Annotated in this window: 100 protein-coding genes, 1 tRNA gene and 1 pseudogene (2 of these 102 only partly in view); 47 read left to right on the top strand and 55 right to left on the bottom strand. The window is 63.5% G+C overall.

Annotated features, from left to right (window positions below; translation table 11 throughout):
* The 11 genes from F464_RS0116220 to F464_RS0116165 form a co-directional block, all read right to left on the bottom strand.
* Nucleotides 1-409, bottom strand: partial view of an FKBP-type peptidyl-prolyl cis-trans isomerase gene (locus F464_RS0116220; RefSeq protein WP_018990893.1) — the 5' portion only. It extends 20 nt beyond the left edge of the window; only the first 409 of its 429 coding nucleotides appear in the window; the start codon lies at nt 407-409; its stop codon lies off the left edge, out of view.
* The gene (gene lspA, locus F464_RS0116215; RefSeq protein WP_018990892.1) at nt 406-939 is read right to left on the bottom strand and encodes a signal peptidase II; all 534 of its coding nucleotides are present in this window, start codon (nt 937-939) and stop codon (nt 406-408) included. Before lspA ends, F464_RS0116220 begins: the two co-directional genes overlap by 4 nt.
* The gene (ileS, locus tag F464_RS0116210; protein WP_018990891.1) at nt 932-3,751 is read right to left on the bottom strand and encodes an isoleucine--tRNA ligase; all 2,820 of its coding nucleotides are present in this window, start codon (nt 3,749-3,751) and stop codon (nt 932-934) included. The genes lspA and ileS overlap by 8 nt, the downstream gene beginning before the upstream one ends.
* Before the next feature lie 23 nt (nt 3,752-3,774).
* On the bottom strand, nt 3,775-4,722 hold the full coding sequence (locus F464_RS0116205) for a bifunctional riboflavin kinase/FAD synthetase (protein ID WP_018990890.1): 948 nt from the start codon (nt 4,720-4,722) through the stop codon (nt 3,775-3,777).
* 476 nt (nt 4,723-5,198) lie between these two features.
* Nucleotides 5,199-5,921, bottom strand: coding sequence for a hypothetical protein (locus tag F464_RS0116200; protein ID WP_018990889.1), 723 nt, complete (start codon nt 5,919-5,921; stop codon nt 5,199-5,201).
* A gap of 173 nt (nt 5,922-6,094) precedes the next feature.
* Nucleotides 6,095-6,859 (bottom strand): hypothetical protein, encoded by a 765-nt coding sequence (locus tag F464_RS0116195; RefSeq protein WP_018990888.1) that lies wholly within the window; start codon nt 6,857-6,859, stop codon nt 6,095-6,097.
* Nucleotides 6,856-8,679 carry a TnsD family Tn7-like transposition protein gene (locus tag F464_RS30455; RefSeq protein WP_198292282.1) on the bottom strand — a complete coding sequence of 608 codons (1,824 nt, stop codon included), beginning with the start codon at nt 8,677-8,679 and terminating at the stop codon, nt 6,856-6,858. The genes F464_RS0116195 and F464_RS30455 overlap by 4 nt, the downstream gene beginning before the upstream one ends.
* 1 nt (nt 8,680) lies before the next feature.
* Entirely contained in the window at nt 8,681-10,288 is a 1,608-nt protein-coding gene (locus F464_RS0116180; RefSeq protein WP_084600523.1) for an ATP-binding protein, read from the bottom strand.
* A gap of 14 nt (nt 10,289-10,302) precedes the next feature.
* Nucleotides 10,303-12,207 (bottom strand): hypothetical protein, encoded by a 1,905-nt coding sequence (locus tag F464_RS0116175; protein ID WP_018990884.1) that lies wholly within the window; start codon nt 12,205-12,207, stop codon nt 10,303-10,305.
* Nucleotides 12,208-12,497: 290 nt separating this feature from the next.
* Nucleotides 12,498-13,349: a TnsA endonuclease N-terminal domain-containing protein gene (locus tag F464_RS29990; protein ID WP_051092309.1), complete on the bottom strand. Its 852-nt coding sequence runs from the start codon at nt 13,347-13,349 to the stop codon at nt 12,498-12,500.
* Nucleotides 13,350-13,769: 420 nt separating this feature from the next.
* The gene (locus F464_RS0116165) at nt 13,770-13,970 is read right to left on the bottom strand and encodes a helix-turn-helix transcriptional regulator (protein WP_018990882.1); all 201 of its coding nucleotides are present in this window, start codon (nt 13,968-13,970) and stop codon (nt 13,770-13,772) included.
* 347 nt (nt 13,971-14,317) lie between these two features.
* On the opposite strand from F464_RS0116165, the gene F464_RS0116160 reads away from it, so the two are divergent.
* The 4 genes and pseudogenes from F464_RS0116160 (at nt 14,318) to F464_RS0116150 (ending at nt 16,867) form a co-directional block, all read left to right on the top strand.
* A complete protein-coding gene (locus tag F464_RS0116160) occupies nt 14,318-15,139 on the top strand; it encodes an NYN domain-containing protein (RefSeq protein ID WP_018990881.1) in 822 nt (273 codons plus the stop codon).
* Nucleotides 15,140-15,184: 45 nt separating this feature from the next.
* A pseudogene (locus F464_RS32060) lies at nt 15,185-15,436 on the top strand (helix-turn-helix domain-containing protein); the annotation flags it as partial.
* A gap of 12 nt (nt 15,437-15,448) precedes the next feature.
* On the top strand, nt 15,449-15,643 hold the full coding sequence (locus F464_RS31640) for a hypothetical protein (protein WP_232428958.1): 195 nt from the start codon (nt 15,449-15,451) through the stop codon (nt 15,641-15,643).
* Between the two features lie 96 nt (nt 15,644-15,739).
* A complete protein-coding gene (locus F464_RS0116150) occupies nt 15,740-16,867 on the top strand; it encodes a DUF3883 domain-containing protein (RefSeq protein ID WP_018990879.1) in 1,128 nt (375 codons plus the stop codon).
* Nucleotides 16,868-17,220: 353 nt separating this feature from the next.
* Here F464_RS0116150 and F464_RS31635 read toward each other — a convergent pair whose 3' ends face one another.
* The 4 genes from F464_RS31635 to F464_RS0116130 all read right to left on the bottom strand — a co-directional run bounded on the left by F464_RS31635 (nt 17,221) and on the right by F464_RS0116130 (nt 21,487).
* Nucleotides 17,221-17,736 (bottom strand): restriction endonuclease, encoded by a 516-nt coding sequence (locus tag F464_RS31635; protein WP_232428966.1) that lies wholly within the window; start codon nt 17,734-17,736, stop codon nt 17,221-17,223.
* A gap of 476 nt (nt 17,737-18,212) precedes the next feature.
* Entirely contained in the window at nt 18,213-19,901 is a 1,689-nt protein-coding gene (locus F464_RS0116140) for a protein kinase family protein (protein ID WP_018990877.1), read from the bottom strand.
* Nucleotides 19,901-20,644: a SpoIIE family protein phosphatase gene (locus F464_RS0116135; RefSeq protein WP_018990876.1), complete on the bottom strand. Its 744-nt coding sequence runs from the start codon at nt 20,642-20,644 to the stop codon at nt 19,901-19,903. Before F464_RS0116135 ends, F464_RS0116140 begins: the two co-directional genes overlap by 1 nt.
* 6 nt (nt 20,645-20,650) lie before the next feature.
* The gene (locus tag F464_RS0116130) at nt 20,651-21,487 is read right to left on the bottom strand and encodes a vWA domain-containing protein (protein ID WP_018990875.1); all 837 of its coding nucleotides are present in this window, start codon (nt 21,485-21,487) and stop codon (nt 20,651-20,653) included.
* 330 nt (nt 21,488-21,817) lie between these two features.
* Here F464_RS0116130 and F464_RS28810 point away from each other — a divergent pair, with 330 nt between their 5' ends.
* Both F464_RS28810 and F464_RS0116120 read left to right on the top strand, forming a co-directional pair.
* The gene (locus tag F464_RS28810; RefSeq protein WP_040395329.1) at nt 21,818-22,207 is read left to right on the top strand and encodes an HIT family protein; all 390 of its coding nucleotides are present in this window, start codon (nt 21,818-21,820) and stop codon (nt 22,205-22,207) included.
* Nucleotide 22,208: 1 nt separating this feature from the next.
* Nucleotides 22,209-23,270, top strand: coding sequence for an HNH endonuclease (locus F464_RS0116120; RefSeq protein ID WP_198292281.1), 1,062 nt, complete (start codon nt 22,209-22,211; stop codon nt 23,268-23,270).
* Between the two features lie 357 nt (nt 23,271-23,627).
* On the opposite strand, the gene F464_RS0116110 is transcribed toward F464_RS0116120, so the two are convergent.
* Nucleotides 23,628-25,967, bottom strand: coding sequence for an AAA family ATPase (locus F464_RS0116110; protein WP_018990871.1), 2,340 nt, complete (start codon nt 25,965-25,967; stop codon nt 23,628-23,630).
* A gap of 509 nt (nt 25,968-26,476) precedes the next feature.
* On the opposite strand from F464_RS0116110, the gene F464_RS0116100 reads away from it, so the two are divergent.
* Complete coding sequence (locus F464_RS0116100; RefSeq protein ID WP_018990869.1) at nt 26,477-27,499, top strand: phospholipase D family protein; 1,023 nt, start codon at nt 26,477-26,479, stop codon at nt 27,497-27,499.
* 808 nt (nt 27,500-28,307) lie between these two features.
* Here the strand turns inward: F464_RS0116100 and F464_RS31000 are convergent.
* Nucleotides 28,308-29,219 carry a glyoxalase superfamily protein gene (locus F464_RS31000; RefSeq protein ID WP_157353813.1) on the bottom strand — a complete coding sequence of 304 codons (912 nt, stop codon included), beginning with the start codon at nt 29,217-29,219 and terminating at the stop codon, nt 28,308-28,310.
* Nucleotides 29,220-29,721: 502 nt separating this feature from the next.
* Here F464_RS31000 and F464_RS0116090 point away from each other — a divergent pair.
* The 4 genes from F464_RS0116090 to F464_RS0116070 are packed head-to-tail and all read left to right on the top strand — an operon-like array spanning nt 29,722 to nt 37,136.
* Nucleotides 29,722-32,106 (top strand): tellurite resistance TerB family protein, encoded by a 2,385-nt coding sequence (locus F464_RS0116090; protein ID WP_018990867.1) that lies wholly within the window; start codon nt 29,722-29,724, stop codon nt 32,104-32,106.
* 14 nt (nt 32,107-32,120) lie between these two features.
* Nucleotides 32,121-33,635: a TerB N-terminal domain-containing protein gene (locus F464_RS30440; RefSeq protein ID WP_084600520.1), complete on the top strand. Its 1,515-nt coding sequence runs from the start codon at nt 32,121-32,123 to the stop codon at nt 33,633-33,635.
* Entirely contained in the window at nt 33,632-34,927 is a 1,296-nt protein-coding gene (locus tag F464_RS0116075) for an ATP-binding protein (RefSeq protein ID WP_018990864.1), read from the top strand. Before F464_RS30440 ends, F464_RS0116075 begins: the two co-directional genes overlap by 4 nt.
* Complete coding sequence (locus F464_RS0116070; protein ID WP_018990863.1) at nt 34,896-37,136, top strand: DEAD/DEAH box helicase; 2,241 nt, start codon at nt 34,896-34,898, stop codon at nt 37,134-37,136. The genes F464_RS0116075 and F464_RS0116070 overlap by 32 nt, the downstream gene beginning before the upstream one ends.
* Nucleotides 37,137-37,328: 192 nt before the next feature.
* Here the strand turns inward: F464_RS0116070 and F464_RS0116065 are convergent, their stop codons facing one another.
* Together F464_RS0116065 and F464_RS0116060 are read right to left on the bottom strand one after the other, a co-directional pair.
* On the bottom strand, nt 37,329-38,165 hold the full coding sequence (locus F464_RS0116065) for an ImmA/IrrE family metallo-endopeptidase (protein ID WP_040395327.1): 837 nt from the start codon (nt 38,163-38,165) through the stop codon (nt 37,329-37,331).
* Between the two features lie 2 nt (nt 38,166-38,167).
* Nucleotides 38,168-38,488 carry a helix-turn-helix domain-containing protein gene (locus tag F464_RS0116060; protein ID WP_018990861.1) on the bottom strand — a complete coding sequence of 107 codons (321 nt, stop codon included), beginning with the start codon at nt 38,486-38,488 and terminating at the stop codon, nt 38,168-38,170.
* A gap of 170 nt (nt 38,489-38,658) precedes the next feature.
* Between F464_RS0116060 and F464_RS0116055 the strand changes: the two genes are divergently transcribed.
* From F464_RS0116055 to F464_RS0116035, 6 genes are all read left to right on the top strand, one after another.
* A complete protein-coding gene (locus F464_RS0116055) occupies nt 38,659-38,883 on the top strand; it encodes a DUF2188 domain-containing protein (RefSeq protein ID WP_018990860.1) in 225 nt (74 codons plus the stop codon).
* Nucleotides 38,884-38,955: 72 nt separating this feature from the next.
* A complete protein-coding gene (locus tag F464_RS0116050; protein ID WP_018990859.1) occupies nt 38,956-40,110 on the top strand; it encodes a ComEC/Rec2 family competence protein in 1,155 nt (384 codons plus the stop codon).
* Nucleotides 40,110-42,368 carry a ThiF family adenylyltransferase gene (locus tag F464_RS0116045; protein ID WP_018990858.1) on the top strand — a complete coding sequence of 753 codons (2,259 nt, stop codon included), beginning with the start codon at nt 40,110-40,112 and terminating at the stop codon, nt 42,366-42,368. Before F464_RS0116050 ends, F464_RS0116045 begins: the two co-directional genes overlap by 1 nt.
* Nucleotides 42,365-43,489 (top strand): patatin-like phospholipase family protein, encoded by a 1,125-nt coding sequence (locus F464_RS0116040; protein WP_018990857.1) that lies wholly within the window; start codon nt 42,365-42,367, stop codon nt 43,487-43,489. Before F464_RS0116045 ends, F464_RS0116040 begins: the two co-directional genes overlap by 4 nt.
* 375 nt (nt 43,490-43,864) lie before the next feature.
* Nucleotides 43,865-44,053 (top strand): BPSL0761 family protein, encoded by a 189-nt coding sequence (locus F464_RS32055; RefSeq protein ID WP_408605235.1) that lies wholly within the window; start codon nt 43,865-43,867, stop codon nt 44,051-44,053.
* Nucleotides 44,054-44,385: 332 nt separating this feature from the next.
* The gene (locus F464_RS0116035) at nt 44,386-44,901 is read left to right on the top strand and encodes an HAD domain-containing protein (protein ID WP_018990856.1); all 516 of its coding nucleotides are present in this window, start codon (nt 44,386-44,388) and stop codon (nt 44,899-44,901) included.
* A 21-nt stretch (nt 44,902-44,922) separates the two neighbouring features.
* On the opposite strand, the gene F464_RS0116030 is transcribed toward F464_RS0116035, so the two are convergent.
* The 6 genes from F464_RS0116030 to tsaE form a co-directional block, all read right to left on the bottom strand.
* On the bottom strand, nt 44,923-45,465 hold the full coding sequence (locus F464_RS0116030) for a thermonuclease family protein (RefSeq protein WP_232428956.1): 543 nt from the start codon (nt 45,463-45,465) through the stop codon (nt 44,923-44,925).
* A 101-nt stretch (nt 45,466-45,566) separates the two neighbouring features.
* Nucleotides 45,567-46,253: an SOS response-associated peptidase gene (locus F464_RS0116025; RefSeq protein ID WP_018990854.1), complete on the bottom strand. Its 687-nt coding sequence runs from the start codon at nt 46,251-46,253 to the stop codon at nt 45,567-45,569.
* Nucleotides 46,254-46,281: 28 nt separating this feature from the next.
* Nucleotides 46,282-46,554: a helix-turn-helix domain-containing protein gene (locus F464_RS28805; RefSeq protein WP_232428964.1), complete on the bottom strand. Its 273-nt coding sequence runs from the start codon at nt 46,552-46,554 to the stop codon at nt 46,282-46,284.
* A gap of 19 nt (nt 46,555-46,573) precedes the next feature.
* Nucleotides 46,574-47,179 carry an H-NS histone family protein gene (locus tag F464_RS28800; RefSeq protein ID WP_232428954.1) on the bottom strand — a complete coding sequence of 202 codons (606 nt, stop codon included), beginning with the start codon at nt 47,177-47,179 and terminating at the stop codon, nt 46,574-46,576.
* A 1,242-nt stretch (nt 47,180-48,421) separates the two neighbouring features.
* Nucleotides 48,422-49,738 (bottom strand): N-acetylmuramoyl-L-alanine amidase, encoded by a 1,317-nt coding sequence (locus tag F464_RS0116005; RefSeq protein WP_018990850.1) that lies wholly within the window; start codon nt 49,736-49,738, stop codon nt 48,422-48,424.
* Nucleotides 49,735-50,247, bottom strand: a complete 513-nt coding sequence (tsaE, locus tag F464_RS0116000; protein ID WP_026296059.1) for a tRNA (adenosine(37)-N6)-threonylcarbamoyltransferase complex ATPase subunit type 1 TsaE — start codon at nt 50,245-50,247, stop codon at nt 49,735-49,737. The genes F464_RS0116005 and tsaE overlap by 4 nt, the downstream gene beginning before the upstream one ends.
* Here tsaE and queG point away from each other — a divergent pair.
* On the top strand, nt 50,233-51,327 hold the full coding sequence (queG, locus tag F464_RS0115995; protein WP_018990848.1) for a tRNA epoxyqueuosine(34) reductase QueG: 1,095 nt from the start codon (nt 50,233-50,235) through the stop codon (nt 51,325-51,327). The two genes, tsaE and queG, sit on opposite strands and share 15 nt — an antisense overlap.
* A gap of 42 nt (nt 51,328-51,369) precedes the next feature.
* On the top strand, nt 51,370-52,173 hold the full coding sequence (gene murI / locus F464_RS0115990; protein WP_026296058.1) for a glutamate racemase: 804 nt from the start codon (nt 51,370-51,372) through the stop codon (nt 52,171-52,173).
* 18 nt (nt 52,174-52,191) lie between these two features.
* On the opposite strand, the gene F464_RS0115985 is transcribed toward murI, so the two are convergent.
* From F464_RS0115985 to F464_RS0115975, 3 genes are read right to left on the bottom strand one after another with little or no spacing between them, the layout of a single operon-like run.
* Nucleotides 52,192-53,070, bottom strand: coding sequence for a sulfurtransferase (locus tag F464_RS0115985; protein ID WP_018990846.1), 879 nt, complete (start codon nt 53,068-53,070; stop codon nt 52,192-52,194).
* Entirely contained in the window at nt 53,067-53,429 is a 363-nt protein-coding gene (locus tag F464_RS0115980) for a SpoIIAA family protein (RefSeq protein ID WP_018990845.1), read from the bottom strand. Before F464_RS0115980 ends, F464_RS0115985 begins: the two co-directional genes overlap by 4 nt.
* Nucleotides 53,430-53,489: 60 nt before the next feature.
* Entirely contained in the window at nt 53,490-54,377 is an 888-nt protein-coding gene (locus F464_RS0115975; RefSeq protein WP_018990844.1) for a DMT family transporter, read from the bottom strand.
* A gap of 155 nt (nt 54,378-54,532) precedes the next feature.
* Between F464_RS0115975 and glpK the strand changes: the two genes are divergently transcribed.
* From glpK to F464_RS0115960, 3 genes are read left to right on the top strand one after another with little or no spacing between them, the layout of a single operon-like run.
* Complete coding sequence (glpK, locus tag F464_RS0115970) at nt 54,533-56,023, top strand: glycerol kinase GlpK (protein ID WP_018990843.1); 1,491 nt, start codon at nt 54,533-54,535, stop codon at nt 56,021-56,023.
* Entirely contained in the window at nt 56,020-57,597 is a 1,578-nt protein-coding gene (locus F464_RS0115965) for a glycerol-3-phosphate dehydrogenase/oxidase (protein WP_018990842.1), read from the top strand. The genes glpK and F464_RS0115965 overlap by 4 nt, the downstream gene beginning before the upstream one ends.
* Before the next feature lie 16 nt (nt 57,598-57,613).
* A complete protein-coding gene (locus tag F464_RS0115960) occupies nt 57,614-58,495 on the top strand; it encodes a DMT family transporter (protein ID WP_018990841.1) in 882 nt (293 codons plus the stop codon).
* A 55-nt stretch (nt 58,496-58,550) separates the two neighbouring features.
* Here F464_RS0115960 and F464_RS0115955 read toward each other — a convergent pair whose 3' ends face one another.
* Nucleotides 58,551-58,904 carry a DUF2917 domain-containing protein gene (locus F464_RS0115955; RefSeq protein ID WP_018990840.1) on the bottom strand — a complete coding sequence of 118 codons (354 nt, stop codon included), beginning with the start codon at nt 58,902-58,904 and terminating at the stop codon, nt 58,551-58,553.
* Between the two features lie 124 nt (nt 58,905-59,028).
* On the opposite strand from F464_RS0115955, the gene gcvA reads away from it, so the two are divergent.
* Complete coding sequence (gene gcvA, locus F464_RS0115950; RefSeq protein ID WP_018990839.1) at nt 59,029-60,039, top strand: transcriptional regulator GcvA; 1,011 nt, start codon at nt 59,029-59,031, stop codon at nt 60,037-60,039.
* Between the two features lie 9 nt (nt 60,040-60,048).
* Here gcvA and F464_RS0115945 read toward each other — a convergent pair whose 3' ends face one another.
* On the bottom strand, nt 60,049-61,401 hold the full coding sequence (locus tag F464_RS0115945) for an ATP-binding protein (protein WP_018990838.1): 1,353 nt from the start codon (nt 61,399-61,401) through the stop codon (nt 60,049-60,051).
* Nucleotides 61,398-62,159 carry a response regulator gene (locus tag F464_RS0115940; protein ID WP_026296056.1) on the bottom strand — a complete coding sequence of 254 codons (762 nt, stop codon included), beginning with the start codon at nt 62,157-62,159 and terminating at the stop codon, nt 61,398-61,400. The genes F464_RS0115945 and F464_RS0115940 overlap by 4 nt, the downstream gene beginning before the upstream one ends.
* A 218-nt stretch (nt 62,160-62,377) precedes the next feature.
* On the opposite strand from F464_RS0115940, the gene F464_RS0115935 reads away from it, so the two are divergent.
* Nucleotides 62,378-62,953: a Spy/CpxP family protein refolding chaperone gene (locus F464_RS0115935; protein WP_018990836.1), complete on the top strand. Its 576-nt coding sequence runs from the start codon at nt 62,378-62,380 to the stop codon at nt 62,951-62,953.
* Between the two features lie 96 nt (nt 62,954-63,049).
* Here F464_RS0115935 and aceA read toward each other — a convergent pair whose 3' ends face one another.
* From aceA to clpS, 4 genes are all read right to left on the bottom strand, one after another.
* Complete coding sequence (gene aceA, locus F464_RS0115930; RefSeq protein ID WP_018990835.1) at nt 63,050-64,363, bottom strand: isocitrate lyase; 1,314 nt, start codon at nt 64,361-64,363, stop codon at nt 63,050-63,052.
* Between the two features lie 460 nt (nt 64,364-64,823).
* Nucleotides 64,824-65,303: a ribonuclease E activity regulator RraA gene (rraA, locus tag F464_RS0115925; protein WP_018990834.1), complete on the bottom strand. Its 480-nt coding sequence runs from the start codon at nt 65,301-65,303 to the stop codon at nt 64,824-64,826.
* A 163-nt stretch (nt 65,304-65,466) separates the two neighbouring features.
* Nucleotides 65,467-67,746, bottom strand: a complete 2,280-nt coding sequence (gene clpA, locus F464_RS0115920) for an ATP-dependent Clp protease ATP-binding subunit ClpA (RefSeq protein WP_018990833.1) — start codon at nt 67,744-67,746, stop codon at nt 65,467-65,469.
* 2 nt (nt 67,747-67,748) lie between these two features.
* On the bottom strand, nt 67,749-68,057 hold the full coding sequence (gene clpS, locus F464_RS0115915) for an ATP-dependent Clp protease adapter ClpS (RefSeq protein ID WP_026296055.1): 309 nt from the start codon (nt 68,055-68,057) through the stop codon (nt 67,749-67,751).
* 417 nt (nt 68,058-68,474) lie between these two features.
* On the opposite strand from clpS, the gene F464_RS0115910 reads away from it, so the two are divergent.
* Nucleotides 68,475-68,678, top strand: a complete 204-nt coding sequence (locus F464_RS0115910; protein WP_018990831.1) for a cold-shock protein — start codon at nt 68,475-68,477, stop codon at nt 68,676-68,678.
* A 133-nt stretch (nt 68,679-68,811) separates the two neighbouring features.
* Here F464_RS0115910 and rpmG read toward each other — a convergent pair whose 3' ends face one another.
* The 3 genes from rpmG to radC all read right to left on the bottom strand — a co-directional run bounded on the left by rpmG (nt 68,812) and on the right by radC (nt 70,055).
* The gene (gene rpmG / locus F464_RS0115905; protein WP_018990830.1) at nt 68,812-68,979 is read right to left on the bottom strand and encodes a 50S ribosomal protein L33; all 168 of its coding nucleotides are present in this window, start codon (nt 68,977-68,979) and stop codon (nt 68,812-68,814) included.
* Between the two features lie 54 nt (nt 68,980-69,033).
* The gene (gene rpmB / locus F464_RS0115900) at nt 69,034-69,270 is read right to left on the bottom strand and encodes a 50S ribosomal protein L28 (protein WP_018990829.1); all 237 of its coding nucleotides are present in this window, start codon (nt 69,268-69,270) and stop codon (nt 69,034-69,036) included.
* Between the two features lie 107 nt (nt 69,271-69,377).
* Nucleotides 69,378-70,055, bottom strand: coding sequence for a RadC family protein (radC, locus tag F464_RS0115895; protein WP_018990828.1), 678 nt, complete (start codon nt 70,053-70,055; stop codon nt 69,378-69,380).
* A 46-nt stretch (nt 70,056-70,101) separates the two neighbouring features.
* Between radC and coaBC the strand changes: the two genes are divergently transcribed.
* Genes coaBC through F464_RS0115880 form a run of 3 tightly spaced genes read left to right on the top strand, consistent with a single transcriptional unit; the run spans nt 70,102 to nt 72,178 of the window.
* Entirely contained in the window at nt 70,102-71,298 is a 1,197-nt protein-coding gene (coaBC, locus tag F464_RS0115890; RefSeq protein WP_018990827.1) for a bifunctional phosphopantothenoylcysteine decarboxylase/phosphopantothenate--cysteine ligase CoaBC, read from the top strand.
* 8 nt (nt 71,299-71,306) lie between these two features.
* Entirely contained in the window at nt 71,307-71,756 is a 450-nt protein-coding gene (gene dut, locus F464_RS0115885; protein WP_018990826.1) for a dUTP diphosphatase, read from the top strand.
* The gene (locus F464_RS0115880; protein ID WP_018990825.1) at nt 71,756-72,178 is read left to right on the top strand and encodes an NUDIX hydrolase; all 423 of its coding nucleotides are present in this window, start codon (nt 71,756-71,758) and stop codon (nt 72,176-72,178) included. The genes dut and F464_RS0115880 overlap by 1 nt, the downstream gene beginning before the upstream one ends.
* Nucleotides 72,179-72,227: 49 nt before the next feature.
* Here F464_RS0115880 and F464_RS0115875 read toward each other — a convergent pair whose 3' ends face one another.
* Nucleotides 72,228-73,502: an NAD(P)/FAD-dependent oxidoreductase gene (locus F464_RS0115875; protein WP_018990824.1), complete on the bottom strand. Its 1,275-nt coding sequence runs from the start codon at nt 73,500-73,502 to the stop codon at nt 72,228-72,230.
* Between the two features lie 18 nt (nt 73,503-73,520).
* Complete coding sequence (locus tag F464_RS0115870) at nt 73,521-73,820, bottom strand: c-type cytochrome (protein WP_026296053.1); 300 nt, start codon at nt 73,818-73,820, stop codon at nt 73,521-73,523.
* A 114-nt stretch (nt 73,821-73,934) separates the two neighbouring features.
* Here F464_RS0115870 and soxY point away from each other — a divergent pair, with 114 nt between their 5' ends.
* Together soxY and soxZ are read left to right on the top strand one after the other, a co-directional pair.
* Nucleotides 73,935-74,402, top strand: a complete 468-nt coding sequence (gene soxY, locus F464_RS0115865) for a thiosulfate oxidation carrier protein SoxY (RefSeq protein ID WP_018990822.1) — start codon at nt 73,935-73,937, stop codon at nt 74,400-74,402.
* Nucleotides 74,399-74,710, top strand: a complete 312-nt coding sequence (soxZ, locus tag F464_RS0115860; protein ID WP_018990821.1) for a thiosulfate oxidation carrier complex protein SoxZ — start codon at nt 74,399-74,401, stop codon at nt 74,708-74,710. Before soxY ends, soxZ begins: the two co-directional genes overlap by 4 nt.
* A 4-nt stretch (nt 74,711-74,714) precedes the next feature.
* On the opposite strand, the gene aceK is transcribed toward soxZ, so the two are convergent.
* Both aceK and ggpS read right to left on the bottom strand, forming a co-directional pair.
* Nucleotides 74,715-76,484, bottom strand: coding sequence for a bifunctional isocitrate dehydrogenase kinase/phosphatase (aceK, locus tag F464_RS0115855; protein WP_018990820.1), 1,770 nt, complete (start codon nt 76,482-76,484; stop codon nt 74,715-74,717).
* A gap of 60 nt (nt 76,485-76,544) precedes the next feature.
* Nucleotides 76,545-78,797 carry a glucosylglycerol-phosphate synthase gene (ggpS, locus tag F464_RS0115850; RefSeq protein ID WP_018990819.1) on the bottom strand — a complete coding sequence of 751 codons (2,253 nt, stop codon included), beginning with the start codon at nt 78,795-78,797 and terminating at the stop codon, nt 76,545-76,547.
* A gap of 556 nt (nt 78,798-79,353) precedes the next feature.
* On the opposite strand from ggpS, the gene F464_RS0115845 reads away from it, so the two are divergent.
* The 5 genes from F464_RS0115845 (at nt 79,354) to F464_RS0115825 (ending at nt 85,972) form a co-directional block, all read left to right on the top strand.
* Nucleotides 79,354-81,591 (top strand): NADP-dependent isocitrate dehydrogenase, encoded by a 2,238-nt coding sequence (locus F464_RS0115845; protein WP_018990818.1) that lies wholly within the window; start codon nt 79,354-79,356, stop codon nt 81,589-81,591.
* Nucleotides 81,592-81,907: 316 nt separating this feature from the next.
* Nucleotides 81,908-83,152, top strand: coding sequence for an NADP-dependent isocitrate dehydrogenase (gene icd, locus F464_RS0115840; RefSeq protein WP_018990817.1), 1,245 nt, complete (start codon nt 81,908-81,910; stop codon nt 83,150-83,152).
* Between the two features lie 230 nt (nt 83,153-83,382).
* Complete coding sequence (locus tag F464_RS0115835) at nt 83,383-83,640, top strand: DUF4212 domain-containing protein (protein ID WP_088179122.1); 258 nt, start codon at nt 83,383-83,385, stop codon at nt 83,638-83,640.
* 10 nt (nt 83,641-83,650) lie between these two features.
* Nucleotides 83,651-85,465 (top strand): sodium:solute symporter family protein, encoded by a 1,815-nt coding sequence (locus F464_RS0115830; RefSeq protein ID WP_018990815.1) that lies wholly within the window; start codon nt 83,651-83,653, stop codon nt 85,463-85,465.
* Between the two features lie 129 nt (nt 85,466-85,594).
* Entirely contained in the window at nt 85,595-85,972 is a 378-nt protein-coding gene (locus tag F464_RS0115825) for a hypothetical protein (RefSeq protein ID WP_018990814.1), read from the top strand.
* 36 nt (nt 85,973-86,008) lie between these two features.
* Here F464_RS0115825 and F464_RS0115820 read toward each other — a convergent pair whose 3' ends face one another.
* The 5 genes from F464_RS0115820 to F464_RS0115800 all read right to left on the bottom strand — a co-directional run bounded on the left by F464_RS0115820 (nt 86,009) and on the right by F464_RS0115800 (nt 91,178).
* Nucleotides 86,009-86,269: a DUF4212 domain-containing protein gene (locus tag F464_RS0115820; RefSeq protein WP_018990813.1), complete on the bottom strand. Its 261-nt coding sequence runs from the start codon at nt 86,267-86,269 to the stop codon at nt 86,009-86,011.
* 18 nt (nt 86,270-86,287) lie between these two features.
* Nucleotides 86,288-88,339, bottom strand: a complete 2,052-nt coding sequence (fusA, locus tag F464_RS0115815; RefSeq protein WP_018990812.1) for an elongation factor G — start codon at nt 88,337-88,339, stop codon at nt 86,288-86,290.
* A 76-nt stretch (nt 88,340-88,415) separates the two neighbouring features.
* Nucleotides 88,416-90,041, bottom strand: a complete 1,626-nt coding sequence (locus F464_RS0115810) for an MFS transporter (protein ID WP_018990811.1) — start codon at nt 90,039-90,041, stop codon at nt 88,416-88,418.
* A 49-nt stretch (nt 90,042-90,090) separates the two neighbouring features.
* Nucleotides 90,091-90,822, bottom strand: coding sequence for an LrgB family protein (locus F464_RS0115805; RefSeq protein WP_018990810.1), 732 nt, complete (start codon nt 90,820-90,822; stop codon nt 90,091-90,093).
* Complete coding sequence (locus F464_RS0115800) at nt 90,819-91,178, bottom strand: CidA/LrgA family protein (protein WP_018990809.1); 360 nt, start codon at nt 91,176-91,178, stop codon at nt 90,819-90,821. The genes F464_RS0115805 and F464_RS0115800 overlap by 4 nt, the downstream gene beginning before the upstream one ends.
* Nucleotides 91,179-91,408: 230 nt before the next feature.
* Between F464_RS0115800 and F464_RS0115795 the strand changes: the two genes are divergently transcribed.
* The gene (locus F464_RS0115795; protein WP_232428953.1) at nt 91,409-93,673 is read left to right on the top strand and encodes a TonB-dependent receptor plug domain-containing protein; all 2,265 of its coding nucleotides are present in this window, start codon (nt 91,409-91,411) and stop codon (nt 93,671-93,673) included.
* A 19-nt stretch (nt 93,674-93,692) separates the two neighbouring features.
* Here the strand turns inward: F464_RS0115795 and F464_RS0115790 are convergent, their stop codons facing one another.
* Nucleotides 93,693-94,631 carry a nucleoside recognition domain-containing protein gene (locus F464_RS0115790; RefSeq protein WP_018990807.1) on the bottom strand — a complete coding sequence of 313 codons (939 nt, stop codon included), beginning with the start codon at nt 94,629-94,631 and terminating at the stop codon, nt 93,693-93,695.
* Nucleotides 94,632-94,761: 130 nt separating this feature from the next.
* Here F464_RS0115790 and F464_RS0115785 point away from each other — a divergent pair, with 130 nt between their 5' ends.
* The gene (locus tag F464_RS0115785) at nt 94,762-95,187 is read left to right on the top strand and encodes an acyl-CoA thioesterase (protein WP_018990806.1); all 426 of its coding nucleotides are present in this window, start codon (nt 94,762-94,764) and stop codon (nt 95,185-95,187) included.
* Between the two features lie 90 nt (nt 95,188-95,277).
* On the opposite strand, the gene F464_RS0115780 is transcribed toward F464_RS0115785, so the two are convergent.
* The 3 genes from F464_RS0115780 to F464_RS0115770 are packed head-to-tail and all read right to left on the bottom strand — an operon-like array spanning nt 95,278 to nt 98,949.
* Nucleotides 95,278-97,455: a malate synthase G gene (locus tag F464_RS0115780; RefSeq protein WP_018990805.1), complete on the bottom strand. Its 2,178-nt coding sequence runs from the start codon at nt 97,453-97,455 to the stop codon at nt 95,278-95,280.
* Nucleotides 97,456-97,468: 13 nt separating this feature from the next.
* A complete protein-coding gene (locus F464_RS0115775; RefSeq protein ID WP_018990804.1) occupies nt 97,469-98,245 on the bottom strand; it encodes a sulfite exporter TauE/SafE family protein in 777 nt (258 codons plus the stop codon).
* Complete coding sequence (locus F464_RS0115770; protein ID WP_026296052.1) at nt 98,245-98,949, bottom strand: haloacid dehalogenase type II; 705 nt, start codon at nt 98,947-98,949, stop codon at nt 98,245-98,247. The genes F464_RS0115775 and F464_RS0115770 overlap by 1 nt, the downstream gene beginning before the upstream one ends.
* Before the next feature lie 178 nt (nt 98,950-99,127).
* Between F464_RS0115770 and F464_RS0115765 the strand changes: the two genes are divergently transcribed.
* The 10 genes from F464_RS0115765 (at nt 99,128) to F464_RS0115720 (ending at nt 112,314) form a co-directional block, all read left to right on the top strand.
* Nucleotides 99,128-100,069, top strand: a complete 942-nt coding sequence (locus F464_RS0115765; protein WP_018990802.1) for a LysR family transcriptional regulator — start codon at nt 99,128-99,130, stop codon at nt 100,067-100,069.
* A 269-nt stretch (nt 100,070-100,338) separates the two neighbouring features.
* A tRNA-Thr gene (locus F464_RS0115760) sits at nt 100,339-100,414 on the top strand.
* A 187-nt stretch (nt 100,415-100,601) separates the two neighbouring features.
* On the top strand, nt 100,602-101,162 hold the full coding sequence (locus F464_RS0115755) for a DUF2889 domain-containing protein (protein WP_018990801.1): 561 nt from the start codon (nt 100,602-100,604) through the stop codon (nt 101,160-101,162).
* A gap of 172 nt (nt 101,163-101,334) precedes the next feature.
* Nucleotides 101,335-101,766 (top strand): cupin domain-containing protein, encoded by a 432-nt coding sequence (locus F464_RS0115750; RefSeq protein ID WP_018990800.1) that lies wholly within the window; start codon nt 101,335-101,337, stop codon nt 101,764-101,766.
* A 307-nt stretch (nt 101,767-102,073) separates the two neighbouring features.
* A complete protein-coding gene (locus tag F464_RS0115745; RefSeq protein WP_026296051.1) occupies nt 102,074-103,510 on the top strand; it encodes a circularly permuted type 2 ATP-grasp protein in 1,437 nt (478 codons plus the stop codon).
* A 51-nt stretch (nt 103,511-103,561) separates the two neighbouring features.
* Nucleotides 103,562-104,515: an alpha-E domain-containing protein gene (locus tag F464_RS0115740; protein WP_018990798.1), complete on the top strand. Its 954-nt coding sequence runs from the start codon at nt 103,562-103,564 to the stop codon at nt 104,513-104,515.
* Nucleotides 104,516-104,584: 69 nt separating this feature from the next.
* Nucleotides 104,585-105,313: a proteasome-type protease gene (locus F464_RS0115735; protein WP_018990797.1), complete on the top strand. Its 729-nt coding sequence runs from the start codon at nt 104,585-104,587 to the stop codon at nt 105,311-105,313.
* A gap of 106 nt (nt 105,314-105,419) precedes the next feature.
* A complete protein-coding gene (locus tag F464_RS0115730; RefSeq protein WP_018990796.1) occupies nt 105,420-108,779 on the top strand; it encodes a transglutaminase family protein in 3,360 nt (1,119 codons plus the stop codon).
* Nucleotides 108,780-108,787: 8 nt separating this feature from the next.
* Nucleotides 108,788-111,415, top strand: a complete 2,628-nt coding sequence (locus tag F464_RS0115725) for a circularly permuted type 2 ATP-grasp protein (RefSeq protein WP_018990795.1) — start codon at nt 108,788-108,790, stop codon at nt 111,413-111,415.
* Between the two features lie 2 nt (nt 111,416-111,417).
* The gene (locus tag F464_RS0115720; protein ID WP_018990794.1) at nt 111,418-112,314 is read left to right on the top strand and encodes a transglutaminase family protein; all 897 of its coding nucleotides are present in this window, start codon (nt 111,418-111,420) and stop codon (nt 112,312-112,314) included.
* Nucleotides 112,315-112,361: 47 nt separating this feature from the next.
* On the opposite strand, the gene F464_RS29985 is transcribed toward F464_RS0115720, so the two are convergent.
* The 4 genes from F464_RS29985 to F464_RS0115700 form a co-directional block, all read right to left on the bottom strand.
* Entirely contained in the window at nt 112,362-112,880 is a 519-nt protein-coding gene (locus F464_RS29985; protein ID WP_018990793.1) for a hypothetical protein, read from the bottom strand.
* A gap of 108 nt (nt 112,881-112,988) precedes the next feature.
* On the bottom strand, nt 112,989-113,933 hold the full coding sequence (locus F464_RS28790) for a hypothetical protein (RefSeq protein WP_018990792.1): 945 nt from the start codon (nt 113,931-113,933) through the stop codon (nt 112,989-112,991).
* A 4-nt stretch (nt 113,934-113,937) separates the two neighbouring features.
* Nucleotides 113,938-114,651 carry a hypothetical protein gene (locus tag F464_RS0115705; protein WP_026296049.1) on the bottom strand — a complete coding sequence of 238 codons (714 nt, stop codon included), beginning with the start codon at nt 114,649-114,651 and terminating at the stop codon, nt 113,938-113,940.
* Nucleotides 114,648-115,099 carry the 3' end of a hypothetical protein gene (locus tag F464_RS0115700; protein WP_020614789.1) on the bottom strand. 1,216 nt of this gene lie beyond the right edge of the window, so the window shows 452 of its 1,668 coding nt (coding positions 1,217-1,668); its start codon lies off the right edge, out of view; it ends in the stop codon at nt 114,648-114,650. The genes F464_RS0115705 and F464_RS0115700 overlap by 4 nt, the downstream gene beginning before the upstream one ends.

Below are 115,099 nucleotides of genomic sequence, written 5' to 3'. Positions count from 1 at the left end.
CCACCTCGAAGCGGATGGTCTTGCCGGCGAGCGGGTGGTTGAAGTCGACGATCGCGCGGACGTCGTCGATTTCGCGCACGAGACCCGAGTAACGGTTGCCGTCGGGCGCGCCGAATTCCATGATCGTCATCGGTTCGATCTCCCCTTCCGGCATGTGTTCGCGCTTCACATGCTCGATCAGCTCGGGGTTGTGCGGGCCGAAGGCTTCCTCGGGCGCCAGCGTGAACTGCTGGCGGGTGCCGACAGTCAGGCCGGTGAGCAGGCGCTCGAGGGTGGGCAGCAGTTCGCCGGCGCCGAGTTGCAGCGTTGCGGGCGTCCCCTCAAAGGTGCTGATGAGCGGCTGGCCGTTTTCGAGCGCGATGCAGTAGTGCAGCGTTACGAGGCTGTTCGGTTGGACGGTCTGCGTCACGAGGGGTTCTCCGGAGTGGTGTTGCTGATGTCGCGGGGGGCGCGGAACTGTGCCCACAGCATCAGGGCGACGCCGACGGTAATCGCCGAGTCAGCAAGATTGAAGGCCGGCCAGCCGTAGCGACCGATGTGGAAATAGAGGAAATCGACGACGGCGCCATGTACGAGGCGGTCGATCACGTTGCCCAGCGCGCCGCCGATCAGCAGGCTGAAGGCGAGCGGCAGGAGCGTTTCGCGCTGGTGCTGGCGCAGCAGCGCGAGGAGCCAGCCGCAGACGCCCAGGGCGAGGATCACGAAGAACCAGCGCTGCCAGCCCGAGTGGTCGGCGAGAAAGCTGAACGCCGCGCCCGGGTTGTAGACCAGCACGAGCTGGAAAAAGTCCGTGACCGGCACGGCTTCGCCAAACTCGAACCTGGACAGCACGAGCCATTTCGTCAGCTGGTCCAGGCCGATCACCAGCGCCGCGAGTTCGAGCCAGCCGAAGAAGCGGCGCGTCAGCGCCGCTTGCGGGGCTGCGGCGGAATCACGCATGGACGCGCGTTTCCCCGGCGCCGAAAAGGTTGTCGTGGCAGCGGCCGCACAGTTCGGGGTGATCGGCGTGGCTGCCGACGTCCTCGCGGAAGTGCCAGCAACGGCCGCACTTGACGTGCGCCGAAGAGCCCGCGTCGACGCCCTCGGTCGCCTCGTCGGCGGCGCGTATGAGTTCTGCGCGCGAGGTGATCAGCACGAAGCGCAGGTCGTCGCCGAGGCTCGCCAGCGCGTCGTGCTTCGCGCCGCTCGCACGCACGACGACCTCGGCCTGCAGCGAGGAGCCGATCCTGCTTTCGGTGCGCAGGCCTTCGAGAACCTTCTGCACCTTCGCGCGCTCCTCGCGGATCAGCGTCCAGCGGGCGACCAGCGCTTCGCTGTCTGCGAGCGCGGGCAGCTCGTGCCAGGTGTGCAGCATGACGCTGTCGTCCGCGTCCTGGCCGACGAGCTGCCAGATCTCCTCGGCGGTGAAGGTGAGGATGGGCGCCATCATGCGGGTGATGGCCTGCGTGATGTGCCACAGCGCGGTCTGCGCCGCGCGGCGCGCGCGCGAATTCGCCTGGGTCGTGTACAGGCGGTCCTTGAGGATGTCGAGGTAGAACGCGCCGAGGTCTTCCGCGGCGAAGTTCTGCAGCGCCTGGACGATCTTGTGGAATTCGTAGCGCGAGTAGTCGCCGGTGACCTGCTCCTGCAGGCGCTGTGTCAGCGCGAGGGCGTAGTGGTCGATGTCGAGCCACTGTTCGACCGGCACGCCATCCCTGGCGATGTCGAAGTCGGCGGTGTTCGCGAGCAGAAAGCGTAGCGTGTTGCGCAGGCGGCGATAGACTTCGACGACGCGGTCGAGGATCTCCTTCGAGATCGTCAGCTCGCCCGAGTAGTCCGTCGCGGCGACCCACAGGCGCAGGATCTCGGCGCCGAGCTTGTCGGACACTTCCTGCGGGGCGACGACGTTGCCCTTGGACTTCGACATCTTCTTGCCCTGGCCGTCGACGACGAAGCCGTGGGTCAGCAGACCGTCGTACGGCGCGCGGCCGTCGATCGCGCAGCCGGTGAGCAGCGACGAGTGGAACCAGCCGCGGTGCTGGTCCGAGCCTTCGAGGTAGAGGTCGGCGGGCCAGCGGCTGTCGTCGGCGTGCGAGCCGCGCAGTACCGTCCAGTGGGTCGTGCCGGAGTCGAACCAGACGTCGAGGGTGTCGCGCATCTTGTCGTACTGCGCGGCTTCGGCGCCGAGGAGTTCGGCGGCGTCGAGCTTGAACCAGGCGTCGATGCCTTCCTTCTCGACGCGCTTGGCGACTTCTTCGAGCAGTTCCAGGCTGCGCGGATGCGGCTCGCCGGTTTCCTTGTCGAGGAACAACGTGATCGGCACGCCCCAGTTGCGTTGGCGCGACACGCACCAGTCAGGACGGTTGGCGATCATCGAGTGCAGGCGTGCCTTGCCCCAGGACGGGAAGAACTGGGTCTCGTCGATTGCCTTGAGCGCCAGTTCGCGCAGGGTCGGTGCGCCCGGCTCGACGGCGTCGCGGCCGGGGAGGCGGTCCATGCCGACGAACCATTGCGTCGTCGCACGGTAGATCACGGGCGTCTTGTGGCGCCAGCAGTGCATGTAGCTGTGCGTGATGTTGCCGGACGCGAACAGGTTGCCGACCTCGGCGAGCTTCTCGACGATCTTCGGGTTGGCGTCCCACACCGACAGGCCGCCGAAGAAGGGCAGGCTTTCATGGAACACGCCGTCGCCCTGCACCGGGTTGAGGATGTCATCGTTGCGCATGCCGTAGCGCATGCACGACTGGAAGTCGTCCAGGCCGTAGGCCGGCGCGCTATGCACGATGCCGGTACCGGCGTCGGCCGCGACGTAGTCGCCGAGGAATACCGGCGAGACGCGGTCGTAGAAGGGGTGGCGGAACTGGATGCGGTCGAGCGCGACGCCACGCGCGGCAGCGAGCACGCGGCCTTCGAGCTGGTAGCGTTCGAGGGCGGATGCGCGCAGTTCGGCGGCGAGGATCACTAGGCCCTTGGGGGTTTCGACCAGCTCGTACATCAGTTCGGGATGCACGTTGAGCGCCTGGTTCGACGGAATCGTCCACGGCGTCGTGGTCCAGATCACGATGTACACGGGCTGCTCGGGCAGGGCGTCGAGGCCGAAGGCGTGCGCGAGTTTCGACCGGTCGGCGTCGGTGACGGGGAAGCCGACGTCGATCGCCGGGGATTTCTTGTCCTGGTATTCGACTTCTGCCTCGGCGAGCGCCGAGCCGCAATCGAAGCACCAGTTCACCGGCTTCAGGCCCTTGAACAGGAAACCCTTGCGATACATCTCGCCGAGCGCGCGGATCTCGTCGGCCTCGTTGGAGAACTGCATCGTGCGGTAGGGGTGGTCCCAGTCGCCGAGCACGCCGAGGCGGATGAAGTCCTTCTTCTGCCGTTCAATCTGCTCGCCCGCATACTCGCGGCACAGTTCGCGCGCGCGGTCGGCCGGCAGGTGCTTGCCGTGCTGCTTCTCGATCTGGTGCTCGATCGGCAGGCCGTGGCAGTCCCAGCCCGGCACGTAGGGCGCATCGAAGCCCGCCATGGTCTTGGAGCGGACGATGATGTCCTTGAGGATCTTGTTCACCGCGTGGCCGATGTGGATGTCGCCGTTCGCGTACGGGGGGCCGTCGTGCAGGACGAACTTGGGCCGGCCGGCCGCGGCCTTGCGGATCTTCTGGTAGAGCTTCTGCTGCTGCCATGCGGCGATCCAGCCCGGCTCGCGCTTGGCGAGGTCGCCGCGCATCGGGAAGGGGGTGTCGGGCAGGTTGAGCGTCTTGCGGTAGTCAGCCATGTTGGGTTCCGGCGTCAGGTCGATCAGCGGCGATCGAGGACAGAGGGGTTGTCGGCGAACCAGGTGCGGGCGTCATCCGCATCCTGGGCAATCCGGGCCTTGAGGGCGTCGAGGGAAGGGAACTTCATCTCGTCGCGCAGCTTGTTGAGGAAATGCACGCGCAGGTGGGCGTCGTAGCAGTCGCGGTTCCAGTCGAAGAGGTGCACTTCGAGTGTGGGTTTCCCGGCACTGGTCACGGACGGCCGCACGCCGATGTTGGCGACGCCGGCGACCGGCTTCTCGCCGAGGCCTTCGACGCTCACCGCGAAGACCCCGGACAGCGCGGGGCGACGGTGCTTCATCTGGATGTTGGCGGTCGGGAAGCCGAGCTTGCGGCCGATCTGGTCGCCGCGGATCACGCGCCCCGCGATGCTGTAGGGGCGTCCGAGCAGGTGCGCGGCGTGGGCGAGATCCCCTTCTGCCAGCGCCTCGCGCACGGCCGAGCTGGAGGCGCGTTCGCCGGCGACGTCCAGCGTGTGCATCGCCTCGACGGCGAAACCCAGCCGGGCGCCGCGCGTCTCGAGCAGTGCGAAGTCGCCCTGGCGGCGCGCGCCGAAGCGGAAGTCGTCGCCGATGATGAGATGGCGCACGCCCAGCCCGCGCACGAGAATGTCGTCGATGAACTGGTCGGCCGTCACGGCGGCGAAGCGGGCGTCGAATCGGCAGACATGGACGCGGTCGACCCCGGCAGAGGCGAGGAGCAGCAGCTTTTCACGCAGCGATGCGAGACGGGCGGGGGCGTCGTCCGGCGAGAAGTATTCGCGCGGATGGGGCTCGAACGTCATCACCACCGCGGGCAGCGACATTGTGCGTGCGGTGTCGATGAGCAACTGGAGCAGTGCCTGGTGGCCGCGATGCACGCCGTCGAAGTTGCCGATGGTGAGCACCGAAGGTTGTGCGGCGTGCCCGGGAATCCCGCGAAAAACCTGCATAACCGCCTGAAAAAAGCCGTAATTATAACGACAACGCGCCCGCTCTGGGGGGCGGGCGCAGAAGGTGCTTAGGGGGGGCGGCGCAAGCGGGAAGCTGGCGTCTGTGCCTCCGTCGCGGCAGGCCGCGGAGAATCAGTTGGGGGGCCAGAATATAGTTGTATGCTGAGGGCTGGCTGAATCAAGGACTTAGGGGAAGCGTCACCAAACGTCCAAAAATAAAGTCCTGAATTTTTCGTGGTTCATCCCTTCTCATCAACGAGTGCCCAAGAAAATAGTCGTTACCCCCTGGCGAATGTCAGTGCCTCTACCCGCGAGAAGTCTTGTGAGGCTTGCCCGCGACCTCGAGTGCCCGTTGCGTATGCAAGGTTCAGGGCACTTGGCCCGGCGAACCGCAGCGCTTGTCACCTGCGCCAACTTGCCGTGCATTAGGTGGTAATGCTGGATTACCTACCGCCCCCTCAACGGTAAGGAGGTTGTCAGTCGTCGTAGTCGTCGTGGGACGGGTGTGACTCGAACTGGCCATGGTCGCGTATTCGCCAGTAGTCACGCGTAGCGTCGTGCTGCCGCTCCTGAGCCCACGAACTCGTCGGTGATTCCCGCGCCCAGTCGGTCTTCCGGGGCGCACCAAGGAACTCTGCGGGTTGGCGCTCGAATCGCACAAAGCCCTGTGCATCCGTATGCGCCCGAACAGTACGACTGGTCAGCCGATTGTGCAGCTCGATGGTGGCCACCAAGTCGCCTCGCAGCGTCACTCGTCGAATCTGGTACTGATGTCGAAACTTGAGATTAGGTCCCCGCGGCGCGTACTTGCGCACCCGCTCGAGTATCAGCGACACCGCACGCGGTACTTGGGCGTCGCGATAGCGGCCGCGAGGGTAGCAGCAGGTCACTTTGTCGCCGCCCGAGTCAATGACTGTCTCGACGATATCGTTAGATTGCGCCGGTGTCGGACGAACAGGTGCAGTCAGCCTCCCAGAGGTGGCGGTAGCTGCTTCGCGAACGCGCTGCTTCTTCGCTCTCTTCGCCTTCGCGCGACTACGAGCCGGCCGCTGCGCGGCGTCCACGTAGAAACTGGGACCGGCGCCGGGGCTAAGCTCCGTCAACGGAGCACGGTCGTCGCGGTCGTCGTAGTACCCGCGCCCGTCGCACTTGAAACACCGTTCGTTCTCGCCGCCGCACGAGCAATTGACGCGCGCCATTTGCCGCCTCCGTCACGAATTTGAACGGAAACATAGCATGCGAAAGGCTTATGCGCCTGGCGGGCGCATCACAGCCAATAGAAAACCCCGAGACGAACTTGGCCAATCTAGGACGTTGCGGCGGACCGACAAGAAAAGAAATTGTCTTGCAGGTGCGTGAGGCACGCGCTGCCTTAGAGGTTGTTGCCCCGTTTGAAGACCTTCGTCGTGCCGCGCTTGCTCGTTACCTGAAGATTGCCGGGAACATTGGTGTTGAATGTCACCTCGCGTGACCACGTGACCAGTCGCATGCCTTCAATCTCTATTCCGCCAAGCCGACCGTGCATGGTGACTTCTGGCAAGGTTAAGTCGATTCGGCCGTCCATTGCGTTGTACCAGACGCTTCGCCATGCGCGCGCAGCGCTTTCATCGACGGCAAGCCATGCCAAGGCACGGGCGAGACCTTCCGAACACTGATTGACTGAAAGATGGGGGGGCAGTCTTATCGTGACTGTCCCATCGCGCACGAGGGGTGCTGGGTCTACAAAAGATTCAAACATCCCCGGTTGCAGCACATATTTGGCTACTGACCGTACCGACAGAAACAGCCTGCCAATAATGAACAGGCCAGGAACCAGATAGATGTGGCTACCAACATCGAACCGGAAAACCGCATGTCTGTTGCTGACCTGCAGTCCGGGCGACAGCTTCCGGATGAGGGGACGTGCATCCACGAGCTTTTGTCCATGGGCCAAGAAGAGGCTGGTCTCCTCGAAGAAGGTCTGCGCACGCATCTGCGCCCATTGGCCGAGGCTGGTCATGTCCATTCGAGCAGACTCAAGAATGGCGACGGGCCGATGCGCCGTTTGACCGTTCTCTGACATCAGTGCATCCAGCATCCACTGACCGGCCTCATCTCTGAAAACACCATTGAACCACGCGATGTTTGGGTTCTTCATGGCGTCACCTCACCCGAAAGTAATCTATCGATTGCCTGCGCTACACATGGGCGCACGGATTGATGCGTCAAACCGGCCGCTCGCATCAATGCACTTCGATTCCTTCGAGCTAGCGAGTCGTGAAGCGCACGCTCGAGACGTCGGAGTTGGAATGCCTCAACGGTCTCGACGGACCTGGCGAGCACTTCTCCGACCGACGGGAGTAGCGCCAGTCTCGTGCGGAAAAGGTTCAACAGCCCGAGTTCACGCCCAAGGCGACTGATGGTGACCCGCACTGGAGGTTCGCGCTGGCGAATTTCGTCGGCACGTTGGGCGACCTCCTGCGAAAGTATTTGGTCGCGGCTTTCCCAGAAGCCTTGGTGCCTCTGTGAGTGGTGGTGACGGCGAACAGGTGGTGCGCCTTGGAGCCATGCGCCATCTTGTTTGTACAGCCTAGTAAACAAAGAAGGTGCGAGCTTGCGCAGGTCCTTGAGCATGCCTTCCGGATGCTGCTTGACGAGCAACAGCCAGGCTTTCCGGTCAGCCTCCTGCGCCTCGGGCGAGCGAGGCGCTTTCTGGCCTACATGATGGTCTAACCACGCGCGTACGGTTGTACGGTCAACTTTCAGCTGTTGGGCAATTGCACTGGCCGAACATCCGTCCTGGGCCAACGCGCGAGCGCGTACGCGTAGGTAGGGCGAATGCGCAAGCACCTGATGACGAAGCAAACCAACGGACGAGGGGAATCCGCTCCCGCCGCCGCAGTAACGGAAGCCACAAGCACATTGAAATGTGCCGTTCCAGGCGTCCCGTCGACTGTCGTAACGTAGATGGACCGCTTCCACCTCTGTCTTCCCCGGATGCGGTTGCAACGGTGAGAGACAAGGCCAGCGTTCGGCTTCCATCGAAGGCCAGCACTCCCTCCCCAGATGATGCTCGACAAAGCGACGCAGCAGGATGTGCTCAAGTGGGTGAGGCTGTCGCTCGGGTTTCCGCACGAGTCTCCGCAGCCAATTGCCCTCGTGCCCAGGCTCAAAGCCGAGTCCCAGCTTTTCAAGAAAATCCATCGGATACATGGCTAGGAAGGCTGATTCGAATTCCAAGGGATGGCGATTCTTGGAGGCGAGCCCGAGATGCTGTAGCGCGCGGTGGTAATCCGCCTGCAGGCACTCCGCTCGGGGATGTGTCGAGGCGCCCTGCAGCAGAACGCGCCGAGCATCCAAGGCCAGGAACCGCGCGAGCTGAGTCCGACTCTCGGAGTCAGGTTCGAACGTTCGTTTTTGCGTCCCATCCGACGGAGTAAAGTGCCAAAACGCCCGGCTCGAAACCGGCCGGAAGAGTACCGACGTCTCGTACAAGGGCTCACTATGCTCTGGGCAGACGAGGACGCCAGGTAGCTGGAACAGGCGCTTCACGAACACCTCGCCAAAATCGACATTTTCTGAACGCCAACAAGTCCGGCAGTATCGAAAAAAACGAGGTCGTTTGACGCGGCTGGACGAGAAGCCCGCCAGAAAGTGCATTCCGATGAGTGTTGCCGCTCTCAGGCGCCCGAAAATCCGGGCGCGCTCCTCTGAAGTCCTGAAACCAAGGTAGTACGGCAAAAGAGTGTGTTGCCAGACGAAGGCTCCGCTCTCGATGCCCAATGCCGCAAGCAGGTGACCCTGCTCTTCAGAGCAAAGCAGCAAGTCTGTAGAGGCATGGCCCGTAGTCCCTCCCCGCAAATGCCTGTTCAGCGCATTCGCGGAGCGAGCTAACCAGTAGGTCTCCAGCCTGCCGAAGTATCCGAAATGCAGCTCATCCGGATATGGACGGGGTGCGTCTATGATGCCGAGAGGCATCTCAGTCCTTCTTTCCGAGGAGTTCGCTGCTATCCAAGCCACCATCAGGCGGCAGCCAGCCCGCTTTTTTCACCTCGTCATAGCCATTCGGCAGGTCTGGCTCGGTCTTCCGTTTCGTAGTCCGCGATGATTTTCGGGCCGGCTTTCCAGCGATACGGTTTAGCACCTCATTCATGAGTGCCATCGGCTCGATGTCAGGGGAGATGTTCAGCACCGCGTTCACATGAAACTCGGCAACCGTTGCTGAAACGCCAAATCCAGCAAGTGAGTTGAGAACAGCCTCTCGAGTACTCGCCTCCTTTGCCGCAGCGCCTTCGGCGCTTTCCGTGTCCTCCAGGGACTGACGGGGGAAAGCTCCAGACACTTCCGGAAAGTCTTCCAGCTCGGGGATGAGAAAGTCGTCGTATTTTGCAATCCGTGCGGGGTTCCCAGAACGCAAAGCGTTCAGCATCGGTCGCAGTATGCTGAAGTTGTCCTTGGCAACTTTTCTGATAAGACCCGGGGAGAGGCTCGTGAGTCCCAGTGTAATCGCCCTGTGTTGCACAAGAATCAGCAGACGCACAAGCAATGCCGTGATGCCCTGTGTCTCGGCGTATAGCGTCTCGACAATGTCGTCTGAAAGGGACGTCGGCTCCGGCAGCCATTGATATTTCCAAAGGGTTTTGACCAGGCGGCGCCAGCCCGTGTCGGTGGCTTTGAACCGCTCCCAGACCACGGTTCCCATGCTTGAAACCCGGCGCGCTTGGCGGAATGTGGTTTGCAGAACACTCGCGGCCTTCATCGTCCCAATCACGACTATCGACAAGTGCAAGACATTAAAGAGCTGCAGGAAGAAGTCCAGAAACTCCGAACGGCCACCGCTCTTTCTGTGTGAGAGGCTCTGGATTTCGTCTATGACAAGCAAGCCGACGAAATACTGGTCCATAAGGGCTGAGGCGACGGCGATGAGAGTCTCTTCGTTCGCCCGTTCGTTTTCAGCTTCAAAGGTTGTCCCCAGCAAGCGGTCAAAGGCTCGAAGAATGCCGCAAGCGAAATCCCTCGTGCTGCCGTTGTGCGGACATTGCACATATATGATAGGAACTTGAATGAGATGTAATCCCGGGTGGCGGATTACGTCGGGCATCCACTCCTGAAAGCGTTGAAATGACCAGCTCTTACCCATCCCACTACTGCCGATGATGGAAAAGAACTCGCCACTGGCTTGCCCTTCGTCCTCAGACGGAGGCACCTTACCGGTCTGGATACATTCGTACCACAGCTGCGCCCGCTGACGACGTTCGGACTCCCCCATGCTCACTCCGACATAGGCTGTTCGAAGCAGTAAATCGAGCTTTTCGCGTATCTCCAGATGGCGGCTTTGAACGACGAAAATGCGTTTCATTGCCATAACGCAGTGCTGGCGCACCTCTGGGGATAAAGTGCGTTCCTCGGCATTGAATTCGGGAATGCGTTCGAGACGTCCTCGCCATACATCATCCCCAAGCAGCGGTGGTAAAGCCTCGATAAGCGGATTTCCCAGATAGTGCGGCACCTGACTAGGCCTGTAGACCGCATCGACAATACGGATATGTGCGTTCGAGGGAGGTAGAAGAGTGCGTTTTCTTTTCATGGTCGAACTAAATGTTATTCATCGTCGATGTCAGGATAATCAAAACTATCGGCATCGGTTGTCGGAGGAGGTGCTTGCGACGGAACGTGTCCGTGACGATGACGCAAGTCTTCTTGCAGCTTTTGTCGTTCAATCGCGCGTTCGTTGCTGCGATGCTCGCGGCGGTTGCTGATGTCCCGCTCAGAGTTGGGGATATATCCGACGGCTTTCTGGGTTTTCGCTTGTGCTTCCTTTGCATCTCGCTGCATGGAAGCCCTGCGCTCCGTGCGGTCAGACAGGCGGTTGTGCTTTTCCAGCGTATTGAGTTCGTTCTGCCGGGTTCTGTTCATCTGAACCTCACGCAGTGACATCCCGCGAAATTGGGCGGAACGAGGGCTCAGTGAGCAGGAAATGAACCCTTCTTCCTTACCACCGCGACAGAGAAATGCAACATCGACCGTTTCGCGATTGAGGGCGAGTTTGACCTTGGTTTTGTCTTGGGCCATTTTCTTAAACCACGCACTCTGATAATGCCGCACGTCATCTGGTAGGTAATACAGCTCGTAACCCAGGTAGATGCCCTCGTCGGAAACGGACGCATTCATTCGCGTCATTAGGTCTGCCTCCAGTCTGACCGGGGCAAGGCGGCGCAAACGGTGTCGATGGGTTCGTAGGGCGTCGTTGTAGATTGCGACCGGGCTGTTCGGCACGCCTCGAGCCACTCTTTGCGGCGAAGTCGCTGTCTGTCTGACCTTTTGATTCACATCGAGCACGACATTCATGAAAGCTCGAATGAAATCATTCCGTGTCAGGGCCGCATCCTTGTGCGGGCTAGGTACCCCGCGGTTTTGAGACCCCACCTTTCCTATCCATGTGCCGGGGTACATCGCCATGAACACGTTCTTAACGAGCCTGACCGTGTTCTCAACGCCACCTTTGCTTTCCGGAGACATCGGTGGCGTATTCGTAAACCGATTGGGGCGCATGACTTCGACGATGCGGTCCGCCATCTGGCTCATGAACGCACTTCCCCGGTCCGTATGGAAATGCTGCGGACAGTGCCGTGCCGGCCATTCGTCAGCTTCAATACCGATGCCGTATTGCGCACACCACTCGACCTTGTCGGTCACGCATTTCACCAATGCGTCCGCACACGATTCGTAAGGCTCTCCATCCCACCCCACAGAGAAACCGATAATTAGGGCACTGACGTACTCAATTACGATGAAGACGACGAGGCCGCCTATGACAAAGTTACGGTCGGATGAAACTAGGGAAATGTTGGTATGAAGGGCATCAATCTCGGCGACCGTGCCGACCTCGAGGGCGGCTGTTTGAGCTCCCACGTGACGGTCGCGGGGTTTCTTGCTGCCCCTGCTCTTTTCCGCCTTGCGTCGCTCATTGTCGAAGGGATTAAGATACCTGGCACAGTGATATTCAAATTGCTGAAAGTTTATAGTTACTCGCGGGTCTGCTCCCCAAGCGGCCGTCCCATCGTCATTTGCAAACGAATTGCTGTAATAGGCACCCAACATCCAAAGATATGCGTCCTCCAAGGTATTTTTGACGTTCCCTCGGTACCACTCCGCCGCCTTCTTGATGTTGTGCTGGTCGCTGGCTTGGACGTTGGTGCCGGGGCCAATCCGGTCCTGAAGCCACTGGGAGCGTGGGCGACCTCGTTTCGCGCTGTTAGGGACCCGGAGCTTTCCCGCCGCACCGCAGTTGGATAAGTCCGAGGTGAGTGCCTGGGTGTCCTTCCCCGCCCGCCAATAGCTTCTAAGGTATTTCCGGATGGTGCGTTGGGTGAGGTGGAATTTATCGATTGCTGCCCTTATGAGCGCGGCGCGCTCTTTGGGATAATAGATAGAAGGTTCGTCTTGATGGAGAAACTCGACAACAGCCGACGCACGGTCATAGAATTTCTGCTCCGCGTCGGTCAAGCCGTCTCGGTCCCGAATCGCGACTGGCCATGATTCTTTAGGCCACTGAACCAGAACGCCTAGGGGTCTCGATTCTGGTACGGCGGGTTTGACGCGCGGATTGTCAGAGTCCGTTCTTCCCCTTTTGTGGCTCTCCTTGCGTCTTGCAGGCGGTATGCTCTTGGGGCCCACGGGAGCATCGACATCAAAAACTATGGCTTCGTCGCGCTTAAGGAACAAAATCCGATAGCGAATCCCAGACTCAGGGTTTCGCACAATTTCTCCTTCGGCAATAGAATGTCTGTGCTTCATTAGACCGCTGACCCGTCCTGTGCAAGTTTGTCCAGCGCGTTCGGGCAAACATGCAGCTCTCGAATCTGGTATCCGACATCCCACTCTCGTTGCATGTCGAACGTCACGACGCCGTTTCCCATGAGGTTCGTCAGCAGATAGTGCGTATCGCCTGATGTCAGTCCAAGTCTTGCGTCGAACTCCGTACAGAATTCGGCGTAGGTCACGGTTTTCCGCTGAGGGAAGAGGTCGAGTAGGACCCGCTGCAAACTGCGAGCTTGCTCAGGCGAGAAGTCAGGGTGCAGGGACAGATTCAGCGCGAATCGAATGCGGTCAAAGTTGCGCAGAACCACCTTTGGTAGCTCCCTTTCGGTCATGACATAGAAGTGAACTCCCCGCTCGAGCCAGTAGTTGCGTTCGATTAGGAGTTTTTCGACGACTCGATGATTTGCCAGCTCGGATGACGGTTTCACTGACAGTGCTACATACTCCACGATGCCCGCGACGATGCGAGTGAGCAGAAGGTCCGTAGTCATAACGGTATTGATGCTTGTCTGCGGGTAGCGTGGATGCACACAGCCGAGTGCTTTGGCGATGCGCCGCGTATCTTCTCGATTGAGCGGGTACGCTTCACGGATATCAATTATTCCGTCGAAAAGCAGGCACCAGAGATATACCTGATACTCGAGGTAAGAGAGGAGGTGGTGAATACGGCCTGTAATTTCGCCCCAGACTCGATGGGAAAAACCTCTCGAGGGGACATCACTGACCCGCAACCACGGTAGGTAGTGCGAGCCGGCCCCTTGGCCTCGGCCCTGCTTGACCCAGCGCTGGATTTTCCTCTCGCTCCATTGGTAACGACTACGTCCCACGGCTTCTCCTGAATCGGAAGCTGATTTTCGTTAGTCCATCTGAGCACCGAATTCCAATCCTCACTACGCACCATCCATTTGATAGAAATGATGCGAATGAAACGCCATTCCGGAGCGGAAGTAAACTTGCCGATTAAATAAAGTATATTTGGTGAACTTGATAGTTAATTAATTGGAATTCGTGTTTCGCCCTGCCAAAATATTTGAATGCGGGGCCCCAGGCGGGAAATCTCGCTTGTACGAGATTTATCTTTGGCGTGCGGGCAGAGGAGTTGCGTCGATGCGAAGAAGGCGTGCGGAGGTTGTGTTTCGCAGCCGCAGGGCCACTTTGTCGGATGGCTTCAGTGCCACGGATAGCGGCTCGTTTCGTGGCTGACGATGCGTAGGAACGAGTCCTTCAAGCAGTGAGAGGCATCGAACTCAGGTGAGCGTCGAAGAAGTAAGGGTATGTGCAGCGAGCCACGCCTCGACGTCAGTCTCCCGCCATCGCAGCATCCGCGTACCGGGAATGTGCAGCCGAGGCGGGACGGCCAAGGGATTCCGTCGTAAGTCCTTCTTGAGGGTTTCCGGACTCCGGCCGAGGACGGTCGCCAGTTCGTGTATATCCAGCAGGTTCTGCATGCAAAGCTCCTCGATGAGGCCCGCGGGCGGGATGGCGCCACGGCGTGCCGATATGTGCCGACAGGCGACACAACGGCATATAGCTATCGCAGCGGAGGTTCAGGAGCGACATGTAGCGATGGCGCCTCTGATGCTGCGATGGGGCACGTTGTTCAAGTGCCGGTTAGTAGATGGGTTCGCTGCCACAACTTTTGAACGGCACTCGCGACGAGGTAGAACACGCCGGTGAGGAGCGCGGCGGGGGACTCGCCGCTACGCACCATTTGAAGCGCATCGTCAAGGGAACAAAAACCGTTTGGGATGTGCCATCATCATCCCCATCATTCTTGCCTAGCTGTTGCAGATAGATGAGTGGACCAACCTTTCCTGTTGAACCTCGCGTTGCCGTCCTCGTAGACTGCGACAACACAACCCCCGAAATCCTTGAGTACGCGCTCAGAGTCGTCGCCCAGTTTGGTCGTGTTGTGCTCCGTCGTGGCTACGGCAACCACAGCACTCTCGCAAAGACGTGGCAGGAGGCGTTGGTTCGTCAGGCATTCACTCCGTGTCTTCAGTATCAATACGCCGCGGGAAAGAACACCGCTGACATTGCCCTTGCACTAGATGCGCTTGAGGCGATGTTTGACCATCGAGCAGACAAGTTTTGCATCGTCACGAGTGACTCCGACTTCGCCTACCTATGCCGAAAGCTCCGCGAACGGGGTGCGACGGTGTGTATCGTCGGCGAGTCCAAAACGCCTGAAGCGTTGCGCAATGCCAGCGACCAGTTTTTCGAGTGGGTCGCACCGGCGCCCACGGACGCGGAGCAAGCCGGTACCAAGGCGATTCAGGAAAAATCCGAGCAACCAAAGCCGACGACAATCAAGCGGAGGCCTCGATTCGTGGTTGAGGCAGTCGAACTACTCGCAGAAAGCACGTCGGAAGGGCAAGTGCACTTGAGCGCTTTGGGGCAATACCTCAAGCGTACTGACCCAGGCTTCTCTCCTGCAATTTACGGGCATTCTGGTCTGCTGGATATGCTTAAGACGTACGACCTGCTTGCTCTCAAAAAAGCAGATGGCGGGCACTACACGGTCGGACTGCGTTCTTTGGCATCGACTGGGAGTAATGGCGCGACCGTTACTGCGCCCGCTCATGCCGGCGCGTCCCAAGCCGAAGTCGAGGGGTGATTTCGCTCGCTCCTGCGGCCATTCAGGCCGCTTTGAGGAGGCTCCATGTCCAGTGGTGACAGCAGAGACAAAGGTGCATCGTGTCACAACTATCCCACTGCCGCCTTGTCGCCTGATTCCCTTCGGCTTCTCGAGCGATTCGGAGGGCGGCTGCGGCGTTCACGCTTGCGACGTCACCTACAGCTAAGGCAGTTCGCGGAGCGTGCTGGAATTTCAAGCGAGACGCTACGAAAGGTTGAGCGCGGCGACCCGGACGTCGCAATACGTGCATATCTCTCAGTGCTAGAAGCACTACAGTTGCAGGCTGACATGGATAAGCTCGTGGCAGTCGACCCGAGCGAAGGGAGGAAGGAAGATGCATCCAATGCGGCATCTGATGAGAAATCTGCAGCGCCGTCTGAGTCCATGGAACTCCCCACTGACGCTGAACTCATGCAGCTTCTGTTCGCATCACTGGAAAATGAGTTGGAGAATGACTGGTGCGTGGTCTTGCCCCTCCCCTAGGCTCGAACCGTAAGCAGGCCACCTATCCGGCCTCACTCGTGCGCCGGTTCTGAACCGATAGCGCTTGGTAAGCCGGCAGCTCTACTGGAGGACGGCATGAGCATTCATGAGATTCGCGACGCAAGGTCCGTTCGTGCCGCGATGTCGGAGTACGACCGAGTTGGCAGAACGTACTTCCTTGAGAAGTACGGGTTCGGCAAGTCTCGCGAGTACATGCTCCGAGATAATGCCACTGGTCGTCTCTATGACTCGAAGGCTATCGTGGGGGCAGCCTACGGATATGCCTTCCCTGAGCGCGGCCCCCTTCAAGCCTCCGAGTTTTCAGGAGGCGAGGCGACCGTCGAATCCTTGTTGGCCGACCTAGGCTTTGAAGTCGTTCGTGTGGGCCAGGACTGGAGCCGCGAAGAGGTCGAAGCCACCGTCACCGACTACTTCGAGATGCTACGTCTGGAGGCCACCGACCAACCGTACAACAAGTCGGAACATAACGAGACACTGCGGCAGCGATTAAAAGCGCGGAGCAAAGGCTCCATCGAGATGAAGCACCAGAACATCTCGGCGGTCCTCGACCAGCTCGGTCTTCCATACATACGTGGCTATAAACCCCGTTCCAATCTACAGGACCTGCTGCGCGAGGTAGTCGTTGCTGAGGTGCAACGTTCGCAAGAGGTTCTACGAGCCGTCGTTGACGCAATTGAGGACCGTACTACCCCGGGCAACCGCAACTACCGTGGGGTGCTTATTGAGCCTCCGATGCCAGAGGCGTTGCCACCGCACCGGCGTCGAGAGCGCCTCCCAAGGCGACTAGATTACGCAGCGCGGGACGAGCATAACCGTAACCTCGGTCGAAACGGGGAGGTATGGGTCGTCGGCTATGAGGGGGCTCGACTCGAAGATGAGTCTCGTCCCGACCTAGCTTCTCGAATCGATTGGGTATCCGACCGATGCGGTGACGGGACGGGTTACGACATCCTGTCCTACGAACCAGATGAGGTCGCTCGCTTCATTGAGGTCAAGACGACTAACGGTAGCCCGCTCACGCCCTTCATCGTGACTCAGAACGAGGTGGAGTTCTCGGAAGAGGCTGAAGACGCGTTCTGTCTATACAGAGTGTTCGACTTCGCGCGGGCCCCGGGACTTTTTATCCTGCGCGGACCGCTGACCGCGTCAGTCCATCTCGCGGCCCTCGACTACCGCGCAAGGCTGCGGGCATTGGGGCATTGAGAGCCACGGCTAGTTACGAACGCCTCGACACGCCGAATACTTCGCGCAGCCCCAGACTCATTGCCCGCATTGCGGCCTGATTTAGCAGTACGGCGGACCAGCGCGCGGCCGCATTTTGGGCATACAAAGCGGCTAGGGATTTGCCATGAGGTCTCAAAAACGTTTGCGAATAGCTACGTTAAGCGTAACTATTCGCAAAGGAATAGTAGCTTTGAGCAAACGGCCGCTAGGCGGGCTCGGAAAAGACCATCAAAGCGCGGCGGAAGACAATACGAGTCCCACAGTCTGGGTCCAAGCTCGAGGTACTCGACTACCGGGCGAGGTTGCGCGTATTAGGGCAATGAGCTCCGCCGCTAGTTGCGAATGCCTCGACATGCCGGGTACTTCGCACACCCCCAGAACTCGCTGCCCGCATTGCTGCCAGATTTCGCCGTACGGCGGACCATGGTGCTACCACATTTTGGGCATGCAGGATTCGCAGGGGGCGCAGCATCAGGCCTCGGAGCGGGTGCCTGCGCGTGAGCGCTTACTTTGACTCCGCCAATCATGCGACGCAACCCGCGAGCATCCACCAGGCGTATGGAACGACCTTCTGCAAACGCCTGGGCATCGGCAGTGAAGCTGCCGGAGGCGGCTACGAAGCCGCCCACCGCACGTTCGGCAGTCATTACGCCGTACAGTTCACGCACTGTGGCAACACCGACCTGCCGAGCCTTCCACTGCTTGCATTGGATGAGGTATTTATCCCTTCCTTGGTACGCCTCGAGGTCAACCCCGCCGTCCGGTCCGTCGCCGCCACGCTCCACTACGCGGTACCCCTTCTGGCGGAACGTCTCAGCGACCAGACCTTCGAACTCGCGCCAACTCATTTTGTTCAGCGCGTCTGCGGAGGAATCGGTCGCAACACGCCCATGCAGCTCACCCTGACGGCGGCGCCTGAAAAAGGAAACACCCGCTCCGACGAGGAACGCGAGTGGGACGACATACTGAAGGACGCCTGAGACCGTCGTCCAGATGCCCGTTACGGCAACATCAGCGATGGTCTTCCCCATCGCTTTCAACGCATCCGGGTGAGCTGGTAACGGGGGCTGCACGGCAAAGTGGTGCAGTACCAGATAGGCGACGAGCGCCAACGTCACACCGACCTGCCACGGCAAGTGGGCGGCAATCTCCATTAAGTCCTCGATGGGTGAGGTCTTGCGTCTACGGGCCATGGCTCAATCAATTTGGATAGTTAGTTATCTGTCAAGTGACCGGGAATTTCCTGCCACCCGGAACCGTCAAAATCCCGACGCACAAGGCCTCTCGGCAAAGCGGCCACGCCGACGAGCTGAGGCAGCACTCACTACCTTCGGGTCAATACGAAAAACACAATCGCGCCGAGAACCCAGACCCACCAGGGGACTCCCGAACTTTTTGGCGCACTAGTCGGTGGCACTTTGTAATGAGGTTGCCCGACCCCGACTGGCCGATTAGCAGAGCCTGCGGCTGGTCGCGCACCCGTTCCCGGTGGTGTCGACTGCCGTGATTGCTGCCGAATGTTATCGAGTAGCTGTTGATTTGCCGTAGCCCCTCTAGTGACGCTTCCCCCGGTGCCAGATGCGGGTGTCGGCCGTGCTGCTCCACTAGCCCCGAGCCTGATTCCTTCGAGCACTTCCTGATTGGTGCGGGCGCTAGGCGCAGTTGGTGCAGTCGTAGTCCGCGTAGGTGCCTCCAAGCGATACTGCGCCTCCCCTTGAGTCAGCTCGCTTATCTGTGACAGCGCAGCAACGGTTATCGAGATGTGCTCGTACTTGAATTTGGGGTTGCTATACACGGGCTCAACGAGTCCGCGTATGGTCACCCATTTGCCCACCCACGCCTTAGTTGGTCGATTCCCTCCCTTTCCGAGCGCGTCGCTCCAAATTGCTAATTTCACGCACTTTCCGGTCCAAGGAGCGAAATTCACAAATATGTACGGTTTTCCGTACTTGCTCCTGCTCTCGCTAACATCTACTACCTTGCCAACCAACTCGACCATCCTGCCGATGCTTCGGGCAAATGCAGCGTAGTCCCCGGCATTGAGGACTGGGTACTGGCTGATGTAGCCGGCTCGGGCCTGCGACCTTGAGGTTACCGCTTCCACCTTGACCGACGGGATTCCGGTGCCCGCGAGGAAGTCGCGAAGTGCAGGAACGTCAGAGATGCGGCCGGCACAAACGGAAAGGAAATTCTGTGCGTCACGTGCTAGTGACGGTATCTGCCTGATGTCGGAGAGTGTCGGGGACGCGCCGGGGTCCTTGAAATCGTTCGCCCGAAACAGAATCACACCGGCGCCGCTCTGCGACGAGTTCCATAGAGAAGGCCGCTCACAAAGCGCGCGCAGTGCTAAGTTCAGGGAGATGAACGAAAATCGGTCCAGCTTTGCGTCGAAATCGGCCGGACCGCGATTCGGGTGCTGATAGTCGCGATGCCCCATCTCGGAGCCCCCGAGCGAGGCTATCTCAGGAACAAACATCCCGTCGTAATCGATGAGTTGCAGGCGCCGTCCGCCGTCGGCGACCATGAGGTTCCCCTCCTGAAGGTCGCCATGCGCGATTCCGTTCTTCTCCAGATATTCGGCAAGCAGGGTAAGCGACGCCAGGAGTTGGGTCAGCTTTGCCCTGTCGGAGTAGTTCCCCTCGACGAACTCCCCAAGGGTCTCGCCCTCCGCCCATGCCATCTTGACGACCGGGTATTGGGCGGAGCCGACTTTGACACCTCGCGGCTGAAACTCGAAGTCAACAAAGTAACTGGAATTGAGCCCCTGCAGCTTCCTCGAAATGGCCGCGTAGCGTCTTTCAAGGTCCTTCGCTTCCCGATGAAAGCAACGAACCGCGTACTTTTTGCCCGGCGACAGCTCGACAGCATAAGTGAGTGCGAACCCACCTGAGACGACTACCGGTAATCCGAGCCCGGACGTCCGAATTCGCCCCTTCGCCAGCAGCGGGTCGGCGAAAGCGCTGGCCGGGTGCTGTAGTGTCTCCTGATACTGTTCGAGGGACGGGTATGCCATTACTGAGCCGACTCTCCGGAGATTCGCACCCGAACAACCGTCGAATCGTCCAGCCTGATGCGCTTTTCGTTTCGGAGGCGAACAATCAGCGCCTGAAACTCCATTTCGTCCACGACGGCGGCCAAGAGCGCAATAGGGCACTCGTCGCCGGCATCTCGCTCCCTCAACATCCACTGCCCGACAGCATCGGTGACGAAGAGGAGAACATCGCCCTTCTGGACTTGCCATGACCGCGACGAGTTGTGCTCGAAAAAACCCGGCTCTCGCAGGAATTCATTAGCGCTGGGTACCGTGGCAAGAAGCTGTGGTCGGGCGTCGAACTCCGCGGCCTCGGTGAAGGGAAACGTTGTAAGTAATTCCGCATCACGAAGGTGCGCTGCGAGGCAATCTCCGACAGCAAGAACCTCAAGGTCCTGCCCATTCGGTGCAAGCTCGGCGCCCATCAGCGTGGCAAAGCTTCCTCGCTCGAACGCTGCCTGCCGAGACCACGACAAGGTTTCGATGTCGATTGAAGCGACGTACTCGGACACCGCCTCGTCCAGCCATTCGACGTTGAATTTGTTGTCCCAGACATAGCGCTCAACCAAGAGCTTCGCCCAAGTCTGCGAGTCGTAGGACTCCGAGGCACCGTCGGAGACCGCGAGGCGGTCCCCGCTCGCAGACATTGCCCACGCGTCTTCGTTCAGTTCGGGCCGGGCGGGGTCCTTGGCGACTGTAGCTGCGAGTTCGACGACAAGGCGCATGCGTACCTACCGCAGCTGGGATGCGCGCGTTCCGATATCGAAGAAATCAACGATTTCGCCCGCCTCGGCGTTGAACACGTACCCCCGCGACTCAAACGAGACGTTGTGCCCCTTCTCCTGGGTAACCTTAATAAGGTGTTCCGGCAGTTGGGATGACATCCGGAACAGGAGTTTCGCGTATTGGTCGGGAAGGCTCGAATCGGACGCCGGGAATGAAATCGGATTGCCCGGCCTAGAGCTGACGTGCAGATTCAGGATAAGGACGTTCCCGTCGTTGGTCCTGAATTGTCGGAGGGTGTCTGCCAAGGATTCTGGGTCCCCGTCGGTCGATTCTCCGTCGGTCACGTGAAGCACCGTCGGAGGATAGCTGTTCGGGTGCGCGTCGCACCAAGCGGCCAGCTCCTCGGCGGCGCGGGTAATGGCCGCACACATAGGGGTACCGCCGTTCGCAACGGGTTCGAACCAAACCGGGAACTTGACCGCCTGCTCAATAATGCCGCCTGCACCGTCATCCACCTTGCGTTTCCGCTCTTCCACTCGGAGCGGACCTGCCTCGATGCTTGAAATCGGATGCAGAATTTTACCGGCCAACGAGCCTTGCAGTCCGTTACGCGCGTCGCCGTCCCCGTACCCGATGACGCCGACCTCGAAGTAGTCCCGAACGCCATCCGCCTTCATGCACCTGGTCACGAGATTCATCAGCGTGCGGTTCAATACGTCCGCGACAAACTGGGCCTTCGTCTTGTCACTGTTGGCCATTCGGTCTGTCATCGACCCGGATTGGTCGACCAAAAACAGAAACGCCGTTGGGTCCGTTCGCTGGATAGGTGCTTGATAGGCCACAAACTTCTCCTAATAGTGTTCGAAATCGAGACTGCGAACGCAACAGCAGCCATTTCCGCCACCGCCGCAAGTCTTACGAATTTAACATAGCCCCATCCACAATTCGGCACAAAGCTGTCCCAAACAGCATGACTTCGGCCGGGAGCGACCCGGGATTGCTCGGGTTCGGTGACGCGCCCCTGCAACGCCATTTCGTGCACAGGAAGGTGAGGGCTATCCGTGGGTGGTCTGAGCGACCAGGCGACTGAGCGCGCACGTAACGCATCGTGCACACTCGCTGTGCTGATGCCTCAGTCACACACATCCCAGCGAAGTGGCTATGATTTCCGTATGGAATCGCGCCACTGCCCATTCTGCACGCTACCTGCAGCGCGCATCGTCGCTCAGAACGACTACGCACTCTGGATTTACGACGGCTTCCCCGTCTCGCTTGGGCATAGCCTCATCATCCCGAAACGTCACATCGGCTCGTTCTTCGACGCTAGCACCTGCGAGCGAGCAGCCCTACTGGGACTTCTCGACCAGGCAAAAGCCACCGTCGATGCTGAGCATCAGCCGAACGGGTACAACATCGGCATCAATGACGGCGAGGCGGCGGGCCAGACCGTGCCACACCTCCACCTGCATCTGATTCCACGCTTTCTGGGGGATGCTGCCGACCCGCGGGGCGGAGTTCGCTGGGTCATCCCGGGCAAGGCCGATTACTGGTCAGGACGTTAAGGTGCCGCCGCCGTTGCCCCCGCCATCCCCGGAAGCCCAGCTGTGGTTCCTGACGAAGCTGCAGCGCCTCTTCGGCGAGGGGGATTTCACTGCGACGTACAAATTTGCCCTGCTCATCTCCCTGGCCGACTTGGCGGTCGAGCTCGGCGCCGATGATGGAAGTGAGTTGATTCTGGCTAATCGGCAGATTGGTGAGCGTTTCATCGCTCTCTACTGGCAACACAGTCTTCCGTACAGCTCAGGCCACCCGAGCAGTGCTCCTGCGGTCCTCGTGCAGAACAACGGTGCCCAAGCCGCGGTGGTTTCAGCCATCAGCACCTTTCGGGCGAACTGCGCCGCGACTTCCCCTCAAGCCGCGGCCCGACAGCCAGGCTTCCGGGCACTCGTGAGCGTTGTCACCAGCACGGTCTCTGCACAGCCGCTTAACTACCTCCAGAACTTCGGAGGGGGGACGGACGAGTTCCTGTACGAACGCGCTGGCGCAGGGAAGGTGCGCTTAAAACCGGGCGTCGCCTACTGCTTACGGCGCTTCTACCCCCTCGTGCAGCAGCTGGCCCGTACGCACTGGATTGACCACATCAAGCAGAACAGCCGCAACCAGAGCATCCTCGGTGCTGCAGACGATTTGGAGGACTTCCTGTTTTCGTCCTCAAGGCAGTCATTGCAGGTGATGGCTGCTGGTCTGCGTAAGCTCGACGGCACCAAGTGCTTCTACTGTGGGAATGCGGTCAGCACCGCGGACGTGGACCACTACATCCCTTTCTCGCTGTATCCCCGAGACCTAGCACACAACCTCGTTCTGGCGCATCCGTCATGCAACCGAAGCAAGTCCGACACCCTGGCAGCCCTGCCGCACCTTGAGAGGTGGTTGGAGAGACTTCACGACAAGGGGGATGCGCTAGCCGAGATTGGTTCGGCTGCGGGATTTCAGACGGACCGGTTAGTGACCCGGCAAGTAGGCGCCTGGGCCTATACGAGCGCGCTGAGCGGTCGAAGCAAAGCCTGGCTTAAGGCCAACTACTACACCTCCATCGATGACTCGTATGCGACTTGTTTCGATTGACGGCGCTTCCGCCAGTATTCCGGCAAACTGCGCGAACCGCCTCGCAATGTGCGGAATGAACCTCCTTATGCCGCTGGCCGGACTTTCGGAAAAGACGAGGTTGTGTGGGAGGCCTTGCGCGCTCATTCAAAGGGAAAGCGCCCGGCGGAGCGCGCTGTACCTCATCGCGAAACTGCGCTGTGAACGGCAAGATGACCAGGGGGGGCACGGCTTCCGTTCGTTGACGCTGGCCGCCATAACAATGGTGATGACGCGCGGTGACTCGAGGACGGACGCTTGGGCTTGCCTCGCCTGACGGCAGTGCAGAGGAGGCGACCTTTCTGCATAGTGCGAACCTTCGCTTAGCTCTCGTTCTGGTTAGTTGCTATCCGCAATCGTCTGCTTCATTCGCGTGAAGTGCTGCACGTCGCACTCCTCTATGAGCGCGAGAAGGTCACGTAATACTTCAGGAGCTTCGGCCAACGCAGATGCTTCGTCATGCCCTTCGGCAATCAGTTCGGCGTGGGAGTGCGTGTCCAAGAACCTCAGAATTCGGGTCTTCTTCGGGCCGTCAAAGTCGATAGCCTCCAGCCGTGCATGTAAGCTAGGGTGGTCCGGAACCTTGAACACAAGGAAAGCCTCTAGCAAGCGTCGTGCTAGGTTGGGCAGTTCGTAATATGTCTGTAGGGGTGCCCCGTTCTGGAGCGAGCTTGCTTCAACGACTCGCTTGAAGAGGTAGTGGTACTCGGATTCATAGTTGCGCAGGAATGGGTCCAGGGCTTCGAGAGTCGAACTTCGCTTCCCGTCCGTGAAAGTGGCTTTCAGCATGTAAAAGCGCGCCTCGAGTCCTCGTTTGACCTTGTTTCGGTTGATGAACGAGAACCAGTTCCGCACCTGCCGCAGAAAGGTGTAGTTGTGGGTGAGAACAAAGAGCTGGCCCGCCTCGCTCAGCCTGCGTTTCATGAAGCCAAATGCATTGAAGATGGTGTTCGTGTCGAGGCTCGAGATGGGGTCATCAATCACAACGATTCCGCTCTCAACGTCGAAGGACCGGTCTTGAAGCGATTTGAGGAAGTACAGGAACGCAATAGACGTACGCTCCCCCTCACTCAGGTTTGTGGCAGCTCCGTCCCGCCGAGTCAGCCGGTATCCGGTTTCCTCGACCTCGAAGCGGATTTCATCGTGTCCGAGATAGGCAACCAATTCTCGGTTCAACTCGTCGGCGGGCTGGCGATGGTCTCGGATGTCCTTTTCAAGGGCATGCATCATTCTCTCGGTGTCCGCCCGAGCTTCCTGAGCTGATTTATGTGCCCTCTCCGCCTCGTCAAGCTGGTTCTGCCTTTCGGTCCAGTCGGAGAGGCAAATCGCCAGCTCGTGAAGGTGCAGTTTCTCGCGCGCTAATTTGACCCGCTCGGCAAATGACTCAGTCTTGGCATTGTGCTTGGTGACCAAGAGCCGGATGCGCTCGAGTGCGCGCTTACCCATGAACTCGCCAATGGTTGGCAGGCCAGCGGAGAGAGCGTTCAGCAATCTCGACAAGAGGGACTGTTCGGGCTGCGACACGCCGCTACCGCCCAACAGCAAGTTCTCAAGCTCCAAGTTTTCGAAGACTCGCTCCTGCTTGACCTTTACTGCAGTAGCAAGAGCGAAAAGGCCGCCTCGGACATTATTCAGGTGACCCTTAAACTCAGCACAGGCCGCCTCGTAGTCCGCCCGAAGCTCGGGGTAGAGGTCCTTGCTGCCAGGAAGGCTGACAACGTCCAGAGCGCTAGCCTCCCGCTCGATGCGTCCAACCAAGCCCGCCAAATTCTGAGTGAACTGGCGGAACTGGTCATTGAAGTGCGCCTCAAGCCGGCGAAGGCGCTCGGCAGGCAACGGTTGATTGCAGAACTTGCAGGTCGTGACATCGCCATCGGTGTGCAGCGGTAGGCCGCTGCCGACCCAGGCAGCTACGGTCGGATTTGCTGCCAATTCTTCAATGACGGCGGACACGACGGTCTTGCGGAGAGCTTCTCGCGCTTCCTGCTGGAGCTTCATTACATCAGGGAAGGCGACCGGCGGCAGCTGCACTGCGGCCATCGGCTGCGCATCCTTCAGGTCGAGCAAACCTTGGCGTTCCTCTGGTGACAGCTGAGGCGTGGGCGAACTGGCGAAAACTGACATCTTCGCCCTGAAGTCGGCTGCGTTGTAGTTGTTGAAGCTGCCGCCTGGGGCAACCAACAAATTTTTGATTGAGCGTGCAGTGCTTGTGGCGAAGTCGTCGAGGTCCTTCTTGGCTTTCGTCTCTTGGGCCGAGGCCGCTCGGATGGACTCGGTGAGTGCTGGCACGCTTGCCTTGAGCGCATCAAGTTGTTGCTGCTTCTCGGCGCTTTCTTCGCCGAACACAAAGACAGGCGGCAACTGACCAAGGGCTCCGCCACTGCTTTCGAAGACGCTGCGTGCGACAGTATCGCGATTGAAGACGCGCACCTGCGGTAGCACCGTCTGAGATAGGGACTTGCCGGAAACGGTCATGCCGTCGAAGACAAAGTCGACATCGCCTTCGAGGACGCCTGTGCCTGCTTGGATAGACCTAAAAAGCCCGGATAGTGTCGTTTTCCCGGTGCCGTTCCATCCGTAGATGAGGTTGAAGCGCCCAAACTCCTCCAAGGTGGCCGGCCAAGTGAAGTTCTTGAAAATCCTGTGGCCGCGAACCTTGCCAAAGCGCATGAGCTTCATTGTGCCTCCCTCTTATGCTTATATCTTACTGCATGACAGGAGGCGAGGTTGGTATAGGGAGGTCGGGATGAGAGTCTGAAAGGATAAGGCTGCCAGTGTGCTCGTCTTGCCTCAGGCGAACCTGAGATGGGCCATCACCCGTCGGGCTGCGAAATGTCTTGGCCGAAGGCAAGGGTTCGTGCTCTACGAGCAGGTGGTGGTCGAGGAGATGCCCGACGTGCTGTTCGTCTTTTACCTGGATGGACTAGCGCGGCGAGCAGTGCTAGGGCAGGCCGCCGCGGCGTGATACGAACCAGAGAGTGCCAGTCTTGCTGGCGTGACCGGTGCGAGCGACTCCACGAGCAAAGCGTGCCGCAGGAAGGGAGATTTCTTCATGCGAAGCTACAAGGTGCTAACGCCTCGTCTTGAACGCCACTGACGTGACTGCGTCGCTGAAGAGTTCCTTGCACTGCCGAAATAGTAAGATGCGCCGTACCTCGAATGACTAGAACAAAAGCGAAGGAGGGAAGATGTTTGTGACAGGTAATGGCTATCTTAAGGCGGTGAAGGACGTCCTCAAGTCCGAAAACAAGCAGGTGGTCTATCTGGCGGTCGCCTTCTGGGGGAAAGACGCAGACACCTTGTTCAAACAGTTGCCGGCGCGTGCCGAGGTACGCGTCATCTGCAACCTAACGTCCGGCGGCACGAATCCAATGACCATCCGGAAACTTCAGACGCTGGTGCCGCGGGTCGCAGTCCGGCAACTGAACGACTTGCACGCCAAGGTCGTCTGTGGCGATGAAGTGGCTGTCATCGGCTCCGCGAATTGCTCCACAAATGGATTGGCATTGCAAGGCCAGCAGTGTGCAGGCTGGCGCGAAGCCGGTTTGCGGACGGAGGATGCTGACGTCCTGGCGGATGTACGCCCTTGGCTCGAGACGCTTTGGCTGGCTGCCCAGGAGATTGAAGAGGCTGACCTTGCCCTCGCCCAAGCCAACTGGGACCGCAGACGGGCCCTTACCAACAAAGAGCATGCCGGGCGGTTTATTTTCGACGAGTTCTTCGACAAGGACTACTGGGACGGAAAGCGGGTATTCCTAGCAATTTACTGCACGGAAGCGTCGGAGCAGGCTAGCCGTGAATGCGAAAGAATTAAACAGCGCGAGGACCGAAAAGCGACGGCGGAGACCTGCGAGGAATCTGTGCTGGATTTCTATGAGCAGTGGCCCGGCCTGCCCGTGGATGCAGTCATTATCGACGTCTGGTACAAACGGAGAAGCAAAAAGGCCGTGGTCGACGACACTTGCTACCGCCGACTCCCGGCCCTGGATGTAGCGCACTTTATGACGGAGACCGGCGAGGACTCCTCCTTGCAAATCGTCCAAGTCGCATCTGGCATCGAGGAGTTCCCTTTTGGGGCGAGGGAAGCCAAGGCAATTCAGGCGAAACTAAACGAAGAGGTCGACGGGAAAGCCCGGATTCTGCGTCTTTGGAACAGCAAACCCAAAGGCGACGAGTCGCTGGTCGCCCCCTTCTCCGCGCTGTTCGACTGAGGCCTGGGGCGCGCAAGGGGCGGTAGGCGCATCAAATCGGGGCGGGTTCGAGGTTTCGACCCGAGGCGAGGTAACACGGTAACGGACAGTGTATCGCCCGCTCTTTCCCGTCTCAAGTCCTACCGCTTCATCTTACGCGTATGCCGTATGAGCGCAACCGAGGACCTATGCGAGTTCCGGTTCGCCCCTGCGGCCAAGCCTCGAAGCTCCAGTTGTGAGAGTGTCTGTCTCGCGTCAGTTTTGTTTCTTGCTCGCAACTTGGCTCACCACCACCGTCAACTTCTGGCTCAGTTGAATGGTCACCACGCGCCGAGCTGTAACGACAGTTCTTTCGCCCCTTATTGGTGTTCCGTCCCGGGAGCTCCGGCTTGACACGAAGCTGAAAACCTCCAAAGCCCAACAGCTTGATGTCATTGCCCGCCTCAAGTGCGGAACTGATTTTCTCGAGGGGGCTGCATTGGATTGGGTAATTCTGTTTAGTCGTTTCTAATTAAGGTCGGTATCGCCGGCGCTTATTCTGCGGCCTCTGAATTGGATGCACGGCGCGCGGGATTGCGTCGTGAATTATACAATCCCGCACCTGGTGCCCTAGTGGATAAAAGCCGGAATTCAAACCGGCTTCATCTTAGTCATCGTCATCGTCGGCCCAAGCCTCTTGCTGCGCTTGGCATGACGAACAAAGCTCGCCGTTCGTGACGTAGCAATAATTCTCCCCTTCCGGAAGCGCGTCTGCATAAAGCGTGCAGCAGCAGGCTGCACACTGGTAGTGGTATGCGGTCATAGATGTCCCCTTCCGATAGGTAAATGCTCAATCGTCATAATGCGAGTAGTCTTCGAAAACTTCTTCGTCGTGCGGCTCGTACATACGGAATCGTCGAGAAATTGCACACATGTCTGACGAAGTTGTGCCTTTCTCGCGGTTCAATGACAGGGCGCGGCCAAAGGCTTCCTCCCTGTCAAAGCCAAAGTTGAACGACGTCAGCTCCCCGTCGCGGCAACCTTCTTGAACAACCACAGGGACGAACGAATCCTCTGGGCCGTTGGGGAGTTCGGGTACGTATAAACACTTCCTCTTGGGGCGAGCTATCCCCGTCAGCTGCGTCAGGAAGTTGTCCGTGAGGGACGCTTCATAGCCGTCATCGTCAAACATGAGCGATTGATACTTGAACCGGCGTTCGCGCTCCGGGTAGTACTCGGCCATGGTGTATTGCTCGTTCAGCCACCACAGAAATAATGTGATTTTTGGTCTTGACGAGGCAATCACAATCGGTGCTACCGGGGTCCACGGGAACTTGCTCCACCGACGTAAGCGGTCTCGGTCTGACGCATAGGACACAGAGCGAGAGCTATCCGGCTGTGAGTACTCAAATGGAGTTCCCCGGACATTTTTTCCTATGCGGTCGAAGACAGACTGCGCAAGGAAAGTTGCCGTTTCGTGCCGGCTAATTGCGCTGTTGCGCGACCATACGAAATGCTCGGATGCCACTTGCCCTTCGACAATGACACGTGCGACGCCAAAGAACACGTCATACCACTGGCCCCACGTCGTTTCTGGCACATCAGGCACAGTAGCGGCCATTGCGTTCCAGTCACGGAAGCCATCAGAGTGCGAGATGGCGTTCAGCCATTGACCATGCTTGAGGGATACGGAGACAAACGAACAAGAAGCCTTGAGATAAGCAGCAAGCTGCTTGGCTTCAAAAGAGGTGAGATGAGACATGCCTTACTCCTCGCATGAGCACGCGATAGAACAGGGCCTCCCATTTCCGTTCTGTGCTCAGTTGTGGAGCAAGACGAAAAAATCTCAACTGCGAACTACAGGGATTCACCGTGCCCCATCAGGGGCGGGAGGGGCTGGCTCCCTAAGCCGGAGGTGATGATATGCCATACGGGCGCGCCCTGCAACGGCTGAGCCGCGCGAGGCCCAAGCGGTTGTTCGCCTTGCTCCTCCCCGTAACACCTACAACCGCGAATCTCGTTCTGACCCTTTCTCGTTCATGCGGCTACGCTCGTAGGAGACTTACCGCACCGTTCCTGTGTTGCTATAAGGGATGCGTGATGCGTCACGCATCCTTGACAAATGTATGGAGCATGAATGTTGCGGGTCTGCATCCTGGAGCAATACCATAGACAGATGATGTCCAGGACTTTGGGCGTACGGCCCCCGTCCTCAACTCGAGAGCTTACGTCCCATGGCAAGAAGAAAATCTGGCGGAAGTGGCGTGCTGATAGGAATCGCACTGGTGGTGTGGTTCTTGGCTTCCATCCCGAAAGAGGTATGGGGCGTGTTACTGGTCATCGGGGGTGTCGCCTTGGTCCTCTGGGCGGGCGCCAAGATATTCGGAGCAAAGAAGGAGGTGAGCCCCGCGGTGTCCGCGTCACCCCCTGAGCCATCGCCTGTGCCTCCTTCGGCGCCGTTGTCGACCAGAAAAACTTTCGCCGCCGCGCAGACGCAGGAACCCGCCCGCCTAAAGACAACCCGCACGGAGGATGAGAGCTTCGGGTCATTTGTCCTTTCCACGGAGCGCGGTGTCGCTGAGCATCAAATTCCCGCCGCTCCCCCAGGCACGTCGGAGAAGTGCCGGTGGATACCGGCCGGGGAAACCGTCAGCATTGCCGGATTCAGCATCCCTGGCGGCTTGTTGTACCTTGGCTCGGGTCCGCGTTCGGGATATGGGGTGGAACCGGCGTTAATTAACCCCGCGCTCAAGGTGACCTCGAGCGCCGTTGATGTCTCCCTGCGCCTGACGGACTACTGGCCGAGTTACTCGACCATCACTCCGGATGCGCGCCGTGCTTACCTTCAATGGCTCGCGGGAGGTCGGAAGGACCCAGCGGCCAACATCGGATACGTGTTCTTGTTCTTCTACGGGCTGGAACGTCGGATTCTGATGGAAGCCCCCCACGACTCCGTCGCTTCAGCCGATATCCCGGCCATCAAGGCAGAGGTCCGCCGGCTTCTTGGTATTTACCGGCAGAGCAACTCGTTTCGTCAGTACGCGACGAACTTCTTGGCGTATCTGGAAAGCGAGGGGTTTTCTCCCAAGACTTATCTGAACCCGCCGCCGTCTGTTGGCGAACAGACGTACGAGCTCCCGCTACCCTTGAAGGTCGGTTTGGGCCAGCTTGCAGCAGACCAAAAGGCGGTTCCAGCCAGTTGGGCGCACGCCTGGGTGCTCGCCGACCCAAATATCGTTCGTCGGACCGCGGTCAATCGATGCAGTGCTGAGTTCGAACAACTCTTCATGCGACGGTACACCGAGGCGCACGGGGAAGGGATTGTGCTGAAGCAAAATCGTACCAAGCTTCAGTTCTCCTACAGGCCCGCGTCGGGGGGATTTGGAGGCCAGCTCTTCTCCAGGAGCCTCGGCGACCTTCCCGACGTGTCTGCGGTAAAGGGACCGCTTCAAAAGCTTCAGGCCCTTGTCGACGACTGCACTGTGTCCCTTGACCCCTATAGCAGATTTGTAGGGCGGAACCCCGACAAGGCCCAGTCATTGGAAGGGCTGTTGCAGTTGCCGGTTGAGATATGGCCTGTTCCGGTTAAGTCGGAACTTGAGGAGCTGAAGTCACGTGTCGGCGACGGACTTCTGGTCATGACGTTTGGCGAGCTGTCGGGGCGCCTGAAGAGCGCCGGGCCGCTGTCGCGAGACAAGGTCCTCGGGTTGGTTCACGCGTTGGAGAGTCTGCATTTGGGAATGGAGCCGGATGTGCTTGCCGGCAATCGAATCCCTAAAGCAGAAGACAAAATTGCCCTGTTCGCCACGCTTCCCGAGGACGGGGAGGCGCGTACCGCGCCGGTGTACCAAGCTGCTGCGGTTACTCTCGACCTCGCGTGCGCGACCGCGCACTCGGATGGCGAGGCCTCTGCTCACGAACTGCTCTTGCTGACGCGACACGTCGATTCGTGGTCGCATCTCAGTCCTGGGCACCGGAAGAGATTGAAGGCACACCTGCGGCTAGGTATCGACCAACCGCCTACGTTAGCGGCGCTTAAGAGAAAGCTGGAACCGCTCGCAAGTCATGCTCGACGGTCAATTGTCCGGTTCCTTGCACATCTCACCCAAGCCGACGGAGTGGTCAGTCCGCAGGAGGTGAAGTTCCTCGAGCGGACGTACAAGGCGTTGGACCTTGACGCCAAGCTCGTCTATTCGGACCTACACGCGAGCGAAGCGCCCGAAGCACCAGTCTCCACCGAGGCGGCCCCGAAAAAGACGGCCGGGTTTTCGCTTGACCCCGTGCGTATTGCCCAGTTGCAGAAGGAGACGGCTGAGGTCTCGGCTCTTCTGGCCAACGTGTTTGTGGAAGAACTCGCGCCGCAAGTCCAGGAGTCTGAAGTTACGGCGCCGGAAGAAGAGTCGCAGCCGGGGAGCGTCGGCATTCTCGGGCTCGATGCAGACCACTCGGCCTTCCTCAGATTGCTCATTTCTCGCCGTTCCTGGGTTAAAGCGGAACTTGCAGATGCCGCGGCGGACATGGAGTTGATGCTCGACGGCGCCCTTGAACATATTAACGAGGCCGCCTTCGATGCCTTTGACGCACCGCTGACTGACGGGGATGACCCGATTGAAATTAACCTTCAGCTTCTTGAAGCCCTCCCACTATAACGGTGCACAACACCATGGTAGCTTCAATCAACTCTGAACTAAAAGAAGGATGGATTCCCGCTGGACAGCCGATAACAGTGGCCGGACTAGAGCTGACTGGCGGCCTGCTTTACTGCAGCTCGCGTTCGGCCCCGGAAGAGATTCTTGACGAGCCGTCTAAAATTGATATGTCCTTGGATGTGTTCGAGGGGGAAGTTGACCAAAGAATAGGATTGATGGGCTACGGTCCAAATTACTCAGCCGCATCACCTCAGGCAAGAAAAGCCTATCTCACATGGCTCTTTGACGGCAGAAGTAGTCCCGATACACATATCAGCAACGTGCTTTTGTTTTACGCGGGTCTCGAAAGGCGCGTTTTAGTTGATTTGAAATTGAGTGGTGGCACCTGTTCTGAGGTCGAGTCTATCCGGAACGAAGTGTCCCGTTTGCGCGACGTGTATTTTGCGAATGAGATTTTCTATACTGTTTCAACGCTTTTTCTTGCCTATATTGATGCGGAGTGCACAGGAATAAGAGGGTACCTTAGAGCTCCTCCTAATGTCCGAAAACGGACGAGGGAAACACTCATTCACCTTCGAGTTGCTCTTGGTCACGCTGCAGCTGATGAAGTGGCTCTTCATCCAGACTGGGCGCTGTCTTGGGTGTTAGGCGATTCCGGTTTTGATATTCCTAAGATTTTGGCGACGGATTTGTCCCTGTTTTCTAATATTTTCAGGGAGATATTCTTGTCAGAGTTGGGGGATGGATTGTATCTAGAATCTCCCCGGTCGACCCTCGAATTCGTTTATAGGCCTGCGTCGCGGAGCCTCTTTAATACGCCGTTTTTTTGCAACTCCGTTGGGTCTGTCGAAGCTGCCGGACAGTCTGTCGCGAAGCGTATACTTCAGCGTTTAATCGATTTATGCGCGGAGAGGGTTGCAATAAGTCGTTCAAAAACTAGCAGGTATTTCGGCGAACGCAAATCGGACGAACCCGGAGTTAGGGGCGAAAAACTGCAAATTAATTCAACCGTACGGCCCTTTGCGGGTGGTTTAACGAAAAAATCGACCAACGGACCGTTGGTGAGCAAAATTGGCGGCCGAAGTATTATTGGCCACAAACCCGTTCTTCAGCCTCCAAAAAGAGAGCGGTCTTACGCGAGTCCGAATAAATTAAAACTTGATTATTCTAAGATTGCAGTCATACAAAGCGAGACATCCGCTGTTGCAGAGTTGTTGGCAGATACTTTTAAGAGTCATTCCGTAGAGGACGTTCACATAACGCAAGAGATGCCTAGCAAAGACGACCCGTCGAGGTGCTGTATTCTTGGGTTGGATAGCGAGCTATCTGATTTTTTGCGTCTTCTTTTAAAACAAAAACTATGGAGCCGGGAGGAGTTGAACGGTGCTGCGACGGAGTTTCAGTTGATGCTGGACGGTGCGCTTGAACGAATTAATGAGGCGGCCCTTGAAATCGCCTCTTCTCCTCTAATCGAAGGGGAGGACCCGCTTGAAATCAACTACGACATTCTGGAGAGACTCTCTCTATGAGCACAATTCGCGCAAAGGACCGTGACGCGGTCATTCAATCCCTCCGCGCCGGCGTTGTTCCGCGTGCGGGCCAGCACCTGATTCAGGTGGGGCGCGTAAAGGAGCTCGAAGCTCTGATGAAGGATGTGGACCGCATTGCTGATTCGGGCTCTGGGTTCCGCGTTGTCATCGGTGAGTACGGCTCGGGCAAGACCTTCTTCCTCAACCTGGTCCGTGCCATCGCGATGGAGAAGAAGCTCGTCACGATGCATGCGGACCTGAACCCGGACCGGCGCCTCCACGCCACCGGCGGGCAGGCACGGTCGCTGTATGCGGAGTTGGCGAAGAACCTCTCCACCCGAACCAAACCGGACGGTGGCGCGTTGCCGGGCATCGTCGAAAAATTCATTTCTCAAGCGAAGTCCGAGTCTAAGACCAGCGGCAAATCGAGCGAGGCCGTGGTCCGGGAGCGGCTCGACCACTTGGCGGAGATGGTGAACGGATACGATTTCGCGGAAGTCATCGCAGCCTACTGCCGCGGTTTCGACGAAGGCAATGAGCAGCTCAAGGCCGATGCCATTCGCTGGCTGCGTGGCGAGTTCACCACGAAGACGGACGCCCGCGCGGCGCTCGGCGTGCGTACCATCATCGACGATGCATCCATCTACGACCAGCTGAAGCTGTTGGCCCGGTTCGTCCGGCTGGCCGGGTATAGCGGCCTGATGGTCTGCCTCGACGAGCTGGTGAACCTGTACAAGCTCTCGAACACTCAGGCGCGCAACGCAAACTACGAGCAGATTCTGCGCATCCTCAACGATTCGCTCCAAGGCTCGGCGGAGGGCCTCGGCCTCGTGCTGGGTGGCACCCCGGAGTTCCTCATGGATACGCGTCGCGGGTTGTACAGCTATGCGGCGCTGCAGTCTCGCCTCGCGGAAAACACGTTCGCGAAAGCCGGCATGGTCGACTATTCAGGACCGGTACTGCGCCTTGCGAGCCTCACCCCGGAAGACTTCTATGTTCTTCTGCACAAGCTGCGGCACGTCTACGCTTCGGGGGACACGGCGAAATATCTCGTGCCTGACGATGCCATACCAACGTTCATGGAGCATTGCGCGAAGCGACTTGGTGACGCGTACTTTCGCACGCCTAGGACGACCATCACGGCGTTCATCAATCTCCTGGCCGTGCTTGAGCAAAACACTTCGGCAGACTGGAAGGAATTGTTAGGTTATGTTGAGGTGGAGCAGGACCAAGGGGGCGCGGCGGACATGGCGGTAGGGGATGATGACGAACTCGCCAGCTTCAAGCTCTGACGCTGCCTCGCACAGCTTCGGTCAGCTTGATGAGCGCATCCAACGCTGGATTTGGCAAGAGGGCTGGACGGCGCTGCGTGATGCGCAGGAGAAGGCGATTCCCGCGCTCGTCGAGGCGGACCGTGACGTCATTGTCGCGGCAGCGACTGCGGCAGGCAAGACAGAGGCCGCCTTCTTCCCCATCCTCACGCACATGCTCCGCCATGAGCCGGAAATTGGCTCGGTGCTTTACATCAGCCCCCTAAAGGCGCTTATTAACGACCAGTGGGGGCGGCTCACCGGGTTGTGCGAGTCCCTCGATATCCCCGTGGTCGCATGGCACGGCGATGTGGCGGCCAGCCGTAAGCACAAGTTCATCAAAGACTCGAAGGGCGTGCTCCTCATCACCCCCGAGTCACTGGAGGCGCTGTTTGTCCGGCGGGGGACGGCGATGCCTGGGCTGATGTCGAAGCTGCGCTATGTCGTGGTCGACGAGTTACATGCCTTCATCGGGGCTGAGCGAGGGAAGCAGCTCCAGTCGTTGCTTCACCGCCTAGAGCGGACGGTGGGACGCCGGCTTCCCCGGGTCGGGCTGTCGGCCACGCTCGGCGATATGGCGCTTGCGGCAAAGTTTCTGCGTCCTGAGGACGGAGGCTCTGTCGAGCTCATCGTGGCGAAGAACGGCGGACAAGAGCTGAAGGTGCTCATCAAGGGCTATGTTGAAAAACCTCCTCGAAGCGACAGCGAGTCGGACCTCGAGAACCCCCAGATGGAGGACCTCGTACACGGAAGCACGCTGGAAGTCGCGGAGCATCTCTACAAGGTGCTGCGGGGGTCGAACAACTTGGTTTTTCCGAACAGCCGTCGGCAGGTAGAGCTTTACTCCGACCTCCTGCGCCGAAACTGTGAACGGAACGATGTACCGAACGAGTTCTGGGCGCACCACGGCAGTCTCTCGAAAGAATTCCGCGAGGACGCCGAGCGGGCGCTCAAGGACGGTTCGCGGCCGGCGACCGCCGTCTGCACGACTACCTTGGAGCTTGGCATCGATATTGGTGCGGTGAAGAGCATCTGCCAAGTCGGCCCTCCACCCTCTGTGGCGAGCTTGCGGCAGCGACTGGGGCGCTCCGGACGACGCAAGGGTGAGGCGGCCATTCTTCGGGGCTATTGCATTGAGCCGGAGCTGGGTCCGAAATCGAGTCTGTCGGACTGCATTCGGGAAGGACTCATCCAGTCGATAGCCATGGTGCGGCTTCTCATCCGCGGGTGGTTTGAGCCCCCGCTGGTCGGCGGACTTCACGGCTCGACCCTCATCCAGCAGATTTTGTCGGTTATTGCGGAGCGCGGCGGCGCCACAGCCGGGGAGCTGTGGGCGACACTGGTGAAAGGTGGCGCATTCGAAGGCTTCGACCGCGACGATTTCGTCCTTTTGCTCCGGCACATGGGCGAGAAGCAGCTGCTGACGCAGGACAGCTCGGGTTTGCTGCTGCACGGTGAGGTCGGCGAGAAACTGGTCAACCACTACGAGTTCTATGCCGCGTTCGCCTCCGACGAGGAGTTCCGTCTGCAATGCGAGGGACGCACGCTCGGTTCCCTTCCGGTCTCGCATCCTCTCGTTCCCAGCCAACGCATCATCTTCGCCGGACGTCGTTGGCGCGTCCTGGATGTGGATACGGAGAAGAAGGTCATCGTCGTGACCCCCGACAAGGGAGGCGCACCGCCGTCATTCGATGGCGGCGGCGCCATGGTCCATGATGTGGTCCGTCAGGAGATGCGCGAAGTGTTGCGCGACAAGGCACCGGTCCCTTTCCTCGACCAGGGCGCTACGGCCCTGCTCTCTGAAGCGCGGGATTTCTATCGCCGCGCGAACCTGGATACGGTCCAGCTATTTCAGCGAGGCAATGAGGTCGTTTTGCTCACCTGGCGGGGAGATTGGGTGAATGACGGTCTGGCGATGCTGTTGGCGGGTGTGGGGCTGGCGGCAACAAACGAAGGTGTTGCCCTGACTGTGCCGAGAGTTTCCACCGACCGACTCTTCGATGCGCTCGCCGAAATCGCCGAGATGTCAGTCCTTGACCCTGTGGTGGTTCTGGCCGATGCGAAGAACATCCTGCGGGAGAAATGGGACTGGGCGATGCCGGACGAGATGCTAAGGAAGTCTTATGCGTCGCTAAACCTCGACCTTATCGAGGCACGTGGCTTGGCGGAAACACTACGCCTCGCAAACTGATGGTCACAGTCGGGACCAGCTCGTTCGACGGCCATGGCATCCCCACACTTATTCTTGCGCTAGGGCTGCCCCATGGTAGTGTGCCCAGCCCTACATGTCGGAGGCTAGGTGGTGCTGGACCCGACAGAGGGTCCGCCGGGACTCGCGGCTCGTATGCGGTAGCCTCGAGATTACACTCGTGGCTGCTGCTTCTCAGTCCTCGTCGTCCTCTGGAATGTCTTCGACGTAGAGAAGTGTGACCTTGTACCCATCCTGCTGATAGAGGGTTTGCTCAAAGATGGTGTCGGGAAGCCGGCCTCGCTCCTCGGAGAGCCATGTAGCACTGTCGACCTCGTCCATGTCGGCGATGCCGTCCCCGGGGGTACGGGCCGCACAGTCGCGGGGTAGCGGTTGGCCGTTCCGAACTCGAAGGAGGTACGGAAATTCGGGGCCCTTGGTCCAGTACCGGATGGTGTCGTGGCGGGAGAACACGAATGCCACCGGGTAGTCGGACAGGTTCATGAGCCGTCGCGCGCTTGCCTCGATGCTCGTCCCAAAGAGGGACGAAAGCTCGACCACCTGAGCGATGTCTGGTTCACCGAAACTGCGCAGCCGCTTCGTGAACTCGCGTGATGGCATCAAGAGCTCGGAAGCAAAGGCGTTGGCCTCCGCTTCCATTTCCTGACCTCGAGCCGCCTTGAAATCCCCTCCCGGGTCCTTGATGTTCTCCGCTGTACAGCTGAACTTCGTCTGGCGATGCCACGGAAGGAAATAGTGGCCAAGCTCGTGTCCGATAGTGAACCGCCGACGATGATGGTTGCCGTTCGCCTTGACGAGGATGACGCCGCGCGACTTCTCCGGGTTAGTCATCAACATCCCCTCGAAGCCTTCGGTGGTCATGTCCTCGATTCGCTCGATTCCGGAAACCGCAGCAAGCGCCTCGAGTGGAACTGGGAACGGCATCTGGGGGTTCTGCCGCAGGATTTCTCCGACGATGGCCACAGGGGTTGCCTTCCCATCAAGCTCCATTAGGTCGAGGGAGATGCTCATAGTCACTCTTTCTTCCCCTTTAGTACCTCCATCATTCGCCGTACCGTTTCTTGGTCTCTTTCGTCGAGTGATTTGAGGTCGCGGTAGAAGACCATTGCCTCATCATCGGCTGTTATGCCTTCGCGGGTTGGGTCGATGAGGAAATCGACGGTAACACCAAAATGACTGGCAAGCTTCCGAAGTAGCTCGGCCGAAGGATTCGCGCTTTTGCCTTTTTCTAGTTCCCAAACATGCGTTTTTGTGACGTCGATGGCGTCTGCTGTCTGCTGCAGCGACTCTCCCTTTCTTAGGCGAAGCTCATTTAGCTTAGCTCCAAGGGACATGGTTCTCTCTCCTAATTTTGTTGCCCGAGCAGCATCCCGCCGGTTCGAGCGTGGCCGTAAGATACATCCGAACAAAACTGTCTGGCAACAGTTGACACCTGTGACGTAAGATGTATCTTACGTAGTAGTCAGGTGTGGGGCCGGACTTTTCAATCGCATGGGGAACAAGAATGACGAAACGAGACCAGCACGTTGTGCCGCACGACGGTCGGTGGGCAGTGAAGGGCGCGGGTGCCGAGCGGGCGACCGTCGTGGTTGATACGCAGAAGGAGGCGATTGACCGTGCGCGCGAAATTGCGTCCAACCAAGGGACAGAGCTGTTCGTGCATGGTCGCGACGGGCGAATCCGTGAGCGCGACAGCCACGGTAACGACCCGTGGCCGCCGAAGGGCTGAATCCGATAGAGGGCGTGCGCTCGATGTGCCCGGCTCACGCACTGAAAACCGCAAGAAGAATAGGAGCACCAGATGATGGAGTCGCACAAGGTCGTCTTCTACCCGGTGGGTAATGGCGACACGAGCCAGGTCGTCCTCGACAACGGCCGCCGAATCCTGTTCGACTTTTGCCACAAGGACAAGGCAGAGGACGCGAGCACCCCGGAAATCGACCTGAAGAAGCGGCTCCGGGACGAGCTTCGGGAGGTCAAACGCGACGACTTCGATGTCGTGGCCTTCACACACGCTGACAAGGACCATATTCAGGGATGCACGGACTTCTTCTGGCTGCAGCATGCGAATAAGTACCAAGGCGACGGGCGAATCAAGATTAAGGAACTCTGGGTCCCCGCTGCGATGCTTATCGAAGAGGCGTGCATGGACGAGCAAAGCGAGGAGTTCGTCATCCTGCGTCAGGAGGCACGCCATCGCCTGCTGGAGGGAAAGGATATCCTCGTCTTCTCCAAGCCGCCGCGGTTGATGGAGTGGCTTGTGCCGAAGCTGAAGGAGCGTGGCGAGGCGCCGACGGCCCGCGACCACCTGTTCGTCGATGCGGGCACCCTCGTGCCGGGCTTCTCCTTGGACAAGGACCAGGTGGAGTTCTTTTGCCACTCGCCGTTCATCGCCCACTGCGACGGAGAAGATGTCATCCGTAACAGCGCGGCGCTCGTGTTCAATGTCCGGCTCCGTGCGGGCACATCGCGGTACGATTACTTGGAGGTTGGTGACGCCGCTTGGGAGGACCTTGAAGACATCGTTCGGACCACCAAAACTCACAAGAACGATGACCGCTTGGAGTGGGACATCTTCAATATCCCGCACCACTGCAGTTACCTCGCGCTCAGTGACGAGAAGGGGGACAAGGAAACCGTGCCCCAGCCGGAGGTCAAGGAACTGCTGCTTTGTGGCAAGCAGGACGCCTACATCGTGAGCTGCAGCAAACCCGTTCCTGACGAGCGGGCGGCGTACGAACAGACTCAGCCGCCGCACATCCAGGCGCGCAAGGCCTACGAGCGGTACCTTAAGGAGGTCGGCGGGCGCAAGTTTCTGGTCACGATGGAAGAGCCGAACAGCACGAAACCGGAGCCCATCGTATTCGAGGTGACATCGGGTGGCGTGAGTTGGAAGCGCTCGACCAGTGTCGGTGCCGCGGCCATTATTACCTCTGTCCCTCCGCGGGCGGGTTGATGGAGAACGAATTCCTCGAACTCCCCGGATTCTCGTCCGTCGCGGCGGAGTCTCTTACCTCCCGTCGTTCCCATTCGCTGCTGGTGGCTATTGAGCGCAACAAGGATTTCGCGCTGGTTGAGGTCCTCAGGAACGGCGACGAGGTCGCTCTGTGGCAGGACGCCTTGGTCGTGGACGTGGAGTGCCACGGGGTCCCGTCCCGAAACCGGCACGGCATCCGGTTTCGGGAGCGTTTGGCGATTTTGCTCTCTGCCGACGGGGATGGGCTTCCAGACATCCGTGCGCTACGTGCCGATTTCCCGAGGCTGATGCACGAGAACGTCGTACCCGACGGGGACCCAACGAGCCTGTGTCTCTACTTCGAGCCCAAGCGGGCCGTGCTGCGTACCTGGACGGCTGAGAACTTCCTGCGCCGCATTCAGTGGTGGTTGGAGAGCAGCGCAAGCGACGCCTTGCACGCCGCGGACCAGCCGGTTGAGCAACCCTTTTTCGCGTCCCCGTATGAGTTGGTGCTCCCCTGGAACTTCGAACAGCTCCGGGAGGACCCGTCGTGCCGGTTTATTGTGACCCGAGCTGACGCACGAGCGGACGGAAAGTTCACCTCGTTCTTGCATGGTGTTTCCACCCAGCATGTTGAGGCGAACGAAGCGATTGCGTACTTCGAGCTGACACTACCCCCGGTCACTCATGGATTTCGTGACCATCATCCACCTACCCTCGGTGAGTTGGCCGATGTTCTCACCGAGCGCGGCTTCGGTCTCCTTGATGCCCTGCGTAAGACCTTGGACAAGCGCATCACCAGTGACGGGGTCGCCATCACCGATGACGACAAGCTGGCCGTCATCCTGCTTCGTATCCCAGTGTGCCGAGAGGAGGAGGCGTTGCCCGAATCCGTCCAAATTAAGGCCTTTGCGGTCCTGGTGGGCGGCCTACAGCTAGGATGGGACACGGGCGCATACATGGAGCACGCCGGGAAAGCGTACCGAAACGTCAGCATCCTGCAGGCAGCCGACGACACAGAAGCCTGGCGTCGGCATCCTATCTTCGCGATGGAGGTGCACCAGTTCAACACTCGCGCAGCCGCCCGCAGACAGTCCGGCATTGAAGATGAAGGGCCGGCCGGGACATTGATTGGCGTTGGCTCGTTGGGGAGCTCGATGCTCGACATGTGGGCGCGCAGTGGCTGGGGAGCCTGGACTGTCGTCGACAACGACCACGTCAAGCCGCACAACCTGTCACGGCACTCCGCCTTCGCCGGGCATGTCGGGCGCCCCAAGGTGGTGGCCGCACGCGAGCTGTTCGACGCCGCGACCAACGGGGCTGGCACGCTGGAAGTTCTGGAAGTGGATGCCTGCACGACGTCATGCGACAAGCTGGAAGCCGCCCTGCGCGACCAGGAACTTGTGGTCGATTGTTCGACCACGCTTGACTACCCGCGGCTCGCCAGCCGTCGTGACGGCTTGGCTCGTCATGTATCGGTATTCATCACGCCGAGCGGCAACGACGCCGTCCTGATGGCGGAGGACGGCGCGAGGACCATTCGGCTGGGGACCCTCGAGGCTCAGTATTACCGGGCCGCCATCAATAACCCTTGGGGAGAAACCCACTTGGTGGGGCACGCCGGGACCTTCTGGAGCGGCGCCGGCTGTCGGGACATTTCTCTGGTGATGCCATATTGGCGGGTGTTAAGCCACGCGAGCACGCTGGCCGAGCACGTACGGAATGTCACGCAGACGCAGGGGGCGGCAATCCGGATATGGCGGCATGAACCGGAGAGTGGAGCGACAAGCGCCTTTCGTCTCGAGCCGGAACCGGAAATCCGCCTTTCCTTCGGGGAGCTCGACCTCTTCCTTGACGAGGGACTGCGGAAGAAGCTTTATTCCATGCGTTCCGCGGCCTTCCCGAACGAAACCGGTGGAGTTCTCCTTGGCTACTACGACCTCAACGTCGGCATGGTGGTGCTCGTGGACGCCTTGCCCGCGCCTCCGGACAGCCGCGGTTCACCGCAAGGCTTCGAACGTGGAGTCGCGGGTGTGAAGGAGGCGGTTGTCCAGGCACGAGAACGAACGGGAATGGTCGTCGGCTATGTTGGGGAATGGCATAGCCATCCGCCGGGCTCCAGAGCCAAACCGAGCTCCGACGACCTCGTACAGCTTGGCTATCTGGCATCGGGCATGGCGGAAGAGGGGTTGCCAGCGGTCCAGCTAATCGCTGGCGAGCAGGAAATCGCAGTGCTTCGAGGAGACCTTGCGCGGTGAGTGAGCAGGAGACGCAGGATATTTCGCTGGCACTGTCGGGTGGAGGCATCCGCGCGATGGTGTTTCATCTGGGCGTGCTGAAGTGCATGTCCGAGCTTCGGTTACTCGAACGCGTGGCCCGCATTTCGACCGTGTCCGGGGGCAGTCTGGTCACGGGGTTGGTCTATCAGGAATGCGGGCTGGTGTGGCCCTCGTCGGAGCAGTTCCTGTCCGCAGTTTATCCCGCCTTGCGGGAGAGGCTCTGCGCGCGAAGTCTTCAGTGGGGGGCATTGAGGCAGCTCTGCAATCCATGGAATCTGCGCTTCGCGTTGTCGCGCGCCAATCTTCTCGCTCAGGCGCTGTCGGCCGAGTGGGGGATTGACTGCCATCTCAGTGATTTGCCGGCCGTGCCCGAGTGGTCCATCAACGGAACGACCGCTGAGAACGGCAAGCGCTTCAGGTTCAAGAGGCACGATTTCGGCGACTACGAACTCGGCTATGCCTCCGCAGCCGGCTTCCCTCTGGCCAGCGCGCTCGCGGTGTCCGCAGCTTTTCCGGGAGGGTTTGGGCCCCTCGCGCTCAATGCCGCGAACCACAAATGGCGAAAACGTCCTTGGGACGCGCCTCCTGGCTCTGAACAGTATGTAACTCCGAAACATGCACGCCTGCACCTCTACGATGGGGGCGTCTATGACAATCTAGGCCTAGAGCCATTTTTCGACTCCGGGAAGCAGAAATCGAAGCAGCGCGACGACTGCATCATCGTGTCGGATGCAGGCTCGCCTTTGCCCAAGGGCTTCTCGCTTGGGCCGCTGAACCCATTTCGTCTGAAGCGTGTGGCCGACATCATGTCGGACCAGGCGCGTGCCCTACGGGTCCGGGCCTTCGCCAACTACGTCCAAGGCGGTGGCCACCGAGGGGCCTTCCTCTACATCAGCCAACCGGTGACGGCTGCAGCGGATTGCCCCAATGCCGAGTACGCGGCTTTGTTCCCCACAACTTTGAGGCGCCTGAGAGCCGTTGAATTCGACCGATTGGCTGCCCACGGATATGACGTTGCCCGGACGGTCGAGCGCCTCTACGGGCTGGGCGGAGCGCCGGCTGCACCGAAAGGGTCCTCACGGGCGGAATTGAGCACCTGAGCATTGCGGCCTGACGGATTTTCCGGGCGCTGCAGCCATACGGCTGAGGTTCAAGAGACTTGAGCGCGAGGCGGCCGCGGTGCGAAGGACGTTCGAGAGTGCGGCTGACGTCCGAGCCGGGTGCAAATGCTTAACGCACCGGTACCACTTGCCAGAAAAGTCCTCCACCTGCCAGAAATAACATCAATATAACCAAGACCTTACGGTTTATTTCCCGCTTTCAATCCCCCGCGTCTCAGCGCATACTTTTTTCCAAAGGAGCATGCGGTTGAGGAGGAGCGGTGCTGCAAACAACAATCGAGACGAGAGGCGCAGGGGGCGGATGCCGTAGGGAACTGAATCCGCCATCTAAGCGACGCCGACGGAGTTCCGCTGATGACAATGCCTGACGAGCGCACTCGGGCTGTCTTACGTACCGAGCAGTTTCTTCGCGCACTACTCGACTCGACGAAGTGTGCGGGCGTGCCCGAAGACATTCGGGAGCAGGCGCGTACGCTGCTTCGGCACCCCCAGTGCGGCGGACCTATCCATCGCCGCATCGCATTGCCCCCAGCTATTCGCTGACCCGTATGCCGATTAGCTCATACTGCATCACCCCGGCCTCCGGGGGCTACGAGTGGAATCCCGTGCTGGGCGGGAAGCGGCCCCAGGCCGGAGGAATTCGGCGCGAGGATGTATGGGGCCTGCGTGTACTGGATTACTCCGCAAAGGAGCGTGTCTCCCGGAGGAAGCTCCAGACCGTCACGTACAGCAGAGGTGGTTCCTCAGCGACTGGCGCTGTTGCCTTCTCTGGTGGATGAGACAGGATGCGTAGCCCCTGGGTGGCGGGCGTGGCCGAGGCACCTCTCGTCCCAGCTTGTCGTCCTCCAGCTCGCTCTCGGCGCGTTCGATGACCCATGTTGATTTCGACTATGCGACCAAAACGTGACCCGGAGGCTCCCACGCTATTCCTCGATTTCGACGGCGTCCTGCATCCGGACGCGGTCTACCGCGTCCGCGGCGAAATTGTGCTCTATGCCGAGGGCGTGGCGCTCTTCGAGTGGGCACCTCTCCTCGACGAGTACCTTATTCCCTACTCCGAGCTGCAGATTGTCCTTTCCACGTCCTGGGTGCGGGTGCTTGGCTTTGACGTCGCCCGCGGCTGGCTGCCAGAAGGGCTGCAGCGGCGTGTGGTCGGGGCGACGTGGCACCGACAGGGACCCAGGGATTGGGTTTTTCTGACCCGTTATGAGCAGATTATTCTGAATGTGCGGCGGCATCAGCACTCGCGCTGGCTTGCGATTGATGACATGGGTGACGGATGGGCGGATGAGCACCGCGAGCATCTTGTGCTCACGGATTCCACGCGCGGTCTAGGGCCGGTGGAAGTTCAGGAGGAACTCCGGGAAAAGCTTGAGGTGTTGTGTCGATGAGTGGCGCGCGATGCGTGGGCGCTACTGCTCGCGCCGAGCACGCCGAAATTCCCATGGAGCCATTGCGTGCGGGTCCTTCCACAGCCCCCGGCGCTCGTCGCGCGCTTCACTCTCGGTACTCGCGTAGGTTCGCCGGTCTTCGGCTTCCTGCTCGCGCTCATACTGCTTGTAATGCCACGCCAGCCCCGCTCGCACCTGCGCGAGGTTCGCATCCATGCCGTCGAGCAGCACCTTGCCGATTGTTCGGCCGTAGCGGTCCTCCTTGTACGCATCCACGGTGACGGTTTTGCCGAATACCAAGCTCGCGAGGTGTTGGCGTGATACCTGGCCAAAAGGCTGGGATTTTTCCGGGGCATCGATGCCACTCAGGCGGACCTTGTGTTGAATGTAGTCGTGGTCCAGGACGGTGAGCGTGTCGCCGTCAGTCACACCGACCACGCGTCCGGTGTAGGTATCGGCAAGGGCGGACGTCGCCGCGATGAGAAGCGCAAAGGCTGCAGGCAGGATGAGATGTTGGTATTGCATGGGCGGCAAGGGGAAGATGGGCGAAATCGGTTGCCTCATGATTAGGCAACAGGGTGAAAGTGATACAAGTTCAATGGTTTGTGACACATAGCCGTCAGAAACCCCCATCGTTATCCACAAAGAATGGGGACAACTGGCTGCTATGCAGGCGGTAGCTCTACAGGTTCAACGAGGCTTGGCCCCTCGTTCCTCGCGTTGCCGACGGCCTTCGAGACGGGGTAGATGCGCAACATCGAATCCGAGCACGGGGCGACAAGTTGCCGGGCGAGGTCGGGTTCCGTCGCTTTGGATAACCAGAGCGTGTAGTCATCGGGCTGCAAGATGACGGGCATGCGCTCATGCAACGGGCGCATCGCATCGTTTGCGTCAGTGGTGATGACCGTAAAAGTGTCGAGCAGCTCGCCGTCGGGCTTGCTCCAGCGTTCCCACAAACCCGCGAATCCGAACAATTCGTCATTGGACGGCGTAATGAAGTAGGGTTGTTTTCCCCCCGCGAGTTGCCGCCATTCATAGAAACCTGACGCCGGGATGACGCAGCGGCGGCTCTTGAAGGCCGCCCGGAAACTCGGCTTTTCAGCGAGCGTTTCGCCGCGCGCATTGATGAGCTTTGTTGCGATGCTTTCGTCCTTCGACCAGCTCGGCACCAGCCCCCAGCGTAGAAGATGGGCGACACATTCTCCTGTCGGGCGCTGGCGAATCACCGGGAGCATCTGCATGGGCGCTGCGTTGTAACGCGGCCCCCAGTCGAGGGGCAGGTCGTCGATGTCGGCCGAGAACTGCTCATGCAGGCGCGAGACCGGTCCATACAGCGCATACCTGCCGCACATGGTTTTGCCTCGCGTTGTCGTCAGCGTGTCAGGACCTGTCCGCTCGCAACCAAGCGAGCATGTCCTGAGCCTGCTTAGTCGTGCCGTATGCCAAGTGAAGCAGCACCTGCACGGGCTTGGGAATACTGCGCCCCGACTCGTACCTTGAACCGCCCGACTGCGTGACGTGAATTTGGCTCCAGAACGCTGATTGGTTCAGCCCCAATTTCTTTCGGTATTCACGAACATCCTCGCCCGTCTTGAACCGCAATGCCGGTTGTTTCGACTTGCGCCGGGGCGAGGGAGATGCGGTGTCTTGCATCATGTTCGTTACGCTCCTATCAATCGACTGCAACCGCAGCCGCTTCTGGGGCCACCTGTACTGTTGGCATCGTCACCGCCGGAGAGGCCGGTGACCGCCTGCGGCCCTTCGCTGCGGTCTGCGCAGCGTTCTCGAGAGCATCGAGGGTGCCACCGTTCGCGAGCCAGGCGTCGACCCAGCCCGGCTTCCGTCCGCGGCCGGACCAGCTTTGCGACAGGTTGTTGGGGTTCGCGTACTTCGGCGGGAGGGTGGATTTCTTGGCCGAAGCGGACGCAGTGGCAGCCTGAATGACCGCTCCCCGTTTGGAGGAGGACGACCGCTCTGACTGTGGTGCGCCGAGCAGCTCTTCAAGCCGGAGGCCTTCGCTCATTGCGAGTTTGCGAAGCCGCTTCAGCAGGGAGGTCTTGGTGCCAATCTCACGCTTTGCAATTTCCTTGCTGATGCGGTCCTTGAGTTGTTTGAGTTGCGGCAGGGTAAAACCGGTGAGATTTGTCATCCGTATGCTCAGTCCGTGGTTGGCTGACTCGATGATGCGGGGTTCATCGCGCGTCGCGGCCATTCTAGGCGACTTCCGGTTATCGAAGAGACCTGCAACATCACCTAACACCACGACCACTGCTGACATGGCACGACCCGCGATGAGCGCGTGCCGAATACGCCCTCTGCGGAAAGTTCGAGGGAGCTGTCGGGGAGATGCTGAGCTCGGGTGCCAACGGCGTTCAGGAGTGCGTGCGAGGGTGTGATGCACTGGTTCGCTTGGAGCCAGGGGATGTGCTGATGCAATGCCTTCATCCAGGCGTCGAAGGTTGCTTCGTCGAGTTGAACGAGATTGATGTCGATGTCGCGTCGTGTCACTATCTTGCTCGCCGCAGAGAACTGTACAAAAATATAGCTTAATTCGCTTCGTCCTGTCACTGCTCGACGGCCCAAACGGGGAGCGGTCTTGAAGCATGCTGGTCGCGCGGGGGGGATGTGCGTCAGCCGAAACATGTAGGGAAAACGGCGCCGACGAGGTTCCCGTCGTCAGTGGGTATTAGGACTGCCGTAATGACATACGAGAGTGTCGGCTGGGGGTAGGTGTATTGAGGTGATGAGGGTATGTACGACGTCCGACTGATGCGGCGCGGTGGGGCCCGCCTGGGGTCCGAAGATGTGGCACGCCAACCGACGTACACGGGTGATTTCGTGCTCGACGTCGCCCACGGGGCAAAGCGACTGCGGTTGCGAAATCCATGGTTGGGCGATTTTGCCCCGGTAGAGCTCTACGAGCCAGTGCTTGTTGCTGCACAAGGGGGCTCGATGCGTTGGCGAGGCTATGAGCGCGTGGCGGAACAGGGGCTTGTCCAGGAGTGGTTGGCGCGTACGCGCGGGTAGGCTCGGTGGCTCTTGACCGCAGCCCCTGCGTCTTGTCCGTGCGATGGGCCGCAGCAGGTCGAGAAGTCCGAGGCACTCAAGGGCATCATGCAGTGGGTACGGCTCCACCCCTACAACATCTCGCAGAAGGTGCAGGTGGTGGTGGAGCATTTCCGCGAGAGCGTGCAGCCGCTCCTGAACGGCCGGGCCAAGGCCATGGTGGTGGTCGGGAGTCGCAAGGAGGCGGTGCGCTGGCAGAAGGCTATCACCGCCTACGTCGAGAAGCGGCAGTACACGCTGAGCGTGCTGGTGGCCTTCTCGGGCGAAATCAACGACCCGGACAGCCCGCCGCCTCGCGGATGTAACCGTTGCACAGAACCTCCCGTGCCAAAGCTAGGGCTGGACTTAGCTGACGAAGACGCAAGCCCCCGGGGCTCTGCGTATCGACGTCATGACTTAATTTTGAGAGGTGACGACTTTATTCTCCAGGTGACGACTTTATTTGGGTCACCCATCAGTCCAGCTGTGCGATCTTGGTGCGGCCGATCGGCGGGTTGTCGCGGAAATAGAGCCGCAGTCCGCGCAGGATCGCGTTCGCCATCTTGTCCTGATAAGCGTCGTCGTTGAGCCGCTGCTCTTCTTCGGGATTGCTGATGAATGCGGTTTCCACGAGGATGGACGGGATGTCCGGCGCCTTGAGCACGGCGAAGCCGGCCTGTTCGACGTGTGCCTTGTGCAGCGTGTTGATGTCGCCCAGTTCGTTGAGCACGGCCTTGCCCAGCTTGAGGCTGTCGTTGATCGTCGCGGTCTGCGACAGGTCGAGCAGCGTGCGGGCGAGGTGGCCGTCCTGTTTGGCGAGATTCACGCCGCCGATGAGGTCGGCGTCGTTTTCCTTCTGCGCGAGCCAGCGTGCGGCCGAGCTCGATGCGCCGCTTTCGGACAGGACGAAGACCGAACTGCCGCGCGCATCGGGGCGCACGAAGGCGTCGGCGTGGATCGACACGAAGAGGTCGGACTGCACGCGCCGTGCGCGCGTGACGCGCTGGCCCAGCGGCACGAAGTAATCGCCGTCGCGCGTGAGCACCGCACGCATGTTCGGTTCGGCGTCGATCTTCTGCTTCAGGCGGCGCGCGATGGACAGCGTGACATTCTTCTCGAAGCTGCCGCGTGCGCCCACTGCGCCCGGATCTTCGCCGCCGTGGCCGGGGTCGAGCACGATGGTGACGAGGCGGTTGGCCGCCGGGCGCGTGGATCGCCGGGGGGGCGAAGCCTGGTCGGCGGGGGTGGGGCGCGCGATCTGTGCGGGCGCGTCGGCCGCAGTCGGAGCGTCGCCCGTCTGCCCCGCTGCGGCATCCATCGGCGACGACTTCTCGATCAGCGCGAGCAGCGGATCGACCGGTGTCGTGGGGTACAGGTCCAGCACGAGCCGGTGTCCGTAGTTGCCGACGGGTGCGAGTGTGAACACCTGCGGGTTGATCTCGCTTTTCAGTTCCACGACCAGGCGCACGACGCCGGGCCGGTTGCGGCCGGCGCGGATCAGCTTGATGTAGGGGTCCGAGTCGAGCACCTTGGACGGCAGCGACTGCAGCACGCTGTCGAACTCGACCCCTTCGAGATCGACGACGAGGCGGTGCGGGTCGGTGACGAGCAGGTGGGTGAACTTGAGCTGGGAATTCCCTTCGATCGTGACGCGAGTGTATTCCGCCGCGGGCCACACGCGCACCGCGAGGAGACTGGTCGCAGCCATGCCGACCGGGCTGACGAGCAGCGCAAGCGTTGCGCCCGCGAACTTCAGCAGTTCGCGTCGCGTCACGCCGGGCGCGGCAGTCATGTCGGCTTCCGGTTCAGATCCGAATCCAGTTTGCGTATGCATGTCCGTCCTGCCTCCGTCAGTGCCAGCGCTTCGAGGCGCCGGCCCGGGCCGGATACGGTAAGGCGGATTTCGAGGTCCGGTGCGGCAATGTAAGGCACCGCCTTGTCCGGCCATTCGACCAGACATACCCCGCTTCCGTCGAAATACTCGTCCAGCCCTGCTTCCAGATATTCCTCTGGGACTGCGAAGCGATAAAAATCAAAGTGATATAAGTTTAATCTAGAAACAAGATAAGGTTCAATCAAGGTGTACGTGGGACTTTTCACCTTTCCGTCGTGACCGAGGGCACGCAATACCCCGCGCACCAGGGTCGTCTTGCCGGCGCCGAGGTCGCCGCGCAGGTAGATGACGAGGCCCGCGCACAAGGCGGTCGCAAGGGCTGCGCCTGCGGCTGCAGTGTCGGATTCGTCGTCGAGGAGTGCAGAGAGCGGGCTGCTATCATCTGCCCGGTGATGAACGTGAATCATGATGAAATCCCTGCGGATGTCGCTCCCGACGCATCGCTGAGCGCGCTCGTCGGGCGGATGAAGGTGTGGGCCGGCGAGCTGGGCTTCGCCGATCTGGCCGTGTCCGGCGTGGATCTGTCGTCGGCCGAGCCCGGGCTCGAAGCCTGGCTGGCGGACGGTTTCCACGGAGAGATGGATTATATGGCGCGCCACGGCATGATGCGGGCGCGGCCGGCGGAACTGGTGCCGGGCACGCTGCGCGTGGTGAGCGTGCGCATGAACTACTGGCCGCGGGCGGCCGATGCGCAGTCGGCGCTGGATGATCCGCAGCGCGCCTACGTGTCGCGTTATGCGTTGGGGCGCGATTACCACAAGCTGATGCGCAATCGCCTGCAGAAGCTCGCCGAGCGCATCGCCGCCGAGGCCCCGCACGGTTTCCGGGTGTTCGTTGATTCCGCGCCGGTGCTCGAGGTCGAACTCGCGAGCCGGTCGGGACTCGGCTGGCGGGGCAAGCACACCTTGCTGCTGAATCGCCACGCCGGCTCGTATTTCTTCCTCGGCGAGATCTTCACCGACCTGCCGCTGCCTCTCGACGCGCCCGAGGCGCCGCATTGCGGCAGCTGCCGCGCCTGCCTGGATGCGTGCCCGACCGGCGCCATCGTCGCGCCTTATCGGGTGGACGCTCGGCGCTGCATCTCCTACCTGACGATCGAGCTCAAGGGCGCGATTCCCGAGGATCTGCGGCCGCTGATCGGCAACCGTATCTACGGCTGCGACGACTGCCAGCTCGTGTGTCCGTGGAACCGCTTCGCGCAGTTTGGCGCGGAAGCGGACTTCGCGCCGCGCCACCGGCTCGACGAGGTGAGTCTGGTCGAACTGTTCGCGTGGAGCGAGGGCGAGTTCCGCGAGCGGATGGCGGGCAGCGCGATCCATCGCATCGGCTACGAGCGCTGGCTGCGCAATCTCGCGGTGGCGCTGGGCAACGCGACGGGCTCTCCGGACGTGCTGGCCGCGCTGCGGGCGCGTGCCGACGACCCGTCCGGACTCGTGCGCGAGCATGTCGCCTGGGCGTTGGCGCGGCATGGACAACGGCAGGGGTGAGCTTGCGGTAAAATCCGTTTTTGTCCTGACCTGGTTTCTGCATTGGACTCCTCCCGACCCATAGGCGTATTCGATTCCGGCATCGGCGGGCTCACCGTCGTGCGTGCCCTGATGGAGCGGCTGCCGCTCGAGCGCATCGTGTATTTCGGCGACACCGCGCGCGTGCCGTATGGCGTCAAATCCGTCGCGACGATCGAGCACTTCACCGCGCAGATCACCGAGTACCTCCTGCAGCAGGACGTCAAGATGCTGATCGTCGCGTGCAACACGATGGCGGCGGTGGCGGCCGACGTGGTGCGGCGCCTGGCGCGCGACATTCCCGTCCTCGACGTGATCGAGGCTGGCGCGCTCGCGGCCGTCGCGGAGTCGAAGGGGCGCGGGATCGGCGTGATTGGCACGCCTACGACGATCAACAGCAATGCCTACGCGCGGCGCATTCATGCGCTCGACCCGGGTGTGCGCGTGTATTCGCAGGCCTGCCCGCTGTTCGTGCCCTTGGTCGAGGAGGGCTGGCTGGATCATCCGGTGACACGGCTGACGGCGCAGGAATACCTCAAGCCGGTGCTCGCCGAGGAAGTCGGCAGCCTGGTGCTCGGCTGCACGCACTATCCGCTGCTGAAGCCGCTGCTGCGCGATGTCGTCGGCCCCGGCGTGCGTCTGGTTGACTCCGCGATCACGACGGCGGAACTGGCGGCCGCCAAGTTGCTGGAACTCGGCATCGCCAGCACGCACGCGGGTCCGACGGCCTATCGCTTCGTCGTGACCGATGTGCCCCTGCGTTTCCAGACCATTGGCGAGCGTTTCCTCGGGCGTTCGCTCGGCACGGTCGAAAAGCTGGAGTGGTAGGCGCCCGGCTCCTGGCCGTCAGCGCTCGGGGCCGGTTGCGACGGGACGCGCCGGATCGGCGCACCATTCGCTCCACGAACCGGCGTAAAGGCGCGAGCCGGTGAGTCCCGCGGATTCCATCGCCAGCAGGTTGTGGCAGGCAGTGACGCCCGACCCGCACTGGTGGACGACGCGGTGGGCGTCGCCGCCCTTCAGCAGCGCGCCGAATTCCTCGCGCAGGATCGACGCCTGCTTGAAGTGTCCGCGGCCGTCGAGGTTGTCGCGGAAGAAGCGGTTGATCGCACCGGGGATATGCCCGCCCACGGGGTCCAGCGTCTCGTTCTCGCCGCGGTAGCGGTCGGGGCTGCGGGCGTCCACCAGGAGCATCTCCGGGTTGCGCAGGTGCCCGAGGACCCAAGCGGCATCGACGACTTCGGGGCGTAGCGAGACGCGGAAGTTCGCCGGAGCGGGTTCGGGGACTTTCGCGGTGAGCGCCTGGCCGGCTTCCAGCCAGGCGACTAGGCCGCCGTCGAGGACGGCCGCGCAATGGTGTCCGATCCAGCGCATCATCCACCACAGGCGCGCGGCGAACATGCCGCCGGCGTCGTCATAGGCGATGACCTGCGTTTCGTTGCCGACACCGGCCCGGGCGAGGCGCTGCGCGAACGCTTCGGGGTCGGGCAGCGGGTGGCGGCCGTTCGTGCCGGTCAGCGGGCTCGACAGGTCTTCGTCGATGTGCAGGAAGCGTGCGCCCGGAATGTGGGCGCGGGCGTAGACGTCGCGGCCGAAATCGCGGTTCGCGAGGTCGTGACGGCAGTCGAAGATCACCCAGTCGGGGTCGTCGAGATGCTGGGCAAGCTCGTGGGCGCTGATCAGCGTGCTGTAGGACGCCGAACAGCAGGACGCGGAACTGCTCACTGTGCGGGCTCCTCGGTCGCTTCGAGCCAGGCGCGTGCTTCGGTTTCATCGTCGAAGACGAGCACTTCCGCGTCGACGAAGATCTGCGAGATCCACGCACTCCACGTCAGCCACTGGTCCTGCGTAAGCACGGCGATGCGGCGGAAGTCGTGCGCATGTTTGCGCGAGAACTTGATTTCCTCCCACGCGACGTCGAGGGTGAAACCGGCCATTTCGCGCAGATCGAAAAGCAGGCTCACCGGACCCTCGAACTGGACCTTGTAATTGACCAGTTCTTCGAACTCCTTGTAGTCCGCGAGGGTGAATTCGCCGAAGACGGCAACGGCGACCAGGTTGGGGCGATGGTCCGTTGTGATCATGACTGCCTCCGCATGGCGACTGGATTATGCAGACTACTATATCCCCGGGCGGTGGCCGCTTCAATCGGGACTGCGGCTGCCGGGTGCCGTGCCGGCGGGAAGCGCTTGCGGTGCCGGGCGCGAGGCGACCGACACCGCCGCGCCGCTGGCGATGATCAGTGTGACGGCGATCCATGCTTCGAGCGGGAGGATTTCGTCCCACAACAGGACGCCGAAGAGGCTTGAAAAGATCACTGTAGTGTAGGCGAGATTGGCCGCGACGATGGTCTTGCCGAAGCGGTAGGCGCGGGTCATCGCGAGCTGGGCCAGCGCGCCGAACAGGCCGACGCCCGCGATTGTCGCGCCGCCCTGCAGGTCGATGGCGCGCAGCTCGCCGGACAGCGCCCAAGGGATGCCGAGCAGGGTCGTGATCGCCGAGAACCACAGCACCGTGCGCGCCTCCGGCTCGCCGGCGCGGCCCAGTTCGCGCACGTTGATGTAGGCCAGGCTCGCGACGAGACCGGAGCCGAGCCCGGCGCAGGCGCCCAGCCACTGTTCGGCCTGCAGTGTGGGTTTGAGCAGCAGCACGACACCGACGAAGCCCAGTGCGACCGATGCGATCACGGGGCCGCGCAGGCGTTCGCGGAACCACAGCGCGAGCAGCAGGGCGACGAAGATCGGCGAAGTGTAATTGAGCGTTACTGCGGTCGCGAGCGGCAGGGCGCTGATCGCGTAGAAGTAGCACATCAGCGCCGCACAGCCGGACAAGGCGCGGGTGATTTGCAGCCGCCAGTGCGGCGTGCGCAGCGGTACGCCCTGGATGCGCGCGATCAGCGCGACGACGAGCAGACCGATGAAGCCGCGGTAGAACACGAGCTCCCCGGTGGAGAAGATGCCGGCGCCGAGCTTGACGCATACGCCCATGCAGGCGAAGAGGAGGCTGGCGACGATCATCCACAGGGATTGCATGGTGGCTTGTTGCGGTGCAGCGAAAGGCGATATTGAACCACATGCCGGCCGGGTGCGCGAGGGCGGGAGGGATGGGGAGGTGGACGGTGATGGGGATGGTCACAGGCGCAGCGCCGCGGTAGGCTTGCGTCATCGCGGGTCTTTGCGGGGGTGGCATGAGCTGGCTGCTGGCGCTGGATCAGGGGACGACGAGTTCGCGGGCCATGGTGTTCGACGCGGACGGGCGCGTGCGCGGGGTCGCGCAGCAGGCTTTCGCGCAATCCTTCCCTCAGCCGGGCTGGGTCGAACACGACCCCGACGAGATCCTTGCGTCACAATTGGACTGCGCGCGCGCTGCGCTTGCCGACGCCGGGATCGGCGCGGGGGATCTGGCGGCCGTGGGCATCACCAACCAGCGCGAGACGACGATCCTGTGGGAGCGCTCCAGCGGCCGGGCGCTCGCGCCGGCGATCGTGTGGCAGGACCGCCGCACCGCCGCCGAATGCGACCGGCTGCGCGCCGAGGGGCATGCCGAGCGGATCCGCGCGTGCACCGGCCTGGAGCTCGATGCCTACTTCTCGGCGACCAAGCTCGCGTGGCTGCTGGACAAGGTGCCGGGCGCGCGAAGGCGGGCGGAAGCTGGCGAACTGGCCTTCGGCACCGTCGACAGCTGGCTGGTGTGGCAGCTGAGTGGCGGCGCACTGCACGTCACCGATCCGGGCAATGCCGCGCGCACCATGCTGTTCAACATCCACAGCGGAGACTGGGATGACGAGCTCCTCGCCCTTTTCGACATTCCCCGCGCGTTGCTGCCGCGCATTGTCGACAGCAGCGGCGTGTGCGGCGAGACGTGTACCGAGGTGTTCGGTGCGGCCGTGCCGATCGCAGGCATCGCCGGCGACCAGCAGGCCGCGACCTTCGGCCAGGCCTGCTTTGCGCCCGGCATGGCGAAGAACACCTACGGCACGGGCTGCTTCCTGCTCATGAACACCGGCGCCGGCATCGTGGCCTCGACCAACCGCCTGCTGACGACGGTCGCGTGGCGCGCCGGCGGGCGCACCAGCTATGCGCTGGAAGGCAGCATCTTCATGGGCGGGGCGATCGTGCAGTGGCTGCGCGACGGCCTCGGCCTGATCCGGCATTCCGGCGAGATCGAGGCGCTCGCCGCGAGCGTTCCCGACAGCGGCGGCGTCGTGCTGGTCCCGGCCTTCACCGGGCTGGGGGCGCCGTATTGGGACGCGTACGCACGTGGTGCCCTGTTCGGATTGACGCGCGGCACCGGCGCCGCCCACATCGCGCGCGCGGCGCTGGAGGCGATCGCGCTGCAGACCGTGGATCTGGTTGCGGCGATGGATCGCGACGGGGCCGGACCACTGATGGAGCTGCGTGTTGATGGCGGCGCGGCGGCGAACGATCTCCTGATGCAGATGCAGGCCGACCTGCTCGGCGTGCCCGTGCTGCGGCCGCAGATGCTGGAAACGACGGCACTGGGCGCAGCCTATCTCGCCGGGCTGGGCGTCGGCGTGTGGTCGGGTGTGGACGAGGTCGCCGCACATTGGCGGGCGGAGCGGCGTTTCGAGCCGGCGATGGCCGCGGACCGGCGCGAGGCGCTGATCGCCCGCTGGCATCGCGCGGTCGAGCGCTCGCGCGGCTGGGTCGAGGCGTGAACGCGGCAGCGGGAAGGAAGGCGGAGGGCAGGCTCGATCGGGCGTCGCTGCTCGCCCGTCTGCGCGAGGGCGGTTCGTGGGACGTCGTGGTGATCGGCGGAGGAGCGACGGGGCTGGGCTGCGCGGTCGATGCAAGCTCGCGCGGCCACCGTACCCTGCTGCTCGAGGCGCACGACTTCGCGAAAGGGACGAGCTCGCGCGCGACCAAGCTGATCCACGGCGGCGTGCGCTACCTCGCGCAGGGCAATCTCCCGCTCGTGCATGAGGCGCTCGCCGAGCGCTCGCGCCTGCTCGCGAACGCGCCGCATCTGGTTCACAAGCTCCGTTTCGTCGTGCCGGCCTATCACTGGCTGGACATCCCGAAGTACGGTACCGGCCTCGCGTTCTACGACCTGTTGTCGGGCACGCACGGCATCGGCCACAGCCGCGTGCTCGACGCAGCGAGCACCATCGTCGCCCTGCCGACGCTCAAGCCCGGCGGCCTGCGCGGGGGTATCGCCTACTGGGACGCCCAGTTCGACGACGCGCGACTTGCGCTCGCCCTGATGCGCACGCATTTCGACCTGGGCGGGCTCGCGCTGAACTATCTTCCCGTCGATGGCCTGGTCGTCGAGGACGGGCAGGTGAATGGCGTCCTCGCGCACGACGTCGAGACCGGCGAGACGTTTCGCATCGCTGCCGGCGTCGTCGTCAATGCGACCGGCGTGTGGGCCGACGCGATCCGTCGCGCGGAGTTGCCGCAGGTGCGCCCCCTGCTGAAACCCAGCCAGGGCGTGCACGTCGTCGTCGATGGGGAATTCCTGCCGGGCCGCGACGCCCTGCTGGTGCCCGAAACCGCCGACGGGCGTGTCCTCTTCGTGATCCCGTGGCAGGGCCGGGTGCTCATCGGCACTACCGACTCGCCGCGGCAGGATCTTCCACTGGAGCCGCAGCCGCGCGCGGGCGAGATCGATTTCATCCTCGATGCCGTGGCGCCGTATCTGCAGCGGCCGCCCTCGCGCGCGGACATCCGCAGCGTCTTCGCCGGCCTGCGTCCGCTGATCGGCGCGGGCGACAATTCGGCCACGCGCAGCCTGTCGCGCGAGCACTGTATCGAAGTGTCGCCGGGCGGACTCGTGACGGTCACGGGCGGGAAATGGACCACGTACCGCCGCATGGCCGAGGAGACCATCGACACCGCACAATCGGTTGCCGGTCTGTCGCGACGCCCGTGCGTCACCGCGGATCTGCGTCTGCACGGAGCGGAGGCGGGGCCCTCGTCCGATTCCTACGGTTCGGCGCGCGCCGCCGTGGACGCGCTGCCCGGCGCCGGACGCCCCGTGCATGCGGGTTTCCGCCTGAGCGAAGCCGAAGTGCGCTACGCTGCGCGCTGCGAGTTGGCTCGCGGCGTGGAGGACGTGCTGGCGCGGCGGCATCGGGCGCTGTTCCTCGATGCCGCGGGAGCGACCGCAGCTGCGCCGCAGGTCGCACGCCTGCTCGCAGAGGAACTGGGAAAGGATGCGGCCTGGTGCGAGGCCGAGGTGGGGCGCTTCGGTGCACTCGCCCGGCAATACGGCCGGCCCGAAGAAAAATAAGAGGGAAGGGCGCGCGGTGCGCAAGCCGCCCGCGCTGCTCCCCGTCGAGGAGACCCTTGTGACGCCCTTGCGTATCGCATCGCTGACCGTGGTCACGATGATCGCCTTCGCGGCCAATTCCGTGCTGTGCCGCCTCGCGCTCCAGCACACCGGCATCGATCCGGCGAGTTTCACGGTGATCCGCCTCGTGTCGGGCGCCGTGATGCTTGCCATTTTGCTGCAGTGGCGACGCCAGCTTCCGGGCAAGGCGGGCAACTGGGCCTCGGCCCTCGCCCTGTTCGCCTACGCTGCGGGGTTCTCCTTCGCCTACGTGTCCCTGCCGACCGGCGTGGGGGCGCTGCTGTTGTTCGCCGCCGTGCAGGCGACCATGATCCTGACCGGAATCGCGCGTGGCGAGCGCCTGCGAGTGCAACAGACGGCCGGCTTGCTGCTCGCCTTCGGCGGGCTGGTGTACCTGCTGCTGCCGGGGTTGAGCGCGCCGCCCCTGGGTGGGGCCTTGCTGATGATAGGCGCGGGGATCGCGTGGGGCGTGTATTCGCTGCGTGGCCGCAAGGTCTCGGACGCCCTGGCGGCGACCGGCGGAAATTTCCTGCGCACGGTACCGATGGCGCTTGCGCTCGGCATCCTCGGCACCGGCGACGTTCGCGTCGATCCGGCGGGCGCGCTTTATGCGGTGCTTTCCGGAGCACTGGCCTCGGGGGCAGGCTATGCGGTGTGGTACGCCGCGCTGCGCGGCCTGACCGCCACCACGGCCGCGACCGTCCAGCTCAGCGTGCCGGTGATCGCGGCGGTGGGTGGAGTGTTGTTCCTCGGCGAGGCGTTAACGCTGCGCCTGGTCCTTTCGTCGGTCGCGATTCTCGGCGGTGTCGCCATCGTGTTGCTCAAGCGCCGCGCCTGATCGCTATCAACCCGGCGAACGGGGGGTATTTGCGTACCGCCTTGATTGCTGGCGTTCAGCGTGCAGGGCCGCAGCTGATGCGTTCGGCCGAATACACGGTCGCGCTGGCGACCGTCCGCGCGAATCGCCGCGCGCCGCTCTCGACCCGCGTGAGGAAACGCTGCACGGCGCCGGCGGGCGGCGGCTCAAGCCGGATGCGGGAGTCGTGGTCGGCCTCGATGAGCATCCGGCCCTCGCCAGGAACGCGGAAGCGGTCACCCGCGCAGAGCCACTTGTCCTGTGAGTATCCCTCAAGTGTCAGCCACGCGTGACCGCTTTCCAGAGTCACTTCCCAGTCACTCGCATCATTGATGGCGAGGATCCCGCCTGCTTGCAGATTCCATTCCGGACGCGCATATTTGACTTCCATGATGCCTCCTGACACTCCGCTCGTACAACCTCGTGGACGGCATTGTCATCGCGAACGGCGATCGTGAAAATCGATCTTTTCTGACATATTTGTGAGTAGGGCTCACATATAACAGGACTCACATATGGAACGCCCCGGAAAGCTTCCGCCGCTGCCGGCGCTGCGTGTCTTCGAGGCCGCGGCACGCCTGTCCAGCGTCTCGCGCGCAGCCGAGGAGCTCTTCGTCACGCACGGCGCTGTCAGCCACCAGATCCGCACGCTGGAGGAGCATCTCGGCTTTCCGCTCTTCCATCGCCAGGGCAGGGCGGTGGTGTTGACCCCCGCCGGCGAGGAGCTGTTGCAGGCCGCCAACGGCGCGCTGCGCCAGATTGCCGATACCGTGGCGAATCTCAAGCGGCGCTCCAATCCGAACCGCCTGTCGATCAGCGTCATGCCGTCCTTCGCCAGCCGCTGGCTCACGCCGCGCATCGGTGACTTCATCGATGCCCATCCCTCGGCGGAAGTGCATATCACTGCGACCAGCGCCCTCGCGGATTTCAACCGCGACGGCATGGACCTCAGCATCCGCTGGGGGCCGGGAGGCTACAACGGCGTCAGGAGCGAACTGCTGATGGACGACGTCCTCTTTCCGGTCGTGAGTCCTGCGCTGTGTGCCGGGCATTTCCTGCGCACCCCGGCCGACCTTGCCGGGCTGCCGCTCCTGCGTTCCGAAGGGGAGGACTGGGCACCGTGGTTTCGCGCCGCGGGCCTCGACTGGCCCGAACCGGCCAGTGGCCTGATGCTGTCCGATTCCGCCCTGGTGCTTCAGGCTGCGCTGGAAGGCCGCGGCGTTGCGCTCGCCCGCCGCAGTCTCGCCGCCTCCGCCGTGCGCGCGGGGAAACTGCTGCGCCCGTTCGACATCGAGATCGAGGCGCGGCACGCGCCGGAAGGCTTGAGCGCGATCGATTTTCCGCCCGATCTCCCGTTCGAGCAGCGCCCGCTGTGGCGCTACTGGATCGTGTCGCCGGAACGGACCCCGGAGACGCCCTTGCTCTCGGCCTTTCTCGAGTGGCTGCGTGCCGAGGCGGCGGCCGACCTCGCCGCACCGCTGGAAGCGCTGCCGGTGGGACGCGGGAGCTTCGCCGTCCTGCGTTGAGCCACCTGCTCAGGCGGCTGTCGTGCCCGTGCCGGTCGCCGCAGGGGCCAGCGTGACGACGGCCTCGAGCCCGCCCTCGGGGCGGTTCGCGAGCCGTACATCGCCGCCCTGCGCCCGCAGCAGGTTGCGTGCAATCGCCAGCCCGAGACCGGTGCCCCCCGTTTCCCGGTTGCGCGAGGACTCCACACGGTAGAAGGGCTCGAACACCTTGTCGAGTTCGTCCGGTGGCAGGCCGGGGCCTTCGTCGCGGATGCGGAGCTCGCAGGCGGCGGGCAGGGCGTGCAGGGCGATGCGCACGCGGCCCCCGAACTTGTGGCCGTTCTCGATCAGGTTCCACAATGCGCGCCGCAGTCCGCCCACCTGCCCGAGGCAGGGCGCCACCGGATCGCCCTCGATCTCGATGTCCCAGCCCATGTCCTGGGCGTCGTCGCGCAATGCGGCGACCAAGGCGTTCAGGTCAATCGCCTGCCTCGGCGCGCTCGCGTCCAGGCTGCGTGCGTAGTCCAGCCCTTCCTTCGCCAGTGCCTGCATCGCATCGAGGTCGCTCTGGAACTTCGCGCGCAGGGTCTCGTCGTCGATGAGCTCGGCACGCAGGCGCAGGCGCGTGATCGGGGTCTGAAGGTCGTGCGAGATCGCCGCCAGGATGCGCGTGCGCTCGCCCACATGCTGAAGGATGCGTTGCTGCATGCGATTGAAGGCGTGCGCCGCCAGCGCGGCTTCGGCGGGGCCGTCGGTGGCGAGCGGCGGACGGTTCGGATCCTCGCCCAGCGCGTCGGCGGCAGCGGCGAGCCGCGTGATCGGGCGCGTCGCGATGCGCACCGCGAACCACGTGAGCAGCGTGACGCCGACGAGCAAGGCCAGCAGCGAGGTAACGAGGCTGCCCGGCGGAAGTGGCGGCGGCCGCATGCCGAACATCGGGCCGGGCATGCGGATCAGCAGCGGGGTGCCGTCGCCCAGACTCAGGCTGACGAAGTACTGGAACCGGTGCGGATGCTCTTCGTCCGGCCTCGTACGGTTGAGCACTTCGACGCTGTGGTCGGGCAGGGCCTCGCGGATTGCCGCGGCAAGCGGCGCCGATGCGCCACTGGCGGTCGCATCGGGTGGTGGCGACACGAGGGCGAAGCGCAGGCGGCGGCGCCCGACCGCGTCGATCCAGTCTTCGCGCTGCCCTGCGGGCAGGTGTTCGAGTATATCGACGGCGGCAGCGATCTCGCGCGCGACGCCCTCGAACAGAACCTCGCGTGCATAGCGGTCGCGTTCGCCGACGAACAGCGTCAGGCTCACGGCAAGCACCACCACCATCCCGCCCAGCCAGATCAGCATCAGTCGGGCGAACAGCGTGCGGGTCCAGCCGGTCTTCATGCGGCCCCGTCCCCGGGCGTGACCGGCGTCACCGCGCACGCGAGCACGTAGCCCTCGTTGCGCACGGTCTTGATGATCTCCGGCTCGCGTGCGTTGTCGCCGAGGCGCTGGCGCAGCCTGCTCACGAGCAGGTCGATCGAGCGGTCGAAGATGTCCGCCTCGCGGCCCTGGGTCAGTTCCATCAGCTGGTCGCGATTCAGCACCCGTTGTGGATGCGACAGGAACACCGACAGGAGCCGGTACTCGGCGCCCGACAAGGGGACAATCGTGCCGTCGGTGCCGATGAGGTGGCGGCCCACGGTATTCAGGCGCCAGTGGGCAAAGCCCAGCTCGGTTGCGTGCTGCACCGGCGCGGTCTCGAGATTGGGCGGCAGTGCGCGTGCGCGGCGCAGGATCGCGCGGATACGCGCGAGCAGCTCGCGCGGGACGAAGGGCTTCGGCAGATAGTCGTCCGCACCCATCTCCAGCCCGAGGATGCGGTCCATGTCTTCCCCCCGCGCGGTCAGCATCAGGACCGGGGTGTTCACATGCGGGCCGGCCGCGCGCAGGTTGCGGCACAGGGTCAGACCGTCCTCCCCGGGCAGCATCAGGTCCAGCACGATCAGGTCCACGCGGTGACGGTCGAGCGCGGCCTTCATCTCGCGCCCGTCTGCGGCGGTCGTGCAGCGCAGTCCCTGCTTCTCGAGGTAGTCGGCCAGCAGCGTGCGGATCTCGCGGTCGTCGTCGACGATCAGGATATGGTCGGGGGCGTTTGTCATGTTCATTGGATCGATGCGGCGGAGTCGCCCCGGAAGTCCGGGTCGACCGAATCTTACGGCTCAGGGGCCGCCGGTTTGTATCCCAGAGTATCGCCCAAGGCGCCCGAAACAAGACCATTCAATCCGCTTTCCCCCGGACAAATCGCGCTTACATGGCGGTGCTGAAATGACCCTGCCGCCCGGAGAGGGCGAACCCGACCACTAACCGGAGAAGAATCATGAAAACCTGGATGAAGCATTCACTCGCCGCCGCGCTCGTCGCGACGATCGGCGTTGGCGCCAGCGGGGCGTTCGCGGCGCCGTGGGGCGACTGCGACGGCCCACGCGGTGGAATGGACCGGATGCACCGCATGGACCCGGCGGCGATGTCCGAGCACATGACCCAGCGCCTTGCGACGCTGCAGACAGCGCTTTCCCTCAAGCCTGAGCAGGCCGTGGCATGGGAGCAGTTCAAGAGCGTGATGCAGGACAAGGCGCGCAGGATGTCCGAACACATGCAGGCGATGCGGACGCAGGAGCGCCCGAAGACCGTGCCTGACCGCATGGAGCGCATGGAATCCTTCGCGAAGGAGCGTCTGGCGTCGCTGCAGGAGGTGCGCAAGGCAACCGATGCCTTGTATGGCGGCCTCGACGCGACGCAGAAGAAGACCTTCGACGAACAGTTCCCGATGTTCGGGCCGCGCGGAATGGGGCGGGGCGAAATGGGGCGAGGCGGAAAAGGCGGCGGCCACATGGGACCGGGACGGATGGGTCCGGGTATGGCGCCCCAGGGCGGTCCGGGCAGCGCGACCTGACGGAGCCGGCGCAACCCGAAATGGAAAAAGCCGCGCCTTGTGGGCGCGGCTTTCAGCTTGGGCGGGCCTGATGGCGGCCCGCCTATGCCCCTTTGATCAGTGGAACTGCTCTTCTTCGGTCGAACCGGTCAGCGCCTTCACCGAGGACGAACCGCCCTGGATCACGGTCGTCACGTCGTCGAAGTAGCCGGCACCGACTTCCTGCTGGTGCGACACGAAGGTGTAACCCTGCTCGCGAGCAGCGAATTCCTTCTCCTGAACCATCTCGACGTAGTGCTTCATGCCTTCGCCGCGAGCGTAAGCGTGCGCGAACTGGAAGGTGTTGAACCAATTGACGTGGATACCGGCCAGCGTGATGAACTGGTACTTGTAGCCCAGCGCCGACAGCTCGTCCTGGAACTTGGCGATGGTCTTGTCGTCAAGGTTCTTCTTCCAGTTGAACGACGGCGAGCAGTTGTACGACAGCAGCTTGCCCGGGCAGGCGGACAGCACGGCCTGCGCGAACTCGCGGGCAAAGCCGAGGTCCGGCGTGCCGGTCTCGCACCACACCAGGTCGGCGTACGGGGCGTAGGCAACACCGCGGCTGATGGCCTGCTCGAGGCCGTTCTTCACGCGGTAGAAGCCTTCCTGGGTACGCTCGCCGGTGAGGAAGGGCTTGTCGTTAGCGTCATGGTCCGAGGTGATCAGGTTCGCCGCTTCCGCATCGGTACGGGCCAGGATCAGGGTCGACACGCCCATCACGTCGGAGGCGAAGCGGGCCGAAATCAGCTTCTCGATCGCTTCCTGCGTCGGCACGAGCACCTTGCCGCCCATGTGACCGCACTTCTTCACGGCAGCCAGCTGGTCTTCGAAGTGCACACCGGCGGCGCCGGCGGCGATCATGTTCTTCATCAGTTCGAAGGCGTTCAGCACGCCGCCGAAACCGGCTTCCGCGTCAGCGACGATCGGCAGGAAGTAATCGATGAATTCCTTGTCGCCCGGATTGACACCGCGCGACCACTGGATCTCGTCGGCACGCTTGAAGGTGTTGTTGATGCGGCGAACCATCGTCGGCACCGAGTCGTAGGCGTACAGCGACTGGTCCGGGTACATGGTTTCGGAGGTGTTGCCGTCGGCGGCGACCTGCCAGCCCGACAGATAGACGGCTTCCAGGCCGGCCTTGGCCTGTTGCATCGCCTGACCGGCGGTGATCGCGCCGAAGGCGTTCACATAGCCCTTCTTCGCGCCGCCGTTGACCTTTTCCCACAGCTTTTCGGCGCCGCGCTTCGCCAGGGTGTGCTCGATCGGCAGGGAGCCGCGCAGGCGGACGACATCGGCGGCGCTGTAGCCACGCTTGATGCCATTCCAGCGGGAGTTTTCGGCCCAGTCTTTCTCGAGGGCGGCGATTTGCTGTTCGCGGGTCAGGGTCATGACAATTCCTTCTCGTCGGATGGTTTACGTGCAGGTTTCAACTCGGCTGACCCACCCGGTGGGTGTCCCGGCCGGGTGGGTCTCGCCGGTACGGGGGCCGCCGAAGCGTCCTCGTGTGGGGAAAAGTATAGGGACGATCTCGCTTTGCAGCAATAAGTCTTATATAAGATATAAGAAATTATTTGAGGCAAAAAAATCAACGGGTTACGTTCTTGTTTTCGTATTGTGAGAACGTAATCGGCGTTGTGAAATGAAAAGCTGCTGCGGTGCGCAAGATCGGACGCAGGTTTCGTCGCGCAAGGCGGGGACGAAGGGCGGGGAGTGCGGGGCCGCCGCGACGCGGCGACATCCGCCCGCGGGGCTATGAGAGGGGCGAGGCGAGCGGGGAAGGTGTGTCGGGGGGGGGGGCGCCGGCGCGAGCCGGGGCGGGGCCGGCGCCTGAAGCGCGGCCCCGTAATGGTCAGAGCAGAGGCGATTCGGACAGCACGACGCCGTCCTCGTCCGCGTAGACGAACTGGCCCGGAACGAAGGTGACGCCGCCGAAGGTCACCGGCAGATCCGTGTCGCCTACGCCCTTCTTGATGCTCTTCTGTGGATGGGTGCCGAGCGCGAACACGCCGATGTCCATGTCGCCGATCGCCTTGGAATCACGGATGCAGCCATAGACGATCACGCCGGTCCAGCCGTTCTTCACCCCCAGCAGCGCCAGCTGATCGCCGACCAACGCGCAGCGCATCGACGCGCCGCCGTCGATCACGAGCACGCGTCCCTTGCCCGGCCCCTCCAGCGCGCTGCGCACTAGCGAGTTGTCCTCGAAGACCTTGAGCGTCGCGATCTCGCCACCGAAGGCGGGGCGGCCGCCGTAGCTGCGGAACATCGGGCTGACGACACGGAGTTTGCCCTCGTGGGCGTCGCACAGGTCTGCGGTCTGGATTTCCATGTTTGCGTTTCCTTGTTTGCTAGCGGTTGATAGGGGCCATTCGATGACACGCGCAAACCTGCGCACGTTCAGGGCTGGCACGATAAACCAGCGCGGCACACAAAAAAAGGGCGACCCGCAGGTCGCCCTTTCCGATCGCGTCAGCTTCGTGGTGTTCGAACGCTCAGACCGTGGCCGCTTCCGTCTGGTCGAAGACCAGCTTGACCTTGCCTTCGCCATCGAGATCGATCGTCACCCTGCCGCCGTGCACCAGGCGTCCGAACAGCAGCTCGTCGGCGAGTGCCGAGCGGATCGTGTCCTGGATCAGGCGTGCCATCGGCCGCGCGCCCATGACCGGATCGAAGCCTTCGGACGCCAGCCAGCCCTTGAGCTCGTCGGTGAAGTGTGCCTCGACCTTCTTCTCGTGCAGTTGCGCCTCGAGCTGCATCAGGAACTTGTCGACGACGCGCAGGATGATCTCGTTGTCCAGCGACTTGAAGGAGATGGTCGCATCCAGCCGGTTGCGGAACTCCGGCGAGAACATGCGCTTGATCTCGCCCATCTCGTCGCCGACCTCGCGCTTGGCCGAGAAGCCGATCACCGACTTCTGCATCATCTCGGCGCCCGCGTTGGTCGTCATGATGATGATCACGTTGCGGAAATCCGCCTGCCGGCCGTTGTTGTCGGTCAGCGTGCCGTGGTCCATCACCTGCAGCAGGATATTGAAGATGTCCGGATGTGCCTTCTCGATCTCGTCGAGCAGCAGCACGCAGTGCGGCTTCTTCGTGATCGCCTCGGTCAGCAGGCCGCCCTGGTCGAAGCCGACGTATCCCGGCGGCGCACCGATCAGGCGGCTCACCGCATGGCGCTCCATGTATTCCGACATGTCGAAGCGCACGAGTTCGATGCCCATCGTGAAGGCGAGCTGGCGCGCCACCTCGGTCTTGCCGACGCCGGTGGGGCCGGAGAACAGGAAGCTGCCGATCGGCTTGGCCGGATTGCCCAGGCCGGAGCGCGACATCTTGATCGCCTTCGCGAGCGCCTCGATCGCGGCCTCCTGACCGAACACGACGTTCTTCAGGTCGCGATCGAGGTTCTTCAGCGCGGCCTTGTCGTCGCTCGACACGGTGCGCGGCGGGATGCGCGCCATCTTCGCGACGATATCCTCGATCTCGCCCTTGCCGATCGTCTTGCGCTGCTTCGACTTGGGCAGGATGCGTTGCGCGGCACCCGCTTCGTCGATCACGTCGATGGCCTTGTCGGGCAGCTGGCGGTCATTGATATAGCGGGCCGACAGTTCGGCCGCCGAACTCAGCGCGGCCGTCGAGTACCTGACGCCGTGGTGCTCCTCGAAGCGGCTCTTGAGTCCCTTCAGGATCTCGACCGTTTCGGCGACCGAGGGCTCGGTCACGTCGACCTTCTGGAAGCGCCGCGACAGCGCATGGTCCTTCTCGAAGATCTGGCGGAACTCGGAATAGGTCGTTGCACCAATGCACTTCAGCTGGCCCGACGACAACGCCGGCTTGAGCAGGTTGGACGCATCCAGCGTGCCGCCCGACGCGGCGCCCGCGCCGATCAGTGTGTGAATCTCGTCGATGAAGAGGATGGCGTTGCGCGTCTCGCGCAGCTGCTTCAGCACGGCCTTCAGGCGCTGCTCGAAATCGCCACGATACTTCGTGCCGGCGAGCAGGGCGCCCATATCCAGTGCATACACCTGCGCGCCTTCGAGCACTTCCGGGATGCGTCCTTCGACGATGGAGCGCGCGAGGCCTTCCGCGATCGCGGTCTTGCCCACGCCTGCTTCGCCGACCAGCAGCGGATTGTTCTTGCGCCGTCGGCACAGTGTCTGGATAACGCGCTCGAGCTCGCGCTCGCGACCGATCAGGGGGTCGATCTTGCCAATGAGGGCCTGCTGGTTGAGGTTCTGCGTGTAGTTCTCCAGCGCGCTGTTGGCCGGTGTCCCGCCTTCGCCTTCCGGCTCCCCCGGTTCCTGGGGCTCGTTCTTGCCTTGCGGCGGCTGCCCCTGCTGCGGGGACTTCGAGATCCCGTGCGAGATGAAGTTCACCACGTCCAGGCGCGAGATGTTCTGCCGCTGCAGGAAATAGACGGCGTGCGAGTCCTTCTCGCCGAAGATCGCCACGAGCACGTTCGCGCCGGTCACTTCCTTCTTGCCTGACGACTGGACATGCAGGATCGCACGCTGGATCACACGCTGGAAGCCGAGCGTCGGCTGTGTGTCGATCTCATCCGTGCCTTCGACCTTGGGGGTGTGCTCGTTGATGAAATTTGCCAGTTCCCGACGCAGTTCCTCGACGTTCGCTGCGCAGGCGCGCAGGACCTCGGCTGCAGAGGGGTTGTCGAGCAGCGCGAGCAGCAGGTGTTCCACGGTAATGAACTCGTGCCGCTTTTGCCGGGCTTCGACAAACGCCATGTGCAGACTGACTTCAAGCTCTTGCGCGATCATTCTCAGTTTTCCTCCATCACGCATGCCAGCGGATGCTGGTGCTGACGGGCGAAGGATACGACCTGTTCCACCTTGGTCGCTGCGACGTCCTTCGCGAAGACGCCGCAGACCCCCATGCCCTCTCTGTGGACTTGGAGCATGACCCGCGTAGCCCGTTCGCGGTCCATGCCGAAAAATTTCTGCAGCACAACGATGACGAAATCCATGGGTGTGAAGTCGTCATTGAGCAACAGCACCTTGTATAGCGGCGGGGGCTTGGTGCGAGAGCGCTCCGCCTCGAGTATGAACTCGCCCTGTTTTTGCGTGGCCATGCGGCCCATTCTAATCAAGTGGAAGCGGAGTGCAACAGCTGCCGGGCAGCTCGGGCAAGGCGTTTGCGCGTGTGCGGAAGTGTGTCGATACCACAAGCGGCATATTGCGGCGCAACGAATGAGCGCCGATGGATAATGGCATTGGATTGACTGCAGACAGCGCCAGGATGGGCGTTTTCAGCGGGTTTTCGTCGCTGCGACGCAGCAATTCCGGCGGCAATAAATTGTTGACGCTCTGCTGACAAATGCGTAAAAGCAGGACGGGTGCGAGATGCAAAGTTCAATGCACTGGTTCTGTGGTCCTGGCTGCTTTTGTGGTCCCTGGCTTGTCAGTACTGGTAACGCTTCACTGAGCATTAATGCACTGAAGGGGGAGACCCCGCATCGTTTTAAGTAATCTTGAAGGATTAAGGCAACATGGCAACTGGTACCGTTAAGTGGTTCAACGACTCCAAGGGTTTTGGCTTTATTACTCCGGACGATGGCAGCGAGGATCTGTTCGCTCACTTCTCCGCGATCAATATGGCCGGCTTCAAGACGCTGAAGGAAGGCGAAAAGGTTTCCTTCGAAGTCACCCAGGGTCCGAAGGGCAAGCAGGCCTCTAACATCCAGAAGGCCTGATGTCCCTTTAGTCCGGAAGGCCGTACGCTCCAGCGAAAGGCCTTCGGGAAGAACAAGAGGCCGCCGGATCACTCCGGCGGCCTCTTGTTTTGCGCGCTGCGTCCCTGGAGCAGGCCGCAGCCTGCGAGGGGGCTTACTTCAGCTTCACTTCCTTGTACAGGACGTGCTTGCGTGCGACGGGGTCGTACTTGTTGAACTCAAGCTTGTTCGGGGTGGTGCGCTTGTTCTTCGAGGTCGTGTAGAAATGACCGGTACCTGCGGTCGATTCCAGCTTGATCTTTTCGCGGCCGCCTTTAGCCATTTGAATCTCCGTTCAGTTGCTGCGCCGTGCGGCGCAGTGCTTGTATCCGCAGTGTCAGACTTTTTCGCCGCGGGCGCGCAGCTCGGACACGACGACGTCGATGCCCTTCTTGTCGATGGTGCGCAGCGCGGCGTTGGATACGCGCAGGCGGATCCAGCGGTTTTCAGCTTCGCTCCAGAACCGGCGATTCTGCAGGTTCGGGAGGAAACGACGCTTGGTCTTGTTGTTGGCGTGGGAAACGTTGTTTCCCACCATCGGTGCCTTACCGGTCACTTGGCAAACGCGAGCCATAGGTTGCTCCAGGGAATTCGGATTGCGGAAAACGCAAGATGATATCCGATGTTGTCCGAAGGGGGCAAGTCCGGCGTGCGATTGCCGGCCAGGGGGCGGGGTTTGCGCTATAGCAGGCCCCGTTCGGCGAAGGAGAGCGGGCGCGCGTGGGCGGTGACGATGAAGTGGTCCAGGGTACGCACGTCGACGAGGTCGAGCGCCTGCTTGAGATTGCGGGTCAGCAGCTCGTCGGCGCCGCTCGGTTCGCAGGCGCCGGAGGGGTGATTGTGCGCGAGGATGACGGCGGCGGCATTGCGCGACAGGGCGAGCTTGACCACTTCGCGCGGGTAGACGCTGGTCTGCGTGAGGGTGCCACGGAAAAGTTCGACGGCTTCGATCAGGCGGTTGCGGGCGTCGAGGAGCAGCACGCAGAACACCTCGTGGGGCAGGCTGCCGATGCGCAGCCGCAGCCAGTCGCGCACCGCGGAGGGCGAGTCGAACACGTCGCGTGCGGCCATCTCCTCGCTCAGGGCGCGCCGGGCCAGTTCCATGACTGCCTGCAGTTGGGCATACTTCGCCAGCCCCATGCCGGGGACCGCAGCGAAGTCGTCTGCCGGCGCGGCGCACAGGCGGGTCAGGGAGCCGAAGCGTTCGAGCAGCTCGCGGGCGAGATCGACGGCGCTCTTGCCGCGGACGCCGACACGCAGGAACAACGCGAGGAGTTCGGCGTCGGAGAGGGCTGCGGGGCCGCGTCCGAGGAGTTTTTCGCGCGGTCGTTCGTGTTCCGGCCAGTCGGTGATTGCCATGTCGGGAGCAGGTTGTGGGTGAGTGGATAATTGTAAGGCATATGTCATGTGCGAATTGAAGGGGCGCAAGCTGGTCCTTGGCGTGACCGGCGGGGTGGCCGCATACAAGGCGGCGGAACTCGTGCGGCTGCTGGGCAAGGCCGGGGCGGACGTGCACGTCGTGCTGACGGAGGGCGGGGCGCGTTTCGTGACGCCGGTGACCTATCAGGCGCTGTCGGGCAATCGGGTGTGGACGGACCTGTGGGATGCGCGCATGGACAACAACATGGCGCACATCGATCTCACGCGCGGTGCGGATGCGGTCCTGATCGCGCCGGCGACGGCGGACGTGATCGCGAAGCTGGTGCAGGGGCGGGCGGACGACCTGCTGACGACGCTGAGTCTCGCGCGGGAGTGTCCGCTGCTGGTGGCGCCGGCGATGAACCGCCAGATGTGGGAACACCCGGCGACGCAGCGCAACGTGGCGCAGCTCGCCGCCGACGGCGCGACGGTTCTCGGGCCGGCCGCGGGCGATCAGGCCTGCGGGGAGGTGGGCATGGGGCGGATGCTGGAGCCGGAGGAACTGCTCGAGCACGTGATCGCATTCTTCCAGCCGAAGCTGCTCGCGGGCCGCAAGGTCGTCCTGACCGCCGGGCCGACCTTCGAGGCGATCGACCCGGTGCGCGGGATCACGAACACCAGCTCGGGCAAGATGGGCTACGCGCTGGCTCAGGCATGCGTGCGGGCCGGTGCGGAAGTCGTGCTGGTGAGCGGACCAACGGGCCTTCCCGTGCCGGCCGGCGCGCGGCGCGCGGACGTTCGCAGCGCCTTGCAGATGCGCGATGCGGTGATGGCGGCGCTGCCGGGGGCGGACGTCTTCATCGGCGTGGCGGCGGTGGCGGACTATCGTCCGGCCGATGCCGCGGAGCACAAGGTGAAGAAGTCGTCGGCGGACATGACGCTGCGGCTGACGCCCAACCCCGACATTCTGGCCGAGGTCGCGGCGCGCGCGGATGCGCCCTTCTGCGTCGGCTTCGCTGCGGAGAGCCGCGACCTGGATGCCTATGCGGAAGGCAAGCGGCGGGCGAAGCGCCTGCCGATGCTGGTCGGCAACCTGGTGCAGGACGGTCTCGGCAGCGACGACAACCTGGTGATCCTGTACGACGACGCGGGGCGCCATCCGCTCGAGCGCGCACCGAAGACCGAGGTCGCGCGCAGGATCGTCGAACATCTGGCCGGTCTGCTGAAGACGGCTGCAAACTGAGGGCGAACATGCACCGAATCGACGTCAAGATCCTCGACGATCGCTTGCGCGATCACAAGCCGTCCTACGCCACGCCGGGTTCGGCCGGGCTGGACCTGCGCGCCTGCCTGAATGCGCCGGTGACGCTCCATCCGGGCGACTCCACGCTGATCCCGAGCGGCCTCGCGATCCATCTCGCCGATCCCGGGCTCGCCGCGATGGTGCTGCCGCGCTCGGGGTTGGGGCACAAGCACGGCATCGTGCTGGGCAATCTGGTCGGTTTGATCGATTCCGACTATCAGGGCCAGATCTTCGTGTCGGTGTGGAACCGCGGCCGCGCGAGTTTCACGTTGCAGCCGATGGAGCGTATCGCGCAGCTGGTGGTGGTGCCGGTGCTGCAGGTCGGGTTCAATGTCGTCGATGAATTCCCGGAAAGCGATCGCGGCGAAGGCGGGTTCGGCAGCACCGGCAAGCATTGATGCATGCGGGGATTCCCGTCGGGGTGCATGTCCTGCTGGAGCGTGAGGGCAGCGTCCTGTTGATGCGCCGTGCCGGTACGGGCTTCTTCGACGGGCTGTTCAGCCTGCCTGGCGGTCATGTCGAGCCCGGCGAATCGCTGGGCGCGACCGCGGTGCGCGAGATGCGCGAGGAGCTGGGGATCGACATCGATCCGGCGGAGTTGGCGAACCTGGGCGTCGTGCATCGCCGGTCGGATACCAACCGGGTGGATTTCTTCCTGCGCGCGAAGGCGTGGTCGGGCGAGCCGCGCATCTGCGAACCCGGCAAGTGCGACGCGCTGGGCTGGTTCGCGCGCGGCGGGCTGCCGGCGAACACGGTGGCCTACGTGCGCGCGGCGCTGGCCGCGGGCGAGGGGCCGTGGCTGCTGGAACTGGGTTGGTGAGCGCCTGCCGTGGGGCCGATCAGAGGCCGATGCGGTGCCGGCCGCCGCGTCAGCCCAGCATGTCGGCGCGGATGTTCTGCGCCCAGGCCGCAGCGTAGCGTCCTTCCTCTTCGCTCGCCGACGACGACAGGCCGCCCGCGCCGGCGACCGGCAGGACGGTTCCCTCGGCCGTGTCGTAGCGGTGCACGGTCGCGACGTGGATCGCTCTGCGGTCGTCGACGAAGCTGTAGCAGGTGTTCAGCAGCGTCGGGACGGGGTCGGGCGAACGGCCGTCGAACAGTTCGACGATCGCGGCTGCGGCAAGCTTGGCCTGCTGGTTCGCGATGTGGCCGGATTTCGGCATGCCCGGTGCGGCGAGCACCGCGTCGCCGATGACATGGACGCCGGGGAGGCCGGGTACTTCCATCGTGCGCCAGTCGACCTCGATCCATCGGCCGTTGGTCAGGGGGATACCCAGCCCGTCCACGAGTCGCCCCGCGCGCATCGGCGGGACGACGTTGAGGACGTCGGCGCGGATCCGGTCGAATTCGAGTTCGGCGTTCAGGGTATTGGCATCGACCGAGAGCAGGGTGCTGTCGGGGCGGTATTCGATGATGTCCTTGTATGGTCCGGCAAAGGCTGTGGCGAACAAAGCCTTCTTGGACTGGATCTCGCTGTTGGCGTCGAGGAGGAGCAGCTTCGCGCGCGGCTTGCGCGCACGCAGGTAGTGCGCGACGAGGCAGGCCCGTTCGTAGGGGCCGGGCGGGCAGCGGTAGGGGGACTTCGGGACGTGCAGTGCGAACACGCCGCCCTCGGGCATCGCCTCGATCTGGCGACGCAGCAGTTCGGTCTGCGGGCCGGCCTTCCAGGCGTGGGGGATGCGCTCGAAGTTGCCTGCCAGCCCCGCCACCTGCTCGGCGAGGAAATCCACGCCGGGGGCGAGCACGATGCGGTCGAAGGCGATTGTGCCGTTGCGGGCGAGGCGGATCTCGCGTCGGGCGACGTCCATCTGGGTGACTTCGTCGCAGACGACGCGCACGCCCCAGCGCGTGCGCAGGCGCTCGTAGTTCGCCGTCAGCTCGTCGAGGCTGCGCAGGCCGGCGAGGACGAGGTTGGACATCGGGCAGGAGACGAAGCGCGCTTCGCGTTCGACCAGCGTGACGTCGACGCGGCCGGCGCTCCACAGGCGCAGGTACTTCGCCGTCGTCGCGCCACCGTATCCGCCGCCGACCACGACGACGCGCGGGGCGGGGCGCGGCGGGGCGGCTGAACACGCCGCAAGGATGGCGGTGGCCGGTGCGGTTGCGGTCAGGCCCAGGCTACGCAGGAAACGGCGTCTGTCCATCGTTGGTCGAAAGCGGGGTCAGGGGTTGGTGGCGAAATGGCTGGCGATCAGCGAGAGCTGTTCGTCGCTGTAGCCGCGCACGATCTGGTGCATGACGGTCGCGGGTGCCTCGCCGCTGCCGAATGCCCGCAGCCGGTGCAGGATCTTGTCGGCCGACAGGCCGCCGATGCGCGGGATCGCGTTCGGTTCGGGGGCGTCGGCCGAATGACAGGGGGTGCAGTTGGCGGCAAGGTTGCGCGCGTGGAGATCGCTGAGGTCGGCGGCGTGGGCGCCGCCGGCAAGCAGGCACATGGCAGCGAGGGTAGACTTGCCGGTCACGGACGTTCTCCATGCGGTGGCGCGTGCGCGGGACTGGGCAGTATAACGCGCGCGGCAGGCGCGTCCGGGTGACGGCGGAGCCGGTGTCGAGTGAATGGAAATGCGGGAGCAGGGATGGATAGTCGGCGCAGGGATGTGCTGAAAGCGGGGGGCGGACTGGGGATCTGGTCCTTGCTGGCGGTGGCCGGGATCGTGAGCCCGGCGAGGGCTCAGGACGCGAGGAACGTGGCCGCGTTCGAGGCCACCACGCTGGACGAAGCCCTGCAGGCGCTGGGGGCCCGGGACGCTGCCGAGAGCGGGGCGATCCGCATCGTGGCTCCGGATGTCGCGGAGGACGGGCGTGCGGTGGCGATCTCGGTTTCGAGCGAGATCCCGCGGACCGAGCAGATCGTGATCCTCATCGAGGAGAACCCCTGGAAGGTCGCGGCGAGTTTCCGCCTCTCGGGCGCGATGGCGCCGGCGATCCAGACGCGCGTCAAGATGGCACGTTCGACGCGCGTGCATGCGCTGGTGAAGGCCGAGGGGCGCCTCTTCGCGGCGCGGCGGGAGGTCACCGTGACGGTCGGAGGCTGCGGGACATGAGCGCGCCGACCCGCATCCGAGCGACGCTCAAGGAAGGAGCGACGGAATTGCGCATGCTGTTCAGTCATCCGATGGAGAACGGTTTGCGCAAGGACGCCGAGGGCCAGCGGATTCCGGCGCACTTCATCATGGAGGTGAGCGTGCGGCGCAACGGGGAAATCGTGCTGGCGGCGGATTTCGGGCCGTCGATTTCAACGAATCCCTATCTCGCCTTCAGCATCGCCGGCGGTGCCGCGGGTGACGAGATCGTCGTGAGCTGGCGCGACAACCGCGGCGAGACGCGCAGCGACACGATCCGGGTGGCGTAGCGCCTCAGGCACCGGGGGTACGGCCGCGGCGCGCGTGCAGGTGACAGAAGCGCAGTTCCTCGGGATAGGGGAAGAAGTCCTCGATGTAGCCGCTGCGGATCGACGCCTGCGTACGCTGCCAGAAGGCCGGCGTCAGCAGGTCGCGGTGGTGTTTCAGGAAGGCCTGGCGCACGCGCGGGGCGCCTAGCAGGAAGGTCGCGAATTCCTCGGGGAAGACGTCCATCGGGCCGGTGGAGTACCACGGCTCGCTCGACATCTCCATCTCCGGGTAGGGCGCTTCGGGGATGTGACGGAAGTTCATGTCCGTCATGTACTCGATCTCGTCATAGTCGTAGAACACGACGCGGCCGTAGCGCGTGACGCCGAAGTTCTTCCACAGCATGTCGCCGGGGAAGATGTTCGCCGTGGCCATCTCGCGGATCGCGTTGCCGTATTCGCGCACCGCGTCTTCGACCTGTTCGTCGCCGGAGCGCTCGAGGTAGATGTTGAGCGGTGTCATGCGACGTTCGATGTACAGGTGCTTGACGATGACCGAGTCGCCGTCGATCTCGTAGGCGGTCGGTGCGAGGGCCTGCAACTCTTCGAGCAGTTCGGGATGGAAGCGTGCCAACGGCAGGGCGGCGTTGGAGAACTCCAGCGTGTCGGCCATCCGGCCGACGCGGTCGACGCGTTTGACGATCAGGTACTTGCGTTTCACGGTGGCGCGGTCCGTGTTCTTCGAAGCCCCGAACACGTCCTTGATGACCTTGAATACGTAGGGGTAGGACGGGAGTGTGAACACCAGCATCACCATGCCGCGGATGCCCGGCGCGATCACGAACTGGTCGTTGGAGTGGCGCAGGTGCGCGATGAGGTCACGGAAGAACATCGTCTTGCCCTGCTTGCCCAGCCCCAGCATCGTGTAGAGCTCGGAGCGGTGCTTGTTGGGCATGATCGAGCGCAGGAACTGCACGTAGCCCGACGGCACTTCCATGTCGACGAGGAAGTAGGCGCGCGACAGCGAGAACAGCACCGAAATGCGCCACGGGTCGAGCAGGATGGTGTCGATCTCGAGCCGCCCCGCGGCGTTGTGGCGCACGGCGATCGCAAACGGGTATTCCTGGTAGCCGTTGATGGCCTTGCCGATGATGTACGCGGTCTTGTTGCGGTAGAAGGCCGAATACAGCACCTGGATCTGGCAATTGACCTCCATGTCCGGCCACTCGCCGAGGTGCCGGTGTGCGGTGTGCAGGATCAGGTCGATGTCGCGGTCGAGGTCTTCGAAGGAGCGCTGCCAGTCGAAGTCCTCGACGATGCGGCGCACCGTTGTGCGCAGGCCCGCGTCGCGCGGGTAGTAGCTGCTGTAGACGGGCGGGTAGGACTCCATGTATTCGGTGGAGATCGCCGGGCGCGCGAACAGGTAGTCGTTGTTGAAGTACGTGCGGTGCAGGATCTTGCAGCACACCGAATTGAAGAAGGTCTCGGCGAGCTCCGGCTGCTTGTGACGGATCAGGATGCCGATGTAGTGGAGCTTGGCCTGCTGCCAGGTGTCGTCGTCGACCGAATCGGCATCGAACTCGTCGTGCAGGCGGCGCACCGTCTCTTCCACGCGCTCGTCGTAGAACTCGACGCGCTCCCGTACGGCGTCGAGCTGGGCCTGCCACTCGGCGGCCTCGAAGCTTTCCTTCGCCCGCCGCGAGGTCTCGCGGAAGATGCGATAGTGCTTGTTGAAACCTTCGATCATCGCCTGGGCGATGGCGTGGGCGAGCGGATTTTCGCCGACGGCTGCGTCCATGGAGCGCCTCGCGCGGGGGTTCGGCAGGCCCGCCTTCGGGGGCGGGACCTGCGCGACATATTAGCCCGGAAGCGCGCCGTCCTCGAGTTCGCCGGAGACAGCGGCGAGGAAATCCCGGCCCCAGCGCCGGATGTCGTTATGCTCGACGATCGAGAACAACTCGCGGAGCCGGGTAGCCGCCTCGGTCGGATCCATTGTGATCGCGTGATGCAGCTGCGCGGCGAGATCCGCGCCATCGTGCGGATTCGTCAGGACTGCGCCGTGCAGTTCGGCCGCCGCACCCGCGAACTCCGACAGCACGAGCACGCCACGGCCGTCGAGGATGCCCTGCGTTGCGACGTATTCCTTGGACACCAGGTTGAGCCCGTCGCGCAGCGGGGTAATCCACATGACGTCGGCCGTCGCGTACCACGCGACGACCTCGTCGAACGGCAGCGCGCGGAAGAAAAACTGCACTGGCGTCCAGCCGACGCGCGAGAAACGGCCGTTGAGGCGGCCGACCGCCTGCTCGATCTGCGTCTGAAGCCCGTCGTAGATCGTCATCTCCTTTGCAGCGGGCACGCACACCGCGAGCAGCGACACTTCGCCCTGAAGCTCGGGATGTTCGTCCAGCAGGCGTTCGAACGCGACGAGCTTCTCGAGCGTGCCCTTCGTGTAGTCGAGCCGCTCCACCGACAGGATCATGCGCGTGCCGCCAAGCCCCTCGCGCAGCTCGTCGATGCGCGCGCGCGTTTCGGGGCGATCGAGGATCGCGCGGATGCGCCCGACGTCGAGTCCGACCGGATGGGCGCCGAGCCCGATGCGCCGGCCGTGCACCTCGAAGGCCGTCGTCATCTCCTCCAGGCCGACGGCGCAGCCGTACGTGAGGTAGCGCGGCGCACAGTTGCGCTGCTCGAGTACCGTGAGCGGTGCCACTCCCCGCACCACGTCGAGGAAGTTCTCTGCTTGGCGAGGGATATGGAAGCCGATGTAATCGCATTGAAGCAGGCTGCCGATGATTTCGCGCCGCCAGGGCAGCACGTTGAAGACGTCCGCGGAAGGAAAATAGGTGTGATGGAAGAACGCGATCTTCACATCCGGCCGCAGCTCCCGCAAAACCGCCGGCACCATCCATAGGTTGTAGTCATGCAGCCACACTACGGCACCTTCGGCGGCTTCGGCCGCCGCCCGCCGGGCGAAGAGCCGGTTGACCTTCAGGAAGACGCGCCAGTCCTCGTCGCGAAACTGTGCCCGTTCCCAGAAGGTATGCAGCGTGGGCCAGAACGCTTCCTTCGAGAAGCGCTTGTAGAACACGTCTACGTCGTCCTTCGTCAGCGGCACCCGTGCGGCGACGAGTTGAGGATAGCGGTCGCGATCGACGCTCGTGTGTACCTCGAAGGGGATCGCCTTCCTGGGGTCGTGCACCGACCACGCAACCCAGGCGCCGGGGCGGCCGTCGCCGAAGTAGCTCAGCAGGGTCGGGATGATGCCGTTCGGTGAGCTGGGCGGGCGGCGCAAGACACTGCCCCCTTCGTTCACTTCCTCGTACGGCAGTCTGTGATAGACCATCACCAGCTCGCTCCGCCCGGGCGCGTCGGCGTCGGGCAGCTGCGCATCGATGCCGGCCGGGCCGAGAAAGCCGAAGTGGGCGATCGCCTCCAGGATGCCTCCGCAGCCGGGCGAGCGCGCATGCAGAACCCCCGCCCGCGCGCGTGTCGCCTCAAGCAGGGCAGTTTCCGATTCCCCGACGCATACTCCGCGGAAGCCTTGCCGGTACATCGACAGGTCGTTCAGCGTGTCGCCGGCGACGAGCACCGCGTCGCGGTCGAAGCCCTGGGCGCATACCAATGCATCGAGCGTGCTGCCCTTGTTGACGCCCCGTGGCAGGATGTCGAGATAGCGGTCGGCCGAGTAGAGCACGTCGCAGCCCAGGGAATCGGCAATCGCCTGCAGGTCGCTGTCCACGGTGCCGGGTGCGCAGAAATACGAACAGCGCCGCTGTTGAGGGACCTCCTGGCGCTCGATGCCGGCAAAGGATCCCAGCGCCTGGGCCACGGTCCGCTCGCCGGGCCAGCGCGCGTCGATTTCCGCCTGCAGGGGCTGTATCGGTTTCAGCGTGCGGCCATCCACGACGGTGGCGCCAACGTCGCAGATGATGTAGTCGGGCGTCGGCACCGAAGGATCCGACAGCAGCGGCATCACGACTTCGAGGCCGCGTCCGGTCACGAATACGAGCTTGATCTGCGGGTGGGCGTTGATCAGTTGGTACAGGCGAAGGCGCTGTTCGGGGTGGCCGGCAAGAAAGGTGCCGTCGAGGTCGGTCGCAAGCAGCATAGGCTGTCCTCCTGAATGGTCCGGCCCGCGCAAGGCTTTGGCGTCGCGTCGTTCGGGACATCTTGGGGGGAGAGGGGCGGCAGTTGCGGAATGCCGCCCCGGCGATGGTCGCAGCCGGAAGAGGGGTCGGTGCGAATGAAATTACAGGAAATGAATTGCAGGAAATATATTGCTACAAATATATTAACTGATTTCCGGCTGCAGGCCAAGGTCGGGCTGTGCGTCAAGCCCGGTGCCGAGCTCCGGGGTGGGGAAGGGCCGCGTTTCGGCAGACTGCCGAAACAGCTTCCATTCAGCATTGTCATGAACGAGGCGCGGGTCCGGAAAACGCCTGCATCCCCGCCGCGCAGAGGGTCTGGGCCAGTCCGAGGGTTTATCTTGTGTCTTATATAAGACAAAGATTGCGATTCTGGCGACTAACTACGGCGTCCGAGGGTCTATAATTATGCGCCGCCAGAAAATGTCCGGATGCTGTCAGGCCTTTAACGGATGTGTCTCGGCCGGCTCCTACGTCCGCTCGGCTATCCGCCACAAAGAGATATAGAGGGAGAAACGCATGACCAGCAAGAATTCGACGATCATCTACACGCTCACTGATGAGGCGCCGCTGCTGGCGACCTACTCGCTGTTGCCGATCATCGAGACGTTCACGGCGCCGGCAGGTGTGACGATCCAGAAAAGCGACATCTCCGTGGCCGCCCGCGTGCTGGCCGAATTCTCGGATTGCCTGACCGATGCACAGAAGGTCCCCGACAACCTCGCCGAGCTGGGCCGCCTGACCCAGGATCCGGACACGAACATCATCAAGCTGCCGAACATCAGCGCCTCGGTTGCGCAGCTGATGGCCTGCATCAAGGAACTCCAGTCCAACGGCTACGCCATCCCGGACTACCCGGAGAATCCGACGACCGAACAAGAGAAGGCGCTCAAAGTCCGCTTCGGCAAGTGCCTGGGTTCCGCGGTGAACCCCGTGCTGCGCGAAGGCAACTCCGACCGCCGCGCGCCTGCGGCCGTCAAGAACTACGCGAAGAAGCACCCGCACTCGATGAGCGAGTGGAAGCAGTGGTCGCAGACCCACGTCTCGCACATGGAGCACGGCGACTTCTATCACGGCGAAAAGTCGCTGACGCTCGACCGTGCGCGCAACGTGAAGATGGAGCTCGTCACCAAGAGCGGCAAGGCGATCGTGCTGAAGCCGAAGACCGTGCTGCTCGACGGCGAGATCATCGACTCCATGTTCATGAGCAAGAAGGCGCTGTGCGAGTTCTACGAGCAGCAGCTCGACGACTGCCGCGAAGCCGGCATCCTGTTCTCGCTGCACGTGAAGGCGACGATGATGAAGGTCTCGCACCCCATCGTCTTCGGCCATTGCGTGAAGATCTACTACAAGGAAGCCTTCGAGAAGCACGGCAAGCTGTTCGACGAGCTGGGCATCAACGTCAATAACGGCATGGCCACGCTGTACGAGAAGATCGAGACACTGCCCGAGTCGAAGCGCGACGAGATCATCCGCGACCTGCACGCCTGCCAGGAGCACCGTCCGCGCCTGGCGATGGTCGACTCGGCCAAGGGCATCACCAACTTCCACTCGCCCAACGACATCATCGTCGATGCCTCCATGCCGGCGATGATCCGCGGCGGGGGCAAGATGTGGGGCGCAGACGGCAAACAGTACGACAGCAAGTGCGTCATGCCGGAATCGACCTTCGCCCGCATCTACCAGGAGATGATCAGCTTCTGCAAGTGGCACGGCAACTTCGATCCGGCCACGATGGGCACGGTGCCGAACGTCGGCCTGATGGCGCAGCAGGCCGAGGAATACGGTTCGCACGACAAGACCTTCGAGATCCCGGAAGACGGCGTCGCCAACATCACCGACCTCGATACCGGCGAAGTCCTCATGTCGCAGAACGTCGAAGCGGGTGACATCTGGCGCATGTGCCAGGTCAAGGATGCGCCGATCCGCGACTGGGTCAAGCTCGCCGTCACGCGCGCGCGCAACTCGGGTATGCCGGCGATCTTCTGGCTCGACCCCTACCGTCCGCACGAGAACGAGCTGATCAAGAAGGTGCAGAAGTACCTCAAGGATCACGATACCAGCGGCCTCGACATCCAGATCATGTCGCAGGTGCGTGCGATGCGTTTCACGCTTGAGCGCGTCGCCCGCGGCCTCGACACCATCTCGGTGACCGGCAACATCCTGCGCGACTACCTGACCGACCTGTTCCCGATCATGGAACTGGGCACCAGCGCGAAGATGCTCTCCATCGTCCCGCTGATGGCCGGCGGCGGCATGTACGAGACCGGCGCGGGCGGTTCGGCGCCCAAGCATGTGCAGCAGCTGGTCGAGGAAAACCACCTGCGCTGGGATTCGCTCGGCGAATTCCTCGCGCTGGCGGTGTCGCTCGAGGAGATGAGCCTCAAGACCGGCAATGCCAAGGCGAAGCTGCTCGCGAAGACGCTCGACCAGGCGACCGGCAAGCTGCTCGACAACGACAAGTCGCCGTCGCGCCGCACCGGCCAGCTCGACAACCGCGGCAGCCACTTCTACCTCGCCCTGTACTGGGCCGAGGCGTTGGCTGCGCAGACCGAGGATGCCGAGCTGAAGGCCCGTTTCGCGCCGCTCGCCAAGTCCCTCGCGGACAACGAGCAGAAGATCATCGCCGAACTCAGCGCGGTGCAGGGCAAGCCGGTCAACATCGGCGGTTACTACTATGCAGATCCGGCCAAGACCGAAGCGGTGATGCGCCCGAGCGCGACGCTCAATGCGGCGCTCGCTGCCTTGAATTCCTGACGGCGAGCTGTGCCGGCCCAGGTCCCGAGCGGGCTGGGCCGGCGATCCGGAAAAGCCAGCGCATGCGCTGGTTTTTTTTCGGCATCCCTCCGCGCGAGCCAAGCGGCCCTGCCCCGGTACGACGCTCCGCGGGGCGCCGGCGTCGCAGGACCGGCCCGATTTTTTGCGCCATAATCTCAAGCTGGATCGGGGAGTATCATCCGCATTGCATGGCCCGGCCGTGATCCGCCGGCGAGATGGTCCCCCGCTGCAAGCCAAGGGTTTTCAGCGACGAGCTGAATCGAGCGAGACACATCCACATGAAGAGGGAGTAGGCATGAGCGCATCCAAGATCAAGGTTCCCGCAGGCGGCCAGAAGATCGTCCCCGGCCAGGCAGTTCCCGACCAGCCGATCATCCCCTTCATCGAGGGCGACGGCATCGGCGTCGATATCACGCCCGTGATGATCAAGGTCATCGACGCGGCGGTCGCGAAGGCATATGGCGGCAAGAAGAAGATCCACTGGATGGAGGTCTACGCGGGCGAGAAGTCGACCCAGCTGTACGGCCCGGACGAGTGGCTACCGAAGGAGACCTTCGACGCGCTGAAGGAATACTCGGTTTCCATCAAGGGCCCGATGACCACCCCCGTCGGCGGCGGCATCCGTTCGCTGAACGTGGCGCTGCGCCAGGAACTGGACCTGTACCAGTGCGTGCGTCCGGTGCGCTACTTCAAGGGCGTGCCCTCGCCGCTGAAGCAGCCGGAACTGACCGACATGGTCATCTACCGCGAGAACACCGAGGACATCTACGCCGGCATCGAGTGGGCGTCGGGCTCCGAGCAGGTCAAGAAGGTCATCGCCTTCCTGCAGAACGAGATGGGCGTGAAGAAGATCCGCTTTCCGGAAAGCTCGGGCATCGGCATCAAGCCGGTGTCGGTCGAAGGTACGCAACGCCTGGTGCGCGCCGCCATCAGGTATGCGATCGACAACGACCGCAAGTCGGTGACGATCGTGCACAAGGGCAACATCATGAAGTTCACGGAGGGCCTGTTCCGTGACACCGCGTACAAGCTCGCGCAGGAAGAGTTCGGTGCCCAGCCGATCGACGGCGGACCGTGGTGCAAGTTCAAGAATCCGAAGACCGGCCGCGAGATCGTCGTCAAGGACGCGATCGCCGACGCCTTCCTGCAGCAGATCCTGCTGCGTCCGGCCGAATACGACGTGATCGCGACGACCAACCTGAACGGCGATTACATCTCGGACGCGCTGGCGGCGCAGGTCGGCGGCATCGGCATCGCGCCGGGGGCGAACATCTCGGACCAATACGCGTGCTTCGAGGCGACCCACGGGACCGCGCCGAAGTATGCCGGGCTGGACAAGGTTAACCCCGGCTCGCTGATCCTGTCGGCCGAGATGATGCTGCGCCACCTGGGCTGGACTGAGGCGGCCGACCTCGTCATCAAGGGCATGGAGGCGGCGATCGGCGACAAGGTCGTGACCTACGACTTCGCGCGCCTGATGGAGGGGGCGCAGGAAGTGTCGTGCTCGGCCTTCGGCGATGCGATGATCGCGCGCATGTAAGCCACCGATTTCGAGCCAGGCTCGAATATCCATCCCGACGAGAACCGCTCGCCGCAAGGCAAGCGGTTTTTTTTCGTCGATGCAGTCCGCATTTTTGCAAATGGGCCCATTAAAAATTTTTTAGCTTTGTAAGCGAACAGTAAGGGAGTGTTTCAACAATCCCACTGCGGCCTTGTCGGTCGAGCAACTCCGGCCGAGTGTCACCCAAGGCGCAAACTATAAGAGGAGACATGATGGACGACACAAGTGCAGCGTATTGGCGTGCGACCCTGGGGTTGCTCGTGAAGGTTATGGTGATCTGGTTCGTGGTCTCGTTCGGGGCGGGCATCCTGTTTGCGCCTGCGCTGAACGCCATCTCCCTCGGCGGTTATCCGCTTGGGTTCTGGTTCGCTCACCAGGGGTCGATCTATGTGTTTGTGGTGCTGATCTTCTGGTACGCGAAGAAGATGGGTGACATCGATCGCCAATTCGACGTTCACGAAGACTGAGGGCCGCGACATGGATCTGCAAACCACAATCTACCTCGTTGTCGGCGCGTCCTTCGCGCTGTACATCGGCATCGCCATCTGGGCGCGTGCGGGCTCGACGTCCGAGTTCTACGTCGCCGGCGGCGGCGTGCCTCCGGTCATGAACGGCATGGCGACGGCGGCCGACTGGATGTCGGCGGCCTCGTTCATCTCGATGGCCGGCCTGATCGCCAACATGGGCTACGGCGGCGGCCTGTTCCTGATGGGATGGACCGGTGGCTACGTCCTGCTGGCGTGCCTGCTTGCTCCCTACCTCAGGAAGTTCGGCAAATTCACCGTGCCCCAGTTCATCGGCGACCGCTTCTACTCGAAGACCGCCTCGACCGTGGCCGTGATCTGCCTGCTGACCGCGTCGATCACCTACATCATCGGCCAGATGACGGGTGTGGGCGTCGCGTTCTCGCGCTTCCTCGGCGTGTCGAGCGAAACAGGGATCTACGTCGGTATGGGCATCGTGTTCATGTACGCCGTGTTCGGCGGCATGAAGGGCATCACCTACACCCAGGTGGCCCAGTACATCGTGCTGATCCTTGCCTACACGGTTCCGGCGATCTTCATCTCGCTGCAGCTGACCGGCAATCCGCTGCCGCAGCTGGGCCTCGGCTCGGACATGGTCGGTAGCGACGTCTCGCTGCTCACCAAGCTCGACCAGGTCGTGACCGAACTGGGCTTTGGCAAGTACACGACGACCACGGCGGGCAGCACGCTCAACATGTTCGTCTACACGATGTCGCTGATGATCGGTACCGCTGGTCTGCCGCACGTCATCATGCGCTTCTTCACCGTGCCGAAGGTCTCCGACGCGCGGATCTCCGCCGGCTGGGCGCTGGTGTTCATCGCCATCCTCTACACGACCGCTCCGGCTGTCGCGGCGATGGCCAAGATGAACCTCATCCGCACGGTCAACCCCGGCATCGTCATGCAGAACGCCAGCCCGTACAACCCGGAATCGCAGATCCAGTACGAGGCCCGTCCTGACTGGATGAAGCGCTGGGAGAAGACCGGCCTGCTCAAGTTCGAGGACAAGAACGGCGACGGCCGCATTCAGTACTACAACGACAAGTCGAAGAGCGAGGAATTCAACGCCAAGGCGACCGAAGCGGGCTGGAAGGGCAACGAGCTGACGGTCAACGCCGACATCATGGTGCTGGCCAACCCGGAAATCGCGCTGCTGCCCAACTGGGTGATCGCGCTGGTGGCCGCGGGCGGTCTGGCTGCCGCGCTGTCGACCGCTGCCGGCTTGCTGATGGCGATCTCCGCCGCGGTGTCGCATGACCTGATCAAGGGCGTGTTCATGCCGGACATCAGCGAGAAGGGCGAGCTGATGGCGGGCAAGATCGCGATGGCGGTTGCGATCGTGATCTCCGGCTGGCTGGGCCTGAATCCCCCCGGATTCGCTGCCGGCACCGTGGCCCTGGCCTTCGGTATTGCGGCCAGCTCGCTGTTCCCGGCAATCATGATGGGCATCTTCAGCAAGAAGATGAACAAGGAAGGCGCCGTCGCCGGCATGCTCGCGGGTCTTGTCGTCACCCTGATCTATGTGTTCGCGCACAAGGGCATCTTCTTCATCAAGGGCACCGAGTTCGTCGACCTGATCGGCGGTGCCAACAGCTTCTTCGGCATCACGCCGGAAGCCTTCGGCGCGATCGGTGCGCTGGTCAACTTCGGGGTCGCCTTCGTGGTCGACAAGGTCACCAAGGAGCCGCCGGAGCACATCCAGCATCTGGTCGAGAGCGTGCGCGTGCCGCGCGGCGCGAAGGCGGTCGATGGTGCCCACGCCCATTGATCGGTAACTGAAGCGTATGCAGCATCGTGGTGCCGCCCCGCCGTCCGGCAGGGCGGCACCGCACTACCCGGCCGTGCCGGGGTGGTTTATCCCGCGGCGCGCGAGTGCCGCAAGAGTCTGGAGCGTCATATGGCTTTCGACGTTAGCATCGCCCTCAACTGGATTCTCTTCCTTGCACTGTTTCCGATCGCCTTCTATTGGCTGCGGCGGGCGTGGCGCATCATCGTCCGGCGGGATTTCGCCGACGTTGCGCTCAAGCGCGGCCAGCCGCCCGCAAACCCGCAGAAATTCGCGCCATATGCGGCGGTCATCAATCTGCTCGGCGGCGGCGTGGTCGCCTATGTGATCTTCGGTGTGCTGGCCGGCGCGCTCGCCTACGAGACCTGGAGCGCGCTCGCCGGTGGCACCATCTGGTGCAAATTCCTTGCCGATTTCATCCTGAGCCGCCATGCCCACCCTTTCGTTCTCCGAAAGAAGGGTGATGCGGCCCCAGCCGTGGCCGACTGAGGGGCGTCGCCAGGTGTTGCCGGGTCGTGTCGCGGGTCAGCGCTTTTCGCCGATCTGGTACTTGCGGTCGAGGTGGTTCATCGCGAGCACGTAGATCCCGATCAGGATGACGAAGGTGATCTGCGAGCCCTGGGCGAAGATGTAGAAGCCGAGCGGGAAGCTCATGAACGAGAAGCGGTTGAGCTCGTCGGCGTAGTAGCCGGCGACGAAGCTCACGAGAAACCACACCGACAGCAGCGAGAAGGTCAGCACCAGATTGCTGCGCCAGTACGCCCGGTGCTGTTCGGTGAGTTTCATCGCGTTCCCTCGTCCGCCTTACTGGCCGCTGCCGTGGCCCGTCCAGGACTTGGCGAGACGCTGCTGCACGTCCTGAGGGGCGGGCTCGTACCCGGCTGCCGTGATCGAGAACTCGCTCTCACCGGCGCAGATGGCCTTCAGCCGCGCCTCGAAGCCTTCCATCTCGGCTAGCGGCAGGATGGCGGTGAGCAGTGTGAAGCCGCTCGCCGGGCTTTCGGTCGTCGTGAGGTGGCCGCGCCGGCCCGCGAATTCGCCGCTGACCTCGCCGAAGTTGCTGTCGGCGACCTTCACCGTGACGCTGACGAGCGGTTCCAGCACGACAGGCCGTGCCCCGAGCAGTGCTTCGAGCGTCGCATGCCGGCCGGCGGAGACGAAGGACACCTCGTTCGAGTCGACTGCGTGCGCCTTGCCGTCGACCAGTACGACCTTGACGTCCTGAACCGGGAAGCCGGCGAGCGCACCTTCGGCCAGCGCCTGGCGCACGCCCTTTTCGACCGCGGGCAGGAAATTGGTCGGGATCGCGCCGCCCTTGACCTCGTTGCCGAGCTCGATGCCCGAGCCTCTTGGCAGCGATTCGACGCGCAGGGCGACTTCGCCGAACTGGCCGGCGCCGCCGCTCTGTTTCTTGTGCCGGTAGCGCGCCTCGGCCGTGCCGTTGATGGTCTCGCGATAGGGGACGGACGGCGTCGCCGTGTCGAACTGCAGGTTCCAGCGCGCGCGCAGCTGTTCGAGGATGATCTTCAGGTGCAGCTCGCCGAGTCCGCGCACGACGGTCTGGCGGGCCTGGTGGTCGAAGCCGACTTCGAGGCACGGGTCTTCGTCGAGCAGGCGCACGAGGGCTTCGGCGAGCTTCTGTTCGTCGCCGTGCTTCTGCGGGATCAGCGCGAGGCCGAACACCGGCTGCGGGTAGCTGGCGGGTGCGAGGTGGTAGTTGTCCTCGTCGTGCGAGTCGTGCAGCACCGCGTCGGGGTGGATGTCATCGACGCGCGCGACCGCGCAGATGTCGCCGGGCACGCCCAGCGGCGTCTCTGACTGGTTCTTGCCCTGCAGCCGCAGCAGGTGGGATACCTTGAAGGGTTTGCGGCTGTCGCCGATGTAGAGCTGCGTGTTGGGGCTGATGCGCCCCTGGTGGATGCGGAACAGGCCCAGCTTGCCGCGGTAAGGATCGTTGGCGACCTGGAACACGTGTGCGATGACATGGCGTTCGGGATCGGTGGCGACCTCGACTTCCTGCGCGTCGGCGCCGTCGCCCTTGAGGAAGCGGGGCGGGTTGCCTTCGGTCGGGTCGGGCATGAGGCGGCCGAGGATGTCGAGCAGTTCCTTCACGCCGGCGCCGGTGCGGGCGGAGACGAAGCATACCGGGATCAGGTGGCCTTCGCGCAAGGCCTGCTCGAAGGGGGCGTGGAGCTGCTCGGGATCGAGCGATTCGCCCTGTTCGAGGTAGCTCGCCATCAGGGCCTCGTCGAGTTCGACGACCTGGTCGACGATGCTGTCGTGCGCGGCGGAGACCGACGAGAACGCGGGCTCGCGGTTTGCGTCGGGGGCGAAGAAGCAGTCGATCACCGCGTCGCCGCTCGCGGATGGCAGGTTGATCGGCAGGCATTCGCGTCCGAAGGTCGCGCACAGGTCGTCGAGCAGCGCGGCGAGCGATGCCGGGGTGGCGGCGTCGATCTTCGACACGACGACGAGGCGGCATTTGTCGCGCGCGGCCTCCATCATGCGGCGCGTGCCGCTTTCGATGCCGGCCGCGGCGCTCACGAGCACCGCGGCGGTCTCGACCGCGGGCAGCGCGGTAAGGGCGCGGCCGGCGAGGTCGGGCGTTCCCGGGGTGTCGAGGAGATTGACCCAGTGTCCGGCCCATTCGAGGTGCGCGAGCGAGGTCGACAGCGAATGCCCCATCGCCTTTTCCTGGGGATCGAAATCGCTGACGGTATCGCCGCGCTCGATCGTGCCGGCGGTGCCGATGGTGCCCGAGGCGACGAGCAGGGCTTCGAGCAGGGTGGTCTTGCCGCAGCCGGCGTGGCCGAGCAGGGCGAGGTTGCGAATGTCGTGAACCGAAGCAGGTGTCATGGACTTGTCCTCACGTGGCCTTTGCCTAGCAGTTTCCCCCTGTCGCCACGGCTGTGCAACGGTTTCGCGGCTATGCTCACGCGCTGCGCAGCCCCAGCAGGCGCGTGGCTGCGATCGCCAGCAGCGGCAGCGCGAGTCCCAGCACCAGGACCGTCACGAGGAGCTGTCCGAGTTCGGAGTAATCCGCGGGCACGGTGACCGCGGCGCTCGCGGCGTCGCGCACTTCGCGGGTGATGGTGTAGATGCTGTTGAGGTACTTGGTGCCGAGCTGGGAGGCCGACAGGGCGAGGTTCGTGAATGAGGCCATTACCGCGAAGAAGGTGGCCTTGAGGTGGGGCGGGGCGGAGTTTGCGATCCACGCGAGCATCGGCACCATGGACACCTGTCCGAGGGGCGATTCCAGCGCCGTGTTGGCGATGGCGATGAAGCGGGCGTCGACGAGCCCGCCCGTCGCGGCAGCGGTCCACTCGTGCAGGCCGTGGAACATGCCGACGATGGGTAGCGACAGCAGCGTGCTGGCGACGGTCAGGAAGATCACGATCTGTGCGATCGACTTTTCGGCCATGAAGCGGCGGAAGAGGAAGAGGCCTGCGAGCGTGAGGGTGCTGGTGATGAGATCGAGCCGCGATAGGAAGCTCTGGTCGAAGCCCAGCTCGTCGATCATCCACCAGCTCGCGCCGGCGCCGGGGCCCGGCATGGCGCGGAAGACGAAGATCACGATCACGGTGCCCAGCAGGGTGCGGCGGGCGTCGTCGGAGAGTTCGCGCACCAGGCGGTAGATCATCACGCCGATGATTGTGAAGGACGCGCCGAAGATCAGTTCCTGCCCGTAGCCGAGGCCGGACAGGCCGACCGCGAGTGTCAGCGCGACGAAGACCGCGCTGCCGCCGAGGATCCACCAGTTGGGGGCGGTGGTTTGCTCGGGCGCGTGGACGAGGCGGTCGATTTCCGCTGCGCCATGGCCGAGGCTGGCGAGGCGCCGGGCCTCGCGGCGCTTGAGGATGCTCGCGAGCAGCACGCCGCTCACCGACAACACGGGGATGATCAGCGCGAGTTCGTAGATGCGTACGTAGATCGCGATCTTGTCCGCTTCCGGCAGCGTTTCGCTGCCCTGGAACATCGCGACATTGGCCAGCGACACGAGCACGGTGCCGCCGATGATCGCGACGCGGCCGAGCATCTGCATCGTGGTGTGCATCAGGCGCACGGTCTCGTCCGGGAAGGGGCGGCCGTCCTCGCCGATGCGCGGCACGGCTTCGACCGTCATCGCGTCGGCGACGGCGTCCTGCATCACGTAGCCGATCGGCGCGAGCAGCGTCGACAGGACGAACCAGGCTTCGGCGGACATCACCTCGCGCATTGCGGCGGGGTTGCCGATCAGTCCGATCATGATGATCAGGCTGGCGGCGATGAGCGAAGCGCCGAGGTAGACCAGCCCGGCCTTGTGCCGCCACAGGAGGTCGACCAGATGGCCGATGGGCATCTTGAGGGCCCACGGGATGCCGGCCCAGAACCCGAGCGCGGCGAGGAAGGAGGCGGAGAGGCCGAGGTAGTCCTTGACGAAGAAGGTGCCGACAATGCCGGTGAGGCCGGAGACGCCCGCCGCGACATAAACCATCAGTGGCGGGAGGTAGGACAGGCGCATCTCGCGGCCGAGTTCGAGGATGTTGCGGTCGAACCAGCGAAGCAGGGCGGTGATCAAGGTCGGGTTCCGTCGGGAGGTAGTCGGGAGGGAAGGGTCACGGCCGGCATCAGTGCAGGAGCGACTCGAGCCAGGGCAGGATCCACGGCAGCATCGCCGCGGTCAGCAGGCCGTTGAGACCCATCGCCAGCGCGGCGAAGGCACCGGCCTGTTCGCTGACCTGGAATGCGCGCGCGGTGCCGATGCCGTGTGAGGCGATGCCGATCGCGAAGCCGCGTACGGCGTGGTCCTCGATGCGCAGCAGGAGGTATACGTAGCGGGCGCCGACGGCGCCGAGGATCCCCGTGCTCATGACCAGCACCGCGGTGAGCGAGGGCAGGCCGCCGAGGCGTTCGGCGACGCCCATCGCGATCGGCATCGTGACGCTCTTGGGCGCCATCGACATCACCGACTCGCGGCTGGCGCCGAGCAGCGCGGCGATGCCGACGGCAGACAGGGCCGCCGTCAGGGAGCCGGCGACGAGCGTGACGAGGAGCGGCAGCAGCATGCCCTTCAGGCGTTCCCACTGCGCGTAGAGCGGAATCGCCAGCGCGACCGTTGCCGGGCCGAGCAGGAAGTGAACGAACTGCGCGCCGTCGAAGTAGGTCTGGTAGGGCGTGCCGGTGAGCGTCAGGACGAGCACGAGGACGGTCACGGCGACCATCACCGGATTGAGCAGCGGGTGGTGGTTCGCGCGGCGGTAGAGCCACAACGCACCCTGATAGGCGAGCAGCGTCAGGGTCAGGCCGAGCAGCGGCGTCGTGGACAGGTAGACCCAGATTTCGCCGAGTGCGGGCTTCATTGCGGGTCCTCGCCGTGCGGCGTGTGGCGGGAAAGTGCGCGGAGGAGCAGCGCAGAAACCGCGATCGACAGCAGCGTGCTCGCGATAAGTGCCACCGTCAGCGGCAGCCATTCGTCGGCGAGGCGCTGGAAGTGGAGCATGACGCCGGTGCCGGCGGGGATGAACAGCAGCGAGAGATGCTGCAGGATGCCCGTGGCCGTGCCGCGCAGTTCCGCGCTGGGCCCGCTGCGCAGGACCAGGGCGGCAAACATCAGTCCCATGCCGATGACCGGGCCGGGTATGGGGAGTCCGAGCCCGCGGGCGAGTGCCTCGCCGACGAGCTGGAACACAAGCAGAACGGTAAGTGCGCCGATCATCGGATTGGGGTGGTTCCCGTGGTGTGGGTGGGTGCCCATTCTAGTGGCTGCGGCGATGTCGGCGTAAGGTGCGCGTTTCCTTCGGTCAGGCGGGGGCCGGCGGAGGGCTGCATATCGGTGACGACGGCAGGCGGACAGTCCCATTTTGGGGATACTCGGTGGCCGTCAACGGAAATGTTGCATCGCCGCGGCCAGAATTTCTGGTTCAATGACGTATACGGCGCCTCGCGATGCATCGCGAACGGGAAAGCGCCGTGCCGAGGGCTCTCGACGCAGTCGGGAGGAGAGAGTCTCCGCCATATCGCGCTGCAGCAAACAACAGCGACGCGTCATTGCGGTTCGGGAATCAATACGGGGTGGAGATGGGGGTAAGGAAAGCTGCGGCGGCCCTGGCGGCCGTCTTCGCCTGGCCGGCTTTGGCCGCGGAGTCGATCGGTCCGCTGGCCCGGGTGGTCGAGGATCCCTATTTCGACGAACTGCCCGTCGTCCTGTCGGTGTCGCGCCTCGCGCAGCCCCTGCACGACGCGCCGGGCTCGGTCACCGTGATCGATGCCGACACGATACGCACTTCGGGAGCGCGCGATCTCGCGGATCTCCTGCGCCTGGTGCCGGGCTTTCTCGTCGCACACTCGACCAACGGTGCGCCGAATGCCGTCTACCACGGCATGACCGACGAAAGTCCGCGCGGGTTGCAGATCCTGATCGACGGGCGCTCGCAATACAGCCCGCTGTTCTTCGGCGGCGTCGCATGGAGCCTGATCGATGTATCGCTCGACGAGATCGAGCGCATCGAGGTGATTCGCGGCTCGAATTCCGCGGCCTATGGCTCGAACGCGTTTCTCGGCGTCGTGAATATCGTCACGCGCTCCGCCGCCGAGACACAGGGCGTCCGTGTGCGCGCAGGACAGGGGAACGACGGCGTCGAGGACCGGTATGCGCGGGTGGGCACGCGGATCGGCGAAGGATCGCTCCGCGTTTCCGCGGAGACCTTGCGCGACAACAACATCAAGCACTTCGACGACAGGCGCGAGCACCGGCGCATCAACCTGCGCGCCGACATGCCATTGAGTGCCGCCGACGAGTTGCAGGTGGAGGCGGGAGCCGTCGATTTCCGTCTGCGCATGGGCGAGGCGGGCGAGACGCTGAATCCGGCGCGCGGGATCGAAGCAGAAAAGACCTTCGGATCGCTGGCATGGCAGCATGCCACCAGCGACGGCGGCGCGATCTCCTTGCGGTACACGCATACGACCGAGCGTTATCGCGACGACTACACCGTGTCCGATCCCGATCTCGACAAGCTCATCGGTTCAGTCGGATTGCCGACGCCCTTCCTGCTCGAGATCGATCAGCGCATCGACACGATTCGCGACGAACTCGAGTTCCAGCATACCCTGCTCCCCAGCGACACCACGCGTTTCGTCTGGGGCGCTGGTGCCCGCTACGATGCGGTTGAAGGCCGGCAATTCTACGGCCGCGACGGTGACGCCGTGCGGCAAGCCGTGCACCGGCTGTTCGGTAACTTCGAATGGCGGCCGTCGGATGCCTGGACGACCAATCTGGGCATGACCTGGGAAAACGATTCGCTCTCGAATACGTCGCTGGCACCGCGGCTGGCGGTGAACCATCACCTGTCACCGAGGCAGACGCTGCGCGCCGGCGTTTCGCGCGCTCACCGTATTCCGTCGCTGACCGAGGCGAAGTCGCGCGAGCACTATGGTGCGCTCGACACGACGCCGTTCCGGCTTCCATTCGGCGTGATCCCGCTGGAAATACAGCGTGACGCAAGCGGGCGCCTCGACAAGGAGGTGATCGACGTCACGGAAATCGGATATCTCGGCGATTTCCGCGAGCAGGGCGTGTTTGTCGACGTCCGTGTGTTTGAGGAGAAGGTCAAGGATCGCATCATGCCTGTTTCCCTGGCGCTTTCCCCGCCCGACTGCGAGGTGCGCGGACTTGGTCGCTTGCGCCGGCGTCCGCCGGAATGCGGCAACTACATCGACTACATGAACGCGCAGGACCTCGACATCCGGGGGGCGGAGTATCAGCTGCGCTGGTCTCCCCTGGATGGGACGGATTTCACGCTCAACCAGTCGTTCATCGTCATCGACTCCAAGGCCGATGCGGAGTTTGCCGCACTCGGGCAGAAGGATGCGGCGAAGGCGGAACGCCACATGGAGAACTCGGCCCCGCGGCGCGCGACGATGCTGCGGTGGGTGCAGAAACTTCCGGCCGGAGCGGAATTATCGATGGCGCATTTCCGCTACGGACGGTTCCAGTGGACGCCCAACACGGCGGTCAAGGCATTCCACCGCACGGACGTGCGGGTGGCGTATCCGTTCCGGATCGGCCCGACGCGCGGTGAAGTCTCATTGACGGGGCAGGGGGTGGACGGTCGTCGGGCCGAGTTCAAGGAGCGTGACGCCGACGGAACCTCGCAGGTGCAGGCACAGTTCATCAGTCCCCGCGTCTGGGCCGCCATCGCGCTCGAATTCTGAGTGGCGGCCCGCGCCGCGGTCAGCCGAGCAGTGCGTGTCCCGCCGTGCGCGCGAGGATGCCGACGCCGGCGCCAAGTGCGGCCGGCTTCCACACCCCCGCGACGCGCCGGCCGGCCGAGATGAGCACCGCAACGCCCGGAACGTCCAACGGGTGGATCAGGAAGCCCGCGCTGCGGTTGAGCATGCCGACGCTGGCGGACCCCGCCCGCAGCATGTCGTCCATCACGCCCATCATGGCCGTGCCGCCCGCGAGGTATTTGGTCAGGGTAGGCAGGATCAGCGCCGGGTCGATCGACACTGCGGTCAGGGCCGGGGCGAGGACTCGCGTGAGCAGGTCCACCGCGCCGCTCGTGCGCAGGGCCATCACGGCGACGAGGGAGAGCACGAGCATGGGGATCGCGCCCACGGCGATTTTGAAGGCTTCGGCGCCGGCACGGTTGATGACGTCGAGCACGCCCTTGGCGTCTTCGGCGACGCGATGATGCAGGGTCTCGTCGAGTTGCCCTTCGACGGCGGACAGCCCGCGGGCGAAACCGTGGTAGGTGACGGCGGCGGCGACGAGGCCGCCGACAACCGACAGCGCGAGGGTCAGCCCGAAGTCGAGCCCCATCGCGATCATCGGAAAGGCCGCGTTGGCCTGGGCCATCGCCATCACCATTGCCAGCGTCGCGGCGAGATGGCGGTCGGAGGCGCCGCGGCTCTCCATCATCGTCAGCGTTGCGATCGGCGCGGCGAAGCTGACGAAATTGATCTGCAGCGCGGCAAACACGCCCAGTCCCGTCAGCCCGGCCGGACGCAGCGCGGGGGCGAGCACGTGCACGAGGCGGTCGAGCACGCCCTTCGCCTCGAGCAGGCGCATCAGCGACAGCATGACGACCATTACCGGCAGGAGCACGAACAGGGCGAGTTCGACGGCGGAACGCCCGGCACGCAGGATGATGTCGGTGATGATGTCCATGTCGGTGGTCCGGATTGTGCAGTGCGGCGAATTCTACCGGAGCGAGTGGTCGGGATGCGGGGATTGCCCTTGCGCGGCGTCGGAGGCTATTGTTCGAGTTCAAACAATCAGGGCGAACGAGGAGACGGGCATGACGATGGTGGAGACGGCGCGCGGCACGGTGTACGAGTGGCAGCGGGACCACATGGGGCACATCAACGTGCGTGCCTACCTGGATCTCTTCGATGCGGCCTGCTGGCAGTTCTACGGCATGCTCGGGCTGGGGCCGTCGCGGCTGCGCAGTGGCGAGGTCAAGCTGGCGGCGGTGCAGCAGAACGTCAGCTACATGAAGGAGCTATACCCGGGCGATACCGTGTACGTGCGCACGGGGGTGATGGAGATGCGCGAAAAGGTCGTCCGGTTTCGCCACGAACTGGTGAGCGTGGAAAACGGCGAGCTGTCGGCGGTATGCGAATTCACCGCCGTGTGCCTGAACCCGGAAACGCGCCGTTCGCAGCCCTTTCCCGCCGATGTCGCGCTGCGCGCGGAAGGGCTGATGCTGCCGGCCGAGGGCTGACCACGGCGGCTGAAGAAAAACGGCACCGCATGTGCGGTGCCGTTCGTGTAGTTGCGGGCCGGACGCGAGATCCGGCCCGCAAGGCGAGACTCAGCCCTGCGCCTTCTTCACCTGGCGCCACTTGTGCAGCAGCGGTTCGGTGTAGCCGCTGGGCTGTGCGCAGCCCTTGAAGATCAGGTCCTTGGCTGCCTGGAAGGCGACCGACTTGTCGAAGTCGGCAGCCATCGGCTGGTACAGCGGGTCGCCGGCGTTCTGTTGGTCGACGACGGCTGCCATGCGCTTGAGCGTTTCCATGACCTGCGCCTCGTTGGTGACGCCGTGGCGCAACCAGTTGGCGATGTGCTGGCTGGAGATGCGCAGCGTCGCACGGTCTTCCATCAGGCCGATGTTGTTGATGTCCGGCACCTTGGAGCAGCCCACGCCCTGGTCGACCCAGCGCACGACGTAGCCGAGGATGCCCTGGGCGTTGTTGTCGAGTTCCTGCTGGATCTCGGTGGCGCTCCAGTTCGCGGTGGCCGCGACCGGCACGGTCAGCAGGTTGTTGAGCAGCGTGTCGCGCTCGGCGGCGAGGCTGATCTTCTCCATCTCCTGCTGCACGGCCTGGACGTCGACCTGGTGGTAATGCAGCGCATGCAGGGTTGCGCCGGTCGGCGACGGCACCCAAGCGGTCGTGGCGCCGGCCTTCGGGTGGCCGATCTTCTGCTTCAGCATCTCGGCCATCAGGTCCGGCATCGCCCACATGCCCTTGCCGATCTGCGCCTTGCCGCGCAGGCCGCAGTCGAGGCCGACCAGCACGTTCTGGCGCTCGTAGGCCTGGATCCACGCGGAGCTCTTCATGTCGCCCTTGCGGATCATCGGGCCCGCTTCCATTGCGGTGTGCATTTCGTCGCCGGTGCGGTCGAGGAAGCCGGTGTTGATGAAGGCGACGCGCGATTCGGCGGCCTTGATGCAGCCGGCGAGGTTCACCGAGGTGCGGCGTTCCTCGTCCATGATGCCAACCTTCATCGTGCTGGCGGGCAGGCCCAGCAGCTGCTCGACACGGCCGAAGAGTTCATCGGTGAAGGCGGCTTCGGCCGGGCCGTGCATCTTCGGCTTCACGATGTACATGCTGCCGGTGCGCGAGTTGTTCTTCAGTTTCAGGTCGCGTAGCGAGATCAGGCCCGTGACGACGCCGTCCATGACGCCTTCGGGGATTTCCGCGCCGTCGGCAAGCAGGATGGCCGGGTTGGTCATCAGGTGGCCGACGTTGCGGATGAAGAGCAGCGAGCGGCCGTGCAGGCGCAGCGTGCCGCCGTTGGGCGCGGTGTATTCGCGGTCCGCGTTCATCCGGCGCTCGACCGTCTTGCCGCCCTTCTCGAAGCGCTCGACGAGGGTGCAGGTGATCAGGCCCAGCCAGTTGCGGTAGGCGAGGACCTTGTCCTCGGCGTCGACCGCGGCGACAGAGTCCTCGCAATCCATGATGGTCGAGATCGCGGCTTCGACGAGCACGTCCTTGATGCCGGCCGCGTCGGTCTTGCCGATCGGGTGGTTGCGGTCGAACTGGATCTCGAGGTGCAGGCCGTTGTTCTTCACCAGCACGGCCTTCGGTGCGGCAGCGTCGCCCTGGAAGCCGGCGAACTTCGATGCGTCGGCGAGGCCGGTTCTGGTGCCGTCCTGCAGCGTGACGACGAGCTTGCCGCCTTCCACGGCGTAGCCGGCGGCCTTGGTGTGGTCGCCCTGGGCGAGCGGGGCGGCCTGGTTCAGCACGTCACGCGCGAAGGCGATCACACGCGCGCCGCGCGCCGGGTTGTAGGAGGAGCCGGCTTCGGCGCCGCCGTCCGAGGGGATCGCGTCGGTGCCGTAGAGGGCATCGTACAGGCTGCCCCAGCGCGCGTTCGCGGCGTTCAGCGCGTAACGGGCGTTCATGATCGGCACGACGAGCTGCGGGCCGCATTGTTCGCGGATCTCGATATCGACGTTGGCGGTCGTGACCTTGAAGGGCGCGGGAACCGGCTGCAGGTAGCCGATTTTCTCGAGGAAGGCGCGGTAGGCCGGCATGTCCTGGATCGGGCCGGGATGGGCACGGTGCCAGTTGTCGAGTTCGACCTGCAGGCGATCACGCTCGGCGAGCAGTGCCCGATTCTTCGGCGCCAGTTCGTTGGCGAGCTCGCTGAAACCCTTCCAGAATGCGCCGGCGTCGATGCCGGTGCCGGGCAGGGCTTCAGTTTCGATGAAACGGTGCAGTTCGGCGTCGACCTGCAGCTGATGGCATTGGATTCTTGTGCTCATGGTTCCTCGCTCTTCAGATGAGATAGGTTTTGTAGAAATAGTAGATGGTGAGGACGCTGCCTACCCCGATGATGAAACGCCTCAGCCACATGGCCGGGACCTTGCGGGCACCGACCGCCCCCCAGTAACCGCCGATGGCGGCCGTGACGATCATGACCAGCGTGTGCGGCCAGCTCACGGCGCCGGCGGCGACGAAGGTGACCACGGCGACGCTGTAGATAATGGCCGACAGCCAGTTCTTCAGTGCGTTGATGTCGTGGATGTCGCGGTGCCCCTGAATGGCCAACGCGGCGATCATCACGATGCCCATGCCGGCGCCGAAGAAGCCGCCGTAGATCGACACGCCGAGCTGGAACAGCAGGCCGCCGACGCTGCCGTGCGAGGGCCCCTCTTCGGCGCGCAGGCGCAGGCGGGCGAGGAGCGCCGAGATCTGTCCGCTGCCGGCGAACATCACGGTCGCGACGAGCAGCAGCCAGGGGATCAGCTTGGAGAAGGTGTCGTCCTTGGTGGACAGCAGCAGCAAGCCGCCGGCGATGCCGCCGACGAGCGCGACGAGCGACAGTGCGGCGAGTCCTTGGCGGAAACGTGCGAGTTCCTTGCGGTAGGCCCAGGCGCTGGACAGGCTGGCGGGCCACAGCGCGACCGCGTTGCTGGCGTTAGCGACCACGGGCGGCACACCGATCGCCAGCAGGGCAGGGAAGGAGAAGAAGGTGCCGCCGCCGGCGACCGAATTCATCGCGCCCGCCATCGCGGCGGCCAGTCCGATGATGAGAATTTCGCTCGCGGACATCAGCGGGCAGCCTGGGCGCAACGCGCCTGCACGAATTCGACGATGTCGGTCAGGCGCTGGCCGACTGCGGTGGGTGTGACGCCGAGTTCTTCCGTCGGCAGCTGGGCGCGGTTGATCCAGAAGGTCGTGTAGCCGAACCAGGTCGCGCCGGCGGCGTCCCAGCCGTTCGAGGACACGAAGAGGATTTCCTTCGCCGGCACGCCGAAGGCGTCGGGCCCCATCTGGTAGGCGGCGTCGGAAGTCTTGTACTGGTGCACGGCGTCGACCGACAGCACGTGATCGAACAGCCCGGTCATGCCGGCGCTTTTGATCGCCACGTCCAGCATCTGCGGCGTGCCGTTCGACAGCACGGCCATCGGCAGGCCCAGCGCGCGCAGCGCCTTCAGCGCGCCGAGGTTCTCCGGGAAGGGCGACAGGCAGGCATACTGGTTCATCAGCTGGCGGCGCTGCGAATCGGTCATCGCCAGCCCGAGCTTCTTCGCCGAATAAACGAGGCCGTCCGCGGTGATCTCGAGGAAGGGGCGGTAGCGCCCGGACAGCGTGCGGATGAAGGAGTATTCGATCTGCTTCAGGCGCCACAGCGCGGTCAGCGCCTCGCCCTTGCCCGGGAAGAGCTGTTCCGCGAGCGCGCCGACGGAGTACACGTCGAACAGCGTGCCATAGGCGTCGAAGGCGACTGCACGGATGCGCTCGGAAGGTTTCATGCGGGGTTCCTGGTGTAGTTCGTTGCGCCTTGCGTGGCCGGCATCGCTGCCGGCCACGTGGACGTCTGGACGTTGGGGTAGCGTCTCCTCCACCCTTCGTTGAGGATGAAGTGTATTGAAGTCATGTATAAGACTGAATACTCTGTCAGGTCAATTGATCTTTTACTAAAAGTATAAAATGGATGCGTTTAAACAGGTCGAAACCTTCGTCAGTGTCGCGATCAAGGGCAGTCTCTCGGCAGCAGCCCGGGCGGAAGGTGTCACCCCCGCGGTGATCGGCCGCAGGCTCGATGCGCTGGAGCAGCGCCTGGGCGTCAAGCTCGTGACGCGCACGACGCGCAGCATCTCGCTCACCTTCGAGGGCGCGGCCTTCCTCGAGGACTGCCAGCGCATCCTGAATGACCTTGCGAATGCCGAAGCCTCGGTGAGCCTGGGGGGCGTGAAGGCGAGCGGCCATATCCGTGTGTCTGCGCCGGCCGGCTTCGGGCGGCTGCATGTCGCGCCGCTGCTGCGCGAGTTCCTGGAGATGAACGCGGACGTGTCCTGCACGCTGGACCTCACCGACCGCGTCGTGGACCTGGTGAATGAGAGCATCGATTGCGCGATCCGCATCGGGGAACTGCCGGACTCCAGCCTCGTGTCGATCCGCCTTGCGGAGAACCGCCGCGTGGTGGTCGCCAGCCCGGCCTATCTGGCGCGTCATGGCTCGCCGGCGGCACCGCAGGATCTCGCCGCGCACAACTGCCTGTCACTCGGCCAGCAGCGCGGCTGGCTGTTTTGTGGAGAGAAGGGCGAGACGCTCTCGGTGAAGGTGAGCGGGCGGCTGGAATGCAATGACGGCGCGGTGCTGCACCAGTGCGCGCTGGCCGGTGACGGGCTGGCGTGGCGTTCGCTGTGGGAAGTCGACGCCGACCTGAGGGCGGGGCGCCTGGTGACGGTGCTCGACGAGTTCGCCGCGCCCACGATGGGGATCTATGCGGTGTTCCCGCAGCGCAAGCGCCTTGCGCTGCGGGTGCGCCTGTTCATCGACCACCTGAAGAACCATTATGGCCGCCCGGACTACTGGGTGTCCTCACCACCGGCGATCGCCGCGCCGTCGATCGCCGGTGGCGCTGCCTGAACGGCTTTCAGGCCGCCTGCCCGAGCCGACGTCCCCGCCAGCCTGCATGCGGCAGGCGTACACGTAGCAGGGGTACATGTGGCATGAGTACTTCAGGGCAATCGCATGATCGGCCGGGCTTCCCCTGGCTCCGATTTTCGGCTGAAGCCGTTCCCGAGGGCGGACTTCACTGCGTCCACGGACTCTGGTGCAGCCTTGCGGGGCTTCATGCGATTGCCGTGCAGGGTACTTGTACGAAGCGAAACCGTGCTGTATATTCCCGGCTCTTCGCCGTTGTAGCTCAGTTGGTAGAGCAACTGATTCGTAATCAGTAGGTCGAGTGTTCGATTCACTTCAACGGCACCATTGATTCAGGCAAAAGGCCAGCCCTTCGGGGCTGGCCTTTTGCTTTCCGGCCCTTGCGAGCGCCCCCGCTCGGGCTGCCTGAATCTCCGGTGGCCGCGCTGGCGGTCCGCGGGCCGGACGGGCGTTATCATTGAAACTTTCGTCATCACGGTGGTGACTTTGGTCACTGATTCGGAAAGGGCAGGAAATGTTCGGAGACTGCGAGCGCGAGCTCACGCATACTCGCCAGATCACTTGCCGCGCCTATCGCCGCAAGGACGGCCTGTGGGAGATCGAGGCGACGGTGGTGGACGAGAAGGGCGAGGATGTGCCGTTCCGTTCCCGCGAGCCGGTGCATGCCGGCGAATTCATGCACCACATGGGCATCAATTTCCTGATCGACGACAATTTCACGATCCTCGACGTACGGGCCGCGATGCAGGTGACTCCCTGGACGGCGTGTCGGGAGGCGGTGGATGCCTACCGCCGCCTGATCGGGCTGCAGATCGGGCCGGGCTTCGGGCGCCAGATCCGCGAGCGCATCGGCAGCGAACAGGGCTGTGTGCATCTGAGCGATCTGATCACGCAGGTCGGCAACACCTACACGCAGGCTTCGTGGCCCGAGCGCGTGGCGCGGCAGATCGCCATCGACCCGGATCCGCGGCGCTGGCCGGATTCGCGCGCGGTGGCCTTCGTCGGCGAATGCCTCGCGTGGAAGCGCGACGGCGAGCCGCTGCGGGGGGAATACCCGGAACTCGCACAGCAGTGAGGCCGGCCCGGCGTCCACGCGGATCAATGTGAGCAGCATGTCCAAGGCCGGCTGCGGGGCCGATGAAGGTTACGCGGGCAAGTTGAGCCGTCTCGACAGGGGCGGATCGGCGGTCTAGGCTGATTCGGGTGCGGCCGTTTCGTCGCCGTGCCGTTTGCGGTGGGGATGCAGCATGCCGACGCCAGTGTCCGATCCTTCACGCACGGTGGTCGCTCTGCGGCCCGACCGGGAAATCCTCACGCGGCAGCGTCTCCCGTATTTTGTCGGGATCTCCGGCGAGACGGCCGGCAGCCGCGGGCTGTCCATGCACATCGTGGTCATCCCGCCGGGCGGCGTCGCGGCGCCGCATCGGCATCGCGGTTACGAGACCGCGATCTATGTGCTCGAGGGGCGGGTCGAGACGCGTTTCGGGCCCGGCCTGCGCGAGCGGGTCGTGAGCTGCGCGGGGGAGTTCCTGTTCATCCCGCCGGACATCCCGCATCAGGCGTGCAACCTTAGCGACACCGATCCCGCACGGGCGATCGTCGCACGCAACGATCCGGCGGAGCAGGAGAATGTCGTTCCCTACGACCCTGCCGAAGATCCCGGTGCGGACAGCGACTGAACCGGTTTCGGGCGGGGGCGCGTGCCGTCGCTGCAGTGCAGGGCGCAGGGTGCGCAATTCTTTCCTACGATGAGGTCTACCCGCCAGCGAGGGCGCGGGGCGGGGTGTGGCGCGCCCGGGATGTGGCGGACCGCATCGCGGTGCAGTGCATGTCAATGCACATTCACTGGGCGGGGGCTGCATCAATGCGGTGCGATTTCGTGCGGAATTGGCGAGAGCCGCGCGCAATTGTGCTTCTGGTCCGGGGAGTTTCACCCTGGCATGGTCTTCGCTGATGTCCGATGAATCGCTACCGGATCGAATCATCATGACGACGCTGTTTTTCGACGAAATGCATGACGCGGACGCCGGCACGCGCACGCACTACGGTCCGTTCGAAACCTGGGCGCGCGGGCTGCCGCCGGGCGTGATGGCGCGCAAGCGGGCCGAGGCGGACCTCGCGTTCCGCCGCCTGGGCATCACCTTCGCCGTGTATGGCGAGGAGGCCGGCACGGAGCGGCTGATCCCCTTCGACACCATCCCGCGCATCATTCCCAATGCGGAATGGAAGACGCTGCGCGCCGGGCTCAAGCAGCGCGTGAAGGCGCTGAACATGTTCCTGGGCGACATCTACAACGGCCAGGACATCCTGCGCGCGGGCCGCATCCCCGCCGATGAGGTGCTCGATAACGCGCAGTTCCGCCCGGAGATGAAGGGTTTCAAGGTGCCCAACGGCATCTATGCACATATCGCGGGTGTGGACATCGTGCGCGCGGGGGCGGGGGAGTTCTACGTGCTGGAGGACAACCTGCGCGTGCCCTCGGGCGTGTCCTACATGCTGGAGAACCGCAAGATGATGATGCGGCTCTTCCCCGAGCTCTTCGCGCAGCAGAAGATCGCGCCGGTCGAGCACTACCCCGACCTGCTGCTGGAGACGCTGCGTGCGGTGGCGCCGGCCGGCGTGGATGATCCGACGGTGGTCGTGATGACGCCGGGGGCATTCAACTCGGCCTACTTCGAACATTCCTTCCTCGCCCAGCAGATGGGCGTCGAGCTCGTCGAAGGCCGCGACCTGTTCATCGACCACGACGCCGTCTACATGCGCACGACCTGCGGTCCGAAGCGCGTGGACGTGATCTATCGCCGCATCGACGACGACTTCCTCGATCCTCAGGTCTTCCGGCCGGATTCGATGCTGGGCGTGCCGGGCCTGCTGAAGGCTTACCGCGCCGGGCGCGTGACGTTGTGCAATGCGATCGGCACCGGCGTCGCGGACGACAAGTCGATCTACCCCTACGTCGGCGAGATGGTGCGCTTCTACCTCGGCGAGGAGCCGATCCTCAACAATGTGCCGACCTGGCGCTGCCGCGAGAAGGACGACCTGCGCTACGTGCTGGACCATCTGCCGGAGCTCGTCGTGAAGGAGGTGCATGGCGCGGGCGGCTACGGCATGCTGGTCGGGCCGGCGGCGACGAAGGCCGAGATCGAGCAGTTCCGCGCGGTGCTCGCCGCGCACCCGGACAAGTACATCGCGCAGCCGACGCTGGCGCTGTCGACCTGCCCGACCTACGTCGACAGCGGCATCGCGCCGCGCCATATCGACCTGCGGCCCTTCGTGCTCTCGGGCAAGGAGGTTTCGCTGGTGCCGGGCGGGCTCACGCGGGTGGCGCTGCGCAAGGGCTCGCTGGTGGTCAATTCCTCGCAGGGTGGAGGAACCAAGGACACCTGGGTGCTGGAGAACGGCCATGCCGAACCGCAGCGCTGAGTCCTGCCGTCTTCGCCCCCCGACCACGACCGCCGCGCCGGAGCCCCGATCATGCTGAGCCGTACCGCCGATCACCTCTACTGGATGGCCCGCTATTCCGAACGCGCGGAAAATCTCGCGCGCCTGCTGGACGTCAATTATCAGATGTCGCTCGTGCCGCACGACGCGGAGACCGAGCGCAGCAGTTGGAACGCGATCATCGCGCTGAACAGCCTCGAATACGCCTACGCGAAGCGGCACGACGAGGCCACCGCGACGAAAGTGCTGCACTTCATGGTGCGCGACGAGACGCACCCATCGTCGATCTACAGCTGCCTGCGTGCGGCGCGCGAGAACGCCCATGCGGTGCGCGGCACGCTCACCGCGGAGATGTGGGAGACGATCAACGAGACCTGGCTGCAGCTGCGCGACCAGAGCTTCGCCGAGATCCATTCGGGCGGAATCGCGGCCTTCTTCGACTGGGTGAAGCAGCGCGCTTCGCTGCTGCGCGGGGCGATGTTCGGCACGATGCTGCGCGACGAGGCCTTCCAGTTCATCCGGCTGGGGGCCCTGCTCGAGCGCGCCGACAACACCGCGCGCATCCTCGACGTGAAGTATCACGGCCTCCCCGGTGCGCAGCAGAGCCAGGGAGACGACCTCGTCGACGCCAACGATTACTACCACTGGGGCGCGCTGCTGCGCTCGGTGTCGGCCTTCGAGGTGTATCGCAAGGTTTATCGCGACGTGATCACGCCCGAGCGCGTCGCCGAACTGCTGATCCTGCGCGAGGATCTGCCGCGTGCGCTGCATTCGTGCATGGAAGGGGTGGTCGAGATCCTGGACAAGGTGCGCAACAGCCGCTCCGACGAGACCGTGCGCCGCGCCGGCCAGCTGTACGCGACGCTGCGCTACGGCCGCATGGACGCCATCTTCGAGCGCGGGCTGCACGCGTGGCTGGACGATTTCATCGACTCGATCGGTGACCTGAGCGTGCGCATCAGCGAGGACTTCCTCGTCGGCGCCTGAGCCGGGCGGGAAGCGTGTGAGCCGCCGCGGCGGGCCACCTCCGGCCGCGGCACCAAGCGAGCAAATGCCATGACCTACTGTGTCGCGATGCGCCTCGAAAAGGGGCTGGTGTTCCTGTCCGACTCGCGCACCAACGCGGGCGTCGACCACATCAACACGTTCCGCAAGATGCGCGTCTGGCAGCGGACGGGCGAGCGTGTGGTCGTGATGTGCACGTCCGGCAACCTGTCGGTGAGCCAGTCGGTCGTGAACATCATCAGCGAGCGGCTTGCGCTCACCGATTCGGCCAACCTCTTCAACGCGCCCAACATGTTCGAGGTGGCGCGCCACGTCGGCGACGTCGTGCGCGAGGTGCACCGGCGCGATGCCGACGCGCTGCACGAGTTCGGTGTCGAGTTCAACGCCTCGCTGATCGTCGGCGGCCAGATCTTCGGCGAGGCGCCGCGGCTCTTCAACGTCTATGCCGCGGGCAACTTCATCGAAGCCACCGAGGACACCCCCTACATCCAGATCGGCGAATCGAAGTACGGCAAGCCGATCATCGACCGCGTGCTGCGTTACGGCTCCACGCTTGCCGATGGCGCCAAGTGCGCGCTGGTGTCGATGGATTCGACGATCCGCTCGAACCTGTCGGTGGGCCTGCCGCTCGATCTGTGCGTCATCGAGCGCGACGCGCTGACCGTCAAGTCGCACATCTCGGTCAACCAGGACCACGCCTACTACGCACAGATCCGCAGCCAGTGGGGCGAGCGGCTGCGCGAGGCCTTCGCCGAACTGCCGAACCCGGACTGGCTCTGAGCGCGCCGCGTCGCTGCGGCCCGCCCGGCATCTACAACAAGATCACAAACCCGAACGTCGCCGGCGGCTCGTCCGGCGACGTCCCGACAATCCGCGGAGATCCAGCGTGTCGATCCACGTCGCCCTGAACCACGTCACCCATTACAAGTACGACCGCCCGGTCCGGCTCGAACCGCAGGTCGTGCGCCTTCGACCGTGCCCGCACAGCCGCACGCGCATCCTGTCGTATTCGCTGAAGGTGCTGCCGGCCACGCACTTCATCAACTGGCAGCAGGATCCGCAGAGCAACTATCTCGCGCGCCTCGTCTTCCCGGACAAGACGCGGGAGTTCCGCGTCGAGGTCGACCTTGTTGCCGAGATGGCGGTGCTGAACCCGTTCGACTTCTTCCTCGAACCCGAGGCCGAGGAATACCCGCTCGCGTACAACGCCGAACAGCGCATCGAGCTCGCGCCCTACCTGCACCGCATGAGCGTCGGCACGGGGCTGGGCGAACGCTTCGCCGCGTATCTGGGGGCGATTCCGCGCGACAAGCGCCGCACCGTCGACTTCCTCGTCGACCTCAACGCGCAGTTGCAGCAAGACGTCGCCTACCTGATCCGCCTCGAGTCGGGGGTGCAGACGCCCGAGGAAACGCTCGAGCAGGGCAGCGGCTCGTGCCGCGACTCGGCCTGGCTGCTGGTGCAGCTGCTGCGCCATCTGGGGCTCGCGGCGCGCTTCGTGTCCGGCTACCTGATCCAGCTCGCCGCCGACGTGAAATCGCTCGACGGCCCGAGCGGCCCCGAGGCGGACTTCACCGACCTGCATGCGTGGTGCGAGGTCTATCTGCCCGGCGCGGGCTGGATCGGCCTCGATCCGACCTCCGGCCTCTTCGCCGGCGAAGGCCACATCCCGCTCGCGTGCAGCCCCGAGCCCTCGTCGGCCGCGCCGGTCAGCGGCGTCATCGAGGAATGCGAATGCGATTTCGACCATGCGATGAAGGTCGAGCGCATCCGGGAGGCCCCGCGCGTCACCAAGCCCTACACGGAAGAGCAATGGGTGAGGATCGAGGCCCTGGGGCACGCGATCGATGCTGAACTCGCGGCCCACGACGTGCGCCTGACGATGGGCGGCGAGCCGACCTTCGTCGCGGTCGACGATCCCGATGGGGACGAATGGAACACCACCGCGATGGGGCCGACGAAGCGCCTGCGCGCCGCCGACCTCTACCACCGCCTGCGCGAGAAATACGGCGCGCAGGGGCTGATGCACTTCGGCCAGGGCAAGTGGTATCCCGGCGAACAGCTCCCGCGCTGGTCGTTGAACGCTTTCTGGCGCCGCGACGGCGAGCCGATGTGGCGCGACGCCGCGCTGTACGGCGACGAGCGCAATCCCGCCGGCGCCGACGCCGCGGCTGCGAACCGCTTCCTCGCCGGTGTTGCCGAGCGGCTCGCGCTCGACCCGAAATACGTGTTCGACGCCTTCGAGGACGTCTTCTACTACCTGTGGCGCGAGCGCCGCCTGCCGGCCAACGTCGACCCCTTCGATGCCCGGCTCGACGACCCGCTCGAGCGCGAGCGCCTGCTGCGCGTGTTCTCGCACGGGCTGCCGAACGCCGTCGGCGTCGTGCTCCCCATCGCGCGTGACCCCGCCGGGCAGTGGGTCAGCAGCCCGTGGTTCCTGCGCTCCGGCCGCTGCTATCTGATCCCGGGCGACTCACCGATGGGCTACCGCCTGCCGCTCGACTCTCAGCCCTGGATCAGCAAGCGGGATTATCCCTACCTGCATCAGCCCGACCCGACGCAAGTCTTCCCGCCGCTCGCCACGCACGCCGAACTGCGCCGCCAGCTGTGGGACCGTCCGGCGCGCACCGGGGTGGGCGAGGGCGCGGCAGCCGCGGCCATGCGCGTCCCGGGCAAGCACGAATCCGCCACGGAGATCACGCGCACCGCGATGTGCGCGCAACCGCGCGAAGGCACCCTGTACATCTTCATGCCGCCCACCGGCGCGCTCGACGACTACCTCGCCATCGTCGCGGCGGTCGAGGCCACTGCCGCGGCGCTCGGCCAGCCGATCATCCTCGAAGGCTACGAACCGCCCTCCGACCCGCGTCTCGCGCACTTCAGCATCACCCCCGACCCCGGCGTGATCGAGGTCAACATCCACCCCGCCGCCAGCTGGGACGAACTCGTCGAGCGCACCACCCACCTCTACGACGCGGCGCGCGAGTCCCGCCTGTCGACCGAGAAATTCATGCTCGACGGCCGCCACAGCGGCACCGGCGGCGGCAACCACTTCGTGCTGGGCGGCGCCACCACCGCCGACTCGCCCTTCCTGCGCCGCCCCGACCTGCTCCGGAGCCTTATCGGCTACTGGCACAACCACCCCTCGCTGTCCTACCTCTTCTCCGGCCTCTTCATCGGTCCGACTTCGCAGGCGCCGCGCATCGACGAGGCGCGCAATGATTCGGTGTACGAGATCGAGGTCGCCTTCCGCGAGCTGGAGCGGCAGATCGGCCTCAGTGGACAACACTCCGAGCAGTGCCCGCCCTGGCTCGTCGACCGCCTGCTGCGCAACCTGCTCATCGACGTCAGCGGCAACACCCACCGCGCCGAGTTCTGCATCGACAAGCTGTATTCGCCCGACGGCCCCGCCGGCCGCCACGGCCTGCTCGAGCTGCGCGCCTTCGAGATGCCCCCGCATGCGCGCATGTCGCTTACCCAGCAGCTCCTGCTGCGCGGGCTCGTTGCGCGCTTCTGGCAGCAGCCCTACGCCCCGGAGCGCCTCGTGCGCTGGGGCACGGAGCTGCACGACCGCTACATGCTGCCGCACTTCGTCGCGCAGGACTTCGCCGACGTCATCGCCGAGATGAACGGCTTCGGCCTGCCGATCCGCGAGGAATGGTTCGCGCCGCATTTCGAGTTCCGCTTTCCCAAGGTCGGCGACTTCGCCGTGCGCGGCGTCGAGGTCGAACTTCGCCACGCCCTCGAGCCCTGGCACGTGATGGGCGAGGAGGGGGCCGCCGGCGCCACCGTGCGCCACGTCGACTCCTCGCTCGAGCGCCTGCAGGTCAGGGTGAGCGGCATGGCGCCGGACCGCTACGTGCTGGCGGTCAACGGCACGGCGCTACCCTTGCAGGCGACCGGCACCGTTGGCGAGGCCGTCGCCGGCGTGCGCTACCGCGCATGGCAGCCGGCGTCCTGCCTGCATCCGACCATCGGCGTCGATGCGCCGCTGGTGTTCGACCTCGTCGACACCTGGATGAAGCGCTCGCTCGGCGGCGCCCAGTACCACGTCGCCCACCCGGGCGGACGCCATCACGACACTTTCCCGGTGAACGCCTTCGAAGCCGAATCGCGCCGTCTGGCGCGTTTCTTCCGCATGGGCCACACGCCGGGCAGCCGTCCCGTGGATATCGAACCCGTGCGACGCAACGCGGAGTTCCCCTTCACGCTAGACTTGCGGGGAGTTCCCAAGGCCAGCTCCTGACCCCGACGATGCCGCACCAGCTGCTCTCGCTCTACGCCCGCCAGTCCGGCCGCTACGATGAAATGCTCGCGGGGGCGGAGCATTTGCGGCCGCACTGGCAGGCGCTGTTCGAGGCGCTGGACGTCTCGACGCCCGACCAGATGCGCGCGCGCCAGGCTTTCGTCACCGAGCGCATCCGCGAGAACGGCACCACCTACAACGTCTATGCCGACCCGCAGGGCGCCGACCGGCCGTGGACCCTCGATCCGCTGCCCTTCATCCTCCCGGCCCACGAGTGGGCGCAGATCGATGCCGCCATCGCCCAGCGCGCGGACCTGCTCGATCAGGTGCTCGCCGACCTCTACGGTCCGCAGAACCTGATCCGCAGCGGCGCGCTGCCCGCGGCGCTGGTCTACGGCCACAACGGCTTCCTGTGGCCCTGCCAGGGTACGCGCCCGCCCTCGGGCCATTTCCTGCACGTCTATGCGGCCGACCTCGCGCGCTCGCCCGACGGTCGCTGGTGGGTCATCGCCGACCGTGCGCAGGGCCCCTCGGGCGCCGGCTACGCGCTCGAAAACCGCCTGATCGTCTCGCGCCTGTTTCCGGAGCTCTTCCGCGACCAGCGCGTGCATCACCTCGCGGATTTCTTCCGCCACCTGCAGGACAGCCTCGCGCGCTGGGCCCCGGTCGATCCCGGCGAGACGCCCTTCGTCGTGCTGCTCACGCCCGGCCCCTACAACGAGACCTACTTCGAGCAGTCCTACCTCGCGCGCTACCTCGGCTTCCCGCTCGTCGAAGGCCAGGACCTCACCGTGCGCGGCGACTCCGTGTATCTGAAGACGCTCGCCGGACTCAAGCGCGTGCACGTGATCCTGCGCCGGCTCGACGACGACTACGCCGACCCGCTCGAACTGCGCGGCGACTCCTCGCTCGGCGTGCCCGGCCTCGTCGAGGCGGTGCGCGCCGGCCGCGTGCTGATGGCCAACGCGCTGGGCAGCGGCGTGCTGGAATCCTCGGGCCTGCTCGCCTTCCTGCCCAAGCTCGCCGAACACCTCCTCGGCGAGCCGCTCGCGATGCCGGCCGTCGCCAGCTGGTGGTGCGGCGAAGCCCCTGCGCTCGACTACGTCATCGAGCATCTCGCCGAACTCGTCATCAAGCCCGCCTACCCCTCGCAACGCCTGCAGCCGGTGTTCGGGCGCGACCTCGACGCCCGCGGGCGCGCCCACTGGGTAGAACGCCTGCGCCATCGCCCGCACGCCTATGTCGGGCAGGAACTGGTGGAGCTGTCGCAGGCGCCGGTGATGCCCGACTCCGGCAGCCCGACCCTCGACCGTCGCCTCGTCGCGCGCGCGATCGGCGTGCGCGTCTATGCGGTCGTCACACCCGAGGGCTGGCGCGTGATGCCCGGCGGCCTCACGCGCGTCTCCGGCAGCGGCGACGTCGACATCCTGTCGATGCAGCGCGGCGGCTCGTCGAAGGACACCTGGGTCCTGTCCGAGGCCCCGGTGAGCCAGTTCAGCCTGCTCAAGGGCGAACTCGGCGCGGGCGACATCGTGCGCGCCGGCCCCGAGATCGCCAGCCGCAGCGCGGAGAACCTGTTCTGGCTCGGCCGCTACGCCGAGCGCGTCGAGAACAGCGCCCGCCTGCTGCGCTTTGCCAGCGACCGGTTGAACGAGGAAGGCGATGCGGCCGCGGACGCGGGCGTGTCCGGGAAGGCGGTGCGCGGCGAAGGCGCTCGCGAGCTTTTCGGGGAGCCGGGCGCCCTCGCCACCGCCGTGGGCTACTGCGAACTCTTCGGCCTGCTCCCGCCCGCCGATGAGCGCTCCGTCGCGCGCCGCCTCATCGAAGCTGCGCTCGACGAAAACGTCCCCGGCAGCCTCGCCTCCACGCTGCGCCGCGCCGTGTGGGCCGCCACGCAGGTGCGCGACCGCCTCTCCCTCGACCACTGGCACTCCCTCAACCGCCTGCACGACATCCTGCGCCGGCAGCGCCCCGACGGCGCCTCGCCGGCCGACATCGGCGCGCTGCCCTCGACGCTGGACCGCGTGCTGCTCGCCTGCGTCTCGCTGTCAGGCTTTGCGATGGACGAGATGATGCGTGACAGCGGCTGGCGCTTCCTCATCCTCGGCCGCCGCATCGAGCGCCTGCAATGCCGCAGCCGCATCGTTGCGCATTTCCTGGAAGCCTGTGGCGGCCAGCCGGCCGGCGTCGATGCCTTGCTGGAACTGTCCGACTGCGCCGAAGCCTATCGCCAGCGCTACCTGCGCACGCCCGATATGCTGCCGACGCTGGACCTCGTCGTGTTCGACACCGACAACCCCCATTCGGTGGCGTTCCAGGCCGACATGCTGCTGCGCTACCTCGAAGTGCTGCAGCGCGACCTCGCCGCATCGGGGGTGGCAGAGGGGGCGGCAGGCTACGGCATCCCGCCGTTCCGCGAGGCCGTCGGCGCGCTGAATGCGTTTTCCCTGCATGCGATCGAACACAGGCTGCCGGGCGGGACACCGGCGGTGCAACGCCGCACCGCCTGCGCCGGGTGCAACGAACTCGCGCGCCTCCTGCGCGTCGCGCACGACGCTTCGGCAGCGCTGTCGAACCGCATCGCCGAGCGCTTCTTCACCCACGTCCGCCCCGCCGCGCGCATCCTTTCCGCCTGACCATGCGCTACCACGTCCTCCACACCACCGAGTACCACTATTCGCAATCGGTGCAGACCGCGCGGCATCTCCTGCACCTCGTCCCGCGTCCCGTCCCATGGCAGATGCTCGAACGGCAGGCGCTGCGCATCGACCCCGAACCGACGACGCGGGCGCACGGCATCGACGTCTTCGGCAACCCGGCTGACCGCATCGAATTCGCCGCCTCGCACGACCACCTGCGCGTCGAAAGCGAACAGACGCTCACGGTCGCCCCACGCCCGTGGCTTGCCACGCCGACCGACGGCCCTGTCTGGGAGAAGGTGCGCGACGCGCTCGACTATCACGCGAGTCCGCTCGGGGATGCGATTGCCGGTGCCCAGCGCATGCGTTTCGAATCACCGGGCGTGCGCGTCAAGCGCGAACTCGAAGCCTACGCTGCCCCCTCGTTCGCCGCCGGCCGTCCGGTGATAGACGCCGCCCGCGACCTCATGCGCCGCATCCACGCGGAGTTCCGCTACGACCCCGAGGCCACCGAAGTCGGCACCTCCGTTGTAGAGGTGCTGGAAAACAGGCACGGCGTCTGCCAGGACTTCGCCCACCTCATGATCGGCTGCCTGCGCTCGCTGGGCCTCGCCGCACGCTACGTGTCAGGCTACCTGCGCACCGACCCCCTGCCGGGGCAGGCATTGATGACGGGCAGCGACGCCTCGCACGCCTGGGTCGCGATGTTCGTCCCCGAAATCGGCTGGATCGAATTCGACCCCACCAACGACTGCCTCGCCGACGAGCGCCACATCGTCCTCGCCTGGGGCCGTGACTTCGGCGACGTCTCGCCGATCCGTGGCGTGATCCAGGGGGGCGGCGAGCACACCTTGAAGGTCGGCGTCACCGTGACCCTTGTCGAAGCCGGTAACTGATCGGGGTTCACGGTACCGCAGCCGGTGAGGCACGGGACCGCCTCCGATCAGTCTTGCGCCGGGGATACGCAACTGTTCATGACGTCGTCGTCACATGCAACCGCACCGTCGATCCGGTACCAGTGCGCGACGGGATCGCCTGCGCATTCCATGGTCACGGTTTTCCCCGATTTGATCTCGGTCGCTGACACTCCGGCGGATCCTGCCGGGTTCTGCATCTCGTCATGGTCGTCGTGAATCACGTAACGGTATCCGACATTCGAGAAACTCAGCGAGACCTGATCAGTATCTGGCCGGAAGTAGTGATAGTAAGAAAACTGACCCGGGGAGTTTCGGCGAGAAGCCGGATACTCCAGTTCGACAGCGCCTGCTTTGCCGAACCGATAGATGACATATCCGTCATCCGGTTTCTGCAGAAGGTTTCTCGACGTGCAAACCGACACCACTTTGGTCGATCGCTTGAGTCGGCAGGAAAATACGACATCCTCCGCTTGGGTGCAAAGGCTGGGTGAAGTGCCGGCAAGCACGGTCGTGGGCAGGAGAATGAAGGCGATGAAATGTCTCATTGGTGAGGGTAGGCGGCTCAGCAAATGCGTGGCGCGGTATCTTGAGGTAGTCCGCGTCTGAAGCGTTCGAACAGGTAGATTTCCTGCGGGATCAGCGGTGTCATGCGGTCAGAGCTGGGGGGCGGATTGGTCGGGTGACCATTGCCAGAAGGTGTTGCCGTAATCGCCACCGAGCGCGGGCATGATCTCGCCCTGCTTGAACCAGCGGCGCGAATTGGCTTGGGCTGGCGTGAACCACCATCCTGCTTCGGGGCAGGGCTGGCCCGCGGGGACGTTGGGGCGGCGGCGTTCGCCGACGTCGCTCGACGCCTCTTCTCCGGGAACGCCCCCGCCGCTGTCGGCTACGCGCTCGACCAGCGTCCAAACGGTATCGACCTCGCTGATGTTTTGCCCGGTCTTCGGGTCATAGCCCACCGACGTGGACGTTGCATGGGGCCCCGCGTAGAAGAATTGGGCGCAACTGTCGTCCGCGTCGGGCAGATAGACGCCGGTGACAGTGACCGGTTCGTCGGTGGCGACGCGGACTGCAGGGTTGAGCCGGTAGATGGGCCAGGTCGGCGGGGCATCCAGCGGGCCGCGACTGTCCAAGTTGTAGCGCGAGGATAAGCTACCCTTGATCCAACCTATAAATGCGGTAAACGCGATGTTGCTGGCGTAACGACAAGCGAGTTTTCCGGATTCAGAAAATCGAAAGGCGTATGGTTCGGGCATCCAGTCATACGTGTAGTCCCGTCTCTGACCGGCGAAGGCGGTGTTGACATTGCCTGCCATCTCGATGGCAGACGGGTCGCCGCGCAGCAGGCCAAGATAGCCGACTTCCACCATTTGGAGGGTGTCGCGGAAATTGGGCAGCACAACGCCGCCCCAGGTGATGTCCGGCTGCTGCCAGCGCGGGCGGCTGCGGTAGTTCGGCGGCAGGGTGAGCATGACGTGAGCGAGCGCCTCCTCGGCGGCCTGCACGGTCTCGGCAAAGGCGTCCCGCAGCTTCCTGAAGTAGTCTGCGCTGGTATAGCGTTCGATCAGGTAGATTTCCTGCGGGATCAGGGGCGTCATGCGATCAGAGCCGGGGTGCGGATTGGTCCGGTGACCATTGCCAGAAGGTGCCGCCGTAGTCGCCGCCGAGGGCGGGCATTACCTCACCCTGCCGGAAGTAGTGCCGGCTGTCCGCTTTTGCGGGCGTGAACCACCAGCCTGCTTCAGGGCACGGGTGTCCAGCGGGAACGTTTGGGCGCGGCTTCGAACCTGAGCCTTGTGTAGTAGCAATGACCTCCGCCGGCAGTTCGTCTTTCCAGTTCGGGGGCCAGTCGATGGGACCGGTCAAGTCGGTGTCAAATATGTCGTCGCCATCCCACGCATCTTCTACGGTGATACGAATGTTCTCTTGAATGCGCAGCATTTTCCCAACAAGCTCGTTCAGCCTTTTCCGTTCTGCATCAGACAGTTCTTGATATTCGTTTACTCCGGCGTAGTCCATGCCGCGGTTGAAATTGTAGGAAATGGTAGTGGTCCAGCCGGTTTCTTTTCCCGCCTTCCATGAAGTTCGTGGAATGGTTCCGGGTTTGGAGATCCGATCCAGGTTGAAGAATACTGGGCTGATCATGCCCCGGTAATCGCTAGGGTGGCGTTTTTGCAGCGCGGGATCAGACCAATGACGTTTCAAACTCGTGAGATAGTCCTCGTGGAGACGTAACAACTCCTCGTGGTACTCCCACGACCCGAATTTCTGTTTGAGCCATGCCTTGCGCATCTGCTTTTCTGTTTTCGCTGTCATTGGTAGGCGAGTTGTCGTGAGTTTTGGGGAGGAAGAACGGCCTGATCGAGCGGGATGTTCTCGAATAGCAGGCTGTCAACATGAATGATGTTGCCGCGGCTGCCATCCGCATTGACTACCGTGGGATCGTAGTCCCTGAAGTTGGTCGGTTTGCGATCACTGATGAAGCCGTGCTTCTTGAGTATTTCCATCTGCTTCGGGGCGAAGTAAAGTTGTTCGGAACCTCCCGGTAGATGAAAATTGTCGGGAACAGTTCTGCCCGTGTTCGGGTCGGTGTATTCGTAACGCTGGGAGGCGGCTGGACCCTCCCAACCCTTGAGCGAAGGATTGTCGGGGTCTTTCGACAACTCCTGCCACACTGGATGTCCTTTCGGCGGGACGGTTAGCTCGACGTAGCTTCCATCTTTGTTCCAACCCTCCTTGACCGCAGCGCCAGCTCGCAGTTGCC

Origin of the sequence: Aromatoleum toluclasticum ATCC 700605, from assembly GCF_000378245.1 — a bacterium.
In the GTDB taxonomy this organism is placed as follows: Bacteria; Pseudomonadota; Gammaproteobacteria; order Burkholderiales; family Rhodocyclaceae; genus Aromatoleum; species Aromatoleum toluclasticum.
Note: the sequence above shows the minus strand (reverse complement) of the source record. Positions and strands in the feature narration are given on the sequence as shown.

Bases quoted from the DNA above. Each gene is read 5' to 3' on its own strand.
- lspA (WP_018990892.1), bottom strand. From the start codon at position 939: ATGCGTGATTCCGCCGCAGCCCCGCAAGCGGCGCTGACGCGCCGCTTC.
- ileS (WP_018990891.1), bottom strand. From the start codon at position 3,751: ATGGCTGACTACCGCAAGACGCTCAACCTGCCCGACACCCCCTTCCCG.
- F464_RS0116205 (WP_018990890.1), bottom strand. From the start codon at position 4,722: ATGCAGGTTTTTCGCGGGATTCCCGGGCACGCCGCACAACCTTCGGTG.
- F464_RS0116200 (WP_018990889.1), bottom strand. From the start codon at position 5,921: ATGGCGCGCGTCAATTGCTCGTGCGGCGGCGAGAACGAACGGTGTTTC.
- F464_RS0116195 (WP_018990888.1), bottom strand. From the start codon at position 6,859: ATGAAGAACCCAAACATCGCGTGGTTCAATGGTGTTTTCAGAGATGAG.
- F464_RS30455 (WP_198292282.1), bottom strand. From the start codon at position 8,679: ATGCCTCTCGGCATCATAGACGCACCCCGTCCATATCCGGATGAGCTG.
- F464_RS0116180 (WP_084600523.1), bottom strand. From the start codon at position 10,288: ATGAAAAGAAAACGCACTCTTCTACCTCCCTCGAACGCACATATCCGT.
- F464_RS0116165 (WP_018990882.1), bottom strand. From the start codon at position 13,970: ATGCAGAACCTGCTGGATATACACGAACTGGCGACCGTCCTCGGCCGG.
- F464_RS0116160 (WP_018990881.1), top strand. From the start codon at position 14,318: ATGAGTGGACCAACCTTTCCTGTTGAACCTCGCGTTGCCGTCCTCGTA.
- F464_RS31640 (WP_232428958.1), top strand. From the start codon at position 15,449: ATGGATAAGCTCGTGGCAGTCGACCCGAGCGAAGGGAGGAAGGAAGAT.
- F464_RS0116150 (WP_018990879.1), top strand. From the start codon at position 15,740: ATGAGCATTCATGAGATTCGCGACGCAAGGTCCGTTCGTGCCGCGATG.
- F464_RS31635 (WP_232428966.1), bottom strand. From the start codon at position 17,736: ATGAGTTGGCGCGAGTTCGAAGGTCTGGTCGCTGAGACGTTCCGCCAG.
- F464_RS0116140 (WP_018990877.1), bottom strand. From the start codon at position 19,901: ATGGCATACCCGTCCCTCGAACAGTATCAGGAGACACTACAGCACCCG.
- F464_RS0116135 (WP_018990876.1), bottom strand. From the start codon at position 20,644: ATGCGCCTTGTCGTCGAACTCGCAGCTACAGTCGCCAAGGACCCCGCC.
- F464_RS28810 (WP_040395329.1), top strand. From the start codon at position 21,818: ATGGAATCGCGCCACTGCCCATTCTGCACGCTACCTGCAGCGCGCATC.
- F464_RS0116110 (WP_018990871.1), bottom strand. From the start codon at position 25,967: ATGAAGCTCATGCGCTTTGGCAAGGTTCGCGGCCACAGGATTTTCAAG.
- F464_RS0116100 (WP_018990869.1), top strand. From the start codon at position 26,477: ATGTTTGTGACAGGTAATGGCTATCTTAAGGCGGTGAAGGACGTCCTC.
- F464_RS31000 (WP_157353813.1), bottom strand. From the start codon at position 29,219: ATGTCTCATCTCACCTCTTTTGAAGCCAAGCAGCTTGCTGCTTATCTC.
- F464_RS30440 (WP_084600520.1), top strand. From the start codon at position 32,121: ATGGTAGCTTCAATCAACTCTGAACTAAAAGAAGGATGGATTCCCGCT.
- F464_RS0116075 (WP_018990864.1), top strand. From the start codon at position 33,632: ATGAGCACAATTCGCGCAAAGGACCGTGACGCGGTCATTCAATCCCTC.
- F464_RS0116070 (WP_018990863.1), top strand. From the start codon at position 34,896: ATGATGACGAACTCGCCAGCTTCAAGCTCTGACGCTGCCTCGCACAGC.
- F464_RS0116065 (WP_040395327.1), bottom strand. From the start codon at position 38,165: ATGAGCATCTCCCTCGACCTAATGGAGCTTGATGGGAAGGCAACCCCT.
- F464_RS0116060 (WP_018990861.1), bottom strand. From the start codon at position 38,488: ATGTCCCTTGGAGCTAAGCTAAATGAGCTTCGCCTAAGAAAGGGAGAG.
- F464_RS0116055 (WP_018990860.1), top strand. From the start codon at position 38,659: ATGACGAAACGAGACCAGCACGTTGTGCCGCACGACGGTCGGTGGGCA.
- F464_RS0116050 (WP_018990859.1), top strand. From the start codon at position 38,956: ATGATGGAGTCGCACAAGGTCGTCTTCTACCCGGTGGGTAATGGCGAC.
- F464_RS0116045 (WP_018990858.1), top strand. From the start codon at position 40,110: ATGGAGAACGAATTCCTCGAACTCCCCGGATTCTCGTCCGTCGCGGCG.
- F464_RS32055 (WP_408605235.1), top strand. From the start codon at position 43,865: ATGACAATGCCTGACGAGCGCACTCGGGCTGTCTTACGTACCGAGCAG.
- F464_RS0116035 (WP_018990856.1), top strand. From the start codon at position 44,386: ATGTTGATTTCGACTATGCGACCAAAACGTGACCCGGAGGCTCCCACG.
- F464_RS0116030 (WP_232428956.1), bottom strand. From the start codon at position 45,465: ATGAGGCAACCGATTTCGCCCATCTTCCCCTTGCCGCCCATGCAATAC.
- F464_RS0116025 (WP_018990854.1), bottom strand. From the start codon at position 46,253: ATGTGCGGCAGGTATGCGCTGTATGGACCGGTCTCGCGCCTGCATGAG.
- F464_RS28805 (WP_232428964.1), bottom strand. From the start codon at position 46,554: ATGCAAGACACCGCATCTCCCTCGCCCCGGCGCAAGTCGAAACAACCG.
- F464_RS28800 (WP_232428954.1), bottom strand. From the start codon at position 47,179: ATGTCAGCAGTGGTCGTGGTGTTAGGTGATGTTGCAGGTCTCTTCGAT.
- F464_RS0116005 (WP_018990850.1), bottom strand. From the start codon at position 49,738: ATGACTGCCGCGCCCGGCGTGACGCGACGCGAACTGCTGAAGTTCGCG.
- queG (WP_018990848.1), top strand. From the start codon at position 50,233: ATGAACGTGAATCATGATGAAATCCCTGCGGATGTCGCTCCCGACGCA.
- tsaE (WP_026296059.1), bottom strand. From the start codon at position 50,247: ATGATTCACGTTCATCACCGGGCAGATGATAGCAGCCCGCTCTCTGCA.
- F464_RS0115980 (WP_018990845.1), bottom strand. From the start codon at position 53,429: ATGATCACAACGGACCATCGCCCCAACCTGGTCGCCGTTGCCGTCTTC.
- F464_RS0115975 (WP_018990844.1), bottom strand. From the start codon at position 54,377: ATGCAATCCCTGTGGATGATCGTCGCCAGCCTCCTCTTCGCCTGCATG.
- glpK (WP_018990843.1), top strand. From the start codon at position 54,533: ATGAGCTGGCTGCTGGCGCTGGATCAGGGGACGACGAGTTCGCGGGCC.
- F464_RS0115955 (WP_018990840.1), bottom strand. From the start codon at position 58,904: ATGGAAGTCAAATATGCGCGTCCGGAATGGAATCTGCAAGCAGGCGGG.
- gcvA (WP_018990839.1), top strand. From the start codon at position 59,029: ATGGAACGCCCCGGAAAGCTTCCGCCGCTGCCGGCGCTGCGTGTCTTC.
- F464_RS0115945 (WP_018990838.1), bottom strand. From the start codon at position 61,401: ATGAAGACCGGCTGGACCCGCACGCTGTTCGCCCGACTGATGCTGATC.
- F464_RS0115940 (WP_026296056.1), bottom strand. From the start codon at position 62,159: ATGACAAACGCCCCCGACCATATCCTGATCGTCGACGACGACCGCGAG.
- F464_RS0115935 (WP_018990836.1), top strand. From the start codon at position 62,378: ATGAAAACCTGGATGAAGCATTCACTCGCCGCCGCGCTCGTCGCGACG.
- aceA (WP_018990835.1), bottom strand. From the start codon at position 64,363: ATGACCCTGACCCGCGAACAGCAAATCGCCGCCCTCGAGAAAGACTGG.
- rraA (WP_018990834.1), bottom strand. From the start codon at position 65,303: ATGGAAATCCAGACCGCAGACCTGTGCGACGCCCACGAGGGCAAACTC.
- clpA (WP_018990833.1), bottom strand. From the start codon at position 67,746: ATGATCGCGCAAGAGCTTGAAGTCAGTCTGCACATGGCGTTTGTCGAA.
- clpS (WP_026296055.1), bottom strand. From the start codon at position 68,057: ATGGCCACGCAAAAACAGGGCGAGTTCATACTCGAGGCGGAGCGCTCT.
- F464_RS0115910 (WP_018990831.1), top strand. From the start codon at position 68,475: ATGGCAACTGGTACCGTTAAGTGGTTCAACGACTCCAAGGGTTTTGGC.
- rpmG (WP_018990830.1), bottom strand. From the start codon at position 68,979: ATGGCTAAAGGCGGCCGCGAAAAGATCAAGCTGGAATCGACCGCAGGT.
- rpmB (WP_018990829.1), bottom strand. From the start codon at position 69,270: ATGGCTCGCGTTTGCCAAGTGACCGGTAAGGCACCGATGGTGGGAAAC.
- radC (WP_018990828.1), bottom strand. From the start codon at position 70,055: ATGGCAATCACCGACTGGCCGGAACACGAACGACCGCGCGAAAAACTC.
- coaBC (WP_018990827.1), top strand. From the start codon at position 70,102: ATGTGCGAATTGAAGGGGCGCAAGCTGGTCCTTGGCGTGACCGGCGGG.
- dut (WP_018990826.1), top strand. From the start codon at position 71,307: ATGCACCGAATCGACGTCAAGATCCTCGACGATCGCTTGCGCGATCAC.
- F464_RS0115880 (WP_018990825.1), top strand. From the start codon at position 71,756: ATGCATGCGGGGATTCCCGTCGGGGTGCATGTCCTGCTGGAGCGTGAG.
- F464_RS0115875 (WP_018990824.1), bottom strand. From the start codon at position 73,502: ATGGACAGACGCCGTTTCCTGCGTAGCCTGGGCCTGACCGCAACCGCA.
- soxY (WP_018990822.1), top strand. From the start codon at position 73,935: ATGGATAGTCGGCGCAGGGATGTGCTGAAAGCGGGGGGCGGACTGGGG.
- soxZ (WP_018990821.1), top strand. From the start codon at position 74,399: ATGAGCGCGCCGACCCGCATCCGAGCGACGCTCAAGGAAGGAGCGACG.
- aceK (WP_018990820.1), bottom strand. From the start codon at position 76,484: ATGGACGCAGCCGTCGGCGAAAATCCGCTCGCCCACGCCATCGCCCAG.
- ggpS (WP_018990819.1), bottom strand. From the start codon at position 78,797: ATGCTGCTTGCGACCGACCTCGACGGCACCTTTCTTGCCGGCCACCCC.
- F464_RS0115845 (WP_018990818.1), top strand. From the start codon at position 79,354: ATGACCAGCAAGAATTCGACGATCATCTACACGCTCACTGATGAGGCG.
- icd (WP_018990817.1), top strand. From the start codon at position 81,908: ATGAGCGCATCCAAGATCAAGGTTCCCGCAGGCGGCCAGAAGATCGTC.
- F464_RS0115835 (WP_088179122.1), top strand. From the start codon at position 83,383: ATGATGGACGACACAAGTGCAGCGTATTGGCGTGCGACCCTGGGGTTG.
- F464_RS0115830 (WP_018990815.1), top strand. From the start codon at position 83,651: ATGGATCTGCAAACCACAATCTACCTCGTTGTCGGCGCGTCCTTCGCG.
- F464_RS0115825 (WP_018990814.1), top strand. From the start codon at position 85,595: ATGGCTTTCGACGTTAGCATCGCCCTCAACTGGATTCTCTTCCTTGCA.
- F464_RS0115820 (WP_018990813.1), bottom strand. From the start codon at position 86,269: ATGAAACTCACCGAACAGCACCGGGCGTACTGGCGCAGCAATCTGGTG.
- fusA (WP_018990812.1), bottom strand. From the start codon at position 88,339: ATGACACCTGCTTCGGTTCACGACATTCGCAACCTCGCCCTGCTCGGC.
- F464_RS0115805 (WP_018990810.1), bottom strand. From the start codon at position 90,822: ATGAAGCCCGCACTCGGCGAAATCTGGGTCTACCTGTCCACGACGCCG.
- F464_RS0115800 (WP_018990809.1), bottom strand. From the start codon at position 91,178: ATGATCGGCGCACTTACCGTTCTGCTTGTGTTCCAGCTCGTCGGCGAG.
- F464_RS0115795 (WP_232428953.1), top strand. From the start codon at position 91,409: ATGCATCGCGAACGGGAAAGCGCCGTGCCGAGGGCTCTCGACGCAGTC.
- F464_RS0115790 (WP_018990807.1), bottom strand. From the start codon at position 94,631: ATGGACATCATCACCGACATCATCCTGCGTGCCGGGCGTTCCGCCGTC.
- F464_RS0115785 (WP_018990806.1), top strand. From the start codon at position 94,762: ATGACGATGGTGGAGACGGCGCGCGGCACGGTGTACGAGTGGCAGCGG.
- F464_RS0115780 (WP_018990805.1), bottom strand. From the start codon at position 97,455: ATGAGCACAAGAATCCAATGCCATCAGCTGCAGGTCGACGCCGAACTG.
- F464_RS0115775 (WP_018990804.1), bottom strand. From the start codon at position 98,245: ATGTCCGCGAGCGAAATTCTCATCATCGGACTGGCCGCCGCGATGGCG.
- F464_RS0115770 (WP_026296052.1), bottom strand. From the start codon at position 98,949: ATGAAACCTTCCGAGCGCATCCGTGCAGTCGCCTTCGACGCCTATGGC.
- F464_RS0115765 (WP_018990802.1), top strand. From the start codon at position 99,128: ATGGATGCGTTTAAACAGGTCGAAACCTTCGTCAGTGTCGCGATCAAG.
- F464_RS0115755 (WP_018990801.1), top strand. From the start codon at position 100,602: ATGTTCGGAGACTGCGAGCGCGAGCTCACGCATACTCGCCAGATCACT.
- F464_RS0115750 (WP_018990800.1), top strand. From the start codon at position 101,335: ATGCCGACGCCAGTGTCCGATCCTTCACGCACGGTGGTCGCTCTGCGG.
- F464_RS0115745 (WP_026296051.1), top strand. From the start codon at position 102,074: ATGACGACGCTGTTTTTCGACGAAATGCATGACGCGGACGCCGGCACG.
- F464_RS0115740 (WP_018990798.1), top strand. From the start codon at position 103,562: ATGCTGAGCCGTACCGCCGATCACCTCTACTGGATGGCCCGCTATTCC.
- F464_RS0115735 (WP_018990797.1), top strand. From the start codon at position 104,585: ATGACCTACTGTGTCGCGATGCGCCTCGAAAAGGGGCTGGTGTTCCTG.
- F464_RS0115725 (WP_018990795.1), top strand. From the start codon at position 108,788: ATGCCGCACCAGCTGCTCTCGCTCTACGCCCGCCAGTCCGGCCGCTAC.
- F464_RS0115720 (WP_018990794.1), top strand. From the start codon at position 111,418: ATGCGCTACCACGTCCTCCACACCACCGAGTACCACTATTCGCAATCG.
- F464_RS29985 (WP_018990793.1), bottom strand. From the start codon at position 112,880: ATGAGACATTTCATCGCCTTCATTCTCCTGCCCACGACCGTGCTTGCC.
- F464_RS28790 (WP_018990792.1), bottom strand. From the start codon at position 113,933: ATGACGCCCCTGATCCCGCAGGAAATCTACCTGATCGAACGCTATACC.
- F464_RS0115705 (WP_026296049.1), bottom strand. From the start codon at position 114,651: ATGACAGCGAAAACAGAAAAGCAGATGCGCAAGGCATGGCTCAAACAG.